The organism is Methylocystis sp. IM3, assembly GCF_038070105.1.
GTDB lineage: Bacteria > Pseudomonadota > Alphaproteobacteria > Rhizobiales > Beijerinckiaceae > Methylocystis.
Genome location: NZ_JBBPBZ010000005.1, coordinates 170479 through 279604, shown reverse-complemented (window position 1 = coordinate 279604; position 109126 = coordinate 170479). Strand labels below are relative to the sequence as shown.

The window sequence follows — 109126 nt, the reverse complement described above, 5'->3', positions numbered from 1 at the left end:
CCTTCATGCTGAAAGATGAGTTCTTGCGCACGCCGCAGAGGCCCGCAGGAGTGGCGCCCTTCTGCGCGAGAACGAGACGGTTGTCGAATACAGCTTAGCGAACGGACGGTTTGATGTGCGCACGAGTCAGGGGCGCTATTCGGCCGCGCGGTTGATCGTCGCGGGCGGCGGATGGAGTTCTCGCCTGCTCGCCGATCTCGGACTGCCGCTTGAGCTGCGCAAAATGTTTGTCGGCTGGTTTCCCGCGCCGCTAGCAGGCTGTTGAAAAACCCCTCGCTCTGGCGGCGGTGATGTGATTCCGTTCTCTTGATGCAGGGGGAGCGCGGAATGCGTGGCGGAGACGATCGGTCTGGGGCGCTGTTCAGCTATGTGGACATGGAGGCGCGCGTTCCGCAGTCGCATCCCTTGCGGGTCATCCGCGACCTGGCGAACGAGGCGCTCGCCGCCCTGGCGGGGGATTTTTCGGCGCTCTACGCCTCGACAGGCCGGCCGTCCATCCCGCCAGAGAAGCTTTTGCGCGCCATGCTGCTGCAAGCCTTCTACTCGATCCGCTCGGAGCGCCAGCTTATGGAGCGGCTGGATTTCGACCTGCTGTTTCGCTGGTTCGTGGGGCTCGGGATCGACGATCCCGTCTGGGATCATTCGACCTTCTCGAAGAACCGCGATCGGCTGCTCGACGGCGACGTCGCGGCGAAGTTCCTTGCAGCCGTGCTGGCGCAGCCGCGCGTGAAGCGGCTTCTGAGCAACGACCATTTCTCGGTCGATGGCACGCTGATCGAAGCCTGGGCCTCGATGAAGAGCTTCACGCCGAAAGGCGCGACCGAGAGCCCGGAGAACAAGATGGACGATCCGTCTTCGGGCGGCGGCGGATCGCGCAATCGCGAAGCGGATTTCCATGGCGAGAAGCGTTCGAACGACACGCACGCCTCGACGAGCGATCCGGACGCGCGGCTTTATCGCAAGGGCGCCGGCAAGGAGGCGAAGCTATGTTTCATCGGCCATGCGCTGATGGAGAACCGCAGCGCGCTTTTCATCGACGCCTGCCTGACGAAAGCCGACGGCCACGCCGAACGCGTCGCCGCGCTCCATATGATCGAGCCGCGCGCCGACCGGGCGAGACGGATCACGCTCGCCGCCGATAAGGGCTACGACGCCGAGGACTTCGTCAACGAGCTGCGGTCGATGCGGGTGACGCCGCATATAGCGCAGAACGTGAGCGGCCGGTCGTCGGCGATCGACAGGCGCACGACGCGGCATGACGGCTACGGGCTCAGCCAGCGCATCCGCAAGCGCATCGAGGAGGGCTTCGGCTGGATCAAGACGGTCGCCGGGCAGGACAAGACGAAGTTTCGAGGCTGCGACAGGGTGGGCTTCGCGTTCACCTGCGCGGCGGCCGCCTATAATCTGGTCCGGCTGCCAAAGCTGCTTGCGGCAGCGTGAGGCGAGGGGCCGAAGGCCAAACGCGCGCGCTTCCCGAACCTAATCAACCGCGCCCACCTCCCCCTGAAAAATTCGCTCCGGAACGGAATGCCGTCGGCGCACGGTCCTTTTTCAACAGCCTGCTAGAGCATTGGGCAAAGCGAGGCGCGCCCGGATTCGTGTTCGATCTCGACGAGGTTTTCTACTACGGTTTCCCCAGCGTAGACGAAAGAAGCATAAAGGTCGCTGGCCATTGCCGCTTCGAACCGCTTGCGCGCCCCGAAGAAAAGGACCTGTTTCCGCCGGCCGCCGAGAGGGTTGAGGCTTTGCGCCGGTTTGTCCGCGAGCGCCTGCCGCTGGCGTCGGACCAGCTCGCGCGGTTCTCGACTTGCATCTACACGATGACGCCGGACGAAGATTTCATCATCGACCGCCATCCGGAAATATCCGGGCTCGTTTTTGCGGCAGGTTTTTCCGGACACGGCTTCAAATTCGCTTCCGTCGTCGGAGAAATATTGGCCGATCTCGCAATCGAGGGCAAAACAGATCATCCTATCAACTTTCTGTCCGCCTCGCGCTTTCGGGCGCGGGGATCCTGAAGCTGTTCGGCGACTGCGGCAAGCGGAGCGGCGCATATATGCTGGGCCGCCGCGATCGGTATTGTCTCCTGCCGGCCACGGGAGCCGGAAGGGAGCGACACAGGACCGTATGTGAATGCTATCATCATTCTGTGCAGCGAGAAAGGAAAGCTGCTCGTTCTGTTCGGGGGAGGCGCTCAAGATGCGGGCGGGAAAAACCAATCCTATTTCAGTCAGCGGCTTCTGGTTGCTGCTTTTTGTTTCGGTCGGAACGCTGGCGCTCGGCGCCTTCGCCTCCCTATGGCCACTCAGCGAGACAACCAAGGGAAGCCTGATCGAGATACACATTTCGCTTGGGCTGACGGCAGGGATCTTCCTAGTCCTCCAACTTCTGCTGATTTCGTTTCCAGCGGCTTTCGGTGCGGGAGACCGCGAAGCAGATGGGAAGCGGCGGACAGCGGCGAAATTGCTGCGGGGCGTGCTCTATCTGCTCATTCTCGCCCTGATCGCGACGGGACTCGCCGGCACCTATTACCGAGGCGACACTCTCTCATTTTGGGGTCATCCGCTCGCTGCTTGGGAATATGTCGATCTTTCGACCTCCGATCTGTTGCAGGCTGTCCATCGAGACGCTGGCTATGCTCTGGCCGCTTTTCTCGGAGCCTATGTCGCACTAGCGCTCGCCAATCTTCTTTGGCCTGCCTCGCCCCCGCCAAGTCAAGGCGAGCTTGCGACGGTTCATGCCGCCGGCCAATCTGATCAAATCGGACGATTGATCGCCGACGGCTTATCGCAAAATTTTCGATTCTTCGGCGCTGCGGTTTTTTGGACCCAGCTTTGTCTCGGCGTCGCATCCGGCTTGCTGCTCGCCTTCGGCTATGTCGGCCATACTGTAAGCCCGGGCGGTTCTCGCTTCGACGCCATTACTTGGGCTTCCGTAGCGTTGGTCCTCCTCGTGGTCTCGGCCTTCTTCACCCGCGCTTATATGCGCGCAGCGCGGCGTCTCAAGACAGATCCCTCGCGTTATCTCGGCTATGATCGGCGCGGAAGTTTCTGGTTTGTGACGCTTGGCGGCGTCGTAAGCGGCCTCGGAGCGTTGATCTCCTTTATGGGCGTTGGGCTAAGCGTGGCGCTGCTCATCGGCAAAACCGTTTCGCAGCCGCCAGGCATCGCCATCACCGATCCCAACAAAATTATCCGCGCCCTCGACGTATTCGTCCTACTCGTGAACTTCAGCCTGCTTTTCGCACATTTCATCGGCTTCGGCGCCGCCGCCTGGCTGAGCATCAGCGCGCTGAAGGCGCGACATCATTACGTAATGGCTCTGGACGCCGAGAAATCGGCTGGCGCATGATTGGACGCCCATGCATGAAGAAGAGCCGTTGCAGCGACCGTAACCCCGCGCGAATCCCAGCGTGCGTGAAAACGCTGGGCGGGCCCTCTCCAATAGGAGGCGCTATCCGAACCGATAGCTCGAGGTTGTGACGCCCCCAAACAGATCCTGTTCATGATAGATCAGCGTCGCCGTCTCATTTTCAGCGGCGCCGACCGCGACGAAAAAGGGAGCCAAATGATCTGCGCGCGGATGACCGACGTATAAGGAGCCTGCGCCCTAGGGACTGTGGCGGACATTGTGGGATCCACAATCCCCGAGAGGGCGCGCCGCCCTGCCTTCGGGTACCATCGGTGCTGCCGCGACGCTGTTGTAGTTTATTTGAACGAACGGCGCGCCATATACCGGACCCGCTCGGGAGTTTGGGTGCTGTTCCTGGCGCGATCGGCACGGCTCTCGGCGGAGCGTTTTTCGGGCTTTGGTTCTATCTAAACGCGGGTCCGGACCGCCGGTCTTTTTCGTTCCCTATTCCCCAACGTCTACCTCAACCCCGGGCTACTCGCCCGATCATGTAGGCGCGCTAAATCGAATTTCGGATGGGGCGAGGTGAGTAAGCCCGTGTCTGATGAAACAACGGCCCTAATCGTGGCTGCTGGGGCTTTTGCTTATGACGCTCGCCATGTGGCGTGTCATAACGGCCTAACACTACTTTGGCAGATTTTTAGGAGGTCGGGCACTTTCGGGATTCCCTCAGATCATTTTGCGTGATTTATGGGTGGTCGGCGTTTTGGAGGGCCGGCCATGGACGAGAGCTGGAAGTCCGATCTCGAACGGTGGCTCGCTCGTTTCATCGACGCCCTTCGGCACAAGACGCGGGCACGGATGTGCCCGGTTTATGTGGCGGGGCTGATCGGCGCAGGCGATCGCAAGAGCATGCACCCGATGGCGGCGCGGGACGGCGACGTCGGCTACGACCAGCTCCATCACTTCATCGCGAGCGGCGTGTGGGACGCAGCGCCGCTGGAAAACGCGCTGCTTGCCGAAGCCGACAGGATGGTCGGCGGCTCCGACGCATGGCTGATCGTGGACGATACGGCCTTGCCGGAAAAGGGCGCGCACTCGGTCGGCGTGGCGCCACAATACGCCTCGTCCCTCGGAAAGACGGCCAACTGTCAGTCATTAGTGTCGCTTACCCCGGCGTCGCGCGAGGTTCGGGTGATGGTGGGGCTACGGCTCTTCCTGCCCGAGAGCTGGACAAGCGATCCTCAGCGCATGGCGCAAGCGCGCGTTCCGGAGGATAGACAGGTCGTGCTGAGCAAGCCGGAATCGCGATTGAAGAGATCGACCGCATCATTTCCTCTGGCGTGCGCTCCGGCTGCGTCCTTGCCGATTCAGGCTACGGCTCCAGCGGGCCTTTTCGTCAGCCGCTGAGCGCGCGCGATCTGCTGTGGGCGGTGGGGCTGTCGCGGCGCCAGAACGTCTACCCCGCCGACGTCACGTTGGCTTTCCCTGTTGCGAAAGCGTGGAAGCCCCGCAAATATCACATCCCGGAACAGCCTGCCGTCTCCGCCGAAGCGGCGTTATCCGACGCGAAATGGCAAACGGTCAGCTGGCGCCGGGGAACGAAAGGCCGCGCGACATGTCTTTTCGCGACTCGACGTGTTCGCGTTGCGGACGGCCATAAGCACCGCCTGCGCGACAATCGCATGCCGCGCATGCCGGTCGAGGAAGTCTGGCTTGTCGGCGAACGCCGGTCGACGGGCGAACAGAAATACTATGTGTCCAACCTGCCAGCCGATGCGAGCCTCAAAAAGCTCGCCGCGACGACCAAAGCCTGATGGGTTTGCGAACAAGCCCATCAGCAGCTCAAGGAGGAACTGGGCCTCGATCACTTCGAGGGCGGCTATAGGTATCAGTTATTTTGATGTGAACAAACACGGCAAGGAAAGCGTCATCACCATGATTGGCAATGCGCTCCACGGTCTCTCTAATGCGCACGCTTGGCCTTGAGCATCATCTCGATTTTTAGTCTCACGGTCCCGTCCCCGGCTCTTCGCCTATTTGCGCCTTTCCAGTCGGCTATAGGCTTTGGCCTGGCAGCTCGCGCAATAAGGATCCCCGATCGGCGTGACAGCTCCACAAAAGCGTTCGGGCGGCTCTTCGATGCCGCCTAGTGGGAATTTGCAGCGGCCCTCTCGAAGCTGGAAAAATGAGACCCCAGCTCGGCGCTCGCCCTTCGATCCCTGAGCACTGGCTATATTCGCCGAGTCGGTCATTGTCTCTCGTCCTTCCTGAGCCTGATCCCATCTGCGCCAGCGAAATCAATGCCGGCGGCCTCCAAAGCGACTTGGATTGTCGCGACCAAGCAGTCGTGAACCGGCTGCCCAATTTCCAAGTCCTGTATGGTCGAAAGGCTGAGATCAGCCATCTCGGCGAGTTGCTCTTGGGTCAGTCCGAGCAGCTCTCTCGCTGCGCGTGATTTTGCCGGGGTCATATTGCTTTTCTAACCCGATGGCTCCGGCTGTCTCAAGCCCGGCGACGCCTGACGCGCGAAACCGGCCATGGCGAAGATAAGGCCCTTACTCGCAGCAGGCTATTCGGCCATTACAGCTTCTCCCCGCCGAGGAGGCAATTATTGTCGCCTTCCGCCGTCACACACTACTGCCCTTGGACGACTGCCTCTACGCGCTACAGGCGACGCTTCCGCATCTGACGCGTTCGTCTTTGCATCGCTGCCTTCAGCGCCACGGTATTTTCCGGTTGCCGAATGTCGAGGGCGAAGTTTCCGCGAAGCGGAAATTCAAAGCCAATCCAATCGGCTATTTCCATATTGACATCGCCGAAGTTCGCACGGCTGAAGGCAAGCTCTACAGTATCGCTCCGGCGAGGGCCGCCTGGCGTTGAATGCCGGTTCCTGGATAGCTGTCTGACGATGGCGCGGTGATCGTGTCCATTTCAAATACAAGCGGACACTATCAGCGATGTCGACAGACCATCATGACGAGGATTCCGTATCACCAGAGCGCCGCCGCCGCCGATCTTGGACCCTGGAGGAGAAGCGCGGCATTGTCGGCGAATGCCTCGAGGGCGGCGCCTCGATCGCCGAGGTCGCGCGACGCCACGACCTCAACGCCAACCAGCTCTTCTCTTGGCGTCGGCAGTTTGGCGTTGAGGCGGCGGCGCCGAAGGAGCTCGCGCCGATCCTGCCCGTAACAATCTCGCGGGATGCGACGGCGGACTATTCCGATCGAGGGTCGAACGGCCAGATGGAGATTGTTCTCGCCGGGGGCGATCGGATCCTCGTGTGGGCGGACGTGGAGCCGGCGGCGCTGTCACGGGTGCTGGAGGCATTGTCGCGGCGATGATTCCGGTTCCGAGCGGCGTGAGGGTCTGGATTGCGACCGGCCATACCGACATGCGCCGCGGCATGCAGGGGCTGGCGCTGCAGGTGCAGGAGCAATTGAAGCGCGACCCGCACGCGGGCGATCTCTACATCTTCCGTGGCCGCCGTGGCGATCTCGCCAAAATTCTCTGGCATGACGGCGTCGGCCTGTCGCTTTACGCCAAGCGTCTGGATCGCGGGAAGTTCATCTGGCCGTCGGCGACGGCAGGGGCGGTTTCGATCTCGGCGGGGCAGATGGCCTATATGCTGGAAGGGATCGATTGGAGAAACCCGCAACTGACCTGGCGGCCGGAACGCGCCGGATAGAGCGCTCCCGACCGAGTAAAAAAAGCGTGGTCGCGTGCATTTTAGGGCGCTTCAAATCACGCGATTTATGATTCACTCCCTCTCATGGATGCCGCTGACGCCGAGCTTGCCCGCGAGAACGCCGCCCTGAAAGCGGCGCTGGCCGTCGCTCAGACAAAGGCCCTGGAAGTTGCGGCGGAATTGGCGGTCGCCCGCGCGAAAGCGTCGGAAGACATGGCGCTGATCGCGCAACAGAAGCTTAGGATCGCGAAACTGGAGCGCCAGATCTTCGGGCAGCGGTCTGAGCGGTCCGTGAGATTGATCGATCAACTGGCGCTCACCTTCGAGGAGTTGGAAGCTGCGGCGACGGAAGACGAGCTTGCGGCCGAAAAGGCTGTCGTCAGGACGACTGTCGCAGGATTTACGCGCAAGCGTCCGGAGCGCACTACATTCCCCGACCACCTTCCTCGCGAGCGCGTCGTGATTGAGGCGCCGACGGCATGCGAATGCTGCGGGAGCGCGCGTCTGCGCAAGCTCGGCGAGGATGTGACGCGCACATTGGAAACGACGCCCCGTCAGTGGAAGGTGATCGAGACGGTGCGGGAGAAGTTCACCTGCCGGGATTGCGAGAAGATCAGTCAGGCGCCGGCCCCATTCCACGTGATTGCGCGAGGATGGGCGGGGGCGAGCCTGCTGGCGATGATCGTGTTCGAGAAGTTTGGCCAACACCAGCCTTTGAACCGCCAGGCCGAGCGCTATGCCCTGGAAGGCGTGCCGATCGCGCTGTCGACGATGGCCGACGCGGTGGGCTCGGTCTGCACGGCCCTCGATCCTCTGCTCCGCCGTGTGGAAGCTCATGTCATGGCGGCCGAACGCCTGCATGGCGACGACACGACCGTGCCGGTTTTGGCCAAAGGCAAGACTGATACCGGGCGGTGCTGGATTTATGCTCGAGACGACAAACCGTTCGGCGGCGCCGGGCCGCCGGCGGCGATGTTCTACTATTCGCGCGATCGCCGGGGCGAACATCCACAGGCGCATCTGGCGGGATATTCCGGCATCCTGCAAGCCGACGCCTATGACGGCTACAACAGGCTCTATCTGGCGGATCGCAAGCCGGGTCCGGTCAAGGAGGCGGCGTGCTGGGTTCACGCACGGCGCCCGTTCTTCGCCATGGCGGATCTGGATGAGAACGCGCGCCGCAAAGCGGCGGGTAAAAAGGAAATCCCTTTGTCGCCGATCGCGATCGAGGTGGTGCGCCGCATCGACGTCCTTTTCGAGATCGAGCGGTCCATTAACGGTAAGAGCGCCGAAGAACGCCTGGCGGTTCGCCACACGCTGAGCCGACCGCTGGTCGATGATCTGCAGGACTATTTGCGCACGCAGGCAGCGAGGCTCTCGCGCGGGCATGATCTGGTCAAGGCGATCAATTACATGCTCAAACGTTGGGCGGCGTTCACGCTGTTCCTTGAAGATGGACGCGTGTGCATGTCCAACAATGCCGCGGAACGAGGGCTAAGGGGCATCGCGCTCGGAAGAAAATCATGGCTGTTCTGCGGGTCGGACCGCGGAGGGCAGCGGGCCGCGGCCATGTATAGTCTCGTTGTCACCGCACGGATGAATGGCGTCGATCCGCAGGCTTGGCTCGCCGACGTCCTCTCGCGCATCGCCCTCCATCCCGCACACCGCCTCGATGAACTGCTGCCCTGGAATTGGGTGGCAAAAGGTCCGGCAGCCTTCGCTCGTGTCGCCTGATAATGCACGTCAACAAGGTCTCTCACATCACGACGATCAGCCAGGTCGCCAAAGAACTTGGTGAGAACGAGGATTGGCTGTTCGACGTCGCTGCCGAGATGGAGCCCGAAGATGGTCTCATATGGGTCCACGGGATCACGTACGACGGCGTGATGGCGTTCACCGACTTCGGAATCGATAACCTGATCGAGCTGATCAAAATGTATAAGGCCGATCCGACACTCCTCAAGCGTTAAAACGCCCCGACGCCGACACCTGCGGCCTATGCCGGATGGCTACGCTCTACATGTTCATGGCGATCGACCGAACGTCGAAATTTGCCTTCGTCGAGCTGCACGATAAGGCGACGACGCGTATTGCCGCCGATTTTCTGTTCGCGCTGATCAAGGCCGTTCCCTACAAAATCCACACAGTGCTGACCGACAATGGTACACACTTCACCGATCCCGGCGGCGAGACCTGGACCCCTGTCGAAATCAAGCAAATGCTGGCGGAGGGTAAGTCCTTCCGGGCGCATGCGTTCGAGCATGCCTGCGCCCGCGCCGATATCGACCACCGGCTGACCAAGCCCAAACATCCTTGGACCAACGGGCATGTTGAGCGCATGAACCGCACAATCAAGGACGCCACGGTCAAGCGCTACTTCTATGAAAGCCACGCCGAGTTACGAACGCATCTCGCCGACTTCGTCACCGCATACAATTCTGCACGCCGGTTGAAGACGCTCAAAGGCCTCACGCCCTACGAGTTCATCTGCAAGCTCTGGACGAAAGAGCCTGAGAGATTCATACTCGACCCACTCCACCAGATGCCGGGACTAAACATCTAGACCGGCGAGTGCTAATGGGCGGCTACTCATAGCCTTGCCGTGCGGTGGCACAAAATGGGATGATTTAATATAGCATTTATAATGACATATGAATCTTAAGCGACAACAGTCCCACTTTTAGTCCCACACTCAGCGGCTGTCTTGACCAATCTGCTTGCGTGACACTTGGCCACTTCGACGGCACACGCAATCCTGATAAACTCTCCTAGTTGATTAAGGAGTTAACGCCATGCTTAAGATAGCCCTTCCCACGCTGGCCGCCGGGTTGTTGGTTTGCGGGACAGTAAGCGCGCAATACTACAACTACGGCACAGGCTCGAATTCCAGTGACCACTATGTGGATGGCCACTACAACCGCAACGGGACCTATACGCAGCCGCATTATCAAACCAATCCGGAACGGCAACACGCACGACAATTATGGGGCCGCAGGCAACTACAATCCCCACACGGGAGGCTATCGTCGGAGCTATTGACGGCTCAGCGTAAAGCTCCCGCGCGCAAAGCCATAGCCTAACGCAAAGGCTGTGGCTTTTTCGGGAAATTACTCGCTGAGGAACGGGACCCAAGATCGGCTAGAAGAGTCCCAAACCTTGACCGTCTTGTCCGCTGGATTGGCCTTGAAAATAAAGCCACCACTTTCCCTAACCGCGTCTGCCAGCGGCTGCGAGACTGTACGGGTGCGCGGGCTAGCAATGACACTGAATGAAGTGCCTGTTACCTTTGCGATATCCCGCTGCAGCCGCAACTGGCGAGTTAGCGAGATATTGAGAACGTCTTTAATATCACCAATCGGTGCATTTCCGCCATTAGCGATATCCGGAATGGTCGGGTAAAAGGCCCCCGACTCAAGCTCTGGTCCAACCATCGTGTTATTATTTCGTTCAAGTCCAAAAGCTTCCGTGACCGCCCTTTGAAAGGCATTTCCGCGCCTTGAGTTTTCAGAGAGGATAGAGTCGGCTGTTCGCACATTTGGGAGCGACGATTCAACTTGCGCTGGAAGGGTACTTTCGATCTCCGCTCCCACACCGGAGAGAGCACCTGTCTCGGCTCCGAACGACATGAAGATCGGAGAGAGCAGAGTGTCCAACACAGCTGGGTTTTTGGAAAAAGCGGACCACCAAGTGGACACTCGTGCGGAGATGAATTCCAGCGCAGGGCTTGCCTCGATGGCAACCCCCGCCGCACCCATTGTCGGAAAAACGTATGCTGCGTCTCGATATTCCACATTTATAATACTGTGGCTCAGGAAATCATCAACAACGATTTGCCCGGCCCGCGGGATGTTTACCACGGCCGCTAGGGCATTAATCCAAGGCAGCAAAATCTTGTTCAACACGACGTTCAAGGGTCGGTTGCCGGTGTCGACGCTGGTTATGGGCTGCCAAAACAGTCTGGGATCGGGTTCGAAACGCCACTCGGTTTGCGTCGTCCAGTCTGGGACAGCACCAGGCATCGGTCCCGGAGGCTTGGAAGCCAGCCGACTATTGTCCAGCTTACTATCGTTTAGCGACGGTGATGCGCCGGACGGAAATCTATTAGGTGGGAGACTGCGTGGTGCTGCACCGTCAGGGCTTTGTACTCTTACTATTGGGAAAGGTGGGGGGGGTGGAGGGGGCGGTGGAGGGCGGTGTGGTCCAACCTCAACAATTTCATTATACGGAATGCTTTCTCCGTCCACTATAATCGTGCCGGGACCCCCGACGCTAGTGACGACGAGGCCGCCGCCTCCTCCGCCGCCTTCCCATTTTGTGCCATTATTGGGGTCTTGATTACGCATGGGGGTATTCTGTTTAGGGTTGTCTGCCCGGTGCCCAGAGTTCAGCTCACGAATTCAGGGACTGGCGAAGCAGGAGAACTCTCGGAACTGAAGATTTCACAAGGCTCAAGTCCCTGCGCATTCCTTGCATCCTTTAAAAGTTCAACTCTGACCAACTCAGAGAATGTTCACCTCAACATTGTCGTAGTCGAAATTGTAGCCAAGTGGAAAGATCTGCTTGCCGGCGGCGTCGCGGTTCGGTTGCTTGGCGACAACTTCCCACAGGTCAGCCTCGCTCTGGCCCCGGACTGACACGATGGGGGCTTCGACGACCACCGCAGGGGGGCCCGGAGTGTCGAATAAAGTTGTCTTGACTTGCAGGATGGAACCAATCGAAATCGGTCCTCGGCAAACCACTCTCGCGACGATGAGGACCACGGCATTGTTTTCCACGCGAAACACTGGCTCGCCCGCCGTTATTGGATCGCCAGGGTTCTTGAAAACGCCAGTCACAATGCCGTCAATGGGCGACATCAAGATCGTATTGAGATATGCGACCTGCAACTGGTTGACATCGGCATCTATGGAATTCAATTCATTTTGGTATACGTCCTCTATGCGGTCTAGGAAGTGGGTTTCCTTCACGAAGGACAGAACCTCTTCGCCGAGGCCGATCTGGACCCGGGCATCTCGCGCAACATTTTCATGGTTAGGCGACCTGTATTCGAGCCCTCTTGATTCGGACGTTTGATTTTCCTTGCCGGAATAATCATTCGTTGCTGTGTTAAGCACCGTTGCATCGGGCCCCTTCGTCACAGAAGTTCCCTTATTGGGGCCTGACGTCCCACTAGTCACCGTTAATGTCTTCTTTAGCACTGTGTTCACACCAAAATCCTGAAGATATGCAGCCTCAAGCAAGTCCCTCAAGCTGGTAGAAAGCTCGGACAGGCGGTTTATATTCTCGCCCCTTTGAGGCATGACTTGTCTCATAGCGTCTGCGATTTTCGGAGTACCTCCATATTTCGTGATAAAGGCGTTCGCTCGCGCGTTGACTGCCTTGCTCAAGGCAGCCTTGGAGGTTTCCGCGCGCATCGCTGCCAGCGCCTTTCCCCCGAAACCCGACAAATCAAGAACGGAGCCGGGATCGCCTAACGGAGGAGGCTCCTCAAACGGGTTTGGGGGCGATCCCGAGTTCGGCGCGGGTTTGGTCGCGTCATCGATGCCATCCGAATCGTACTTCAGGCGACTGGGGTCACCCGTCGTGGCGGGATGAACCGTCCGAATAAGAGTGGCGTGAGGGCCAGGGACAGTGGTCACGCCACGAAGAGCCATATAGAATCGGTCGAAATTGAAAGCACCTACTACTGAGCCCAGCTCGACGAAGGACTCTCCAAGAATGCCACCGACCTCGAAGCAAAGATTTGCTACTTGGAACGGCCTTACCGACAGGGAAATGGGTTTCGCGGGTACCGGTTGCATATGTTCGTCTCTTGTTCGATCATTGCAGCAAGGTCTACATGCCGCTCCACCATCACTTGATCAGGCAACATACGGTGGAGTCCTGCTCGCAGGAGGCAAAAACGCCAGCTATCCCATGAAGGGGGATCGAGACGCATTCTCCGGGCAGAAGAGTTCCTATGATTTCTTCGGCTCCCGAGGCCTTCCGTGTTCCGAAGGTTATCTTTTCGCCGAATAGGTCGTTGTGAACGTGCAACACGAGCGGCTTTTCGAATATGATGTCTTTCGTGATGCCCGCGGAGCCCCAAAGATGCATCGTCCCGCGAACTTTAACCTCGTAACTGGGCTGAGCCCAATCGTTGTAACCGCTGCTTGAATTGCCCATACGGGTTGCTCTCATTCAAGGTTTGTTACAGCAAGAACATGACAAATGAATTTGAGGCGGTTGGCTGTGCCACAGTTACATAACCTAATGCAGAACCTATAAACTGTCTATTCTGTTTTGATAATGCCACTGCCAAAGACGTCCGTTTCTCCAACGACGCCCGCGATCGTATCTTGCGTGGCGTCGAAATTCTAAATAACGCAGTGAAGGTAACGCTGGGTCCTAAGGGAGGCAACGTGGTGATCGAGAAGAGCTTCGGCGCGCCCCGCATCACCAAAGACGGCGTCACCGTCGCCAAGGAGATCGATCTCTCCGACAATAACGGCGCCGGTAGAGGCGACGATCCGACCCTAATCTAGGCTACAAGAAACCTCGCGAGCGTGACGGCGCAGGGCCGCAATGGCTCTCCTCATGGCGATTGCCTCACAGGTATATCGCCCGTGCTTGTAGGCCCCGTTTGCCTTGCCCTTGGGTGCGCCCGGGGTTGGTTCCCCCGTGCATCCTACAGCGACCTTTCGCCATCCCCGGCGCTTCGCATGGCTGCCCCAACCGCGTCTTCGCCCCGCAGCGCTTGCTCAGGTGCACGGATGGTCGCCTTACAACCACCCGCGCGATGGCTCTCGGCGCTGCCCGTAGTAAAACAGCTTTTTGGCCTCATGCCTCCCATAGAGGCTCCCTGCGATCGCACCAAGCATCCCGTGCCGCCCCGCGTAATGCCCGAGGATCCCACCGGCTATCGCGCCCTTGATGCATCCCTTTGCGAGGGCGTCCCCGCTCGGCAGCGACATGGAAAGAGCCAGCAGAGTTCACATCTTTAGTCTTGCGATCCAGCAATATGATCTGCAACGACTTTAGCTTTATGTCTGTCGGCCCCACAATTGAAAGCTTGAAAATGCAGGAGGTAGTTCGAGAATCTCGGCGCCCAGCTCGTCCGCGAAGTCGACTCCAAGCAGCATGACGCTGCCGGCGACGGCACCACCACCGCGACCGTGATTGCGGCGCCCGCGCCACGATCTGAACCCCTGCATCGCTCGCTCTCGCTTTCGTAGCGGGACATGGGAGTTCTCCGCGCGGTTGTTCAAACCCTTGTGGGATCGATGCTCGACGTTCGGCAGAGTCTTCCGTTGCGCAACGGCATACGAGCCGAGCTTGTCGGTGACCATGCGGCGCGGGCGGCAGCCTTGCTTATGGAGGAGGCGCTTTAGCAAGCGCTGGGCAGCCTTGGCGTTGCGGCGGACCTGGACGATTTCGTCGAGGACGTAGCCATCTTGGTCGACAGCCCGTTAGAGTTAGCGCCTCTCGCCGTTGATCGAGACGATGATCTCGTCGAGATGCCAGACGTCGCGCCTGCCGGGCTTCTTGCGCTTAAGGCGATGGGCATAATCCAGCCCGAATTTCATGGCCCAGCGGCGGATGGTTTCATAGGAGAGAACAATCCCGCGCTCGAGCAGCATTTCCTCGACAAGGCGCAGTCTGAGCGGGAACCGGAAATAGAGCCAGACGGCGTGGGCGATGATTTGCGGCGGGAAGCGATGGCGCGTGTAGCTCACGGGCGGCGGGGTCATGCCGCCTGAATGGCCGACCAAAGCCTACCCGCCGGTTAATGTGACGTCACCGGCCAGCTTGAGCCGGCAGGTTCTACAGTCCTTTCAAGCGTCTCTCCGCAATCTTCGCACCGACTATCTGGACGGCCTCGTTCTCCACTCCCCCTACCCCGACGACAGGGATACGCTGGAGGCGTGGCGGGCCATGGAAAGCCTTTATGACCAAGGCAGCGTCCGCCAATTGGGCGTCAGCAATTGTCACGAACTTCCACGACTTGAAGCCCTGTGCCGGAACGCCCGGATCAAGCCCGCGACGATCCAGAACCTTTTCTATGCAAAAACCCATTACGACACGGATATCCGGGCCTTCTGCCGAGAGCATGGTATTGTTTATCAGAGCTTCTGGACTCTGACCGCCAATCCCGAAATCCTTGCCGCGTCCGATCTGATTGAACTTGCCACTAAATACGGGCGAAGCCCGGCCCAGCTCTTTTTTCGCTATCTGACGCAGCTCGACATGGTGTGTCTTACCGGCACCTCGTCAAAGGACCATATGGAGCAGGACCTGTCCATCTTCGAGTTTCGCTTGAGCTCAGCGGGATGCGAGACCCTGGCCGCCCTGCTGCTGCAATCACCGTAAATGGGTGTCCAGACGGCCTTGCTTACTGAACAGAGATTTCGGCTATCAGGGATGGGGTTTGCCGATCTTTGGTCCGGGCTGCCGGCTTCTCATCCGGCGGCGCAGATCGTCGAGAAGGGGCTCTGGCTGCGGGCGAAGCTAGGGACACGCGCAGCCTGATTTTGAAAGCCATCTTCTCCGATTGCGCGAAACAATGTTCCGATCTCGAAAACTTCGCCAGCGCCGAGGCCCATCGCTTGCTCCCGCCGATGCTTGACGAAAATCGCAGAGCCGGCGGGGGCGACGACGGCTGCGAGCAGCGCTTACAAATCAAGCACCAGCATATCGCTTTTGGCGCGCGACACGCAGGCCAGGAAATAACCTTCCGCCTTCTCCTGATCGGAGAGGCGCTTGTCGCGATGGTCGGCTTCGCCTTTAATTACCTTGATCTTGCATGTTCCGCACATGCCTTGTTCGCAGGAAGTGGGAACCTTTACACCCTGTTCCTCTAGGAAAGCCGTGACGGTCTTGTCGCCGGGGACTTTGTAAACGGCGCCCGTGCTGGCGATCTTGACTTCGAAGACCTTGTCGAGCGCCGCCGGCGGCACTTTCGTCGTGAAGCATTCGACATGGATGCGTTCCTTGGCCCAGCCCTTCTGCTCGGCAATGTTGATGATCGGATCCTGCCACCAATCTACGCCACAGATGAAGAGCTGCGTCTCCTCCGGCTGATCCGCCAAAATCGCCGCTGGGTTGAGTAATTTGTTCAACTCGCTGGACTCGTAGTAATATTCCACGTTCTCCGCGAAACTGGATGCGGCGATCACTTCGCGGAACGAGCCCGGCGACATCATCGCATACACATAGTGCAACGTGAAAGGAATGTCTTGACGTTTGAGGTGATCGGCGATGCTCAGGATGGGCGTCACGCCGATGCCTCGCGCCATCAAGATCGCGCGCTTCGTTCCCCGCGGCACGCGAAAGCGATTTCTCGGCAAGCCGACATGCAACGTATCCCCCACTTCAACTTGCGCATGTAGCGCCTTGGAGCCCCCGCGGCTGTTGGCGTCGTTCCACACGCCGATGACGTAGCGATGGTGTTCTGTCGCGCTGTTGCACAAAGAATATTGCCGGACCAGACCGCCGGGAACAGTCACGTCGACATGCGCGCCGGCCGAGAAGGCGGGCAGTTCCGCGCCGGCCGGATCGACTAATTCGAACGAGACCATATTGTGGGCCTCGTTGGTTTTCTTGGCGACAATGACCTCGTGAAGGGTGTCGTTCATCGTCTTGTCCGATCGAGAATCCAGAAAGCGCCCGACGTCCAGCAAAAAGCATACCAAGAGCAATTCTTACGCGCGGCGTTGGCTCATACGCTGGCGGTCATGACGCATAGATCGCGGCATTTGGCAGGCCGGCGCGATAGCGACGCCACATTGCATGAAACAGCCCTTCGAGCGCGAGCGTATAGGAGTGCACGTCGAAGAGCGGTACGCTGGCGCGATTTGCCGCAAGCTTGTCGCGTAACGCCGCCAAGCGCGCGGGCTGCATTGCGAGCGCCAAGGCGAGACCGAAATAATTCTCCTCATCTTCGACAATCAGCTCTGGCAGGCCGACCGCATGCAAGAGGCTGCCAGCTATGTGCGACGAAAAGGTCGCGCCCGGCCGCGTCACTACGTGCCGACCCCACAGCGCGTCGCTGGCGTTCGTGTGCGCGCCATAGGGCGAGGTGTCGAGCACGAGATCGGCAAGTTGCAGCCGCGCGAGATGTTCCGCTTGCGCCATGTCCGGCGCGAAGACAAGCCGCGCGCCATCGACGCCGCGATTGCGCGCTTCGTTACGCAAATTGCCCTCGGCTTCGGGCGAGGCCAACAGCCACACACGCTGTCCGGCGCCACGTTGAGCAGTCGGCACCAGACGTCGAAAACCGCTGGCGTGAATTTGAAAGCCTGATTGAAACAGCAGAAGACGAAGCCACGCGCCGGCAGCCCCACCTCGGCGCACGTCGGCACACCCTGATCAGCCCGTGGCGACCACGCGGTTGGTAGGAGTGCGGCAGAACGGCATGCGATTCCGCGTAATCGACGGCGCTGGCGCACGGCGTGACGAAAGAGTCTGTGACGATGTAATCGCACAGGCCGTCGCCGAGCGTTCTTGGATAGCCGAGATAGTTCACTTGCAGCGGCGCCGGACGCAAGGCGAGGATCGAGGTGCGCGTCGCCTGCGTGAAGCCTTTCAGATCGATCAGAATTTGGATGCCGTCGGCGTGAATCTTCTTCGCCGCCTCGATGTCCGAAAGCGGGCTGATGTCGCTGAAGCGATCGAAGGCTCTCCGCAGCCGTGGCCGCATCTCCTTGCCATCGTCTTTGCCGTAGGAATAGGCGTAAGTTCGAAAAGCGAGCGGTCCTGAGCTTCCAGCATCTCGACGAGCAGCAGCGCCGTCGCGTGATCGTGAAAATCGTTGGAAAGATAGCCGAGGCAGATTTTCGTGAACGGCGCATCTGAGAAACGGAAGTTTAGGCGCTCACGATCGGGCGTCGCCGCTGCGATGCATTTGCGCATCCAATTTTCTGAACAGGAGCGTTGCTCAGCCGCCGTCACACCCGGCTCCGACAAGAGCTGGAAAGGGGGCATCTGCTCGCCGTCGGGATCCGCCAACCTCGCGCGCGCGAAAGCCAAGCGTGCCCCGAAATTCTCCCAGTCGCACATGCGGCAGGTTCGAATGAAGGATCGCATCGCGCCTTTACGACGAAACCTGCCTCGCGCTCATAGCCCGGCCCGGGGGATGCCGGCGCGCCGCGCGCTCCAAGTCAAGCAATCGCCGAGCCAATATGAATATTAGCTGCGCCGAAAGCAGCCAATTCGCGCGCCAGCTCCGCCGTTTCGCTCCAATCCAGCGCCACATCGGCGTAACCATCGAGCGTGATAACGACGCCGCCAGTTTCGACAGTGGCCGTGAACTCGCGATCGCTGGCGATCGGACTCATATAAACTTGTCGCTCTGCGCTGCGCGCCGTAGCGACCGCGGCGAGGGCGCAGGCGACTATCTCGACTTCTTGCGCCGTGAAGCGCCGCGGCGGCTGGCCGGCGACCGACAATGTCAACAATCGGCCAAATGCCTGATGTTGCATCGCCGCCAGAGTGAAGTTTTCCGACATTTGTTGCGCATTTTCTCGACACGGACCCGCGCCTTCCCACGCAAAAGCGTTGATCCGATTGGTTTTCGCATCTCGCGTCGCCGCGGGCGCCCTTTTTGAATCTAAGGAGGCCAGCGAGGAAACCCGATGACCGAAGCTGAAATCAAAATCCGTGCCCAGTCGAGCGGCGGACATCCAACCGACCGCGACTCTTGGCCTAGCGACATTCGCGGCTACCATAAGCGCACTAAACATGCGCCGACGCGCTATGCGCTGGGGCCAGCCTTTCTCGATTTGACATCGCAGCCCTCGCCCTTCCGGCGCTTCGCCGGCGCGCCCTTGATTGACCTGCCGTTGCGTGATCGTGAAGCGACGGCGCCTTTTCCCGGTCCAGCCCCACAATCTGCGCCGTTGGAGCGCGCGGCGCTGGGCCTTTTCCTCGAACTCGGCTTTGGCCTCAGCGCCTGGAAGAGCTTCGAGGGCTCGACTTGGGCGTTGCGCAACAACCCCTCCTCCGGCAATCTGCACCCGACCGAAATTTACCTCGTGACCAACGCCGCCGAGGGCCTTGGAGACACGGCGGCGCTCTATCATTACGCCCCAGAACACCATGCGCTGGAACGCCGCGCTAGGTTCGAAGCCGCCGTCGCTTTGCCCCAGGGCGGATTTCTGCTGGGATTGAGTTCAGTGCCCTGGCGCGAGAGCTGGAAATATGGCGAGCGGGCGTTTCGCTATTGTCAACTCGACGTTGGCCATGCAATCGCCGCGGCCGCGCAGGCCGCCGCGGCGCTCGGCTGGCGCGCGCATCTGCTGTGCGAGCCCTCGGACGCGGAGGCCGCGGCCTTGCTGGGCTTGGATCGGCCCGACGCAGCGCATCGCCGGGAGGAGGAACACCCCGATGCGCTGCTTTGGATCACGGTGGGCGCCGACGCGCCGACCCGCGTCGACATCGGCGCGGTGGCGCAGGCGCCACGCCAATGGAGCGGCGCCGCCAACCGCCTGAGTGAAGATCACGACGGTTGGCCTCTCGTCGATCTGGCGGCGCTGCTTTGCCGCAAGACCCGTACGCGGACTTTGGAGCCTTTGTCACACGCTGCGCCGAAACCCGCGTTCCCCTTCCCGTTGCCAGACATCGGCCGCACGGTGAGACGGCGACGCAGCGCGCAACGCATGGACGGCGTCGCGACGCTCTCGCACGAGGCCTTTTGCGCCATGCTGACGGCCACGCTGCCCGGCGCCGAACCCTGGCTCGCCCCTTTCCCCTGGCCGCCGCGCCTCAACCTCCTGCTCTTCGTGCATCGGGTCGACGGGCTGGAGTCGGGTCTCTATCTGCTGCAGCGTGACGCCGAAACCACGGCGCGGTTGCGCGAGAGATCGGCGCTGGCGCTGCTTTGGACGCCGATCGAGATTGGCCCTCTCAAGCTCTTCCGCCTGCGGCGCGGCTCCGTCGAGCGCGACGCGACGATAAACGCCTGCCGCCAGGCGATCGCCGGCAAGGGCTGTTTTGCCGTGGCGATGATCGCTGATTTCGACCGCACGCTCAAAGAGGACGGCGGTTTCGGCTATCGCCGACTGCATTGGGAGGCCGGCGCAATCGGCCAGGCGCTCTATCTCTGGGCGAGCGCCATTGGCCTCGCCGGCACGGGGATCGGCTGTTTCTTCGACGATGAGATCCACGTGATGCTGGGCCTGCCGCCAGACGAATACGCCTTTCAGGACCTCTACCACTTCACTGTCGGCGCTGCGCTCGAAGACCAGCGCATGCTGACGCTTCCCGCTTATCCCGAAGCGATGCGCGAGCGAGCATGAACATTCAAATCGAAAAGCCGCATGTCGAAGCGCTGATCGCGCGCTTTCCCGCCCATTCGGGGCTTTCTTCACAACTGCGCTTCGGCGACAGAGTCGAACTCGATCTCGCGCATCTCTCCAGCGCCGAGTTCGACTTCCTCGAGGAGCTGTATCAGCAATCCGGGCCTGAATTGCGCGCGCGCCGCGCAACTCTCGACGCTGCGCGCGGCGCTGGAAGCGGAGGGCAAGCGCTTCGAGGCTGGCGATCTTGAAGAGGTGCTGCCTGCATTGATCAAATATCTGGCGACCGACGCGCTGCGCGGCTGGCTGTTCACGGCGAGCGTCGCCGCCAAGGCGCTGCCCTATGTGGTGACGCGTTTCGACTATGCGCCGACCTCTAACGACGAAGCCGGCAAGATCCTGGTGGAAATGAAGGCCAATGCCAAGGGCACGCTGCAAACCAATCTCATGCGCATCATGGGGCCCGACGTCGCTGGGAGGACGATCAGCGAAATTCTCGCGGCCAAGGGATTTTTACGGGAGACGCCGGCCTTGATTGAGGCCTTCGACGCGGCGAGCGAAACCTATTTCGATTGGCGCGGCCGCTATGGCGAACAATTTTCCGGCAAGGGCACGGGCTTTCACGCCGAAGACCCGAACGCCACGCATCGGGACACGGATTGGACCCGCAAAGACGTCATCGTACTCTCGACGAGCGGCGGAGAGGCGCGTCTCGTCAACGACGAGGCGGTGCTCTCTGCGCGCAGCCTGACCCTGGAAGCGCCCGGCGACGTGTTTGGGCATTTTCTACGCAAGGCTGGCAAGAGCAACCCTTTTTCGGGCGAGGACGAGATCGCCGAAATCCGCGCGCAAATCCGGCCGGGGCTCTTCACGCAGATTCCCGTGCACCCTTATATTCTGATGTTCCATCTCGATCTGCATCACCATGTCTGGGTGCATGTCGACGAGATGCGGCTCTATCGCTATCAGCCGGAACTGAAGAGCAAACTCGTCTTGCCAGAAGAGCAGACGGATTTCATCGACATTCTGACCGCCGAGATGGACGTGCTGATGGACGATATCGTGCAGGGCAAATCAGGCGGCACGACGGTGCTTTGCGCCGGTCCGCCCGGCGTCGGCAATACGCTGACGGCGGAAGTCTATTCGGAGATCATCCAGCGCCCCTTGTACCGTGTCCATTCTGGGCAATTGGGCCTCAACGTCTCGACGATGGAGACGGCGCTGAAGGAAAGTTTGACGCGCGCGCAACGCTGGGGCGCGGTCATGCTGATCGACGAGGCCGATGTCTACATCAAGCGGCGCGACGACAATATCGCGATGAACGCCGTCGTCGGCGTGTTTCTGCGCGTGCTCGAATATTTCAACGGGCTCTTGTTCCTGACGACGAATCGCGTCGACGACTTCGACGAAGCCATCGTCTCGCGCTGCATCGCCTTAATCAAATACAACCCGCCCGACGCGGAGGCGAAGCGCCGCATTTGGCGCGTGATGTCCGAACAATTCTGCCTCGCCGTCGACGATCGCCTGATCGACGAACTCGTCGAGATTTTCCCCGCCGCCACGGGGCGTGATATAAAGGGTTTGGCGAAGCTCACGGCGAAGTTCTGCCACCAGAAGAACGTGCCGCCGAGCCTCGCAGTGTTCCGGCGCTGCGCAATCTTCCGCGGCCTCGACACGGCGCATGCGGCGTAGCGGTTAGGACGAGAGAATGGAAGACGCGCGACTGAAGGCGCCCTCCGTCGCGCGCAATCACAAGCCGATCCTGACGGTCTTGCGTCAGCTGTTGCCGCCGCGCGGCGTCGTTTTGGAAATCGCCAGCGGCTCGGGCGAACACGCGGCGTTCTTTGCGGAAAGTTTGCCGCATCTCGTCTTTTACCCCTCAATCCCGATGCTGCGGCGCGCCGCAGCATCGCGGCCTGGAGCCAATCGCTTGGCCTGGGTAATTTCCGGGCGCCGCTGACGCTCGATGCGCGCGAAGTCGATTGGCCCATAGACGCAGCCGACGCGATCCTATGCATCAATATGATCCACATTTCGCCCTGGTCGGCGACGGAAGGCCTGCTAAAGGGCGCAGCGAGACTCCTTCAAAGCAACGCGCCCCTCTATCTTTACGGCCCCTATCGGCGTGCGGGTGTCGAGACTGCGCCGAGCAATGTTGATTTCGACCAATGGCTGAAGACAAAGGATCCGGCTTTCGGCCTGCGCGATTTGGAAGCCGTGGCTGCCTGCGCTTTGCATTACGGCTTCAGGCGCCCCGCTGTCGTCGAAATGCCAGCGAACAATCTTAGCGTGATCTTCCGCCGCGCATAGGACCGTTTCAGCCGCCCACCCCCCCGGACAGGCGATCACGCCAGCGCTCGCGAAAGGCGTTTGCCAAATCTTCACTGGCAAAGACGACCTCTATCGACCATTCGGTGGTGCGCGTATTGTCGGGCCACGCCCGTTCCGCGCTGCGCCAGATAAAGTCCGGCCAGTCGGGGTTGCGTTGCGGCTTGCCGCCGTCGCGCGACGACGGCCGGCCGACGCGGTCGATCAGCCACTCCATGATTTCGGGCAGAAAGGCCGCGCCAAAAAAGACAGCCCATGCCGACTCAAGCGATCGGGGGCGCGAAAGATGCGCTGATTGATCCAGGCGAAGGCCGGCGGATCAGGATCGTTGTGAAAACACCGCAGCGCCAGCAGCCGGAACCCCATGGGGATGGAATGCGCCGGCACGGCATTGACGCAGCCTGCAGCTTCCCGCAGCGCCGCTGTGGCGGGCTCATGATTGTGCATCCTCACGGGCTCGCCCTCCACGCCTCGGGCGGCGGTCGATCGACGGCCTTCAGCGCGTCGAGCACGGCGGCCAACGCGCGGCGCCCGTCCTCTACTGCCTCCGCTTCCGTGTCGCCGACCCCGAGGCAGCCGGGAATCTCGGGGTAAGACAGGACGAAATAGCCGCCCTCCTCCGCCGACGCACGGCCCAACTCGGTTCGATAGGCGGGCCCGTCGCTCATTTGTCCAACTCGTCCATGAGGTCCACCGTTGCGACGAAGGCCTTAATGTGAACGCCTCTCACCTTCGCCTTCAAGGGGATCGTTACGCAATTTGACACGCAAGGATGCGTGAACACGACATGTGTTCCCGTGACCTTGCGGAACTTGATCGCATATTGCGAGGCGGTGATTTCGAAATCGGCGGGCGTCCAAGCGCCGGCGGGATCGTTGCGAAATCGCCTCCAAGCGTTTGTTGTGCACGGCGTCGTCTCCCGTCGGTGACGGCTCGAATCTTGCTCGCCGTCGATGCAAATTCGCAGCCAGCCTTATGGAGCGCTCTCATGTTCGTTCGCGTCTGCAAACAAGACACGCTCACGGAGGGCGGCATGCGTCTCGTCATCGCCGACACGCAACTCGTCGTACTCGCTTGGCTGGAAAACGGCGTCGTAAAGGCGTTTCAGGGGGTGTGTCCGCACACCAACATTCCCTTGGCGGACGCCGATTTCAACGGGGCGATGCTCACCTGCCCACTGCATTTGTGGTCCTGGGACATGAACAGCGGCCAGCCTACTCATCCCCATGCGACGCCGCTCGCCGAATATCCGACGCGGATCGAAGACGGCGTCATCTATGTTGACGCCGAGGGCGTAGCGCCGATCTTCGCAGAACCCTGAGCAGCGCTGGCCTGTATATTGCTAAACGAGCCGCGAGAGGCGCGGCGGCAGCGATCGCGCAAGAGAAGGCGAGCGAGCATGGCGGTGGATCTGAAGACCGATTGGACGGACACTGATCTCGCAAGGCTCCTGGCTTCCGTCGAAGACGACCGCGACTGGCGTCTCGAGGTCAGCGCCGCAGGGATCGCCGATCTTTGCGACAAAACGGCCAATCCCACCGGCTCGGATTACGACGATGCGCTGCATTGTTTCTTCGAAACCTGGATGCAGGGAACGGATTTCGTTGGCGTCTCGGCGGCCGCCGACAAGACGCTCATCGGAAAGATCGCGAAAGCCCTGCGCGAAAATTTTCCAAAATTGAAGACGGGGAAATTCGTTTATGTGGATCTGTAGCACCTTTCGGCGCCCGCTTGGCGATCCGCGCCGCTCTAGCGGCTGGCATGCTTCTTGCGTTCGCCAGTCCAGGGAGGGGCGATGACATACGTGCGATTCCGCGAGTTTCTGTCCAATCGAAGCGCGCCCTTCGTGATCATTTTGGGCGCCAATGAGATTGCTTCTGCGGTCGCTGCGCGTCTGACGCAGGAGGGCTGCCGCGTCGTGCTCAGTCACGACCCTTACCCGCCGGTCATTCGGCGCGGGATGGCGTTCCACGACGCTCTCTTCAATGATCACACCGAAGTCGACGGCGTTCAGGGCTACCGCGGCGAGACTACGCTGGAAATCGCGCGGATATTGACGATAACGGGCGTCGTCGCTGTGACCTCGCTGCAACTCACCGATCTCATGGCGCTCCGCACACCCGATATCTTGATCGACGCGCGGATGCAAAAACGCCGCATGACGCCCCATCTGCGCAACATCGCCACACTCTCGATCGGACTCGGCCCGCAGTTTGCCGCGGGCGTGAACTGTGACGTCGCTATTGAGACGCATCCCGATCATACCGGCGAGCTCGTGGAAAGCGGCGAAACTCGGCCCAACGACCATATTCCACGCTACCTCGGCGGCGTCGGTCGCGACCGCTTCGTTTATTCCGCCCGCGCCGGCGTTTGGCGCACGCCGCTCGACATTGGGGCGCGAATCTTCAAGGATTACCTGATCGGCCTCGTCGACGGCCACCGGGTCGTCGCGCCGATGGACGGCTTTCTGCGCGGGATTGCGCGCGACGGGGTCGTCGTGCCGCAAAACGTTAAACTCATCGAGGTTGATCCCCGCGGGCGCGCCTCCAGCTGGACGGGAACCGACGAACGTGGGCGCGCCATCGCCGACGCCGTCTATCGCGTGATCGCCAAGGCCCCCCTGATTTGCTGGGCGCTGCCGGACGCCGAGACTACCTATCATTGACGCGTAGAGCCCTGACGACGACCATGCTCGAGAATCCGACGTCTATATACGACCGCATCGGGGGCTTAAAAACGGTCGACCGTCTGGTTGAAACCTTTTACCGTAACATGGATGAATTACCGGAAGCGCGCGGCATCCGCGCCGCTCACGCGGACGACTTGGGGCCGACGCGAGTTATTTTGAAGGTCTATTTGGCCGAATGGCTCGGCGGCCCCAAGGACTATTCCGCCAAGAAAGGACATCCTCGCCTGCGCATGCGGCATGGGCATTTGCGCATCGGCCCCGCGGAGCGCGACGCCTGGATGCTGTGCATGAATGGCGCGCTCGACGCGACGATCGAAGACCCCGGCATTCGCGAAGGCCTGCGCGAAAATCTCGCCAAGCTGGCTGATTGGATGCGCAACGATCCCGACAATGCCCATGACAAGCGACACTGAAGGAGCAGGAATAGGAGAAATGCCGGAAAGAACGATCATTGGTCTCCTGGCGCTGAGCGCTTCCGTCGCCGCTTCCGCGCAAACGACAGCCCCCATGGCGGACCATATGACGATGCACATCTCAGCGCCCGACACGCGGAAAGCCCTAGACTGGCCGCCGCCCATGCGAGCGCATCTCCTCGCCAACATGCGCGGTCATCTGGAAGCGCTTTCGCAGATCATGGCGGCCTTGTCGGTAAGGGACGGCGCCAAGGCGGGACAAATCGCGCGCGAACGGCTGGGCCTAGAGTCGCCCGGCGCGGGCGCCTGCGTTCCGCAACACGGGAAGGTGATGAGTTCTCGCGACGATGCCACTGTGATGATGGCCATGCATCAGTCGGAGTCAATGCCCGAAGAGATGAAGGCGCTCGGCTATGCCATGCATGAGTCCGCCAGCACATTCGCCATTGATGCGGCGGCGGTGAAACCCGGCGGCGACGTCTCGGCGGCGCTGACCGCTTTGTCGCATGTCGTGGAAAACTGCGCCGCCTGTCACGCGGCCTATCGACTGAAGTGAGCGCGCCGAATCAGCTGCGATAGCCTTCTTCGGCGAGCACCTGCCGCACGGCCGGGCGCGTCTTCATGCGCTCGTAATGGGTCTGGCAATTGCGCGGCAGCGCCATGCCAGTCTTGTCAGCCCAAAACTCGACATAGAACAGCGCCGCGTCGGCGATCGAAAAGTCCCCGGCGACATAGTCCTTGCCCGCAAGCTCCGTATCGACCGCAATCAACGCGCAAGCGACGATCTCGCGTCCTTCCGCCTTGATCGCCTCGACGTCTGGCTGTCGCCCGGCGTAGCGCTCCGGCGTGAACACGCGCCGAAAACCTTCGCCGTGAATTTGCTGTACGCAAAAATGCATAATGGCCAACGCCGTGTCGCGGGCGTCTGCGCTCTCGGGCAGAAGCTTGCGGCGTGGATAGGTCTCCGCCAGCCATTCGGCGATCGAGAGAAAATCCGTCAGCGCGACGCCGTCGTCGCGCAACAGAGTCGGGATCGTCCCGTTTGGGTTGATCGCCAAATAGTCCGGCTTGAGGTGCTCGTCCTTGACCAGATTGACGATATAGGCTTCGAAGGCGAGCCCGATCTCTTCCAGCAGGATATGTATGCCCGTGGAGCAAGATCCGGGTGTCATGTAGAATTTCATTCTCGACTTACCTTGCCGTTTTTTCGGCGCAAACCGCTCAGCCGAATTTGAACAGCACGCCATAGCCGCCGCGCGGATAGTTCCATTCTATGTCACCGCTTGGCTCTGCGACGATTCGGCAGGTTCCGCATTCGATGCAACCGTCTGTCGCGATCTCCACCTGTCCGGCCGAGTTCATTTCATAGCAATGCGCCGGACAGAGCTTCAGCAGGCTAAGCAGCGCCGCCGAAGGCTTGGCGTGCGGACGCACCTTGATGTGGGCGCGGCCGGAGTCGACGAGATAACGATTGAGGTAAAGCTTGTCCTCGACCCGGACGGCTGCTTCTGCGCTCATTGCCCTTCTCCGTTGCTAGAGGGTTCCGCCATCACCTATCGCCAAGCGCGCGCCAACCGCACCGCGTCGCCGACCAATCCCATGGGCGAACGCGCGGTAAGGAAGGAGCGAAACGTGGCTTTCTCTTTTTCCCGCTTCGGCGTGCCGTCGACGCGCAGGAAATTCGTCATCGCCTTGGAAACGAGCTGGGGATAGGTCAGGAAGAAGTTCTGCGCCTGAATGTGCAGCAGGTCCGGCATGTCGCGATATTTCTTCAAATCCTTCATGACGAAGGATTCGTCGAGCATCTTCTTGTAAAGCGCCAGATTCTTCTTGGTCATCGGATCGCGGCGCGATTTGATCTGGAAGATCGCTTCCGCGGCGAGCCGCCCGGACGTCATCGCGAGATTCGAGCCTTCGCGATGCACGGCGTTGTTCAACTGCGCGGCGTCGCCGACGACAACCCAGCCGTCGCCATAGAGCTGCGGGATCGCCTTGAAGCCGCCTTCGGGAATGAGATGTGCGGCGTATTCCTTGACTTCCGAGCCGGCGATGAGCGCCGCCACCGACGGGTGCTGCTTGAACTTTTCCAAGAGGCCGTAGGGGGTTTGGCCGGTCTTTTCGAAATCCGCGACGAGACAACCGATGCCGAGTGAGATCGACTCCTTATTGGTGTAGATGAATCCCATCCCGGTCATGCCCTGCGAGATGGTGCCGACCGCCTCGATGACCGCGCCTTCGTCGCCGCGCAGATTGAAGCGCGCTTCCAAAGTCTCTTGCGGGAGGAAGTGCATTTCCTTCACCGCCAGTGCGACATTATTCTTGTCCGGCATCTTGCGCAGGCCAGCTCTTGTGCCAAGCAGCCCGCTGACGCCTTCCGCCAGCACGACGACGTCCGCGCCGATCTTTCCGCTATTACGATCCGTGCGCACGCCGATGACTTTGCCATAGGCGTCCTGCAACAGCTCAAGGACGGTGGTTTCACACAGCACGACCGCGCCGGCCTCTTGGACTTTCTTCGAGAACCATTTGTCGAATTGCGCGCGAATGATCGTGTAGCGATTAGGACGCTCCTCGTTGAACTCGTCTGAGCGATAGTGCAACCCCGTATGGGAATTGTCGTCCATCATCCAGAAACGCTGCTCGACCAGATGGCGCTCCAGCGGCGCGTCGTCGCGAAAGTCGGGAACGAGCTTTTCCAGCATGTCTGCATAGAGGATCGCGCCCTGCACGTTCTTGGAGCCGGAATATTCGCCGCGCTCCAACTGCAGGACCTTGAGGCCTCTCTGGGCGAGCGTCAAAGCGGCGGCGTTGCCGGCCATACCCGCGCCCACCACGATGGCGTCGAATCTTTCGTCGATCATTCGTCTCTCCTCTAGCTCGCTAGACGGTCGCGCTGATGCGGAGACAATCGTTTCGAGAATGCTTCCGTGAGGGTAGGCAAAAGCCGTACCGCGTCCGTGACGATGCCGACATGCGCGAAATCGAAGATTGGCGCATTCTTGTCGGTGTTGATCGCGACGATGTAATCCGCGCCCTCGACGCCGACGCGATGCTGGATCGCGCCGGAAATGCCCGCCGCGATATAAAGCTTAGGTCGGATGGTTTTGCCGGTCTGGCCGATCTGCCGGTCCGAGCTGACCCAGCCCTTTTGCACCAGCGGCCGCGAACAACCGAATTCGGCGCCGATCGTCGCCGCCAGTTGGCGGATGAGTTGGAAATTTTCCGGAGAACCGAGGCCGAGGCCGCCGGCGACGACCACGTCGGCGAAAGCGAGGTTGGATTTCGACGAATCGCGGTCCGGCAGAAAAGACAACACTTTCGTGACAATGTCGTCTTCCACCATGCCGAGTGGATGTTCGACGACGCGGCCGAGCGGCTTTTCGACTCGCTCCGGCATCGGCATCACGCGCGGGCGCACGGTCGCCATTTGCGGACGATAGTTCAGCGTGAAGATCGTGCAGAGTAGCGAGCCGCCAAAGGTTGGGCGCGTCGCGGCGAGTGAGCCCTCCGCATCGACGTCGAGTTCCGTACAATCGGCGGTGAGGCCAGTCAGCAGCGTCGTCGCCACCGATCCGGCGAGGTCGCGGCCGAGCGTCGTCGCGCCGAGCAGCAGGATTTCCGGCTGATACGCGTTGACGAGATCGGTCATCGCTTTTGTGTAGCTCTCATTGCGGTAATCCATGAGGATGTCGTCCGCGACGAGATAGGCGAGATCGGCGCCATAGTTGAAGCTTTCGCGCACGACCGCTTGTGTCGCCTCGTTGCGCGCCCCGACGACGACCGCGGCGAGATCGACCCCGAGCTTATTGGCCAGAATCCGTCCCGCCCCCATCAGCTCCCAAGAGACGGGATGGACTTGCCCGCGCTCCTGCTCGATGAAGATCCAAACGTGCTTATAGGCCTTCAGATGTTCGGGCAGCTCCTTCTTGGCCGCCGCGCGTCCCGCCGAAGCAGGAGCCTTTGCCGTGTCGTTCATCCCTTGCGCTCCTGTTTCGAGATCAATAGCCGCGGGTCAATTGCTCGAGCTCGGTTTCAAGTTTCGGCCGGCGCTTGAACAATTCCTCGACGAAGGCCTCTCCCGGCTTGTCGCCGAGTTCGATGAATTCGGCCCTTTCCGCACGCGGTTTCGGCGCGAAAACGCGCTTGACGATCGTCGGCGAGCCGCGCAGCCCGCATTTGGCGATATCCTCAACGCCGGCGTCCTGTGCGCTCCATTTGACGATCGTCGCCCGCGCGGCCTTTAACGCGTCGGTCAGCGAACCGATGCGCATCTCGTTGACGCCTTCGAGGATGGAGATCAGGCAGGGCATTTTACTGCGCAACTTCTGCACGCCGCCCTCGCTGCGACGCTCAACCTCGATTGCGCCGGCCTCGAGATCGACCTTGTCTATGTGCGAGACATAGGTGAGCTGCATCAGCCCGAGGCGCTTGGCGACGCCCGGCCCGACCTGCGCCGTGTCGCCGTCGATCGTCTGCTTGCCGGTGAAAACGATGTCGGGCGGACCGAATTCCTTGCCGATCTTGCGGATCGTCGTCGCCAGCGCATATGTGGTCGCCAGCGTGTCTGCGCCGGCGAAGAAGCGGTCCGTCAGCAGCACGGCGCGGTCGGCGCCGAAGCTCAGCGCCTTGCGTAGGCTATCCTCGGCGGAGGGCGGGCCCATGGTGAGGATGGTGACCTCGCCGCCGAATTGCTGGCGCAACCGCAGCGCCTCTTCGATCGCGAAGAGATCATAGGGATTGATGATCGTCGGAACGCCCTGGCGCATGATCGTGTTCGTCACCGGATGAACACGGATCTGCGCCGAATCGGGCACTTGCTTCATGCAGACGACGATATGCATTGGACTGTCCTTTTAGTTTCCCAAGCGTTCACTTCAGAACGTTGAGCTGCACCAGCGATGGCGGCGGCGGCGGCTTGACGGCGTCCTTGTGGACTTTGAACAGGCGCTCGTCGATCGGCGTCGACTTCAAGAAGTCCTGATAGGCGCGCTCCAAAAACTCCTTGCAGCGCTGGGCCACCGTGGCGTCGTCCAGCTCGCATAAATCCTCGCTGAAGAGATATTGCCCCATGCGTCTAAGAATATGCAGGCGCGCGACATTGACGACCTTCGGCTCATAGTCGACGCCGAGCAGCGCGAAGAAGTCTTCGGCGCAGGACGCCTTTTTCAATTGCTCCAGAATGGCGGGCTCGGACATTTCGGTCTCCTTCATAGGATCTGCGCCGACCCGGCCTTGAAGGCCGCGTCATCTCGCGTTCTGGCGTTTCTCTCGTGATCGCGCAGACGCTGCTGCAGATGAGAAACGCGCGTTTCCAGAAACTCGACGCGGTCAAGCAAAACCGCAAACGCCTCCCCGACGGGGTCCGGCATCAGATGGTGGTTAAGGTTGATGCGGCCGTCGAAAGCGCAGCGACCGAGGTCGCGATGCACGACTCTTGCCGGGATGCCGACCACGGTGGCGTCGCGCGTCACGCTTTCGATCACCACGGAGTTCGCGCCGATACGCGCATTGCGGCCAATCGAGATGGGGCCGAGTATTTTGGCGCCCGCGCCGACGACCACGCCGTCTTCGAGGGTCGGATGACGCTTACCAGGGGACCAAGATACGCCGCCCAACGTCACGCCGTGATAGAGCGTCACGTCGTCGCCGACGACCGCGGTCTCGCCGATGACGACGCCCGCGCCATGATCGATGAAAAAGCGCCGGCCGATCGTTGCGCCGGGATGAATATCCACATTGGTCAAGAAGCGGGCGAACCAGGAGACCAGTCGCGCGCCGAAACGACGACGGTTGACCCACAGCCAATTAGCGAGGCGATGCCAGATGACGGCGTGCAACCCGGGATAGGTGAGCAGCGTCTCAAAACGTCCGCGCGCTGCGGGATCGCGCGTCGCAACGCACGCCAGATCCTCTCGGATCAGTCGCCAACGCGTCGGCTCCCTCGCCACTGGGGCTTGCGCTGTTTCGTTCGTAATCGTGGCGACTCGTTCGAGCATTGACGCCTCACATGCCTCTCGCGTCGTTGCCGCTCGCACAGACGCTACGCCAGATTGAGGTCAAGGCCTCGCCGCTGACCGAGCCCTTGTGATCAAGCGCATGGGCGCGCACGCAGGAGACGATCTCGCCAAGTTCCTCGGCGCTCACCGGCAAATGCAATTGTCGCAGCATCGCTGTGACAGCCGCCGAACCGGAATGCTTGCCGATCACAATCCTATGCGCGCGGCCGAGCATGCTTGGGTCGAAGGCTTCATAGGTGCGTGGGTCTTTGAGCAGCCCATCGACATGAATGCCGGATTCATGGGTGAAGACGTGTTCGCCGACGATGGATTTGTTCAGGGGGATCGGCCGCCGCGCCGCCGCGGAGACGAGCGCCGCGACATTGGGCAGTTCCGTGAGGACGATCCCGGTTTCATATTGGTGCAACTGACGCGCCGCCACGGCGACTTCTTCGAGCGGCGCATTGCCGGCGCGCTCGCCAAGCCCAATCACGGTGACCGACGCATGCGTCGCGCCCGCCCGAATGCCCGCCAGAGTGTTGGCGGTGGCGAGACCCAAGTCGTCGTGACAGTGGATTTCGATTTCAAGGTCGCTCGTCGCGCGCAGTATAGAGATCAAATCGTATGTGCTGAAAGGGTCCAGCACGCTTAAGGTGTCAGCGATCCGAAATCGGCGGGCGCCGGCGGCTTGCGCGACCGCCATCGTCTCCATCAAGAATTCCGGCGCAGCGCGCGACGAATCCTCGCCGCCAACCGCGACGTCCAGGCCTCTGTCCCGTGCGTAAGCGACGACGCGCCGCGTCATCTCCAGCGCCTGGGCGCGGCCGCCACGCAATTTCGCGCCGATTTGCGTGTCGGAGACAGGCACCGACAGATTGACCATCGTGACGCCCGACGTCAGCGCTGCGTCGACGTCTTCGACGCGCATCCGGCACCAGGCGATCGCTCGTAGCGGCAATTCGGCGTCGACGATCGCCCGAATCATCGCGATTTCCACGTCGCCCATCGCCGGCGTTCCGGCTTCGAGCTCGGTGACGCCGGCGCGCGCCAAGGCCCGCGCGATTTGAAGCTTCTCTTCGCAGGTAAAAGCGACGCCTGGGGCCTGTTCGCCGTCCCGCAGCGTGGTGTCGTTCAACACGACATCGAGCGCTCCCTGTATCGGCGAAGCGACGCGACCAAACGAACGTTTTCGGGACATATATGTCGTCATCGACTCATACGAGCGTCCTAGACACCCGCTCCACTGCGACGAAGGAACAACCGCACCACCGTTTCACACAGTCCGGAACATCCATTCAGTTGAAGGATTTCTGACAGCCGCAGGTGGAGCTGGCGTTGGGATTTTCAAAGGTGAAGCCGGAACCAGTGAGATCTTGGCGATAGCCGAGGGTCATCCCTTCAAGGCGCGGGCGCGAGGCCGGATCAATCAGCACGCGTATGCCGCCGGCTTCGACGACAATGTCGTCGTTTCTCTGCTGAGGATCGAGATCGACGACATATTGATAGCCGGCGCAGCCGCCTTCCTTGACCAGGATGCGCAGGCCCCCCTCTCGTTGAGCGGCCTTCGCCATGGCATCCTTTACCGCGGCGATGGCTGCCTGCGAGACCGTGATCATGTTGGAACCTCCGAGCGAAACTCCCTTATGCTCGTAAATAAGCAATCGATATGCCATCACGGCGGCCTGCCAAAAAAGCGCCTATCTGGCAGGCAGGCTATGAGATTGTCAAAAACTCGACAAAAATCTGTTGGAATGACCTTACACGGTCCCTGCGGCGGGCGTCAGAGGCAGTTCCGCTGCCGACGCGACGCGACTGGTTCCCGTTTCTGCGCCATAGCAGAGCTCGTAATCGGCGCAGTTCGAGCATACCGGTGTGCTGCACATGACCAGGCCGTCGTCCTCGCACATGAGGCGGTAGAGGAACCTTTTCCAACGCATGTTCTTGTCGTTGCGTCGGGCGAGCGGGGCGAAATGGCGCGCGATCAGCCGCGTCAATTCCGATCTCTCGCGAAGCCCGAGGTCTTCCCAAAGATGGTTGGGCTCCATCGCCCGTCGCGCGATCATGCCGGCGAGCCAATGGCCGCAGTCTCCCTCGCTCGAGCGGTTGGCCAGGAGAAGCTCGCGCACCATTTCTATTTCGTCGGCGTCGACGAGGGGCGCCGCGCCTTCGCCGGAGGATTCGAGTCTTGGCGCGGCGAAATACTCAAAAATGAGATCGCTGAGTTCTGTTTCCGTCAGGCCAGTTTGCGACGCCAGACTTCCGCCCTCATGAGACGCAATGGCGAGGATAGAGGCCAAAACGTGGCGGTCGAAATTCGCATCGTCTTCTATCTTCGCCGCCTCCGGCAAAACCCCGGTTAGGTCGCGATAGGCGCTTGCAGCGCCACTAACGCTTCGTCCGTTCGCCGTCGCCACAGACGCGAAGCCGCCCTTGGTCTCGTTGTCGGGGAAGGCGCGAACCGTCACGTCACGCTCCACTGAAAATGCGTTATCGACCTCCCGCAGACGAGAGGTCGACGTTCTTGCATTGAAGACTTACGCGATCGCCGAAAGCTCAGCGGCGGTCTTGCCGATCTGACTCTCATCGACCGCCTTCATGATGCCGTGCTCCATCAGCATGTCTTCGAGCTCGTCCATCGTGATCGGCGTCGGAATGATACCCTTGCCCTGGTTGGCGTGGATCTTGGTCGCCAGATTGCGGTAGTGGTTAGCCTGAGCTGAATCCGGCGCATATTCCAGCACGGTCATGCGGCGCAGCTCCGCGTGCTGAACGATATTGTCGCGCGGCACGAAATAAATCAGGCTTGTGCCGAGCTTCTTCGCCAGCGCTTCCGCAAGCTCCAGCTCCTTGTCGGTCTGACGTTCGTTGCAGACCAGCCCGCCCAGGCGCACGCCGCCCGAATTGGCGTATTTCAAAATGCCTTTGGAGATGTTGTTGGCCGCATACATGGCCATCATCTCGCCGGACATTACAATGTAGATTTCCTGCGCCTTGTTCTCGCGGATCGGCATGGCGAAGCCGCCGCAGACGACGTCGCCGAGCACGTCGTAGGACACATAGTCAATGTCCTCGTAAGCGCCATTTTCTTCGAGGAAGTTGATCGAGGTGATGACGCCGCGGCCAGCGCAGCCGACGCCCGGCTCCGGACCGCCCGACTCGACGCAGCGAATGTCGCGATAACCAACCTTCATCACTTCTTCGATTTCAAGATCCTCGACGCTGCCGGCATTCGCGGCGAGGCTCAAAATGGTGTCCTGAGCCTTGGCGTGCAGAATGAGGCGCGTCGAGTCGGCCTTCGGGTCGCAGCCGACGATTAGAATGCGATGACCCATTTCGGCCAACGCCGCGAGAGTATTCTGGGACGTCGTCGACTTGCCGATGCCCCCTTTGCCATAAAATGCGATTTGCCGTAGTGACGACATGTCTGTCTCCTGTTGAGCCCTTCGACTTCCACCCAGACGCGGTGCTGGGCAGTTCCTATAGGTGAGAAACTAGTCGCGGGTTACGGGAAGGAACACATCGCTCGTCGTAGCGTAGGCGTGCGCTCAGCCCTCACTCGCATCAGCCTAAAAGCAACCCCCATGCCAGCCCGACGATCCCAAACAAGGTGTTGTTTTTATTGTATTTGACCAATCTTTAGGCTGATGGCATATTAAGATTTACATGTGAGAGAAGCCGACAGTCCCGACATTTGTTCAGAACAGAACATCCCGCCCGCGCTCTTGCATCCTCGCCACATGGAACAGGGATTGCTTCTTGACTGCGCAGATCATTAGCTTGCGTAAGTGGAAAGGAGCAGGGATGCAAATTGGCGTCGAGACCGCAAAGGCGGTCGATCAGCGGCGGGTGTTCGTCCTCGACGAGGATGAGATCGTGCGCGCCGCGCTTCAGTTCATGCTGCATGACGAGATCGAAACCCACGAAATCGCCAGCATCGAAGAAGCCTATGAGAAAGGCGTCGGCTGGTTGAAGCCGGATGTCGTTTTGCTCGGCGCGTCCTTTCTGAAGAGTAAGGGCCTCCCGGTCCTCGTCGATTTAGCGGAGCGTTTCGGCGGCGTGCGCATATTGATTGTCTGCGATAAGGCCGACGAGGCGCTCGCCGTCGACGCCATGAAGCATGGCGCGCATGGAACATTGGTGAAACCGTTAAAGATCGAAAGTGTGCGGCAAAAGGTTGACACCGTGCTTGGGCGCGGCGGCGCCAAGCCGCTTGTGCAATTGGGGCTGCTTTAGTCATTACACGCCGGCAACTTAGTCGGCGGGGTTCGATGGAGTGATGGCGTGACCTCGCAGCTGGCCCAATGGTTGACGGCGCAAGGCTTTGGGACGCCAGGCGTAAACTCCGCTGGCGCCGATGGGCTCACGCCGCTCCTCAGAGCCGCGGCCGAGGCGAACGTCTCGATTTTGCGTGAGATCATCGCGGAGGGCGCAGATCTCGACGCCACGACACGTGACGGCAACAACGCGATATGGTTGGCTTGTAAGCACGACGCAGTGGAGGCGATCGAAGCGCTCTCCGCCGCCGGGGCCAATGTTCACCATCGCAACCCCGACGGCTCGACGGCGCTGATTTATGCTGCTTCCGCTGGCAAACCCGCGGTCGTCGCGCTGTTGCTCGCCCTGGGCGCCGATCCTCTGCAGGAGAACGTCGACGGATTTTCGGCGCTCGATCTTGCGGCGAACATCGAATGCCTGCAGTTGTTGCGCGCGGCGGCTCGTCATTGCCGCGATCAGCTCAAAGTTGAAGGATGGCTCGAAACATGACAACGATCGACGAGATCATCGAAAACTTCTCCCTCCTCGAGGATTGGGAGGACCGCTACCGTTATGTCATCGAACTCGGCAAAATGCTCGAGCCGCTTCCCGACGCCTTGAAGACGGATCAAAATAAGGTCTCGGGCTGCGCCAGCCAGGTTTGGCTGTCGACAACAACGATCTCCCATGCAATCGACGGTGAACCGGTGTTGATGATCCACGGCGACAGCGACGCGCATATCGTGCGGGGCCTCGTCGCGATCTTGCTGGCGCTTTGCTCGGGCAAGACCGCGCAGGACATCCTCGAGGCTGATCCGGTAGCGCTGTTTGAACGCCTCGGCCTGCGCGAACATTTGACGCCGCAACGCTCCAATGGCTTCAAATCGATGGTCGGGCGGATCCGCGCGGAGGCGCGCGAGATGCTCGCAACTTCCAGCGCGGTATCCTAAAGTCATGGACCGTCGCCGACGGTAGCCTGACGGCCGTCAGCGCGACAGGATCATCACCAGACGATCGACGCGTTTGCCGCCCTTGAGATGCGATGCGTAAATTTCGTCGATGTCCTCAGGCGTCGTGGGGCGATACCAAACGCCTTCCGGATAGACCACCATCAACGGCCCGGCCGAACAAAATCCCATGCAGCCAGCGCTCGTGAAGCCGATCTCGCCGCCCCCGTCGGCCTCGACCAATTTGCCGAGTCGATCCCAGAGAGGCTGGGTGCCGGCCGCGCCGCAGCTGCCGCGCGGATGGTTCGGGGGCCGTTGCGTGAAACAAGCGAAGACATGCCGCTTGTAGAGTTGGGGCAACTCAAACTCTTCTTCCTGCGTCTCCGACATACTGCACCAAGCCTTTGTGATGATTCTCACACGGCCTTGCTCTAACAAGGCTCCGCGTATTCAAATAGACCAACGGCGACGTCGTTGGCGTTCGGAACGCTTGCAAATTTCGGTCCATTGCGCCGTCGCCGTCTGGCGCCTTACTTGCTGGCTGACTGCAGAAGTCGAGAATGCGGGTCACGCAACCATGCAGGAATCTCACATGGCACCACAAATCGAAATGACAGAGCTTTCCGAGCCGAAGTCCCCCGTCAGCCGGACCGATTCATCACCGGAAGCACAGGCGCTTTACGATGAGATTGTCGCGGCGCTGCGAACGGTTTTCGACCCCGAAATCCCCGTGAATATTTACGATCTGGGATTGATCTACCGGATCGACGTCATCAACAGACGCGACATCGACATCGACATGACGCTGACGGCGCCGGGTTGTCCGGTCGCCGGCGAAATGGTTGGGATGACGAAGAAGGCCGTCGATGCGGTCGGCGGCGTCGCCAGCGTAAGAATCAATCTCGTGTTCGACCCTCCGTGGCATCAGAGCATGATGTCCGACGAAGCCAAGCTGGAATTGGGATTCTTTGACTCGTAAGTCGAGGGGGCCCGACGGGCGGAAGCTTCGAACGGTGCGTCTCATAAATACAGGCATGATATTCGCAACGGCGTGAATTGGCGTGAGATGACTCCGCCGTCTCTCATTGAGAGCTTTCGCCACCTGCCTGCATATCGAGGCCGTCATGATCGAACTTACTTCCGGCGACGGACATAGTTTTTCCGCCTACCGCGCCGAACCTACTGAACCTCCGAAGGGCGCCGTCGTCGTGCTGCCGGACGTCTATGGGGTCACGCCACATTTGCAAAAGGAAGTCGACAGCTTCGCTGCTCAGGGCTATGTCGCGATCGCGCCCGCGCTCGTCGCTCAGGACGGCGAGAACGACGGCGCTTCCGTCACGACGGCCTTGCAAGAGGTTCAGGCCGCCGTCGACGCCGTAAAGAGCGCCGGCAAGGTGGCGATCGTCGGCTATGATTGGGGCGGCTATCTCGCCTATGTCTCGGCCAATCGTCTCAGCGACGTCGCCTGCGCGATCAGCTATTATCCAGCCGGGATTTCAGAGGAACGTTGGGTGAAGCGGAAAATTCCCACGCTGCTGCACCTGCCTGAGAACGACCCGTCATTGCCGTTGGAAGAAATCGTCCAGTTCCGCGCCCAGCGTCCCGACGTCAGCGCCTTCTCCTATCCGGACGCCCGCAACGGCTTTAATTTCGACGCCGCGGAGAGCTTCAACGAAGCTGCTGCGCAGTCGGCGCGCGAGCGCACTTTGTTTTGGATCTCGCAATATGTCGAGGGCCAGAAGCCGATCGCGTTGAAGAACTCCGGCTCTTATGCACAGGCTAAGGTTGAAAAGAAAAAGAAAAAGAGCGGTGGCGACGACATGGGTCCGCCCGACGCGTGAGGCTGCGCTTCGCCACGAGGCGCTTTGACTCATGTGGCGACACTGTTCAACCTTTTCCGCACTCAGCATGCTCTCGCGGGTGAGCACATCACGTTAAGGCTTCTCGAGACGTCAAGGCTTCTTGAGATAGTCAAACGCCCCGACCGTTTCCTCTCCTGCCCTGGGGGGAGGAAACGAGGGGTTCCAAATTCGGTCTATTGAGCGCGATCCCTCAAACCCGTCGCGCCAGCGAGCGCAAATAGCCTTGCATGTCTTCGCCGAGCTCCATGTCGACCGCCGGCGCCATTTTAAGCAAAAGGTTGGCGATGAAGGCTTCGTCGTTGCGAGGTTCGTCCAAAACTTGGCGCAGCACCGGCACATTGTCCTCGATGTGATGCAGGAAGGCGACGCCCTTCTCCAACACCTCCGTCCAGCGCTCGCGATGCCATTTGGCCAGCGGGAACATGATCTCGCGCACGAAATTGGACTTGCGCGCCTTTTCGAAGAAGCGCAGCCCCGCATTCCAATACTCCTTGGCGCGCAGCGGCGGCGGCGGCAAATCCGCGAGAAGCATCTTTTTGCCGGCCTGCCCAACGAAATCGTCAAGCGTCACCGGGGCGTCGATTTGCCCGCGAAAATTCCATAGGGCGTTGAAGCCTGGAAACTCCTTGCCGAAACGTTCGATCAAGGCGCTCTCGACCTTGTCCACGGCGGCTTTGTCGCCCTTCAAGGCGGCGGTCATGCAGAAGGCGAAGATGGCGTCATTGGCCACGCTGGTCACGGCGTCGCTCTTCAACTGTCTTTCACCGAGCTTCGGCGTCACCCCATCCGAAGGGGCCGTCGCCTCGCCGGCGCGCTGCGCCGTGATAAATGCGGTGATCTCCAGCCAGGGCAAGAAATTCGCGAGGAAAGCATCGGGATCGACATAGACGATCGCCAAATTCATCGGCTTCTTGCGCAGCTGCAATTCCGTCATGTCGGTCATTCTATATCCTCTCCTGGATCGCGACGCATATCTTTCGCTTGCCTCAGTCAGACGTGATCATGACCTCTGGAGCGTCGTCCGGCTCTTCGAGCCCCAGCCCGTCTTCCTCCGCGAGCTGCACGCCAGTGAGGCAAAGGTCGCCGTCGTCGATGACGATGTCGATGGATTTCAGCTTCTTGCCTTGGCAGGGCCCGATGAAGCAATGTCCCGTGTCGAGATCGAACTGCGCCTGATGATGGGCGCAGGTGAGGAAATTCCCCTCTTCGTCGAGAAAATGCCCTGCCTCCGCGTCGAGACGCTCGCCCTTGTGCGGACAGGCGTTCTCGAAGCCATAAAAATTATTCCCCTTGCGCGTTATCAAGATGGGCCAAGGCTTCGGCTCGCCGGTCTCCTCAATTCGCATCAGCACAAATCCGGTGGCGTCGCCGTCCTCGATCTCGCCTGTCTGACAAATTGCGTAGAGTTCGTTCATCCACCGCCTCCTCGTTTGGCGCGCGGCTTGCAAAACCATGTTGCCTCACCGACGCAGGCATTCTACCGGTGCAAATGGCGAGCCATGCGTTGCGCGCCTGAAGTGAAGATTGAAGCCCGTTCGAAGTTTGAGCCCCAGATCCGGCTAATAAGGGAGCTACGATCATGAGCGTCATCGAACATGATTTCGGATTGGCAAACCGCTTGACCGAGCGGCGCTTCGGCAAATTGCTGGAGCTGGACGCGCTGCATGAGGCGAATATTCGCGCGAATCCGTTGCCCTATCTCGAACGCGCCAGCGAACGCATCTTCCGCTTGCAAGCGGCAATGTTTGAAGCGATTCAGGCCGCCAAGCCGCCCACGTCCGGCGCGGCGCCGGGCGTGGAGAATGTCCTGGTCGACAAGGCGGAGTATCAGCGCCTCATGACCTGTCTCGCCTTGTTAGAAAAAGCTTACGCCGATTATGCAGCGCTTGACGAGGAGACCTAGAGCGCGCGGGCAAAAAGCGGTATCGTGTTTTCGCAGGAACGCGCGCTTTACGCTTGGGGAGCGATCCAAAAAGTCTTCGCGATTGAGCAATTTTACCCAATGGCCGCGTCGTCTAAGGAGCGGAACGGAGCAGCAATTTTATCGACGAACCGGCGGCCGCCCTTTCCGCGGTTCCTGTTCAGGCGGCTTTAGCCTCAATTGCCGGCTCCCATTTATAAAGCTCGGCGCCGTCTTCCGCCTTCGTCAAGAAGAAGCCGCAGCCTTTGAGCTCCGCCGCCAGCCCCTGCGCTTCACCAGCTTTCACTTCGACGTAAACCGGCGCATTGCGCTTCAATATCGCTTCAATGAGCATTTTGAACACGCCATGCTCTCGATGGGCGGCGGACACCGCCGCCAGTGAGACGTTGATTGTTTCAGCGTTGCGCAGACCCCAATCGAGTTCATCGCGGCGCGCGAGCAATGCCCCGACGAGGTTGCGCTTCGCATCGAGAACGATCGGCGAGAATTCCGCCGTGCAGCACTTCATGATTTCGGCCAATGCGCGCTGCTGATCGCTTTCGCTGTCGATCGAGCAAGGAATGTCGGCGGCGGTCTGCCGCATCAACGCCCAAAGGCCTCGCATATCGTCGAGCGACGCATTTTTCTGCGTGAGGTTAGCCATCTGTATCTCCTTCGAAGGCGCGCTTGGAATGCTTCGCACGCGAACGTTTTCCCAGGCAAGCAAGTCGCGTTCCTGGCCGCTTAGGCGAAGACCTTGGCAAGAATGTTGCTCACCTTCGTCACACGGATTCAACCGAGAAGGTGAGGGAACATGGCTGACGAAGGTTTTTTTATCGACTGGGACGGAAATGCGCGCCGCACGAGCGATCCGGGCGGCGGCTATTTGTGCGAAGCCGACACGGTGGCGCGCTATGTGGCGATCATGACCAAGAGCGGCGCGCTCATACATGAGGGCACTTATTACAAAACCCTCGCCGACGTCGCAAAGGCGGGCATTAAGGCGTCGCTGGTCCCCGGCTCGCACCCTTGGGGGAGCAAGGCGGACGGATTTTGATTGAGGCCAACGGGAGCTTCGCTTATGCTGCCGACGACCATTCTGATCGACGAAACCCCACGCTGCGTCGTACGACCCGTCGACGCCAAGGATCTCAACCGATTCTTGCGTAACGGCAAGGTGTTTCTTCTTGCCGAAAAGCCAGCCGGCAAGGTGACGCATCGCGCCGCGACGGAAGCCGAGCAAACGCAGTGGCGCGAAGCTTTCGCTCTGCATAAGGCGTGGGGCGGAGAGGACGAGGCTTTCTTCGGAATACCGCTGCAGCGAGAAACTTCAACGAGACCGGATTGAAAGCTGAACTGGCTTCGACATTATTCGTCGATGCTGGGCGCGAGGATGACTTCGGCCGGCGCGCCCGGCCCCTGCCCCTCGATAAAATCCAATCCGCTCACGCGAGAAAGTCCGCCGTCGCTGTCCATCAGCACTACGGCCTCCTGCGATAATTGCGATAATTTCGCGATCAATTCCGCAACCGTCATCACGCCCCTCTCTTAATCGCCGACCTGTTGAGCATTCACCCCGGATGGATCATGATCTCCATCGTTTCGTCGAGATCGTCGTCATCGGAATTCTCTTCCTCGGCGAGTTCCACCCCGCACAGGCATATGTCGCCGTCCATGACGACGAGGGCGACGGGTTCGAGCACTTTATCGACGCACGGCCCCTTAATGCATAAACCCGTTTCCATGTCGAATTCGGCTTTATGCCGACCGCAACGCAGTCTTTGACCGTCTTCGCTGAAGAATCTCCCCTCGCCGATGTTCAGCCAGGAGCCGTTATGTGGGCAGATGTTTACATAACCCACGCATTGATCGTCTTCCGTCCGCACGATGAAGATCGAAAAGGGCCGCGTTTCCCCTTCTTGCGTGATACGCAACAGGCTGAACGGCATGGCTTGGCCGCGCTCAAGACTGTCGAGCGCGCAAATGACGTAGAGATTCACATCGTCTTGCATGCCAAGTGCTCCGTCAGGCGCCGATCCGCTCCCCTACACAGACATCGCCCCCAGGCCAAAGGTCGGGCTCCGATAGTGTCTGAAAGACGACAATTCCTCGGCGCGCCGCTTCCAACCTCCGAATAAGCATTATTCTTGCCGTCTGGCCGCCCCCAGCGTGTTTCTTGCTTCGTCGCCCACATCGAGGGCTTTCAGCGGAGGCGAAAAGTGGTCATGCTCCAGGTTGACGAACGCAATCAAGACGATCTCTCGCGCCTCGCCGGTTGTTACCTCTATACCGGGACGCACATCAACGTCGAAGACGGCGCCGTGCATCGCGAGGACGGCCCGGCAGTGATTTTTCCCGATGGCGTGATGCGCTGGTATGTGCGCGGCAAGGAAGTCACCCGCGCCGTCAATACGCTTTTTTACGAAAACAAATGGCCGATCGCGAAAGGCCTCGATACGGCCGAAAAGCGCGCGCGCTTCGCGGCGACTTTCCTGACATGAATGTCAAGCTTCCCTTCCGCAAGAAACCTCCTGCGGAAGGGAATTGATTTCCGTCGATCCGCTACGCCCAATTAGGCCGCCGCAGTCTTCGCGCCGATCCCCGCGCGGAGCTCCTCGAGCTTCTTACGAGGAATACGGAACACTCCCCGCCCACCGGAAAGCGCTTGGTACGCGTCGGGCGCATTCAGACTGATCCAGTCGAACCAGGCCTGCGCCGAATTCGACGTCGGTCGTTCGCTGATCTCCACGACGCCGCCGTCGGGTGCAAAGCGAACGTGAAGCATCAGAATGTCGGAAGACATTTCCTTCTCCTACCTTAGAAGCCCGACGAGAATCCGAGCAGTTCGACCTTGATGTTTTCGGTGCCGAGAATCTTGGCCTGGCAGGCCAAGCGGGATTTCGAGCCGACGCCGACAATGGTGTCGAGCCTTTCGTTCTCTTCGCGCGCAACCTTGGAAATACCCTTGCGACCCTCATGCACGAAAATGTGACAGGACCCGCACTCCGCCTTGCCGTCGCACTTGTGATTAATCTCTTCGCCGCTGGACATAATGATCTGCAGCAAGGTCGCGCCCTCCGCGGCGTCCACCGTCTTTCCGGAGGGCATGATAGTCACGGTCGGCATTTCTATACTCCTGTTGGTTGAGAGGCTAGTAAATGGCGGCGCCGGCGCCGACGTTGATCGACGCTTCCTTCATCGTCTGCACGATAAAGGCGATTTGGCGCTCTTGCAGATGGACGTGAAAAGGCATGGCGACGGCGCGGTCCGAAACCTTTTCGGCGACGAGAAAACTGCCGCGACGGTAGCCGTAGTCGAAATAGCGCCGCTGTGTATGCAAGGGATTGCTGTAAGCGGCGGCCTCCACCTTTTCGACGAGCAAGTCCTCGACGATCGAATCACGGCTGGATTTGCTGAAGCGCGTGCCGAGATGGACGACATAGAGGAACCAGTGAACCTCGTCCACGTCGGGCCCGATGAAAGGATCCTTGATGCCTTCGAAGGATTTGACGTGCTTGAAGTAATAGTGCTCGATGAGCTTACGCTTCTCGAGGATTTCGTCTAGCCTGCCCAGCTGCGCCAAGCCCAGCGCCGCACTCATGTCGCTCATCGTCGCCTGATAGGGCGCGCTGGAGCTCACCACGACCGACGCTCTTTCGCTCGGTCTGTGCGCGCGGAAGCGCCGCATCGCCACGGCAAGGTCGATGTCGTCGGTGACCACCATGCCGCCTTCGCCGCAGACCAGCGGCCCCGGCTGCGAAAAATCGAACACCGAGGCGTCCCCGAAAGTGCCCACCAGCGCTCCCTTGTATCTGGAGCCAATCGCTTCGGTGGAGTCTTCAAGCAGGATGAGCCGATGCTTGTCGGCGATTTCGCGCAGCACCGTCCATTGCGCCGGATGGCCATTCGTGTTGCCGCCCACGATTGCGCGCGTCTTATTCGTGATCAACGCCTCGATTTTTCCGATCGCGATCACGCCAGACCAATAGTCGATATCGGCGAAAACCGGCTTGGCGCCCGCAAGGGCGATCGCATGCACGGTTTCGCGGAAGGAGTGCGGCGAGGCGATCACTTCGTCGCCCGGGCCAATGTCGTACGCCGCGAGGGCGAGCAGCAGCGCCATCGTGCCGCTTGGCGCAGCCACCGCATATTTGCGGCTGAGATAGGCGGCGAAGGCGGCTTCGAAAGCTTCCATAACCGGGCCGCTGGACAAGCGGCTGGAGCGCAACACAGCGTCTACCGCGGCAATGTCGTCGAGCGTGATGTCGGGGTCGGAGAGTGGAATCAGATCGCCGCCGGAGGCTTCTACAGGCGCCTGCGTCTCGTCTTCAAGTTCGACGTTTACTTCGACAGGCGCATTCATCATGAAGCGCTCCGATAGGCGATGATAACGCCGGTGGCGCGCGCCGGGTCATCGGTGACGGTCACGCAATGATCGGCGCCGTCGAGCAGATGCAGGTCGCAATGCATGAAGCTCCGGAAGGGCGTTTCGATTACGTCCGATTCGTCGCAGCGCGTCCAGGAGAGATGCAAAAATTTGGCGCGCAGCTCAGACAGCACGGGCGTTTTCTCGGAGCCGAGCAGTGTTTCGATTTCCGTCAATTCCACATCGCTGATCGCCATGGCCTATCCTCGTTCGAGATCGAACTCACTGCCAGAAGCGCCGCTCGGCGTCTTCGGTCAGATGGTCGAGCAACTCTGTAAGACGCGGAAACTCGCGATCGAGCTCCCATACCCCGACTGTATGGTCCTTGCGAAGAAGGCGCCACTTGCCATTGCGTTCGTCGAAGAGCAGCAAGGCGATATCGATGACGCCGCCGTCAGGATCGACGTTCCGCGAACAACAAGGGCTCTGAATGCGGTAGCCGTTCGCGGTCTTGAGCAAGAGCGGCGTCACGTAGCGGTAGCGTCGTCGTTGCTCCAGCGCGCGCTGGATGCGCTTGTAGTCGAATTCGTTTGGCTGAGCGGAGGCAGCGCCGTCGTACATCGTCGTGACCGTCGGTCGCATGCTCGCCATCGCTCCTCTTACAAGGGCGCGATCTCTTCCTCGAGACAACCGACGACGCGGCCGTCGCCGAATTCCACGAGATAAATCGGCGTGTTGGAGTCGGTGTGCGATCCAACCTGGACGATTTCGCCCAATCCACCGTTCGCGACGAGCAGCGCGTCCGGTTGTGCATCCGGATAGCTCCCGTCATTGAGCAGATCGACGAGCGTTTTCACGCGTTGTCCCCATTGATATTTCGCCATTCGTGGTTCAAACACGTTCAAATACTCCTCAAGGCGGCGGCAGATCGACGTCTTCGCGTGGATTGGCGGGATCGAGCTCCTTGCGCTTCATGCCGACTCGATTGCCGCTTCCGACGAATTCGACGCCATAGATGTAGAATTGTTGGAGAAACGTGCCAATGCTCACGACGTAGCCTTCTTCGCCTTTCTTGGCGAGAATTTCGCCGATTTCCTTGCCGGCGTAAGTCCCGTCGTTGCGAATTGTGCGCTTCGCCTTCACCTTCTCGCCGAAAGAAAACACGGGCGGGGTAGTCAATTCACATACTTCGCTGTCGCGAACGATGTTGCTCATCCCTGTCTTCTTCCGTTGTGTCGGCCCCACTTGCGACGACCGCACGCGTGACCGAGGCTTGCCTCTCGTCAGCGACTTTGCGGCGGCGGCGTCGAAGCTGTGCGACGGAGCCCGAAAGCCGCATTGTCGGTCTTCCGGACAGAACGCAACATGCGTGCCACACCGGGGCGTCGAGAAGTGAAACGAAGCGCCAGGTCGCCTGTTAATTTGCTGACAAGCGACGCGGGAGCCGAGACTGCATGTTTAATATGCGACATCGCTCCGAAGTCATTTCATTGCGCTTTCGCGCTGGAGACGTAGCGCCAGAACCGGACAATTTATCTTTAGTGCATGAATCATTAGGGCGCTTCAGCGGGTCTAACCGCTCCAGCGCCCCGGCCTGAACCTGTTTTGTATCCACTCAACCAATCAGGATCTCGCAAGCGCGCTCGATGGACAGGGCGATCGGGATGATCCCCTGAATGGTGAGGAACTTCAGCTCGTTTTTCGTCAGCACGCCCGGATCGACGATTGCGTGATGCGTCGTCGCCGAGCGTTTCATGATCTGCCGGGCATAAGTGCGCAATAATTGGTCGTGAAAACGACAGCCGACGAACAGAAAGCTACGCTCGGACCGGCGATTTTTTACCGCTTCCGGCAAAGGCGTCTGTATGTCAATCTCCGTCAACACCTCGACGTAATCTGCGTCGGAGATCAGAAAATTCTTGGCCGGCGCGATGCTGCCATGCGGCTTGTAGAGGAGAGTCCGCCAGGCCTCGGCTTTTTCCTTGGTGGTTTCGGTTCCGTCCGCTTCGTAGAAGCGGAACCAGCGGTCCTCGCCGATGCCGGCGCGCGTAATGCCCTGGATCTCGCCCCAGTCGCCGCGGCCTTCGAGCGCCGAACGCATCGTGGCGTCGTACCAGCTGTCGACGATCATCGGCAGCTGCAGCGACGCAAGGTAGGCGTGCAGGGGCGTCGGCGCGATGCGGTCGGCGAAGGCCTCTGACATCAAGGCCGAGACCGTCGAGCGATGCTTCATGCTCTCGATGTGCTGCGCGCTCGCCCAGGCGTTGCCCTTGGCGCGCTTTGGCAACGCCACCTTGGTCCCGAAAAACGCGGCGAGCGCCTCGGGCGTCATCGGCGCCTGGGTTGGCGACAGCTGAGTCAGCCCCGGACCAATATAGGGAATAATGGTCCCTGTCTTTAGCTCGGCGGCAATTTTGCCGAGGGTCGCCTCGGCGCTCTCGCCTTCGAGGAGGACATGGCCGTCAAATGGCGCGTTCATCGCTTTCACTCCTCTTCGCCGCGCTTGCGCGCATTGACCGTAATCGGCAGCGAGGTGCCGGCCGCCATTTCGGGTAGATCGAGAACCCAGCCGTTAGCAATCTTGATCCAGCCGCCCCACAAGCTTTCATGCTCGCTTTCGACGATCGGCTCCTCCAAGTCCTTTTTGGGGACGTAGATCGACAAGCCGGTCTCAGGCGAGCGGCGGATCATGATCTTCATTATGTCAACTCCTTTTGCGCGGTCATCGCACCCCGCGCTAGTTGGTGAGCAGCGGCGCTCCCGGATGGCGCGACGCCCGTGCGATTTCTCTTAGCTTCCCGACAATGCCGGGCAGCGTCTCCAGCACAACGTCGACCTCCTCGATCGTGTTTTCCCGAGAGAAGGAGAAGCGTACCGCGCCACGCAGCGCCTTTTCCGGCAAGTTCATCGCGCGCAGCACATGCGAGGGTTCGGTCGAGCCCGCCGTGCAGGCGGAACCCGTAGAGGCGGCGATGCCGGCGCGATCCAAGTGGGTCAGCACCGCCTCGCCCTCTATGTCGGAAAAGGCGATGTTGGACGTGTTGGCGAGTCGATTGTCGACATCGCCAGAAACGTGACAATGGCCAATCCGCTGCCTTATGCCGCGTTCGAGCCGATCACGCAAGGCGGCGATATGGGCGGCGTCTTCCAGCAGGCGCAATCGCGCCAATTCGGCCGCCGCGCCGAGTCCGACGATCCCAGGCGTATTCTCAGTCCCGCCGCGGCGCGCCCGTTCCTGGTGGCCGCCGCGAACGAAGGGCGCGAATTTCGTTCCTTTGCGCATGTAGAGCGCGCCGATCCCCTTCGGCCCATGGAGCTTATGCCCGGAGAGCGAGAGGAAATCGATCTGCGTGGCCTTCAGATCGATCGGAATCTTGCCGACCGCCTGCACGGCGTCGGTGTGAAACAAAGCCCCTGCCTCATGTGCGAGGCGCGCCAATTCTTCGACCGGAAACAGCGTGCCGGTCTCGTTGTTGGCCCACATTGCCGAGACGATCGCGGTCGTCGGCCCCAACGCAGCGCGAAAAGCGTCGAGGTCGATGCGCCCGCGCGCGTCGACGCCAATGAAATGCACTGTGACGCCGCGGGTCTTCTGCAAATGTTCAATGAGCGACAGGATCGCCGGGTGTTCGACGACGGTGGTCACGATCTCGTCGCGACCCTCGCGCGCGGCGAGGCCGGCCATGATCGCCGCATTGTCGGATTCCGTGCCGCCCGAGGTGAACATGATCTCGTGATCATGGGCCGCGCCGAGCAGCAACTGCACGCTGCGCCGCGCGTCACGCACCGCGGTTGAGACCTCGACGCCGAAACTGTGCGAGGAGGAAGCGTTGCCGAATTCCTCGCAGAAAAACGGCAGCATCTTCGCCAGGACCTCTGGGTCGGTGCGCGTCGTGGCGTTATTATCGAGATAGACGCGCCGCATCGACAGACTCGCTCAATGACGCGCCGCAGCGCCCGGCACTGGCACCAACCGCACGAATTCGCCAAGCTTTTCGACCAGCTTAGCCTGTATGCCTTCGAGCGTCGCGCTGCTCAGCTTGCAGAGCACGCAGGCGCCGGTCAACCGCACCATGATTTTGTTGCCGCAGATCTCGATCAGCTCGCAATCGCCGCCATCGCGGCGCAGATTGGGACGGATTTCGTCGATCACGGCGCGAATAATCTGCTCGCGCTCTGGCGACGCAGCCGCTTCGGGCTGACCGACTGTTTCGATCGTCTGGGCGTCTTGCGACATCGCTTAGTCCTTCCGCTGCGCTGTCCCGCGGACGCGCTTTCATGAATGGTGGAGTCGATTTCAAATCATCCGAAGGATTTGCCACAGGAGCAGCTCGATTGAGCGTTCGGATTGTCGAAGGTGAAACCGGAGCCCTGCACCGCAACGACATAGTCGATGGTCGTGCCGGTCAAAAGCTCATGGCTGGTGTTGTCGATGAACACCTTGATCCCGCCGCGCTCAATCACCGTGTCGTCGGGATTGGCTTCGCGGACAAGCCCCATTTTGTACTGATATCCGGCGCAACCGCCGGCCTCCACCATGATCCTCAGCCCGTCGACGGGATCGGCGGCGCCGGAAATGGCGGCCTGCACTGCGTTTAGGGCGCTGTCTGTAAGGTTGATCATGTCCCTCTTCCAGTGTCGAAATGCGGCCTGCGCCTCTCGAAGCAATTCATGTGCCGCGACAATTGCGCTTTGATCAGCCGGGGAATCTCGGAATTTCGACCAGTTTTGTCTTGTTTCGTACATTCGCCATCCGCGCCCTGTCTAACTTCCATCGCAGCCGTTCGCTCGGTCGACGCTTCGACGCTCCGGCGACGTTTTTGCATAAGGCGTGGGGTGACGAAAATCCCCCGCATAGATGCGGCGAACGGATTGCAAAGCGGAGAACTGTCGATGACTCAAATTGAGAAGACTGCCCTTGCTCGGCTGGATCGGGAGGGCCGCCTGCTCAACGCAGTGCTTAAAGGGCCAACCGGCCAGCCGGGGCGTTTCGGATTTCGGGGCGACATCGCGCTCAAATTTCAGGCGCAGGTGGCCGACGAGAAGCGGCCGCCGGATTTTTCCATCGAACAGGTTCTGACCTTCGCGAAGGAAGGTGAAGCGACGATCCCAATCCTTGCCGGCTATTTGCATAATTTCGCCTATCTTGAAACGGCGCATGAAGTGATCGGCGACCTCCTCTCGCCGACAGGCGCTTACTTCATGTTCTGCAACAATATCGACCTCCTCTCGAAATTCCGTGTCAAGCTCGGCGATATCACTTACAACATATTGCCCTGCGATGAGTCGACGGTGTGGAAGGAGATGATGGATCTCGCCATGGTCGACAAGAACGACATCAAGAAGCTCGACACCGGCGGCAAGCTCGAGGTGCTGCTCGATGCGGCGCTGAACTTGAACGATGCTTACGAGGTCATCGCCTATCAACAGGGCGTCGACCGCATGGAGCCGGTCAAGAATCGCAACGAAAACCGCCCGGTTTGAGGCGGTCGCGCCGTGAGGCCCGAGGGCGGTCGATCGTGCCGGCGCCGACCGCCTCGTGCTTCTATCCCTGGCGCTAGAGGATTCATTCGAAATCCAGCGCGGTTCTGGTGGGGAGACTCGGACAAGCTGGGTCGACCCCACCCGATGCAGCGACTTCGGCCCAGCTTTCCCACGGGAGGAGGCCGATCACGTCCGCGTCATTCGCCAGCGCATTCGCCTTCCTCTGCATCTTCGTCGAGATCCTCCGCCAGCGTCACGCCGACGACGCAGATGTCATTATCGACCACTGCGAGATCGACAGGAGTCAGCCCACGCCCTTTGCACGGGCCCTCGACGCACATCCCGGTGCCGAGTTCGAACAGGGATCCGTGCTTGCCGCACATCAAGCGCAGGCCGTAATTGGGTTCGAGGAAGGTATTGCGCTCCCAATCCAGGTTGACGCCGTCATGTGGGCATTTGTTCACATAGCCGAAAACTTGCTTGCCCCAGCGCACGACGACAATCGGAAACGGTTTCTCTTCGCCGTTGTCGAGCCGGACGAGATTGAAGCCCCGCGCCTTTTGGCTGGGAATATCGCTCATCGCGCAAATAGCATAGACGATGACTTCCGGCGCCGCATCATCCTGCGTGACCGTTGTTCCCTGCTCGTTCATCCCTTCGTCTCCCGCCTCGGCGCTTCGCGTCGCTTCGCCAGAAGCAGTCCATTCGCCGCGAGCGAAAATTCCCGCCAGGCCGCGGCGATGTCCTGCATGATCACCCGAATGTAGTCCTGCGACAATTTATGTTCGCCCGGAAAGTTGGAAAGGGCGCAGGACGTCTGGTTGAAGGCGACCACTTCGTCCATGACCGACTGAAGAAAGTCGCCAAAGGGTTTTTGGATGTGCGGCGTCAGCGCGGCGCGGCCGCATTCGACCGCAACGTCGTCCATCTCGAAGGGGAGCGTCGCCAACCGGCGTAGCGCCTGTTGGAACACCTCCTCTATCGCCCCAAGCACGGCGACCTGCGTGAGATTATCGCGCTGCTGCGACGCGAGGGCGCGGTTGAGCCGCCGCCGATAATTTTCGAACGTCTCGTTGGAGCGGGCGTCCACCCAAGCGGAGAACCGCGCCAGACTCGCCTCATTCACCGACATATTGTCGAAAACGGCGTCGCCGGAGGCCGTCTTCTTCGCCTCGAGCGCCACCAAGGCGCGTTCGATGCGTCGCGCGGCGTCCAAAGCGCCTTCCAGATAACCGGCGTTGCGCGCCGCGGTCTCGGAGCCGCCAAGATATAGCTTTTTATCCCACAGCGCTTGACGCAACAAGGGATTCGCCACGTCGCCCGACCCGTCGCCGCTGTGCTGCGTCCGATCCGCCGCACTGCAGGTTAGTCGCTCCTTCGCCCAGTCTTGATAGTCAATCTGCAGGGGTTCGACATTGCGCCCGAACACATTGCAGATTTGACTCTCAAGCAACATCGGCAGACCCACCCCGAAGGCCTCGCGCAAGTCGGCGTCCAGGGCGAGAAAGCCCCCGAGCGCATGAAGACCCGCCGTCATGTCGCAGGCGTCGAAGATTTCACCGATTACGGCTTGCTCATGAGTGACGAAAGCGGAACCGGAGAGGCTCTGCTCGCGCCAAAAGGCCTCGCGATATTCCAACGCCACCTTCGCCTGCGCCGCCATCCACGTCTCGGCGCCGAGCATGGCTTGATCCATCGCCTCGTCCAAAGGCGGCGTGAAGCTCACGGTTTCGCGCAACAAGCGCGGCGGCAGCGCCAGAACGACGTGGCGAGCCGCAATCTCCATCGGCTCTACGCCGGTCTTGAAAGCGAGCGCCACATGGTCGCCACAATCGCGCAGGCCCGCCAGCTCGTGACCGAGACGCACGGCGTCCGCCGGCAACGCGTTGGCCAAAGCCCTCGCCAAGATCGCCATCCCGCCGTGCAAACGCCGTGCGTCGTCATAGAGGCGCTTGTCTTCGATGCGTTTGGCGCTTTTTTCGGCCTCGCGCAAATGCAGCACGGCGCCTTCGTCATGCTGCGCGAAGTCCGGCAGCGCCAGTTCTTTGACGAGTTGCATGATCAACGGCTGCGTTTTCGGCCAAAACCAGGTCGGACCGAGGTCCAAGCCGCCCCCGCCCCCGCGCGCCATCGTCAAAATGCGCCCGCCGAGGCGGTCGCGCGCCTCGAAGATCGCCACCTCTCGACCGCGCTGGTGGAGCTTTCGCGCCAGCGCCAAACCGCATAGACCGCCGCCGATGATCGCCACGTCAAACATGTTGCGTCGTCCGCTCCCTGTTCAACGTTGCGGGTAGCAATTACTGTGCAAGATTCTTCCCGCTACGCGATCTTTCCGAAACAATCCGGCGTCATGGCACGAAAATTGAACTTCCGGCTGGAGTGGCACAGCTAAGGAGTCGAAGATGAATGTAGCCAGTGAATTCGCCAATTGCTCGCCGGACGAGTTGAAAGAGTTGCTGAGCGGCGGCACGTTGACCGTTTATTCCGTGGCGCGCCCGGCGACCGCGGACATAGCGGTCGACCGCAGCGGCGTGCTCGCGACCTTCACCTTCGCCTCACCGGCGTTTGGTCCTTCCAGCGAGGGGGCCGAGGCTCCCTGCTTCGCCGCCAATCCCGTCGCAGCGAGTACGACCGGCACGCCCGGCTTCGCGCGCGCGCGCAAGGCGGACGGCACGGTGGTCGCGGATTTTTCCGCCGGCAGCGGCGATCGCGAAATCAAATTTGCCGAAGTCTCCTGCTCGCCCGGCGCCCCGGTGAAAGTGGTCAAATTCACGATCAAGCACGGCGATTGGCCGGAGCGGCCCGATTATTACGGCACGCGTCCGCGCTCCGGCTATCCGCTTCCCGTCGCCCCGTGACGTAAACCGACGCGCGACGTTTGTGAACTTGCAGACAAAGAGGTCCGACCGATGGCTGAAACCCTGACTGGGGCGCTCGTCAGCGCGGCATGGCTCGCTGAGCATCTAAGCGACGGCGAGATTCGCATTCTCGATTGCACCTGGCACCATCCCAGCACCAATCTCGACGGCCGCAATCAATATCGCGGCCGTCATTTGCCGGGCTCCGTGCATTTTGACGTCGACCACATAGCGGATCCGAACTCCGATCTGCCCCACATGCTGCCAAATGAAGCAGACTTTGCTAAAAAAGTCGGGCTGCTCGGTGTCGGAGACGGCGATCGCGTGATCGTCTGCGACCGGCTCTTCGGCGCTTCGGCGGCGGCGCGCGTATGGTGGATGTTCCGCGTCTTCGGCCATGACAACGTCGCAATGCTCGACGGCGGCTTCAACCAATGGGTCGCCGCCAAGCGCCCGACCGAAATGTCGCCGGTGCGTCCGCAACCCAAGACCTTCACGCCGAAGTTCAGGCCAGAACTTGTCCGCGGCTTCGACGAAATGAAAAGCAATGTTACGAAGGGCGGCGAGCAGATCGTCGATGCGCGCGGGCCGGGCAAATTCGACGGCTCGCAAGCCGACGTCTTCCCGTTCAAGAAACTGGGCCATATCAAGGGCGCTGTGAACGTGCCCTGGGCTGATTTGGTCGATCCACAGACCGGCGTGTTCCTCGACGCCGCGGCGTTGCGCGCGCGTTTCGAAGCCGCTGGCGTCGACCTCGCCAAGCCGATCGTGACCACCTGCGCTTCGGGCGTGACGTCTTGCATGGATGCGCTCGCGCTTTATCTCCTGGGTCGAGCCGATATCGCGGTCTACGACGGATCATGGGCGGAATGGGAACGCGCCGAAGAAGCGGCAGCGGCGGCGGCGTAAAAGAAGGAATGTAGCGCGTGTGCGATCTCAGCGACCATCAGCTCGAAACGGGGGAAGAATATACTCTGTCCACTACGCCGGATCGCACGCGCTTCACCCTCCACAACAAAGCCGAGGGCATGATCGCAGAACTGCGTGACGACGACGCCACGCGGTTTCGCCAGGACTACGATGAACTGAAGACCCAGTTCCCCGATTGGAATGCTGATCAGCTGCTCGCCCAACTCTGGGATCAGGGCGGCTACGGCTGGCTCGCGCAACAGGAAGACTAACGATGACGACTCTCGTGAAGATCACTGAGGACGGACGAAAACTCGAAGTGAAAGGCTTTGCGCTCTATCTCGACGGTGTTCTCGAAGCTGTCGATCTCACCGAGGTGAAGATGCACCCCGCGAAGCGAAAAATCTGGTCGATCATGCCGGACGCCACCCATGTCGCCGGCCGCGTTGCGCTGAATGCGGAAGAGACCGAGATCGTCAAGAAGGCGCTCAAGGAAGCCGAGGCGATGATGCTGGCTAATCCGATCGCAATCGCCGAGCGTTTCCGCATCGCCGCCATGTGGAAGGCGCGCGAGCAAGGGATCGAATGACATTTTTTGGGAAGGATGATGGACGCTAGGAAACAAACGCTCGGACCCTTGGATGTCCCCTTGTCATAGGCCGCATGCTTCTGGTCAACGGACGTCGTATTTGAGCCGTCGGTTCCAATGCGCCGCCGCTACACCACCCGCCTGCGCTGATAAGCCTCCATGCGCCCGGCCGGGTCGTCAGACGGAAAATTGCGGCGCGCTTCGACACGCGCCGCTTCGTCACTCAGACCAGTTCCACTGTCGCGTCGTGCGTCTGGCAATTGGTTGGGCAGACGCGTGCGCACGCCCCGCAGCCGATGCAGGCGCCGATATCATTCATGACCATGATCTTCTTTTCGACTTCATCGTCCTCGTCGTCATCGAGAGCAACGAGCTCGCCATCCTCGTTCAGGCCCTTCAACGTCATGACGTCGCGACCGCACACCTTGAAGCAGCGTCCGCATCCGATACATTTCTGGGGATCGATTGCAACAAGGTATTCGGGACGCCAGTCGCGCCCGTCGCGCGTCGCTTGAGACATGGCCGCAGACTTTCCTTTTGAGTTAAACGGCTTCGAGGGATTTCAGCGTCGCACGCTTGTTCTCTAGCTCCGCAAAAGCCTCATGCGCCCTTTGCGCAACCGCAGGGATGCTGGTCCAATTGATCGGCAACTCTTCCGAAAGATCGTGCAAATCCATTTTAGCTTGCATGGCCTTGGCCGAGAGCTTCTTGATTTCCGCCTTCAGATCGTCGATCTCGCTCATTGCTCGCCTCAGTATTTCGCAACGTCGGGGAATTTCGCGATCATCGCGACGCCGGACTGAACATATTTGTCGCCTTCCGCTGCGAGCTTCTCGAAACTGTCGAAGCCGAATCGATGCACGTCGCGCAGCTGCTTGTTGACGACAATCAAGCGTCCGCCGATCAGCACCATGCGGCCGAAACCCTCATGGCTCATCTTCAGCATGGGCGAGATCATGACCCCGGTGGCGCGTTCGATGGAGAGCGCGACGGCATTGAAGAAGAGATCCATGCGCCAGATCGTCTCGGGGTCGGGATCGCCAATGATCGGCAGCGCGCGGCGCGCCTCTTTGTCGAGGACATAGGGCGCCAAGAGATCGAGGTCTGACTTCGTCTCCCATGTCCCATGCGTGTCTTGAGCGCGCCAGATTTTGATGAGCTCCTTCATGAACGGCAGCTCGGCGACCGAAGCTTTCTCCAGCACGTTGGCAGGTTCAGACATGTATATTCCTCACTCTTCAAAATCGAGCACGCGCTCTTTCCCCTTGGTCAGGGCTTTGCGCAGCCACGGCGGCGGCACGCCTCTCAGCACTTCCTGGAGCTTGTCAAGAAGATCCGAGATCGCTTCCGGCTGATTGACCTTCATTGGATGGATGTTGCTGGCGACGACGCGCGCCGCACCCGACCCGCCGATCGCGGCGACGTAAAGAATGGCGCAATCCTTGATCGCGTCGATCTTCGGCGCGAGCTTGTCTTCATTTCCATCTTCCTTGAGATCGCCGTCGAATTGGATCGCCTCGACGAATTGGTGACCCTCGGGGTCAATCTCATAGATCGCGATGTTCTTGGCCCAGCCGAAATGCGCGTCGACGCGTTTCAAATCCTGAGTTGCGAATGCGACTTTCATGGCGCCTCCGTTTTGTCCCTAATGCGCGGCTGTTGCGTGGCACGAGCTGAAGCCCTCAAGCCAAGTCTCGGGTGTGGGTTCGTGGTTTTCTTCGTGATCGGCCATCAACAGATTGCTGATGTTGAAGATCAGATCGCGAGCGCCGCGATAGCCGACCATCAGTTGATGCCCGCCGCCGAGGCGGTCGAACATTGGAATGCCCATGCGAAAGAAGGGTATCTTCAAGCGAGAGGCCGCTTGCCTTCCGTGCGAATGGGTGACCATCAGATCGCAATCCTTGGCCTTAGCCAGATTCTCGAGATCTTCAAGATCTCCGATCAGCACCTCTTCGGTCGGCAGTCGTTCGAGCACCGGCGATTGCGTGGTCGTTACGGCGACCAAGAGCTGCGCGCCCATTTCGGCCAGCAGGCCGCCGACCTCATTGAGCAGGTCCGGTTCGGCGCCGACCGCGAGCTTGCGCCCGCCGATGTGGAAATGACCATCCAGCATCGCGTCGACGAGCTGGCCCCGCTGGCGGCGATATTTCATTGGGGCGGGGCGGCCGCTGATTTCAGTCAGGAACGCCATCAGCGCATCATTGGCTTCGAGCCCGCACAGCCTCTCGAACAGCATAAACGGCGCGCCGGTCTTTTGTTGCATGGCCTCCGCGGCGCGTCGCATTTGCGCCCCGATCGCGATCGTCCAGCCGGCCTGACCCATAATCGAAATTTCTTCGACGCCGACTCCCCCAATCGTCGTCGGCGTGAAATCCTCTGGGATGTGGCCGTCGAGCGATCCGGCGAGATCCGGCAGAAACGTCGGCTCCAAGCCAAAATCCTCAATGATCGTCCGCAACTCGTCCAAATCGCCAGGCGTCAGATGGCAACCGGGCAGCACGTTTACTTTGGTGGGATCCCGTCGCGCGGGGCTTTTTGGCGCGTCGACCATCGTTTCGACGATGCGCGTCACGGTCTTTTCCCAGCCGTCCTGAAAGGCGTCCTTAAAGTCAGGCGTCGACACATAGACGATCGGTAGATTCGCCACCGCCGCGTGCTTCTCGCGGATGAGCTTGATGTAGCCCTCCACGTCGTCGCCCTTGGTTTCGGTGACCCCCGTCGAGCAAATGCCAATGATCTCCGGCTTAGCGCGGTTATATATGTTGAGCACCGCCTGCTCGACGTTTTCATAGCCGCCGAGCACCGTCGCGACTTCACTCATCGCCGTTGTCTGCATGGGAATAGCTTCTTTGAAGTGCCGAGTGAACAGCACCAGGCCGAAAGACGTGCACCCCTGCGAGCCATGCAGCAGCGGCATGGCCCCGCGTAGCCCCATGAAGGCGAGCGCGCCGCCGATCGGCTGGCTCATCTTCAGCGGATTGACCGAGCAGGCCTTCTTACTGACGGTGACGGTCGCCATTGTCCTACTCCGCCGCGATCGCGTGAGACGCCGAAGCCAATTCCGCAAGGACTTCCTCGATTCGCACGGCGCAGGCGCCGCAGCCGCCCGAGGCGTTGGTCGCTTCGCGCACGCCCTCGACCGTCGTGAGGTTGTTCGCGGTGATCGCATCCTCGATCACGCCGAGTTCGACGCTCTTGCAATTGCAGATCTTTTTCGCGCGGCGAACCTGTTCGGCCTTCACCGGATCGGCGGCGAGCGCCGCCGCCTCGGCTTCCGCCTGCGCCATCGCGCGAGTTTGCCAATTGTCGCCAGATTTTTCCCAAGGCGCCGGCTTGCGGATCTGCGCCCAGACCGGATTGTAAAGCGCCTTGTCGATCTCTTCAACGAGCTTCACCATGCCGACGTAACCCATATAGGCGTGATGCCGCTCCTGGTTGATGTCGAGCCAGGGCATCGAGGCCTTCAGCGCGATGAATTGCGAGCGGCCGCCCGAGAGCATGATGTCGGCGCGCGCGTCCTTCAGCATCTTATACATTTCACGCGGGGTCATGTCCTCGATCATATGGGCGTCCTGGCCCATCAATTCCTTGATGCGCTCCTTGTCCTCTTTGGTGGATTTCTTCACCGAAGTGCCGACGAGCTCGAGTCCCGCCTCCTGCAAGGCGGCGACGACCGACCAGGATTTGACGCCGCCCGTGATCAGCAACACCTTCTTGCCCTTGAAGCGCGGCTTGTATTTGGCGATCGCCGCCCAGGCCTTGGCTTCCTCCCGCGCGATCAACGCCTCCGTTCTGTCCATCAATTCTTCCGGGGCGCCACGTTCAATCAGCATGCGCGCAATCTCGCGCAGCGAGTCGCTACTGTCCTCTATGCCGTAGAAGGAGCCCTCAAAGAAGGGGATGCCATAGCGTTCCTCCATCTTCCGGGCGACATTGATCATCGCCTTGGAGCAGACCATCATCGCGGCCTTGGCCCGATGCGAGGAGGCGACTTCCCTATATTTGCCGTCGCCAGAGATGCAGGCCATGATGCGAATGCCGAGCTCGTCGAGCAGCGGCTTCACCTGCCACAACTCGCCGGAGAGATTATATTCCCCGATGATGTTGAGGTCATAAGGCGTCGTATATTCCGGCTCTTCGGTGCCGATCACATGCTGCAGCAGCGCCTCGCCAGCCAGCTTATTGCCAAGATTCTTCGGACCGACAAAGCCCGGCGAGTTGATCGGAATCACCGGCTTGTTAAATTTTTCTCGCGCGGCTTTGCAGACGGCGTCAATGTCGTCGCCGATCATCGCGGGCACGCAGGTCTGATAGACGAAGACCGCCGGCGGATCGTATTTCTCGATGATCTCGCGGATGGACTTGAATAGTCGCTTCTCGCCGCCGAAGACTACATCCGTTTCGTTGATGTCGGTGGTGAAGCCGGTGCGCCACAAATTGGAGCCCGAGGACTTCGCGCCGCGATTGTCCCAGGAATTGCCCTCGCAGGCGATGGGTCCATGCACGAGATGCGCGACATCGGTCAAAGGCTGCAGCGCGATCTTGGCGCCGTCAAAGGCGCAACCGCCGGCCGCGCCGCCCGGCTGCAATTGCTTGGTGCAGCCCTTCTTGCGTTCGGCCTCGGATTTGTTCGCATTTTTGCCGCAGCCCGGCTCGTTGAAGACGTCCTGGATCGTGGCTGAAAGCGAACTCATGCCTCTTCCCCCTCGCGCTGACTTTTCATTGCAAGCAAGATGTGGACCGCTCCCGCAAAAAGCGCGGGAGCGGAATCGCCTTAGCGGATGATGTCGAAGCTGTAATCGCTCTTCGCCGGCACGTTGGTGGTCGCATCGATCGATTCAAAAATCCGATCGAGGATCCACACAAGAACGTTCAACCCGCCCTGATAGCCCCACACTGGATAGCGGTGGTGGTGGTGGCGATCGAAGATCGGGAAGCCGATCCGGATGAGCGGCGTGCCGGTGTCGCGTTCAAGATATTTCCCGTAGGTGTTACCAATCAGGAAATCCACCGGCTCGGTGAACAGCAGCGACCGCATGTGCCAGAGATCCTTGCCCGGATAGACGTGACAATTTTTGCCGAAGGGCGAGGAGTCGAGCAGCGCCTGCACCTTCTCCGCCCACGCCTTGCCGCCGTTCGTCGCGAGAATATGCGTCGGTTCGGCGCCAAGCTCCAGCAGGAAGCCGGCGAGACCCAGGCAGAGATCCGGATCGCCGTAGATCGCGAATTTCTTGCCGTGGATATGCGCAGCCGAATCGGCCATCGCATCAACGAGTCGACCACGCTCGCGCGCCAACTCCTCAGGAATAGGTTTACCGGTGATGCGCGACAACGCCATAAGGAAGTTGTCCGTCGCGGAGACGCCAACTGGATGATTGAAGGCGACAACTTCCTGGCCGTGCGCGGCGATCAGCGGCAGCGTCTTCTCGGTGCAATATTCCTGCATCGAGATCGTCGCCTTGGCGTTGATCGCATTTGCGGCCTCTTCCAGCGTCGTGCCGCCGTCATACATGCGGAACTCGCCGTCGGTCGGCGTGTCGAAGACTTCGCTATTGTCGGCCAGGATCGTGTAGTCGACGCCCATCAGCCCGAAAATGCGCTTAACTTCACGCATATTGCCGACTGTGTAGCCATCGAACCCGCCGATGAAGTTGACCTTGTCATTGGCTACGCGCTCGAGCTTGGGCGCAGTGCCGGCCTTGCCGTCCCAGAAATGCTCGATGATGCCCTTCAAGGCATTGTCGTAACCGGTGACATGGCTGCCAACAAAGGCAGGGGTGTGGGCGAACGGAACGTCGTATTCCGCCGGAACCGACCCTTTCTCTTTAGAGGTCTTGATGAAGGCGTTCAGATCGTCGCCGATGACTTCCGCCATGCAGGTGGTCGAGACGGCGATCATCTTTGGCTTGTACATGTTATAGGTGTTGGCCAGGCCGTCGATCATGTTGTTGAGGCCGCCGAACACCGCCGCGTCTTCCGTCATCGACGAGGACACGCAGGAGCTAGGCTCCTTGAAGTGTCTCGACAGATGGCTGCGGTAATAAGCGACGCAGCCCTGCGACCCGTGCACGAAAGGAATCGTTTGCTCAAAACCGACGGCGGCGAAGACCGCGCCGAGCGGCTGGCAGGCCTTGGCCGGGTTGACCGTCAACGCCTCGCGGGCGAAGTTCTTCTCGCGATATTCGGGGGTCTTGGCCCATTCCCGGATGCGTTCCACCTCAGCAGGATCGCGCGGGTTTTCAAACATCTTCTTCTTGTTCGCCAGCATCTGCTGGTACTCGGGACCTCTGAAGAGGTCGAAATGGTCTAGGACGTGTTCTGCGCTCTGTGGCATGGCTGAACCTTCGCGTCATGCGTTAGGGGGAGAGCCGGCGCGGCGTCAGCGACGCGCCGGGCCTAAGTTTTATTCCGCGGCTTGCAGCAGCGGCTGGGCCTCGGTCTTCCAAGGCGCCTTGGTCTTTTTCCAGACCGGCGAATTGATCGCCATGTCCATGTCGCGCGCGAAGATCGCGAAGCCGTCATAGCCATGATAGGGACCCGAATAATCCCAGCTGTGCATCTGGCGGAAAGGCACGCCCATCTTTTGGAAGACGTATTTTTCTTTGATGCCGGAGCCGACGAGATCGGGCTGGATCTTCTCGACGAATTTCTCGAATTCGTAACCGGTCACGTCGTCGTAGATTAGCGTGCCATCCTTCACATAATGCTGGGCGGTGCGCTGATAGTCGTCGTTATGGCCAAATTCGTAGCCCGTGCCGACGACTTCCATGCCGAGGTCTTCGTAAGCGCCGATCACGTGGCGCGGGCGCAGCCCGCCGACGAACAGCATCACCGTCTTGCCTTCGAGACGCGGACGGTATTTGGCGATCACCGCGTCCATTAAAGGCTGATATTTCTCGATGACCCGCTCGGCGCCTTCTTTGATCTTGTCGTCGAAATAGCTGGCGATCTTGCGCAGCGACTCGGCGATCTTGCTCGGGCCGAAGAAGTTATATTCACACCACGGAATGCCATACTTTTCTTCCATGTGGCGCGAAATATAATTCATCGAACGGTAGCAATGCAGCACGTTCAGCTTCGCCTTCGGCGTCGCTTCGAGTTCGGCGAGGCTGCCGTCGCCCGACCATTGCGCGATCACGCGCAGGCCCATCTCTTCGAGCAGGATGCGCGACGACCAGGCGTCGCCGCCGATGTTGTAGTCGCCGATGATGGCGACGTCATAGGGCGTCGGCTCGAAACGCGGCGTGGAGTCGGGCGTGATCTTGTCGAACACCCAGTCGCGGATCGCGTCGTTGGCGATGTGATGGCCGAGCGATTGAGAGACGCCGCGGAAGCCCTCACAACGCACCGGGACGATGGTCTTGCCCTCATATTCTTTCGACTTGGCCTTCGACACCGCTTCGATATCGTCGCCGATCAGGCCGATCGGGCATTCCGACTGAACAGTGATGCCATTGTTCAGGGGGAACAGTTCCTGGATCTCATCCATGATCTTCGCGAGCTTCTTGTCGCCGCCGAAGACGATGTCCTTTTCCTGGAAGTCGGAGGTGAACTGCATCGTGACGAAGGTGTCGATGCCAGTCGTGCCGATGTAATAGTTGCGGCGCGCCGCCCAGGAATATTGGCCGCAGCCGACCGGGCCGTGGCTGATGTGGATCATATCCTTGATCGGACCCCAAACGACGCCCTTGGAGCCGGCGTAAGCGCAGCCGCGAATGGTCATCACGCCGGGGATGGACTTGATGTTCGACTTCACGCCGCAATCCGGCTTACCCTCCTGATGCACGTTGAGGTGCTTGGCGCGGCGCTTGGCGGTCTTCTCGGGATAAACCTTGAGAACTTCCTCGATGAGTTCTTTATTGCGGGTCTTGATCTCCGCAACGCTTAGTGTGGGCGAAAGACTCATGTGATGGCTCCTTGATGTTTTCGGAATTTCGGCTCGGCCTCCCGCAGGCGGGAGGTCGACGTTCTTGCATTTAAGACTTACGCGATCGCCGAAAGCTCGGCGGCGGTCTTGCCAATCTGACTCTCGTCAACCGCCTTCATGATGCCGTGCTCCATCAACATGTCTTCGAGCTCGTCCATGGTGATTGGCGTCGGAATGATGCCCTTGCCCTGATTGGCGTGGATCCGGGTCGCCAGATTGCGGTAGTGGTTAGCCTGGGCCGAATCCGGCGCATATTCCAGCACCGTCATGCGGCGCAGCTCCGCGTGCTGAACGATATTGTCGCGCGGCACAAAATAAATGAGCTGCGTGCCAAGCTTCTTCGCCAGCGCTTCCGCGAGCTCCAGCTCCTTATCGGTCTGACGCTCGTTACAGACCAGCCCGCCCAGGCGCACGCCGCCCGAATTGGCGTATTTCAAAATGCCCTTGGAGATGTTATTGGCCGCATACATGGCCATCATCTCGCCGGACATCACGATGTAGATTTCCTGCGCCTTGTTCTCGCGGATCGGCATGGCGAAGCCGCCACAGACGACGTCGCCGAGCACGTCGTAGGACACATAGTCAATGTCCTCATATGCGCCGTTTTCCTCTAGGAAGTTGATCGAGGTGATGACGCCGCGGCCTGCGCAACCGACGCCCGGCTCCGGACCGCCCGACTCGACGCAACGAATGTCGCGATACCCAACCTTCATCACTTCTTCGATCTCAAGGTCCTCCACGCTGCCGGCATTCGCGGCGAGGCTCAGAATCGTGTCCTGCGCCTTGGCGTGCAGAATGAGGCGCGTCGAGTCGGCCTTCGGGTCGCAGCCGACGATTAGAATGCGATGACCCATTTCGGCCAACGCCGCGAGAGTATTCTGGGACGTCGTCGACTTGCCGATGCCCCCTTTGCCATAAAATGCGATTTGCCGTAATGACGACATGTCTGTCTCCTGTTGAGCCCTTAGCCTCTGTGGCAGCTCGCTCGCTGCGCATTGCGGTCGCTGCCGAGGTAGAGAAGGACTCCGCAGTAAGAGGTTCTCTTCGACGGCCCTCGATGCTGTCGCAGCCCATGGGCTCGCAATGTCCATGCCAGTGCCGGAGGGAATTTCTTGCAGAGATAAAAGCTCACATTTTCAACTATTTGTGTGACACCCGCCTCCCATTGCGGCAATGTCAAAAAGCTAACAACACCCGATGCGGGGCGACAATGTTATAGAGGTTTAGGGGGCATGAATTCGCACCAAAAGCATGGGCGACATTTGTCCAAATGACGAGCGTTTTCGGCCGCATCCCTATAGGGTTGCGGCCGCAGCGCAACTTCTCGCGTTCTGGCTTTCCGCCCCATATAAAACCATGGCAATATCCTTGCATCATTAAAAGGGTCTATCCAATTCCGGCTTACGATCGCGGTTTGGGGTAAGAAGCAATGTCAGCAGTCATCAGCTTGGAGGAGCGCGGCGTTGTCGAAATCTCCGGCGCCGACGCGACTAATTTCCTACATAATCTGGTCACCAACGACATCGCCAAACTCGCCCCGGGCGACGCCCGTTTTTGCGCGTTGTTGGCGCCGCAGGGCAAGATATTGATCGACTTCCTGGTCTTCGCGCAAGGCGAGGGCGAGACCCGCGGCTATTTGCTCGATTGCCCGAAGGAGCTGGAGCTGGATCTCCTGCGCCGTCTCGGCATGTATAAGTTGCGCGCGGCGGTGAGTTTCACATCCAAAAGCGACGAACTCGCCGCCTTCGCCGTACTCGGCGAGGCGCGTCCAAAAATTCCCGCGCTGGCGATCGCGCGGGACCCGCGCTCCGAGACGCTGGGCTGGAGGCTGATCGCGCCCCGCGGGACCAAGGCCGAGGACGCGCATGAAGACTATCAAGCGGCGCGCATCGCCGCCGGCGTGCCGCAAGGCGGAGTGGATTTTGTCTATGGCGACGCATTCCCCCACGAAGCCAACATGGATCTGCTCGCCGGCGTCGATTTCACCAAGGGATGCTACATCGGCCAGGAAGTCGTTGCGCGCACCAAGCATCGCAACCTCGCGCGAAAGCGCGTGACGCCTTACCATGTAGACGGCAAGGCTCCGGCGCCCGGTACAAAAGTGATAGCGGGCGAGATCGAGATCGGCGTTGCCGGTTCACACAGCGGCGATAGGGGCCTCGCGCTGATCCGGCTTGATCGGCTCGCCGACGCCCTCGCAGCCGGGACGCCCCCGACAGCGGGCGGCGCGCCGCTGCAGTTCGCCGTGGGGCGGCCCGCGAGTTGACGCCGAAAGCGGCGGCGCCAATGGCGCAGCGCGGGCGCCAGGCGGGTCATCCTATCGGGCCCTCGGCCGCGAGACGCTGGCGGGCGGCTTCCGCGACGAGCGGATCGCTGTCATGGATCAGATATCCGATTTCCTCCACGTTCAGTCTCGTCGCTACGTAATGGCGCAGTCGCCAATCTACGTCGTCTCTCAAATCCGACAACTGTTCCGGGGTCATTCTTTTCGCGGCTTCCAGACGCACATCAGCGCTTGAATCTCGACCCATTCTCCCCAGCCATTGGGCGTCGATACGCTGCGCAACGATCCGTCGCACCTCAACTTCCACATCGTCGAGCATCGCCACAAGCAACGCTGGCGCGACCTTGCGCGCAATCACAATGCGCACGTAATAGTCCTTGTCCTGCATCATCGGCACAAGATCCGGGTCGTCGAGAAGCGTTGCGATGCGTATCCTGACTTCGCGATGCGGGTCATTGCGTAATTCACGCTGATAGCGCGCCGGCAACCGCTGAACAGCTTCCCACCGCACCGTCTCGTCGGGATCCGACAGGAGCCGTGGTAAAAGAAAGGGATTGGCAAATTTCGCCGCGATGGCGCGCACTTCGAAATGCGGATGCGAAAGATAGCGGTCGGCGAGTTCAGGATGCCAATTGAAGAAACGATCGATTCGCCGCGCGTACCGATCATTTACGCAAGCCTTGCGCAATTCACAACGTCTCGCGGCGAGCAACTCTTGGTGCGCACAATCTGCACAATCGATGTCCCGCCCGCGCCAGTCACGCGCCTCGTCGATTTCATGCGTCATCGTCGAGCCCAATCCTGTCTAGGATGCCCTGCAAAACCTTCGCGCCAATCTTGTCGGTGGGGTCGAGTTCGAGAAGCTTGGCGATCGCGACGCGGCTTTCGTCGAGAGCGCCGAGGCGCATCTGCAAATAGGCGTAGCCCTTCAATGTGAAGAGGAAGAAGCGCGGCAACATCTCGTCATAGCGATCGAAAACGGCGTCCTGCGCGCAGGCCCGCCGCCAGTCTCGCGGCATATTGTTCTCGCGCGTCGCTTTTTCGAGACAGCGATTGGCGATCTCCAATGCCTCCCGCAATCTGCCTTTGTAAAAGTAAAAACGATAAAAGCCGATCAAAACGGCGGCATGATCAGGGGCCCATTGTTGGGCCTGGCGCAAATAGCGCTCCGCCGTTTCGGAATCGGCGTAGGTTTCGCTCGCGAGACCGAGAAATCTTTCGGCCTCCGGCGGCAGGCCCTCGCCAAGCAACGCTCCGGCGAGAAGTTCTTTCTCGTCGGAGCTCAGTATGGCTTGCTCGCCGGTCACCATTGGGCGCGCCCTTAGTGCATCTGCTCCACGACGGGCGCGCTAGCGCTCTTACAGGATCCGGTGTTTTTCGGATCGTGAAAGACGAGGCCGCCGCTCGTCGAGGAGTCGGCAAAATCAATCGTCACGCCGTCCAGCAGCAAGCGGCTTTCCGCCGGCAGATAAAATTTCACGCCAGCGACAAGGAATTCCTGATCGCCAGCGTGCGGCGCGGCTTCGACGTCGAATATCGCGCTGAGCCCCGAGCAACCGCCCGGGGACACCAGCAAGCGAAAGCCTCCGCCTGGATTGGCGCTAAACTGCACCATGCGCCGAATGAATTTTTGTGCGGCCGGCGTAAGCGTAAATTTCATTGCGAACCCCCTTAAGCCGGTGCCTGATAACGCGGATAGGCGTTGTCGATGACGCAGGTGTTGTCGACTGGACAGACGGCGGCGCATTGCGGCGCGTCAAAATGGCCGATGCACTCCGTGCATTTTTTTGGATCGATCACGAAAGTGCCCCCCTTTTCGTAGATCGCCACATTCGGGCATTCAGGCTCACAGGCCGAACAGCTCGTGCACTGCGAGGCGATGATTTTAAGCGCCATATCCTTTGCTCCTACGCTTTGATTTGGTGACGTAGAGTGTGGCAACGTCTGCTCAGGCCGCGTTGATGAGCGCGCCCTGCCTGATTTCCGCGTCGCCACGCTCCTGATGTTCGATCTCGCCGCTGTTCACTTTTTCGAGATAGGCCTTGAACCAGGCGATCGCCGACTTTTCGATGAACTCATGCGCAAATTGATCGACGGGTTCGATTCCGGCCTTCAGCAGGTCATTCTTCGGACAGCCGCCGATCTTCGCGACGAACACCGCATGGCAGTCGTTGATCGCGCGGATCACCGTCTCGAGACTGTCTTCGTCGCCATATCCGCCCTGACAGTAGAGATCGACGCGGCGATGGCCGACGAATTTGGCGCCCGAGGTCGAGAGTTCGTAGACCTGGAACTCTTTGGCGTGGCCGAAATGTTCGTTGATCAGACCCGAGCCCTTGGTCGCCACGGCGATCAGCAATTTGATGTCGCTCGCGGTGCCGGCCAGAGTCGCCAGTTCTTCCTGCTTCGCGGCGACCTTGGCGACGCGCTCTTCTTCGACTTTCTCCTGATAGGCCTTGCGGGATTCGAGATCGTAATCGACCTCCATCGCCATGATCTTTTCCGTGGTGAACTCAGCGCTGCGATCCTCACCGAGCAGGCCAACCGCGTCGGCGCGGCACTGTCGGCAATGGCGCATCATGTTCATTTCGCCTTCGCAACTATCCTGTAGCGCCTTCAGCTCTTGCGCCGAGGGACCGCGTTGGCCGTTAAGGCCGAACACCGTGCCGTGCTCCGGCGCCGAAATAAGCGGCATGATGTTGTGGAGGAACGCGCCGCGGGATTTGACCGCCTTATTCACCTCGACAAGGTGTTCGTCGTTAATTCCGGGGATCATCACCGAATTCACTTTGCACAGAATGCCGCGCTCGGTGAGCATTTCGAGCCCCTGCAGCTGACGGTCAGTCAGGAGCTTCGCCGCCTCGACGCCGGTGTAGCGCTTATGCTTCCAGAACACCCAGGGATAAATCTTCGCGCCGACTTCCGGGTCGACCATATTGATCGTGATCGTGACGTGATCGACGTTGTAGCCGGCGATCGTATCAACGTGATCCGGCAAAGCGAGACCGTTAGTTGACAAGCAGAGCTTGATATCCGGCGCGGTGCGTGAGATCAGATCGAAGGTTTTGAAAGTTTTTTCCGGATTAGCGAGCGGATCGCCCGGGCCGGCGATGCCCAGGACCGTCATTTGCGGAATGGTGGAGGCGACGGCCAAAACTTTCTTCGCGGCCTGCTCCGGGGTCAGCTTCTCGCTGACGACGCCGGGACGCGACTCATTCGCGCAATCATATTTTCGGTTGCAATAGTTACATTGGATGTTACAGGCGGGCGCGACGGCGACGTGCATGCGCGCATAGTGATGGTGCGCCTCTTCGCTGTAGCAAGGATGGTTCTTGACCTTCTCCCAGATCTCCGTCGGCAGGTCGCCCTGCCCGGCGCCCGAACCGCAGCTCGCCTTGCCGCTGCCGCCTGACGTGCCGCAGCCCTTGTGCTCGGCGATCTTCTGCATCACGTCATCCATCGCGATCGCCGCGTTCACCCCTTCAACTGCACCGGCCGTTCCAACATCCAAAGACGCCATGGCTTGTTTCCTTCTGCGCTGCAAAGTCGCCTACGCCGGCTCTCGGCTGAGACGGACCGATGCATCAGTTTGCCGCAGGGATCGCAACAACCATGCCAGCGCCTCTACTGCGAAAAAGCTCGATAAATCAAAGCAGTGTCGAGAACCAACAATGTCAATATTCAAACATGTCTCTACATTACGCGCGGTAAAGCTTGTTACAAATTCAACATCTCACTCAGAGTCGAGAATTAGGCGACAATTTCGTTGGCCATGGCCGGCGGCGGTCTTCAAACCAGGCTTGGGGGGCCGTGCGTTTGTGTCGCGGCCAGCGTGGTAGTCTAACCGCGCGTCAAGAACAGTTGGAGTTTCATTGGATCAATGGCAATGATTCCCGTCAGTATGGCCTGGATTTCGGCGTATGGATCCGAAAGGTGGACGCGCCTGAGCTGACCCCCGATGAGCTGGTGTGGAGTCCTGTGAAGCGCACCGGCGGCGCCAGAGCGCCGCGCCGCGAGGGCGGGCGATTGATCGACAAGATCTGCGCGCAATTGGCCCAGATCAAGAAAGCCGCCCGGGCTTGTCGGTTCAGTCTTCATAGTGCCGTGTGTCGCCTACGTTACCGATCGATCGCGTGGGCGATCGGGCGGAGCTCACGGGCCTACGCGAAGAGCTGACGCGCTTTCCATATCGACTGAACGAACTGGTCGACTTCGTCCTTTGTGTTATAAAGCCCGAACGAGGCCCGGCAGGCGGCGGTGACGCCGAAGCGATTCAACAACGGCATAGCGCAGTGGGTTCCCGCCCGGATGGCGATTCCAGAGCGATCGATGATGGTGGCGATATCGTGGGGATGCGCGCCGTCCATCGTAAAGGAAACAATGGCGCCCTTCTCTTCCGCCGCGCCTAAAATTCGCATTGAATCTATCTCGCGCAATCGCTCCGTCGCATATTCGAGCAATTCGCGTTCATGCGCCCGAATACGGGACTTGCCGATCGAATTGATGTAGTCAACCGCGGCGCCAAGCCCAATCGCCTGAACGATCGCTGGGGTGCCGGCTTCGAAGCGGTGCGGCGGATCTCCGTAGGTAACACCCTCTTCCCGCACCTCCCGAATCATCTCGCCGCCGCCGTTAAACGGACTCATCGCAGCCAAATGCTCGTATTTTCCATATAAAACGCCAATCCCCGTAGGTCCATAGAGCTTATGCCCCGTGACGACGTAGAAATCGCAGTCGAGATCCACAACGTCCACATCGAGGTGAACGGCGGCCTGGGAGCCATCTATAAGAACCGGAATCCCCCGCGCATGAGCGAGGCCCACAATTTCCTTAATTGGCGCCACCGTGCCTAGCACGTTGGACATGTGTGTCACGGCTACGATCTTTGTCCGTTCGGTCAAAAGCTTTTCAAATTCATCCAGAAGAAAATTTCCTTCGTCATCGACCTTCGCCCATTTGATGACCGCCCCATTGCGCTCGCGCAGGAAATGCCACGGCACAATGTTGGCGTGGTGTTCCATGATCGATACGACGATTTCGTCGCCGGCGCTGATCCTGTCGCGCGCGAAAGATTGCGCGACCAGGTTTATCGCCTCCGTCGCGCCTCTCGTAAAAACGATCTCTTCCGAACGCTCTGCGTTGAGAAAATTGCGTAGCTTTTCCCGGGCGCCCTCATATTGCTCCGTCGCGGCATTGGCGAGGAAGTGAAGTCCACGATGAACGTTCGCATATTCGCCGGCATAGGCGTGCTGAATGCGATCGAGAACCGCTTGAGGCTTTTGCGCCGACGCCGCATTGTCCAGATAGACGAGCGGGAGGCCGTGAATTCTTACGTCCAAGATCGGGAAGTCGCGACGCAACCGCGCAACGTCATATGTTGTATCGTTCACTAGCTGTGGGATCATTTTCGCACTCTCAGTCGCTCGGAAACGAGGGCGGATAGAGCCTCGCGAAGGCTGCGATTTTCCACGGCGTCGATCACTTCCCCAACGAAAGCTTCGGTCAGCAGCGCTTCGGCTTCCGCTTGGCAAATCCCGCGCGCCATCAGATAGAAAACCAAGTTTTCGTCCAGCGCGCCGACCGTCGAACCATGCGCGCATTGCACGTCGTCGGCGAAGATTTCCAGCTCCGGTTTGCAATTGGCCTGCGCGCCTTCCGACAGCAACAGCGCGCGAGCCATCATGCGCGCATCGGTCTTTTGCGCGCCGGGCCGAACCAGGATCTTGCCCTGAAACACCGCCTGCGACGCATCGTCCAGCACCGATTTAAACAGCGCCTTGCTCTCCGAACGTTCCGCCGCATGTTCGAGGAACAAAGTCGCGTCGGCATGTTCCTTGTGCTTCAAAATATTGGCGCCGCGCACGCCGGCATGGGCCCCCTGCCCGTTCAGGCTGACAAAGGACTGGTTGCGCAACACGGCTCCGCCGAGATTAAGCCCGAGGTCGCTCAGCTGGGCGTTGGGAGCGAGTGAGGCGACGAAGGTCGCGACGTGCATCGCGGCGTCGCCTTCGCAGCTGATCTTGAGTCGGTCCAGCGACGCGCCCTCTTCCAGCACGACTTCTGTCGCGGCGTTTACGTGATATTCCTGTGTCGTAGCGCCCTCGAAGCTTTCGATCAGCGTCGCCCGCGCGCCGTTTTCGACGACGACGAGCGAGCGCAGGAAATAAGTCGCCGGCTGCGCGCCCGCCACGAAGACCAATTGTATCGGTCGCTCCACGCATACGCCGGCGCCGACACGGATGACGACGCCTTCGCCCATGAAAGCCGTGTTGAGTGCGAAAGCGGGATCGTCAACCTGGCCAACTTTCCCGAGCTGCGCGATCGTCGCGGCGTCGCCCTTGGCCAAGGCCTCGGACAGCGACATCACGCTCAACCCTTTTTCCAAATCGCCGAGATCGGAAAGTTTCGGATCAAAATAGCCGCCGACGAAGACGATGCGCCGAGCGTTGACGCCTGCAAGAACCGCCGCATTCCGCAGGTTTTGCTTGACGCTTTCTTCCGGCGGCGCGGCCAAGGGCTTCACATCGCGCAGCAGGGCGCGCAAATCCGTGTATTTCCATGCCTCATCATGTCGGTTGGGGAGGCCCGTCTTCGAAAAGGCGCTGAAGGCGGCGGTCCGCAGCTTGGCAAGTTGCGGCGCGCCGGCGCTTCGTTGCGAGGCGAAGATTTCCGCCAGGCGAGCCTCGGCCTCGGTGAGTTTGCGCGCGGGAGCGCTCGGTGCGTTGCTCATGACTTAAGCCGCTTCGTTTTGGTAGCGCGCGTAGCCTGTGTCTTCAAGCTCCAACGCAAGCTCCTTCCCCCCGGTCCGCACAATGCGGCCGGCTGATTGCACGTGAACGACGTCCGGCGTGATGTAATCGAGCAGGCGCTGATAATGGGTGATAACGACGATGCCCCGGTCCTTCGACCGCAATTGATTGACGCCATTGGAGACGACCTTCAGCGCGTCGATGTCGAGGCCGGAATCGGTCTCATCCAGGATGCACAGCTTGGGTTCGAGCAGCATCATCTGCAGCGTCTCGGCGCGCTTCTTTTCGCCGCCAGAGAAGCCGACGTTCACCGGGCGCCTCAGCATCTCCATGTCCATGTCGAGGATCTTGGCGATCTCTTTGACGCGCTTAATCAGATCGGGCGAAGACGTTTCCTCCTCACCGCGCTTCTTGCGCTGCGCGTTGAGCGCGGCGCGCAAAAAGGTCATCGTAGCGACGCCCGGCACCTCCAGCGGATATTGAAAGGCGAGGAACAGCCCCGCCGCAGCGCGTTCGTCGACGCTCATCTGCGACAGATCGGCGCCAGCAAGCAGCGCCTGCCCCTCGGTGATCTGGTACCCAGGCCGGCCAGAGAGCACATAAGACAGCGTCGATTTGCCCGAGCCGTTCGGTCCCATGATCGCATGCACCTCGCCCGCCTTGACGGTGAGATCATAGCCGTTGAGGATCTGCTTGCCGGCGATCTCGGCCTTGAGGTTACGAATTTCCAATAGCGCGGTCATTTAAACCACTCCCAAATGTTTGAGGCGTCAGCCGACGCTGCCTTCGAGACTGACCGAGATCAGTTTTTGCGCCTCAACCGCGAATTCCATCGGCAGCTGCTGCAAGACGTCGCGCACGAAGCCATTGACCACGAGCGCGGTGGCGTCTTCCTGCGACAGACCGCGCTGCATGCAATAGAACAACACCTCCTCGGAGATTTTCGAAGTCGTCGCTTCGTGCTCGAACACGCAGGACGGGTTCTTCGCTTCGATGTAGGGGACCGTGTGCGCGCTGCAGGCGTCGCCAATGAGCAGCGAGTCGCAATTGGTGAAATTACGGGCGCCTTCCGCCTTGCGATGCGCCGAGACGAGGCCGCGATAAGCGTTGGAGGAACGACCGGCCGAAATGCCCTTCGAGATGATGCGGCTCGTCGTGCCCTTGCCGAGATGGATCATCTTGGTGCCGGAGTCGACCTGTTGACGACCATTGGAGATTGCGATGGAGTAGAATTCGCCGCGCGAATTTTCGCCGCGCAGCACGCAGCTCGGATATTTCCAGGTGATCGCCGAACCGGTCTCGACCTGCGTCCAGCTGATCTTCGAATTGGCGCCGCGGCAATCGCCGCGCTTCGTCACGAAATTGTAGATGCCGCCTTTGCCGTTCTCGTCGCCTGGATACCAATTCTGCACAGTCGAATATTTGATCTCGGCGTCGTCCAGCGCCACGAGTTCGACCACCGCCGCATGCAACTGGTTCTCGTCGCGCTTCGGCGCGGTGCAGCCTTCGAGATAGCTCACGTAGGAACCGCTGTCGGCGATGATCAGCGTCCGTTCAAACTGTCCGGTGTTCTTTTCATTGATGCGGAAGTAAGTCGACAATTCCATCGGGCAACGCACGCCGGGCGGAATATAGACGAAAGAGCCGTCCGAAAACACCGCGCTGTTCAGCGTCGCGAAAAAATTATCCGAGGTCGGCACCACCGTACCGAGATATTTGCGCACCACCTCGGGATGCTCGCGCAGCGCCTCGGAGATCGGGCAGAAGATCACCCCGACCTTCTTCAACTCCTCCTTGAAAGTCGTTGCGACGGAGACCGAGTCGAAAACCGCATCGACGGCGACGCGCGGGCGCTCTCCGCCGTCTGGTCGCTCTACGCCGGCAAGAATTTCGCGCTCATGCAGCGGAATGCCAAGTTTTTCGTATGTGCGCAGCAACTCGGGGTCGACTTCGTCGAGCGATTTCGGCCCGGCCGTCGACTTCGGCGCCGCGTAGTAATAGAGATCTTGATAGTCGATCGCCGGATAGTCGACGCGCGCCCATTTCGGCTCGGTCATCGTCAGCCAACGGCGATAGGCCTCGAGCCGCCATTCGAGCATCCATTCCGGCTCGTCCTTCTTCGCCGAAATGAAGCGGATCACCTCTTCGGAAAGACCCTTGGGCGCGAGGTCGGATTCGATGTCGGTGACGAAGCCATATTTATATTGATCAGCGCCGACACGGCGAACTTGTTCAACTGTCTCCTGCACCGCCGCCATTTCGCTCTCCGTTTACTGTTGCGCTTCGTCCAGGCGCGCCCGGACGAGGCACCTGACCTCCGGATCAGGATCCGCGCGCAGACGCGCGAGCAGCTCCAATCCACATCGCTCGGCCACCAAGAAGCGAACTCGCAAATCTTCGTCGGCGACGAGCAGCCCCAGTTGTGTCGGCGCCAACCGCTCTGCAATAATCATGCGCACGCGCGGTTCGGGGTCGCGCGCCAGGGCCGGGAGCCTGTCGAGGGCGATCCGCCGCGCCGCTTCGCAACGCACCTGCGGGTCGTCATCGTTCATCGCGCCAGCGAGAATCTCAGGCGGCGCGCGACGCGCGGCGATCAGGCGCACGCCGCTGTCTTCATCGAAAAGCAGCTTCACGAGGCCCGCGCCCTCGACTCGCTGGGCCATGGCCATGCGCACCTTGCGGTCGGGGTCGTCGATCAGTTTCTCGGCAAGACGCAACGGCAGACGCTGCGCCACCATGGCTCTGACGTCCGGCTCCTCGTCGTCGATCAGCGCGCGCAATTGAAAGACGTTGGCGTATTTAACCGCGCCGACGCGCAGTTCAAAATAGGGATGATCGAGATATTTTGCGGACTCTTGCGGACTCGCGGCGAAGAACCTGTCTATGCGGCGGGCCCGCCGATCACGCACGCAAATCCGCCCGAGATCGCAGAGGCCTTTCTCGCGAATCTCCCCATGCGGACAATCGCGGCAGGACAGGAAATTTCCGAGCCAGTCGACGGCGTCCATGCGATGCGTGGTCCGCTAGGCCGCGCGTCAGGGCGACGCCGGCACGCAAGTGTTTTCGACAGGACAGACAACCGCACATTGCGGGGTGTCGAAATGCCCCTCGCACTCAGTGCATTTCTTTGGGTCGATGATGTAGATGTCATTCTTGAGGCGGATCGCCGCATTCGGACATTCGAATTCGCAAGCCCCGCACACCGTGCATTGGGAGGCTACAATTTTGTACGCCATGTCGCGATTCCTTATCGATTCAATTCTAGGTCTTCCCTCCCTTCAAATCGCATGCCAGTTGGAAACCCGTCATAATGCGAGCCTTGAGGCTCGCTTGTTCAACCCCTTGACGTGAAGCGAGGGAACCGTCGGGCGAGCTTGGACAAATGTCGTAAATGCGACAATTGTTAGCTGTGCTCAGATGCGCTTTACTTCGATATTGTATTTCTTCAGCGCGTAATTGACCTGGCGCAGCGACACGCCAAGGATACGCGCCGCTTTGGCCTGAACCCAGGCGGCTTTCTCCATGCCTTCTACGAGCGTCTCGCGGTCGATCATCTTGCGGGATGACGTGAAGCCGCCGCCCTCCGCCTCGCTGACAGCGTTCGGCAGCGACGGAGGCTTCTCGAGCACGGTCGGAACCGGCACTGCTTCGCCGCGGGACGCCGGCGCGATCTCGTCAGGCGGCTGGACGGCGTGCATGCCGGCCAGTTCGGGATGCGTATCCGCAAAGGCGCCGCTTGCGCTGCCAGTCCACAGTAAGGCCGAAAGGCATTTGCCGGCGGCACAGGCGAAATCGTAATCGAAGATGGTTTCCCCGCGCGCCAAAGTCGCCGTGCGGCGCACGCAATTTTCTAATTCGCGCACGTTGCCGGGGAAGTAGCAACTTTGCAGCGTCTCGATAGCGCTCATCGCGAACTGGTGTTTTTGCTCGTTTTCAGCGTTGAACCGCTCAAGGAAATTATGCGCCAGCAGCGAAACATCGCCGGGCCGCTCGCGCAGCGGGGGCAGGAACACCGGCACGACGCTGATGCGGTAATAGAGATCGGCGCGGAACTCGCCCTTTTCGACCGCCTCTTCGAGGTTTTTATTGGTCGCGAAAACGAATCGCACGTTGACCTTTAAGGTCTTGGAGCCGCCTACCCGCTCGAATTCGCCTTCCTGCAGCACGCGCAGCAGCTTCGCCTGGAAGGCGGGAGATATTTCGCCGATTTCGTCGAGCAGCAGCGTGCCGCCATTGGCGAGTTCGAAGCGTCCCGCGCGCTGCGCGACGGCGCCGGTAAAGGCGCCGCGCTCATGACCGAACAGCTCCGATTCGAGCACGCTTTCCGGCAGGGCGGCGCAGTTCACCTTGACGAAGGGCTTCGCGCTGCGCCGTGATAGGTCGTGCACCGCGCGCGCGAATAGTTCCTTGCCGGTGCCGCTCTCGCCGCGAAGCAGCACGGTTGAGTTGGACTTGGCGACGACGGCGATGGTGTCAAGCACCTCCATGATCGCCGGGCTCTCGCCGACGATGCCGGCGACGTCGGGCCGCTCGCCACGGATCTCCTTCGGCAGGCACGAGACCAGCGCCTTTTCCAGCGTGCTGCATTCGTTCAGCAGCCGCTGCCGGTCGGCCGAAAACATGCGGTGCAGCTTCACGGTCTGGCCAATCAGATTGGCGATCATCGTCAAGAGGCGCAGATCAGCGTCGAAGGTGTAGGCGGCGAACTCTTCCGATGTGCGGTAGATCGACAAAGTCCCGACGACGTGGTTGTCGCTCTTAATCGCAACGGCGAGGAAGGAGACTCTCGCGCCGACCGCCTGGGTGATCGTCTCGGCCGCTGTCGCGAACAAGGCGTCGCGGGTCACGTCCTCGACGATGATGGGCATGCCGGTGGCGACGAGCCGGTCGATCATCTTGGCCGGCAGCGTGTCGATCGGCTTGCTGCGATCGTGACTGATCCAGCCCGAGGTCGCGACGATCTCCGGATCGCCGTGCTGATCGAGGATCGTGATCATCCCCAATTTCATGTCGAGGAACGAGCTGAGCACGCTGACGACATTGACCAGCGCCTGCTCGAGGCGGGCCGGCGCGGTGAGGATTTTGGAGATTTCATAAACGCCGAGCAGCGCGGTGTCGGCGGACGGGGTTCTCGCCCGCGGCGGCTTTGCGGCCAAATCCTCGGTGCTTATAGAGCCTGAAGTCAATACATCGTCCATGGCCGCTTTCCTTGCGAATGGCCACCATCAGGCTCGAGCCCGGGTTCCGTTCGCATGTGCGAAGGTCAATTCAAATCTTGTCACAAAGCTCATCTTTTATCTTGTTCAAAATCAATGCAAAACGGCATTGTTTCGCACAAATGCAGTGCACAATGTCGATTTTCAGACATCAAGGCGCTTTAAAAGCTTTGCCGCAACGATTTAGGCCGACGCTCTGTCGAGGTTTCGGACAAAGGTTTTGTCATCTGTGCGCTTATTGCACACTGCCCTGCGCCAACTCCTCGATCACTTTCCAGCCGACGCTGCCCTGTGGATCGGCTCGAGAGAGAATGCCGAGATAGTCCAGGGCAATGTCACGCCGGCCGCGTTTGAGCTCGATGAAGCTCAATGCTTTTAATGTATAGAGGGCGAACCGCGCCGGACCTTCCTGCGCCTCGGCCGCGCTTGGCCAAGCCGTCGGATCGCTCGGCCAACCCGCCTGAAGCGTGGCTTGCTTCATACCCTCCGCGGCGACGTCGGCCGCATAGTCGAGGCTGCCCATATAGGTGTGAATTTTGTATAGGCAGTAATATGGAGCCAGCTCCTGTGGCGTCAGCGCCAACGCCTGCTTGAAGAGGCTGTCGGCCTTCTCACGGTCGGTCCGATAGGCGACGACGCCCTGCTGCAGGAGCTCATTGGTCTTTGGATCGAGTTCGCCGAAGTTCACGACATCGGCGTTGGCGCGCGGAGTGTTCATAGCCAGCCTGAAGCAATCGCCGAGCCATATGGGCGGAGGGACGTCATGGGAATCGTAGCGGCGCCGATATTCAAATATTTTTTGAGCTACAGCGGCGTCAAGCTGCCGCTCAACTTGGTTTCGCCCATCGGGGCCGACGCGCTCGAAAATCGCAACACTTATTTTCGCGCCGGCTACGACGCCGACGGTCGTATGATCACTTGCGAGAAGATCGTCTATGGCGAAGTCGAGTTGCGCCACGGCTACCACTACCGCGCCGACGGCCGGCTTGCCCACGCGCACATTGACATGGCGGGCGACGAGACGGAGATTTTGTTCGACGAGAACGGTGTCGGCGCGGCGCGCAGCCTTTGACGGAGACCCGAGCCCAAGGGCTTGCGGTCCTCTGCTTCCCTTGGACCACGGTCTCGAGCTCGCATTTCAAGATCATATGAACCGTATGGCTACGCTTTCACACCCTGCTTATGCGCAATGCCTTCCTTGTCGAAAAGCGCCGTCAGTTCCCCCGACTGAAACATTTCGCGCGTAATGTCGCAACCGCCGATGAACTCGCCCTTCACATAGAGCTGCGGAATAGTCGGCCAATTTGAGTAACCTTTGATCCCCTCGCGGATATCGCCGTCGGCGAGCACATTGACCGCCGTATAGGGCGCGCCGACCTCATTCAAAATCTGCACGACTTGCAAGGAGAAGCCGCATTGCGGCGCCTGCGGCACGCCCTTCATGAACAGCACGACGTCGGCGCCGTCGATGATCCCTTTGATCTTGGATGTAATGTCGCCCATTTCTCACTCTCCTCGCGCCGGCGCTCGCGTCGTCAACGCCAGCGCATGCAATTCACCGCCGAGCCGCCCGCCGAAGGCGGCGTTGACCAGCTGATGCTGACGCACCCGGCTCAAACCTTGAAACGCCGCCGACGTCACCGTCGCGGCCCAATGATCATTATCGTCGGCGAGCGCCGTCAGTTCGATCACGGCGTCGGGCAGAGCCGTCTTTATGAGACGTTGGATTTCCTCGGCGGGCATTGGCATGACGTTTTCCTGATCTCTCAGTCCCTGTCGCCCCTTCAAAAGCAATTTCGGCGCCTCATTCGAACAAAACCGGAGGTCCACGACGCGCACAAATGGCGCGCAGTTTGCATGCGCGCCGGGCGCGCGGTGATCATCGCCTCAACACGAAGGCGTAAAATCGCGAAGACAACCAAGCAAAAAGGGACAGGAATGATACGCGAATTCCGCTACAAGGGGGAAACTTTCCGGGTGAACGCGCATGGAGCTCCCGGCCACGAAGAAGTGTTTATCATCCATTTGGTCGACAACGAGGAGATGGGCGAAATCTCGATTGACCGCATGACTGAGGAAAACGACAGAGGCGCGTCGATCGACGCCATTTGCATCATGCTCTGCGACAAGCTGATCGCCGAACAGGATATCGCCTGCGCCGACCCCGCCGGGGCTTTCGTCTGGGTGGAAGGCAAGCGCATCCGCGACGTGCTCCCGAGCAACGAAGTCACCACACATTGACGGACGCGCGCGGCGCCAGTGAGCTGATCAAGGCTGGACCAAGCGCCGCGCGCCACGATCCCCTCCCGGAAGCGCCTCTCCGCAGCCGCCGCTCGGCGCTTTGCCGAGCTGGACGAAATCCGTCGCGCTCGTGGCCTCGGCGACATCCGCCCAAACAATTAGTGCTAGGCGTCGAGACGCTGATGAAATTGGCGATGTAGCTGTCGCAGCGCACCAGCGCCAGCCGAGAAGGCCCCGGCTTCGCGCTCGCCAAAATCAGGATCGAAGTCCTGCGTGAAATCATCCACACAACGCCACAAATCAAGTTTCTGGCACCGCTTTCCGCCTGACGACGGCGATCGGCGCTCCATCGAACGCGTCCGAGGAATATTGACGCCGATCGTCGTGGCGCCGTGACACGTGCGAAATCGCCTCCGGCAAGACCAGCGAGCGAGGGCGGAGCGCCTTCCGTGGCCGCATATCGCCTTCTCTCCAGAGTCCAACATCATTTGAGTTGCTATTTCTGATATTTGCGGATCATCATTTCAATCACAGTCACCGACTCCGAAACGTTGAGCCAGTTTTCTGCTTGTTCATCGTTCTTAAATTCGCGGCCCAGATTAAGATGCTCGTCATGGCCCGTAACATGTAAAAAACAAGCCCATTTGCCATTGGGCAAATTGCTCAACCGTAACCTTATGATTTGCCATTCTTTCCACCCCTCGCTAGTGGCGCTCTTCTCGAAGCGACTGCAAATGGGAGTCGCGCGCCTTCATCGGCGCAGCACCGAGCAAAAATCTCGCCATTTGGACCGCTCTGGTAAACTTGGCCCAGGCAGGGCGTTTCACACGCCTGTTAGATGAGGCCGGACGGTCCTTTTTTTGGCGAGATAGCTTAACACGATCTCGGAGCCTTCGAGCATGATGTCAGAGACCGCGGCGAATTCATTTGGAAAGAACCAAACGGCCCCTAACCGAGAATGCTCGGACACATCCTAGCCGCAGACGCTGCTGACGTCCGACGCTTTGTCAGCTCCCTTGGCTCGCAACATGCATAGGCTCATGACCCGTCCAACTCTTGTGAATACCTTTGCACAAACAAGGCGAAACGCGGGTCGCTTTATGCATGAAAGCGCTCCGTATGGCGGACAAAGAGGAATGGGTCGTCTGGAACGGCTCGATGGGAATACTGGATATGGCGACGATCGGCGATATCCAACATGGCGAGGGCGGCAGGAAGGCGTGTCTGGCGCCCCCCTATGGCGTCGTGGGGCCGTTCAGTCTTGACGAACTTGAAAGGCTCGGCCGGATCACCTTCGGCGAGTGTCTCGTTATGTCGCGCCAAAGATGGCGCGACGATCAGGTTAACCTCCGCCTCAAGGCGCGAGAAAAGCGCAGAACCTTCTTGTTGCAGCGGGATGCCGACCACGACGACCACGAATATCGCGAAATCTTAGCCCTGCCAATCGAGGGCCTACTAAAGCCGTCAGACATCAGTGCCGCCTTCCGGCAGTTGGCCAAGACAGCGCATCCCGACGCAGGCGGCAGCGCCGAACGTTACCAGCGCATCGTAAAGGCTCGCGACGCGCTGCTCAAGAAACGCCTCTGATGGGTTGAGGCAATGGAAGAGGCTGCGCGCAAATGTCCTTGAGAGCGAAGCGAGTTGACCTTTTTCTGATCCGGTACATGAGATACGAACCGTGATGATCGAGGCGAATCGGAGTCGCTTCGAGCGAAGCTGACAAGCGAGGTTTGACCGATCGTGGATCCTGTTCAATGAGCTTATTCAGTTAATTTGACGACTGCGCCTCCGGAGAGCCGCTCTTCAATGAATTCAAGAGTCGCTAGCCACGACTATTGTTGCGAAAGGCAAGAATTCCAACATCGGGCACTTCGGGAGTTTAATCTCAATCCAGATGGCAACTTTACAAGATTTTTAAAATTATGATCCATGCATTGATTGGTCTTTTCTGCACTGCAATACTGAGCCCTAGAGGATAAGCCGACTCTGGCGAGGGTCGGTGACCGATCGATCGCTGGAGTGTTTCCTCTTGGTTCGCCCCTTCGCGTCTGGAAAATCGAAACGCTCGTGTGTCAGCCTGTGCGCCCTGGGCGCCGCGCTCGTTTCCGCCGCGAATGCCGCCTCTGCCCAGCAGGCGCTTCCCACGATCGAGGTCGGCAAGGCGCGCAAAACGGTCGCCCATACCCAAGGCCCACGCCCGGCGCGTCCCGTGCAGGCGGCGCCAGCGGCCGCCGCGCCCGGCCCGGCGCACGCTTCCGAGCCCACACCCTTCGTGCCTTCCGAACAGGTGCTCGGCTACGGCCCGAGCGGCGTCGTCGGCTATGTGGCGCGCGGCACCTCGACTGCGACCAAGACGAACACGCCGATCATCGACATCCCGCAACCGATCACGATCCTCACCAAGCAGCAGCTCGAGGATCGCAATAGCCTGACGCTCAATCAGGCGCTCACCTATGTGCCGGGCGTGACGGTAACGGGCGGCGAGGGCAACAAGGATTCGGTCACAATCCGTGGCCAGAACACCACGGCCGACTTCTACAGGGACGGGGTGCGCGACGACGCCGAATATTACCGCGACCTCTACAACATACAGGCGGTCGAGGTGCTCAAGGGTCCGAGTGCGCTGACCTTCGGTCGCGGCGGCGTCATCAACCGCGTCACCAAGAAGGCCGATGGCGAAACCATCCGCAATATCGAGACCAGTTTCGGCAGCTTCGGCCGCAAGCGCGTGACGGCGGATCTGGGCCAGGCGGTGTCGGACACGCTCGCCGTTCGCCTGAACACGCTTTACGAGCAGTCCTACGGCTATCGCAATTTCTTCCGGATGGAGCGGTATGGCGTCAATCCGACGCTGACCTGGAAGCCGCTCGAGAAGACCTTCGTGACGCTCGGCTATGAGCATTACCACGACCGGCGCTTCAACGACCGGGGCATTCCGTCGGTCGGCATCGGCTCTTTCGTCGAGGGCTTCCCCGCCGGCCTCGCGGCCTTCGCGCCGGGCTATCCCTCGCCTGCGCCGCGCTGGCAATTCTTCGGCGACGTCAACCCGAGCGCGATGGCGAACAATTACGCCCGCGTGGATGTGAACTCCGTCGATCTCAATATCGAGCACACAACCGATTTTGGCCTCGAAATCCGTAACCACACGGTCTACGCAAACTACCAGAAGCGCTACGCCAATACTTTCCCGGGCGAGAATGTCCTTCTCTTCGAGGGGCCGCCCGGCGGGCAGATGGAAATCGAAGGGTACGTCCACAACACGCCACGGCGCAATGTCTTCAACCAGACAGACCTCGTCTATCGTTTCGAGATGACGCCCGAGATCAAGCACACGCTGCTCATGGGCTCGGAGGTCGGCAATCAGAAATCGGCGAGCGAGCGCAATCTCTCCTGCTTTGGCACGCCGGAGAATAACTTCAATGTCGCCTGCGACGGCAGCGCGGTCGCGGTTGACGCGCCCTTCTTCAACCCGACGATCTATAATCCCATGGTCTACGGCGACGCGCGCGAGCGTCGCTACACGAATCTCGACGTGGCTTCGGGCTATGTTCAGGATCAGATCGCGGTCACGAATTATTTCGACATTCTCGCCGGCGTGCGGTTCGACCACTTCGATCTGACATTCCGCGGCGCGGATTTCCCGCTTCCACCGGGCGCCGATCCGGCGGGGCAGGCGACGGAGCAGGCGGAAGGCGAAATCGTCGACTCGCTCAACCAGACCATTCGCAACGTCACCAACAAATGGTCGCCGCGACTTGGCGTCGTCTTCAAACCGACGCCGGATCTCTCGTATTACTTCGCTTATTCGCGCTCCTTCCTGCCCGCCTCCAGCGATCAGTTCGTCGTGCTGACGCCGTCTCTCGCCGCGTTGTCGCCGCAGGGCTTCGAGAATCTCGAAGTCGGAACGAAATACCAAATTACGCCGCCGACTGCTGCTGACCGGCGCGCTCTATCAGCTCAATCGCTCGAACCAGCCTGTCACGGTCAACGCCTTCAACGCGGTCGCCAATACGCGGACGCGGGGCGGCGAAGTCGGACTCGTCGGCTATGTCACAGACGAGTGGCAGGCCTCGCTTGGCTATGGTTTTCAGTCCGGCCGCGTGCTGAACGCCAGCTATTTTCCAAATCCAGCCGATCCGTGGCTCGTCTATTCGGGCAAGGTGACGCCCAATGTCCCGCGCAACACCTATTCCTTCTGGAACAAGGTCGACATTTCGTCGCTCTTCGACGCGGGACCGGGCGTGCTGGGCCTCGGCGGCGGCGTCATCTACAACGCGAAATTCTATCCGGCGATTGACAACGCTGTCGTCGTCCCCGGCTACGCCCGCGTCGACGCCGCGGCCTATGTGAAGCTCAGCGATCGGGTCAACGCGCAGCTGAATATCGAGAACCTGCTCGGGGCGCGATACTACGCCGCTGCGACCAACAACAACAATATCATGCCTGGCGCGCCGCGCTCAGCCTTCGTTACGTTAAATGCAAAATTCTAACCGCGATGTGCATTCGAAACACACGAGGCAGAGATGGTAAGATGAGATTACTACCGATCATGATATCGGACCGCTTCCGTGCGACCTGCCACGTGAAACACCGCGCCCCCGAAGGCGCCCGCTGGCGCATTACAAAGATATGCAGAACCGAATGAACCAAAGCGAAACTTCTCCGTCGAAGGGTGCGAATAAAGATCTTGCTCCCGATTTCCCTATGGGCAACGATTAAAAAGTAAGCAAGATTTGGCTCGAGAGCCGGACGTTCCCGTCTGGATAAAGGTGCATTGAGGCAGACACCGGTTCCCTGGCGCAACCAACGTTGACACGTCGCTGGAGGTTATTGCCGGATGGTCAAGATTCTGTTCACCGCCAATATCCAGATGCTATGGGGCGTGCGCCAAGGAGGCAGGCTGGCGCCCTTCCGCGGAGTGGAGACGCCGTCATGCTGCATCAGTTTATCCCTGGTCGTGCGACGGCAGCCTTCGATCAGGATCGCACTCTCGTCGTGGTCATCGAGATGAGCCAATCGACGTGGCTTGTCACTGGCCTGCTTCCTGGCGTGGACCGCCAGTCTCTGAAAAAGCTGAACCCCGATCCCGATCATCTTCTCACGCTCGTAAGGCGTTGGTGTGTCGAATGTCGCTCGGCGGGACGAAGGATCGAACGTCTCGTCGTTGCCTATGAGGCCGGGCGGGATGGTTTTTGGCTCGCGCGGTGGCTGGTGGCCCGCGGCGTTGAGGCGCACGTCATCCACTCGAGCAGCGTGGCTGTGTCCACGGACCGCCGCCGCGCCAAGACAGGCCAAGACAGATCGTCTCGACGCCGCTCTTCTCCTGCGGGTGTAGCTCGGCTGGCTGCGGGGGGAACTTGGCCATTGCAGCATGACGGCGACACCTTCGATCGAGGAAGAAGACGCTAAGCGGCCTACGCGCACGCGAGAACCTCGTCGGCGAGCGCAAGCAGCGTCTATTAGTGTAATTGCAATAGCGCTACCTTGTTCAGATTAGTAATCGCCAGCCACTATTGTCTGAAAAGTTCAATGTCCTAATTGGATTGCACGGTGAGAACACGAGAACCTAGGGTTTCGCTTATCGCGGACACGGGAGGTTGGAATGCGCAGGACAGCTTACACATCCGCGATCACCGCAGTCTGCATAGTTGCCGGTCTTTCAGGTTCGACAACTCAAACTTGTGCTGGTGTAATTAACCTACCGAGCAGGGAGACTATCACGGGCCCGTCGCCTGTCGAGAATGTCCATTACCGTTACTGGCGCCATCATCGGCATTATGGCTATTGGCGTCATCGGCATTACCGCTACGTCTACTATTATCCGCGCTACGGATATTATGGCTTTAACCCCGTGGGAGCGCTGGCTGGCGCCGCTGTAGGCTTGGCAACCGCGCCACTTTGGGCCCTCGGTGGAGGGTGGGGTTATCCCTACTACTGGTAACGCGAACTAGCCCGGCTCTTCACTGGGCTTTTTCTTTAGCCTCGCGTCTCCATTCTCCGACGCGACCGCTTTAGGGCGCGAGCAGCAAGAATTGCGCTTGCCAGTAAGCCCAAGCCCCTTGCGGAGGACGTGCGCTTTCCTTCCAGAAATTCTGAGGTTGCCGTTGTCACAGATCTGCACGAGGGGACCGCCATCTGCGCGAATGCGCCAACCGCGGCTAATATCGTCGCGGCTCATTTCCACCTCGAAAAGCCCCATGGCACGGAGCTGATCAAAAATGGCTTCGGCGCTCAGGGGCTTGGTCATTGCGTCATGGTCCCCTCCGCTTAGGCTTCATGCTCACCCCGCCCCGCCGCCGTTCTCCGGGATGAATTCGTCGCTCGCATCGCTGGCTATCACCTTATTCCCAGGATAAGCAGCAAGAACGCAAAGCCTGCGCCGATAGCTATGACAAGAGTGACCGCAAAATCATCGCGCCGCCGCAGTCTGTCGACTCGCCGGTTTGCACCCCGCATTAGCCCCGAATTTATTCGACTCCACCTCATTTTAACTTCCTCAGCCTCACCCCCAGCCCGCCGCTGTTCTCCGGGATCGGCCCGCGCCCGCATCTCACAATATGAACCGGCGCCGCAGCGACTGACAGCCAGGTCCGGTCGGCCCCGAGTCAGGCTCCTGCCCAGACGATCTAAGAACACTTTATGATCGCATTTTTGCCCGCGTCTCGCTCGAATCCTTGACCACGACGAAAGGAAAGCCACGAGCGGAAGCGGCTGACCGAGACATCGACTGAAGCTTGGCGTCGGAATGCCAAAATATCACTGCGGCAAAACTATCGCTAGGGCGGTATTCATCATCAACGCTGCTGTGGCGACCCTGGGCGCGGGAATGACGCCGGCAGTAGCTCAGGATTTGTTTCATTGGGTCGACGGCCTGTTTTCAGGCGGACCCACGCGAGCTTGGAGAAGCGCTCCAAAACACCACCCTCGAACTGCACGAAAGCGCTTCCAACATGAACTGCGGACCTCAGTCGCGCCGTCCACGCCCGAAGTTGGGCCTGTCCACGCTACCCCCGAGCAACCGCTTTTTCTAAATGCGTCGATCGCCGACCAGCGTGTCTCCATATACAGCCACCAAGGGCTCATCGCCCGTTCGGCGATATCGACCGGGATCGCTGGCCACCCGACGCCTGAGGGAATTTTCACCATCATCGGCCGCGAGCGATATCACCGATCGAATATTTACTCCGCCGCGCCTATGCCCATTATGCAGCGCATCACATGGTCGGGCATCGCCATGCATCTCGGTGTCGTTCCGGGCCATCCAGCCTCCCACGGCTGTATCCGGCTTTCTTCAGAATTCGCGGCCAAACTTTGGGGGTGGACGAAGATTGGCGAGCGCGTCGTCAACTCTGCGCAGGACATAGCGCCAGCCGAGTTCGCGCACCCGCTCTTGCTGACGCCAAAACTACGCGAGCTGACAGAAGCCGACGCGACCCCCGGTTCCGGCGTCGTGGCCCCTCTGCAGCCAGTCAACCCATTTCAATATGCTGATCTCCTGAGAATGAAAGCGGCGGCTGCCGCCCAGAATGTAAAACAGGGTTCTCCGCTTCCAATTCGTTCAATCACTTAACGTGCTCCCTTTTCAGGCCGCCCTCTCCTGTCGCCAGCAGCGCGTCGCGAGCTGGCAGACGCGTGCGTGGGCGCTCTGAGAGAAGACGCGCCTGAGTTCTGGCAATGCCCCATAAGCGGCGTCCACTTGATAAGCCGCTTATTCATTGCGCCGGGCTTGCACGAACTGTTGCTCTAAATTCTAAATTGGCATGGTGTTTGCCAACCTACCGCACCTTGAACGCGTCGGAAGGAGTGACGTTGACGACGGAGGACGAGCAAATGCAGCGGATCAAGGATGTGTGATCTACGCAGTGCAATATCCGCTACGCTATCGCTACAGTAGGGCTTCGATTGCCTACCAACTCTCGGGCATCGTATCCAGCGTCCCAACGCCACTAATCGCTGCCTAGCTCGTTGAGTCAACCGGAAGCTGGCAAGCTGTTGCATGGCGCCTCGTCGCAGCGGCCATCATTAGCATCATCTGCAGCCTCTTCATTTAAGAGACCACCGCACTCCGATCGATCAGTGACGCAGGCGGCGCCAACGCAGCGATTGCTGAAGCGTCTGCTCCATAAGCAGGGCTCTCACCCTCGCCGCATGGTCACCGACAAGCTCGGCTCCTTATGCCGCTGCGCGGCGGAAGATCATGCCGGGGCTCATCGATCGCACAAGAGTTTGAATCCAAACCGCGCCGAAATTCCCATGTCTCGTTGCGAGAACAAGATCGGTCGATGCAGGGGTTCAGATCGTGGCACGGCTGCAGCGTTTCGCCAACATCTTCTCCGCAGTCCAACCTTTCTCGTCCCATATTCCCGCCGCTCCGCCATCGCCAGCCGCCTGAAAAAAAGACCATTGCGAAGCCATCGTATATTTTAGGGTCGCGGCTTAGATTTTTTGGAGGGAATTCAGTGTCTGGTTTCGGCTTTTTTCAACGAGCTATCATGATATCGGGTCTGGTTTGGGCGGGATTAGGGCCAGCCTCCGCCGCAGATCATCTGCCAGCCTATCGCGCGAATATCGCCGAGACTTCAGTGTCAGGGATTTCCTCCGGCGCAGCCATGGCCGTGCAGTTCCACGTCGCTCATTCCGGCATCGTCAAGGGAGCGGGCGTTGTGGCGGGAATCCCCTATGACTGCGCCGAAAACAGTTCGAGTCGAGCGACCCAGAATTGTATGAAACCCACCGCCGATCATCCGGCTCCAGATCTCGCACATCTCAAAGACATCACCGACGGCCTCGCCCGTTCGGGCGCGGTGGACGACGTCACCAACCTTAGAAATTCTCGCGTGTGGCTGTTTTCTGGCCAAGCTGATCAGGTTGTCGCGACTCCGGTCATGGACATCGTGCGAGACTATTACGCGCTATACCTGCCGAACGATGATCAGGTCGTCTACCGAAAAGATCTGAAGGCGGGCCACGCCATGATCACCGACGACTACGGCGGCGCTTGCGATTTTACCGGCCCGCCCTTTATCGATGATTGCCACCTCGACGCCGCCGGCGCGATTCTCCTGCAAATATATGGGAGACTCAATCCGCCCAATGCACAGCCCGACGGCCGCTACATTGAATTCAACCAGAAGGAATTCTTCCCCGATAGCGATGCTCGCGGCCACAGTCTGAGCGACACTGGCTACGCCTATATCCCTGCAGCCTGCGCCTCGGCGTCCTGCCGAGTGCATGTCGCTCTCCATGGGTGCCAGCAGCAGGCGGACGCGATCGGCGACAGCTTTTACAAACACGCCGGCTATAACCGCTGGGCGGACACGAATGCGATCATCGTGCTCTATCCGCAGACGATCAGCCGTTGGGGTTGGGGATGGCCGTTCTACACCTTTAATTTCAGATGGAATCCAAACGCCTGCTGGGACTGGTGGGGTTATGACAGCGTCGATTATCACACGAAGAAAGGGGCGCAGATCCAGGCTATTCGGGGAATGGTGGAGAGGTTGGCGGGAAAAAGCAACCGTTAAGGAGTCCCGACGTTTTTTGGGTCGAAGCATCGCATATGTCGCGCTGATGCGCGGCCTGGGCGATCTCTCGATCACAATCCCCGGCAAACGCAAACTCGTTAAGGCGCCCCAGGCGCTTGATCTGCCGCGCTTCAAATCGACGAAAGTCGAACTCGTGCCGTCAGTCACCGTCAACGTCGGCGAGATCGCCGGCGACGCGTTGGAGCGCGCGGATCGCTATCTGCGCGCCCGCGGCGCCTGGATCGAAAGCCACGCTCCCGTCTACGAAAGCGGCTCCCACCTTACGAATACTCAAGATTGTGCTGGCGCGCTACTTGCAGAAAACGTTTTGCCAATAGGCATGTTTTCCAATTGTCAATAAGAGATCTTTTTTGCGGAAACACGTCTTCTGCCCGCGCTACGGTGTCGCGCCCTCGCTGGCAGCCTCCTCCGGGCCTGCGGCCAAGGCTCTGACCGAGGCGTAAAAGGAGAAAGCCGGTTAGCGCCGGATCGGCGAGGAAGGGCGCGCAAACGGTTCGGGCCGCTAGTCTAAGCGCCGAAAGCGAAGGCTGCGGATTTCGCCTCTCACAACTCCAACGTTAAGCGCTACGTTTAGGTGGGCTAGATGGGGAAAATACGCATGGCTGCCAGACGCGCGCCCTCACCCACACTTTTGCCGGGCCAGCCGGCGGTCCGTGAAAGAGCGAGCGGATCGCCGGCCATCGCCCGTCAGCCATAAAAACAGGCGGCGCGAGCTGCCCAGCCCGGCAGGAAAGGCGTAGCTGCGCACCCCAGCTTTACGCACTCCGCCGAGCCCCGACATTTGTGGAATCTACGAGGTTGCTAACGCGGCCTTGGCACAAGGTGGCGTGCGCCGCTGCTTCATCCTCCGACACACAATGCGCGCACGACCTCGGGCCTAGACGGGCGGCGCCCCAGGCCGCCGCGACAAATCCGTCAGAAATCGCCGCTCGCGGGCCGTCGGTTTTGTCTCGCGGGGGAATTTTTTGCGGGGCTTATATTTGTTGGAATGACCTGAGCGAGAGAAAGAAAAACAATGCGCGTTTTTAGACAATCGCTTTTCGTGGGATTTACGATTGGCCTCCTCATAAGCCGGTGTGACTTGCTCGCAGGTCACTCAGCTAACTATTGGCCGATAGACGCCGCAGTTGCTCAATGAGTTTCAACAAGCGACTCGCCTAAACCTGACTTTCTGGTTCATGCCGAGAAAAACTATGCCGACGCACAAGCGGCGCTCCGGGCGGAGGAGGACGTTTTAGAGCGCCTACGCCACGAGGAAGCAAACTTACGGCGGGCTGCTTTGGCAAAGACAGGCTCATGGATCGAACCTGCGGAATGGTGGCAAAAAAAGCAGGCGATCAAACAGTCCATAATGTTAAAGAATGACGCGGTGCGCCGGGCGAAATCGAAGCTGACGATCGCACAGCAGCACGCTCAGGCCTTGGCTGAAAGTCACCGGGCCAAAAAACATAAGCCGTCTTGGTTTCGATCGTGGTGGCAATGGTAGCAAGCAGTGGTCGCGAGAACCTCATCCGACCGCCGACAACACAGTCGCAGGAAGCCGAAGCCATCTTCCGCCGCAAGGCGATCTGGGAGGAGCTCTATCCATGTGTCTGGTCGTTTAGTGCGAACAGAGCAATGGGTATAAACGCAGCGGACAATCACCCTTTGCGTCTGCCACACCGGAAGCGACAGGAAAGAATGCACGCACAATCTTATGCGCCGCCGCCCGCGGGGAGGCACTCGGCCCGACCTCCAGGACATTGCATGAGGCTTGAAGAAATTGCCGCCGGGCTAGCTTGCGTTACCAATACTAGGGATTGCCCTATTCCCATCCACCGAGGGCCAAAAGTGGCGCGATTGCCAAGCCTACGGCGGTGCCGGGTCCCATGAGACGGACCACCACGCGCCGGGCCACGAAACCTTGGCCGCCTGAAGGTCGATCACCAATCGAGCCACTCCCGCCTCCTCGCGCGCGGGCGCGCATTACGTGCCTGAAAGGGGAAAAACTCGAAACTTGAGGCCGTTCGCGCGATTTTCTGTCCCTTTGATTTATGCTTGCTTTGCTGGTTTCGGGGTGGTTACTGAATTTTCCGGCGTGGGGAAAATTATGGCGCGCTCGACCCGAACCGATTGAGCCCCTTCAGCCCCTGGACGGATAACCCCTCTCCCCCATTCATAGAAACGTTCACCAATGCCGGCCGCTTCGCCGCCTCATGCGATTGCCACTTGAGGCCAAGAGCAGCGATGACAGACGGGAAGGGCTGGGCCACCGTGTGCTTAACGCCGCTCAACGTTGCGACCCCGCGGCAAACAGGCGAACTCAGCTCGACCAAGGTCATGGACAAGCGAGACATAATCTTCAGCGAACAGGCCCCCGCGCCATCATCTCAGGGGACGCCAGTTCGGAATCAGCAATCGAAGCCAACAAAACAAAAGCGGCGGCCTTTGTCGGGTCGCCGCTTGTGGATGGGCCTCAGTCAGTCTGCCACTATTAACCGGTCGCCGCGTTTTTCAACTTCGACAGCGGACGAACCTTTACACGGACGCTTGCCGGCTTGGCGGCTCCGGGGACCATTTCGCCAGTCGCCGGATTACGCACGAGCGTGCCCGCCCGACGGGCCGGCACCTTTCTCAACGTGACCTTGAACATCCCGGGCATCGTAAATTCGCCAACGCCGCGGGGATGCAGAGAGCCAAGGATCAGGCCTTCGAGCGTCGCATAGACCGCAACCGCTGTCTTACGGGGCAGTTCGTTCTGTTCGGCGATCAGATTGATCAAAGCAGACTTGGTCAGCGTCTCTTTGAAAGGGCGAACGGCGCCCGTTTCTGCGGCGCCGCGAGCGGCTTTCTTGGGGGCAGCCTTCTTTGCGAGAGCCGCTTTCTTCGCCGGAGCAGCCTTGCGGGCGGCGACTTTACCTCTAGCCATTCAGCTTTCACCTTGCGAAATTACGGGATAAACTGGCGTCCCAGATGCAGAACGCCAATAAAAATCCCGTTTATCAACCGATTTGATTCGTGCAAAGGCTTATCTGCGCAGAGAAAAAGAGCCTGGACTCACAAGGAGGATACGATATGGCTACCGGGACGGTTAAATGGTTTAATGCCACAAAAGGCTTCGGCTTCATTCAGCCAGATGACGGCGGGCCTGATGTTTTCGTGCATATCAGCGCCGTTGAGCGCGCCGGTTTAAGGGACCTGCCCGAGGGGCAGAAAGTGACCTATGACGTCGTTGTAGATACGCGCAGAGGCAAATCCTCAGCGGAAAACCTTCAACTCGGATAAGAGCTTCAAACACGGCAGGCTTGCGCTCCCTTTGATTGCCGCCGTGGCGGAGGAGCCTTGCCCAGCTTCAAAACCGTCGAGAGACGTAAAACAGCTGCGCCGGCCTGCGAAGCTTATGAAAAGTCGGCTTTCGGCCGGTTAGGCCATAAGGAACGACTCCGAGACCATTGGCGTCGCCATCGAAAATGACCCCCTTCTTCGGCCGTCCGCTCGGTAGGCTATTGAGCGGTTTCATCACATCCGTGGAAATCGCTTGGCGTCGCTTGGCTTCCACGGCATGACGCTCTCCGGTGATCGGAAATTGAAGAGATGGAGATAGGGCGTTCGCCCAGCTGGGCAATTCCCTCAGCCCGATCCGCCAGACGACAATGGCGAGGCGCACACCCCCCTGCCAGCCGCCCGACCAGCGAGATGAATACGCTATCTACTCGGGGCCCACTAACCCGCCAGGGCAAATGCGCGGCGCTGGCCCTGCCTTTCGTCGACACCACCGCCGTACAGCTTTAACCTGAGGATATAGCGCCATTCGCAAAAAGAGCCCAACGCCGTACTCCTACGCGACCGGCCAACTGGCATACATGCACGAACTCGTTGTCCCTTAAAATTTAAGCTGATTTTTTTTGCGCGCAACCAAGCTCATCACGATGGAGAACGCGGGCGAATATCACGTCCAGACTGGCGCTCGAAACGCGTTGCTTTAAACCTGCGACGCCATCACCGCCGCTGCCTGCGACACTAGGCGAAGGCGCTTTGATATCAGCGCGGATCTGCTGTTCCCTCGATGCAGCGCTTGCAGGCGACAAGTAGATCCGCCGACCGAAACGGCTTGCCCAAGATCTCAGCGCCGTTGAAGTCCCCGGCCAAGCTTCGTTCCCTGTATCCCGACAGGACGACAAACGGGATAGCGCGCGCTTTCAACGCGGCCGCGACTGGAGCCGATGATTCACTGCCGAGATTAACGTCCAGCAGCGCCATATCGCAACCGGGACTGGAAACCAGCTTTAACGCGTCCGCCACTGAGGGGGCTGGGCCAACTACGGCATACCCTGCGTCAGCCAACTGACCAGAGATTTCCAATCCGATGAGAAATTCGTCTTCGACGATGAGGACTCGCACATTCATAGCCGACCCCTCTATACCGAGCTTCTTCCTAAGCCGACGCTAGCTGCCCCAGTATTTTGGCGGCGGGACAGATGAGCCGCCAATGAAGTCCTTCACTTTCAAAAGCTAAGTCGACCTTGCCAGCAAAGCTTGTTTCCGCCATCGCCGTGATCACCGTCGAACCGAAACCGCGGCGCGTCGGTGCCGCAAGGAGAGGCCCGCCGTGCTCAGCCCAGGCGATCGAAAAATCGCCGCTCTCTCCGACGTCCCAGGCAGGCGAAGCGATTATTGAGCGTTTCCTTCAAGGGGACGGTCCTTTCCGATACTCCCCAACTGCGCTTATGCGCGCATTGCTCGTGCAAACCTGGCGTCCCTGCAGCGGAAATGGGCGTGATCCCGCTGTCGGCTGGGCACTCGGCGCCATCATCCCCGACTTCGATGATCTCGCCCGGCCTCTCAAGCGCAGGATCAACTATGCAGTCGTTGCGGCGCTGCCCCTCTCGTTCCGTCCGGCTCTTTTGGCGGCTGTTGCGCAAGCGACCAAGGATCCCGTAATCCTCGATTTCATTTGGGAGGAGACTACCCTTCGCGGGCGACTGTTCGAACGCCTGTGCGAAACAGCCTGGCTTGGGGCTCAAGCAGTGAAGCAAAGCCACTTAACGTGAGAATATTAAAAGTCCATATTCCCACGTATCATGGCTTTTTTGATTGAATCGGAACTTCTCAAGCCAAGATTGTTCCCGACACCCTGCTATTCGTCTCCGCATTCGGAAAAGGCGCGGTGGCTCCATCAGGGCTTAGCTCGACCACCGAAATTTGGGGCTCGTAGAACTGGTGCTGGCTCATCACGATCCGGCCGGCGCCAGTGATCGTCACGTTGCCGGGCCCCTGAGCCAACCGCGCCGCAACAACGAAATTTTCGTCCATTGCGACGCTGGGATCGCACGTTAGAGCGCGCAAAGCGAGAGCGAGAGCGATAGCAAGCTTTTTCTTCACGGCGTGTCCCCATTCTTCCAGAGTTTGCGAAGATGTGACATCAGATGTTCTGGATGAAATGATGATTGCTCATAGCGGTATCATCGACCTTGATTGCCTCTAAGAGTCCGCCGTCTGGGGCAATCTCTTCCGAAAACTGGAAAAGAGAGCCGTGCCCGGAGTCCGGAAAAGGGATAAGCCTAGCGTCGGGAAGCTTTTGCTGGAGGAAGTACAAACTCATTTGGGACCACGATGTGGGCCTAACGTATGACCACGAATGCGCGTGCGTGCCCCTCCTCAATGCGCTATAGCGGTCGGCGGCGTTCTTTCCCACTTCACAAGTGCGGCTAGCTGAGCTTCGGCAACCCTGTGCGACGATGCCGGTCGGCACTCGACCTGCGGCGCGGCGATACTTTATGACGAAGCCTTCCGAGCGAGCGGCGCCCGAAAGTGGAGCAAATGCTCGATGACCGCATCCGGCCTGTCGAGCGGCAGGAAATGCCCCCCGTCCTCGACGGTCGCCATTTTTGCGCCGGGCACGAGTTGACGATCATGTTCGCGTTCGTCTGGTCGCGACCAGTCGTGATCTCCCCAGAGTAGCAGTACGGGGATCCTGATGTTGGAATAGGCCCTCGTCGCGGTCTCCCAGCTCTCGGCGTTGCGGAGCAGACTGAGGAAGGCGCGATAATGACCGCGTCGGTTGCCGACCAGATACATCTCCTTCAGCAGCTCCGGCGAAATATGCCGCGGGTCGGCGACGCCGCCGTCGAGCACCGATTTCATGATGAAGAATTGGCGCAGACGCATCACTGTGTCGCCGAGGATCGGCAGATCCGCCAAGCCGACGAAGAGGCGCGCGGGAAATGAGCTGCGCGCCATCCCGCGCCCCTTCGCGTAATCGTAGGGATTGATCGCCGCAACGCGCGAAACACGCGGATTGTTGCGCGCGGCGATGACGAGAGAAATTGAGCCGCCGATTGAAACGCCCGCGAGCGTGACGTCACGAAGATCCAACGCTTGGAGGAAGTCTTCGATCGTTTCAACGAAATAGTCCGCGTCGTATTTCGCGGGCGGTATGTCGGAATAGCCGTGGCCGGGATAATCGACCGCATACACGGTGAAACTCTTCGCGAGCTCGGAAACGACCTTCTCGAAGAGGTCGAGTTGCGTCCTCAGCGTATGCAAAAGAACCAGCGCAGGGCCTTCGCCCGTCTTGATGTAGCGAAGGCGGACGCCGTTGGCGCTGACATACTGGATCGGGATGTCCGGCGCCCAGGAGAGGCGCACTGGAGCTGGCGGAACGGGCCGCATCGCCTCGACGAGGAACGAAAGAAGCACGATCGCCGCCGCGACAAGGAAACCGACGAGGCCGAAGATCACAACATTCGACATGGCATCCTCCTATGATTCGACGACGACGTCGCTCTCGGCGAGCGCTTGGCAAGCGAGAATGTAGCCGCGGGCCTTCTCTTCCTGTGACAGGGAGTCCTCGACCGGCATACGCACCTTGCCCGAGAGCAGCTTGACGCGGCAGGCGCCGCATGTCCCCGATCGACAGGCGTTGTCGATAAAAACATGCGCCTGGTCAGCGACGCCGAGAATGGTGTCATTCTCCGCGATAGGCGCTGAGACCTGCGACATCTGAAAGGTAACGCGCCCGACGATCCTACCGGTCGCCGCCTTATGTGTCGGATCGCGCGTTTCGGTCCCGAACGCTTCCTTCTTGATCCGCTCGGGAGGCACGCCGAGTTCCAGCAATGCGGCCATGACGGCGCTCATCATCGCGAGGGGGCCGCAGAGATGAACGCGCTGCGCCGCGATATTCGGAACGGCCGAGGCGAGGAACGCTTTGTCGATGCGGCCCCGCGCGCCGGTCCACGCTTCGACGTTGGGATCGCTCATCGTGGCCACGACCCGCAGGCGGCTGTTGCGCGCTCGCAGCGCCGCGATCTCCTCTTGGAACGGATATTCGCGCGGGTTGCGGAAGCTCAGGAGCAGATGGATGTCGCCCGGCCAACTTGTGTCGGAGAGGTAGCGCGTCACGCTCATCAGCGGCGTTAAGCCGACGCCGCCGCCGATGAGGACGATGCTTTGTTCCTCCTCACCCGCGAAAGTGAGGGTTCCGTTTGGAGCCACGACTTCGAGGAGGTCGCCTGGCGTGGCCGTGTCATGGAGCCACCGCGAAACGAGGCCATCCGTTTCCCGCTTCACCGTGATCTCGATCGCGTCTCGGCGCGTGGGCGAGGACGCGATGGTGTAAGAGCGCTTGGTTGGAACGCCGAAAGGCTCGATTGCGAACGTCAGGAACTGCCCCGGCAGGAATCCGAAAGGAATCTTGCCCCCCGCTGGTTCAACGAATCGAAAGGTTTTGAGGTTGTCCGCAACCTCGATGATCTCTGCCAATCGCAGGGCGCCCGACCATTTTATTTTTCCGGTCGCCGCGTCGTTTTGACGATAGGGAGTCGTGGTCGGCCGCAGCCTTGACGCCACCGGAGGGACGGGCGTCGGATCATGGCGAACCGCGGGGCTCGGGAAGCATCTACCGAAGGCGAGAAGGAGCCTGGGCGAGCCGCCGACGCGGATTTTTCTCCGCAGCAGCGCCCAAACCAGACTGTGCTCTCTCGCCAGAAAGCCGAGCCAAGTCAGGCTGTCCGCGGTGACCCGAAGATCGGCTGAGCCGACGTGCCCCTCGTGGACGCGCAGCACGCCATCGTGAATAACAATCGTCGCCTTGCGCTGCTCGTCGCCGGTGAATTCAAAATGATAAGTCGCGCGCAGGTCGCGCGCCTGGTTAGGCTGAAACGCGACAGGCAAGAGTTGCAGCATCGCGTCGATGCTCCGCGGTCGTAACGCATTGCCGACGGTCTTGATGGTCTTGTTCTTCCATCTTTTCTTGGCGTAGGCCTCGGCGTCGGAGCCTTTCACGACATAAACCGGCTCTTCCTTTTGTTGCAGCGGCTTGACGATTTCCTGAATGTGGCGCGCACGATCCGCCAGATACGTCCCGATGACGACTTCGCCGGCGGGACACACCGCCATGCAATAGGCCGCCTTGTAGTTCGCCCCATGGGAGAGGCTCTGCCACATCGAGGCGGTTTCGGGCTCGCTCATGCGGCTGCGATAGTCGAGCGCGTTTTTGCTGTCTGCGATCTGCTCGACCCAATCCGTGAAGCCCCCCATGAATTCGCGATAGTTGTGGGTGAAGCAGGCGGAGAAATTGAACCCTCCGTCGGGGGCGATGGCCCCAACTGGACAGGCCGTTACGCACAACCGGCATTCCAGACAGGGGTTGTAATCGAGCGGCGCGGCATACTCCGTGGCCTCCGCCCCGATCAGAACGGTTCCCAACAGGACGAAGTTGCCGAACTTGGGGTGAATCAAATTGCGATGGATGCCCATGTGGCCGAGCCCGGCGGCAACGGCGACGGGCTTGTGCGATACGATCCATATGGCGCTAGGGAATTGATACATCTCCATCGGAAAGCCCATCGCCGGGCTGACGGCGCGAATTCCTTTCGCCTCGAGCCGCTGCACCAGGCGACGACCAACTTCGTCAACCTCGAGTCCCGAATGGTGAAACTCGATGTTGGCGACAGAGCGCGCCGGACTGCGGATCGGCTCCCGGTTCATCCGGACGACGAAGCTCAGCAGTGTCTTGGTCCAAGGGTAGTGGTGAAGAAGCTCGTCTCTCTGGGAGTCGAGCGCGGGCCGCTTGATCTCCACCAAGCCGGCGTCATCGGCGCCGCATTCCATTGCCAGGCGGCGAAGCCAATCGGCGTCGATCCCGCCCTCTTCGATCTCAATACGGGCGCCGGCAGTTGCGCGCATACGCTTGACGGTCGGATGGTCCTCGATGTTCATGGCGATTCCTCGCGAAAATCAATCGGCATGGTCGGTCGCTCCTAGCGACCATCGAACGCAGGCTTCGCGTCCGTCATTTGCAGACCCATTCGCTCGTCCGAAGAGGCGTGCGCATGGACGTCGTCTGCTGTTGGTTTGATCCGGAACCACGCGGCGTAGAGCGCAGGAAGGAAGAGCAGGATCAGCACCGTGCCGACTGCCGTGCCGCCGATGAGCGTATAGGCCATCGATCCCCAGAAGACGGAGTGTGTAAGGGGGATGAAGGCGAGCACGGCGGCAAGCGCGGTCAGGGTCACGGGCCTCGTGCGTTGCACCGTGGCTTCGATGACCGCGTGATAGTCGTCGAGGCCGGCGGCGCGGTTCTCCTTGATTTGTTCTGTCAGGATCAGCGTGTTGCGCATCAGGATGCCAGCCAGTCCGATCAGGCCGAGAATGGCGTTGAATCCGAAAGGCTGGTTGAAGGCGAGCAACATGGGCACGACTCCGACGAGGCCGAGCGGCGCGGTCAGCATGACCATGCCCATTGTCGAGAAGGACCGTACCTGCAGCATGATGATGATGAGCATGGCGGCGATCATGGCCGGGAAGATCTTAACCAGCGCGACGTTGGCCTTGGTCGCCTCCTCGATTGAACCGCCGGTATCTATCCGGTAACCGGACGGAAGGGAGGCGATCAGCGGCTGGAGGGCCGTCATGATCTCTTTGGAGACCTCTGGAGGCTGCGTCGCTTCATTGACGTCAGAGCGGATTGTGATAGCGGGCGTGCGGTCGCGACGCTTCAGGATCGGCTCTTCCAGACGGATTTCCGAGTGGCCGATCTGGTCGAGCGGAATCTGGCGGCCGTCCCGGCTCATCAGCGAGAAATCCGCCAGACGCGTTGGGTCCAAACGCTCGCCGCCGGCGCTGCGCGCCACGATGGGGACGTTGCGGATGTCCTCGCGGACCTGCGTGACGGCGATGCCGGTGAGGAGGAATTGGAGCTGCTGGCCCACCTCCGCTGGCGAGAGGCCGATGAGGTTCAGCCGATCCTGATCCGGGATGAAGCGAAGCACGGGCGTGCGATTGCCCCAATCGCGGTTCGCTTGCCGCACGTCGGGCACGCCACGCATGATGCCGAGGGCTTTTTCAGAGATATCGTACAATTGCGCGGGATCGGGCCCCATGACCCGAAACTCGACCGGGAAGGGCGTGTAGGGTCCGAACACGAGCTGAGTGACGCGCACATAGGCCTCAGGCGCCAGCCCCTGTGACACGGCCGCTCGGAGCCGGCTCTTCAACGCCTCGCGCGCCTCTGCGTCCGGCGTCAGCACGACGATCTTGGCGAAGGCGGAGTCCGGCAGTTCCGGCGACATCGCGAAGAAGAAGCGGGGAGCGCCCTGACCGACATAGCTCGTGACGATCTTCGCCTCGGCCTGGCTGTTCAGCCAATGTTCGAGCTTCTCGACCGTGGCGGTCGTCGTCTCAATGCTGGCGCCGTCCGGCAGGCGAACCTCCACCAGCACTTCGGGGCGATCGGATGTCGGGAAGAACTGCTGTTTGAGCGCGCCCATGCCGGCGCCGGAGAGCGCGAAGGCGATGCCGACGATGCCGCACGTTACGAACTTGTGGCGCACGGCGAATGTGATGAGGCGTCGTAGACGCTGGTAGTTTGGCGTGTCGTAAATCGCGTGAGAGCCGCCTTCGATTGGCTTGAACGCGGGCAGCAGCTTGACGCCGAGATAAGGCGTGAAGACCACCGCGACGATCCAGGAGACGATGAGGGCGAACCCCACGACCCAGAAGATGTTGCCGGCGTATTCGCCGGCCGACGAGCGCGCGAAGCCCACTGGCAGGAAGCCGGCAATCGTCACGAGCGTGCCGGACAGCATCGGCGCCGCGGTGTGGCTCCACGCATAGGCCGCCGCCTTGATGCGGTCCATGCCCTCTTCCATTTTCACCACCATCACCTCGATGGCGATGATGGCGTCGTCGACGAGAAGGCCGAGCGCCAGGATGAGGGCGCCGAGCGTGATGCGGTCGAAGAAGCGGCCCGTTTCCAGCATGATGAGGAACACGACGGCAAGCGTCAGAGGGACGGCGGCCGCCACGACGATGCCGACGCGCCAGCCGAGGCTGAGCAGGCTCACCAGCAGCACCACGCCGAGCGCCATCGCGAACTTCATCATGAATTCATCGACCGCCGAGGTGATGTTGACGGCCTGGTCGCTGACCTTGGCGAGCGTCATTCCCAGTGGCAGCGTTTGCGCGATGGCTGCGGACCTTTCCTCCAGCGCCTTGCCGAGCGCGAGGCCATCCCAGCCCTCCTGCATAACCGCCGCGAGCATGATGGTGGGCTCGCCCTGGTGTCGGATGAGGTAGGTGGGAGGATCCTCGTAGCCGCGGCGGACCTCGGCGACGTCGGAGAGCTTCAGCGTGCGCCCCGCAGCCACGATTGGCGTGTCGGCGATCGCCTGGGCGCTGTCATAGGCCCCGTCGATCCGGATGAAGACCTGCGGCCCCTTTGTGTCGATCGAGCCTGCCGGCGTGACGGTGTTTTGCCTCTGCAAGGCGGCGACGATATCCTGCGCCGACACGCCGAGGGTCGCCAGTTTGGCGTAGGAAAACTCAACGAATATCTGCTCGGGACGTTCGCCAAGGATATTGATCTTCTTGACGCCGGGCACGTGCAGGAGGTCCTGGCGGATGGTTTCGGCTTGCCTTGCGAGCTCCCGCATCGGCATGCCTTTCGCCTTGAGAGCGTAGAGGCCGAAGCTCACGTCCGAATATTCGTCATTGACGAAAGGGCCGAGCACGGTGGACGGCAGCTTGCGGGCTTCATCCCGGAGCTTTTTGCGGGCTTGGTAGAACTCCTCCTGCACGCTCGATGGCGGCGTGCTGTCCTTCAGGGTTACCGTCATGTAGGAGTAACTTGGCCGTGTGGTCGTCTCCACGCGGTCGTACCAGGTCAGCTCCTGAAGCCGCTTCTCCAACGGTTCGGCGATGAGGTCCTGCATCTCGCGCGCCGTCGCGCCCGGCCATACCGTCGTGACCGTCAGGGTCTTGATGGTGAAGGAGGGGTCCTCCGCCCGCCCGAGCATGACAAAGGCGTAGGCGCCGGCGGCCGCCAGCAGGAGGATGAAGAAGAGGGTGACGGCCCGTTCGCGAACCGCGATCGCGGAAAGATTGAGGTTCATCGGGCGCCCCTGCTTTCGGGAGCAGTCCTGACGCGCGCGCCGTCTTGCAAGAGATGCGCGCCGAGCGAAACAACCGGGTCGCCGGAGTTCAGTCCGGAGATCACGGCGGTTTCGCTGGCTACACGCACGAGCTTGACGGATCGAAAGTGGACGGTCGAGGTGACGCTGTCGAAGACCCAAACGCCGGTCTTCCGGCCGTCGTCGAGTACGGCTCCGAGCGGCACTTGGACTTCCGGCCGACTTGCCTTGCTTGCCAATCGAATGGTCACCGTGGCGCCGAGGGGCGCCGCCGAAGCCGCGCCGTCGAGCACGTATCGCGCTTCGTAAGTGCGGGTCCGACCATCCGCGGAATCCGACAACTGCCGCAGATGCGCCGTATAGCGTCGCCCATCGCCCCCATACACGCTGGCCTCGGCCGCCGAGCCGATCGCCGGTCGGATGGTTTCGGGAAGCGCGACGACCGCTTCGCGAGGACCGGCTTGTGCAAGCCGAACCACGGTCTGGCCGGCGGAGACGACCTGTCCCGGCTCGCCAAGCGTTTCCATCACCATTCCATCGGTGTCCGCCACCAGGACGGAATAGGCCGCCTCGTTCTCGGAGACCCGCGCCTCGGCTTCGGCGGCCGCGAGTTGCGCCTTGGCCGAATCCGATGCGGCTTTCGCCTGCTCGTAGCGCTGTCGGGTAACCCATCCTTCGCTTAACAACTTGGCGTATCGCCGCTCATCCGGGACCAGCTGGGTGACGGAGGCGCGGGCCGCTGCGACGGCGTTACGCTTCGCGGCGAGCGCATGGCGTAGGTCGGTTTCGTCGATCCGCATCAGCGGCTGGCCTGCTTTGACCTGCTGCCCGGCATTCACAAGCCGTTGCACGATCTTACCGGCGACGCGAAAACCGAGATCGCTCTGCACCCTAGCCCCTATGACGCCCGTAAAGCCGCGTTCGGATCCACTCACTCGCGTCGCCGGCGCCAGTCGAACGAGCGGAGGCTCCTGTCTCGGGTCGTTCATGGCCGAGGCTTCCTGCGTGCGCATGGAAACTGTGATGAGCGCGGCAGCCCCAGACACCGTGAGAAGGCCCCCCAGCACGACAGCGGGTCTCTTTTTCATGCCCCTCTCCTCAAACCAAAATTAGATTGCGTTCGAACTCTCGGATAGATTTCGAACGCAATCTAAAAGATGGAGGTCGGGATGCGCGTAAGTCGCACTCAGGCAGCGGAAAACCGCGAGACGGTAATCAACGTGGCAAGTCGGCTCTTTCGGGAGCGCGGCTTTGACGGCATCGGCCTTAAGGATCTGATGAAGGGCGCCGGGCTGACCCAAGGCGCCTTTTACAAGCAGTTCGCGTCAAAGGAGGACTTGGCTGCACAGGCGTCCAGGCGGGCCTTGGAGAGCGCCTTCAACCGATGGTCAGCCGCGATCGCGGCCAAACCCGAGGATCCGCTTGGCGCGGTGATGGCGTTTTACCTCAGTATGGGCCATCGCGAGAAAAAGATGGAAGGCTGCCCACTCGTTGCGCTCGCCGCAGACGCCTCCAGACAGGGCGGTGAGGTGAAGGCGTCATTCGAAGCTGGCATCAAGGCGCATCTTGAAGTCCTTGGCCGCTTGATTGCCGAAACCAAGGATTCGGAGGCCAAGGGCAAGGCCATGGCCGTCCTCTCGATGATGGTTGGCGCGGTGACGCTATCGCGCGCCGTCAACGACCCCGAGCTCGCTGAAGCCCTTCTGGATGCGGCAGCCGAACAGATTCGCGAAGTCGTCGCTTCGCCGAAGCGCAGGCGCTGATCCGGGGATCATGATCGCCCCGTTCCCCTCATTCTGAGCTCGGTTTGACATGTTCAAGAAGACTGGGGCGGCGACCATTGGGTCTGTTTCCCGTTTCGTCCGCCGCGAGCGGATGTGCCTCTTCGTCATGGCGCTCGGCGGTTTGTTGCTTGGGAAGACTGAGCCTCTTTCCGCCGAAACGCTTCTCTCCGCGCTTTCGCGCGCCTATGCCGGCAATCCGGACCTCAACCAAAGCCGCGCCGCCGTCCGCGTCCGGGACGAGGAAATGCCCAAGGCGCTTGCCGGGATACGGCCCAAAGTCAATATCCAGGCTTCCGCAGGTCCCCTTTATGGCAAGCGCTTGCCGGCCGGGCGAAACGCAATGACCGGCCAGCGTCAGTTCACGCAGGAAGAATATACGGGCTATCCGCGCGGCGCGGCGCTCAACGTGTCGCAAAGCATTTTCGACGCAGGCCGCACGACAAATTCGGTGAGACAGGCCGAGGCGAACGTCTTCGCAGCGCGCGCAACCATGAGGCTCACCGAGCAGGCGACCCTGCAAAACGGCGCAACCGCCTATATGAACGTGTTGCGCGACACGGCGATCGTGAATCTGCGCAAGAGCAACATCGCCGTGTTGCGCTATTATCATCGGCACCGCTATTACCGCCGGGGCTATGGTTATCGCTACGATCCCGCCGGGGCGATGTTCGCCGGCGCGGCGCTCAGTATCATGGGAGCGGGCATTGCCGCCGCCACGGCGCCCCGCTACTAAGGCTGGGGTTATCCCTATGGCGGCTGGGGATGGTGAAGGGGGCTTAAATTGTGCTTCTTTCAGCCGAGCCGGTATTTATCGAGCCAGTTGGTGAGGGTCTGGTAGCTGAGCAGTCCCAGGATGGCGGCCGTGTGCGTCTTGTTGCCATGCGCGGCACCCATGGCCCGGGCGAGATAATGTCGCGCCACCTCGGCTAGCAGATCAGGGAGATCGATACCCCGCTCCAGCGGCCGATTCAGCACGGCGGCGACATCGGTCTGCGAGCGCGGCGACAGGGCGTCAGCGATGTCCTCCACCTCGATCCCCGCGCCGTCGCTCCAAACGGGCGCCCGGCGGAGCGTGTTCTCCAGCTCGCAGATGTTTCCGGCCCACATCTGCCGCATCAGCAGGCTTTTCACCTCAGCCGAGATATTCCTTGGCGTGAAGCCAGGCTCCCTCGCGCTCTGTTCGTTTATCCGCTTGAGCAAGCCATCGATCAGGGGCTCCAAATCGCCCACGCGCTCGCGCAGCGGCGGCATGCGCAGAACCAGAACGGCCAGGCGGTAAAAAAGATCTTCTCGAAAACGGCCAGCGGCCACTTCGGCGGCGAGCTCGCGGTTGGTCGCGGCGATGACGCGGACATCAACCTGCAGGGTCTTGTCGTCCCCCATGCGGCGGACTTCCCCCTCCTGAAGCGCCCGCAACAGCTTCACCTGACCCGCGAGCGGCAACTCCCCGATTTCGTCCGGCTTTCGTGGCCCGCGCGATCAGCCGTTGCTCTGTTCGACTTACAGCAAGGAAACCATGACTGCAGATGCTTGTGGTCGAGTGGGTAACTTTCGCGCTCACAGGAGACCCGTCGAAGGCCGTCGAAATTATGCCTCACCAAGATGCAACTGCACGCCGAGTCCCAAACGCTCTTTCTAGAACGAGGCCGTTTATGAATCGCTTAGTCAGATTTTTATGCACTGCAGCGATCAGCGTAGCGCTAGGCATCGGTCAGCCCGAGTTGGGAGTTGCAGGTGGCCACGGGGGTGGCGGAGGAGGCGGCGGGTTTGGCGGCTCCCATGGGGGCGGCGGAGGTTTTGGTGGTCCCCGTGGCGGCGGCTTTGGCGGCTTGCTTAGCGGCTTCGGCGGCTTTGGTGGTCCCCGTGGGGGCGGCGGGTTTGGTGGCCCCCATGGCGGCGGCTTTGGCGGCATGCTTGGCGGCTTCGGAGGGAGAGGCTTCCGAGGTGGTGACTTTGGAGGTGGCGGCTGGGGAGGAGGAAGGCACGCAGGCGGTTACCAGGGCGGCTTTAGCGCCAGAGGTCCAGCCGGCGTCCACGGCGGTCTCGCCCCGAGTCGCACCGGTTTTCTCGGGGGCGGCGGGTTTGGTGGCTTCCATAATGGAGGTGGAGTCTTTCATGGCCCCCATGGCGGAGGTTTTGGCGGATTTGGAGGCAGGGGCTTTGGAGGTGGCGGCTGGGCCGGCTACGGGGGCCGCGGCGCTTTGGCCGGCGGCTTGGCCGCTTACGGCGGCTGGAGTGGTTACCGCGGCGGCTGGGGCCACGATGGTTGGGGTGGCTGGTCGGGCGGTTGGGGCGAACGTGATGGCTGGGGCGGTTACGGCTGGCGCGGCTGGAACGGCTACGATGGTTGGGATGTTTGGCCTGGCGCTTGGGCTGCCTACGATGGGTGGGGTGCTTGGCGTGGCTTTTGGGGCGGCTGGCTAGTCGCTTATGGCGGCTGGGGCATCTGGCCCGGCTTGTGGGGCTGGGATTTGTGGCCTCTGTGGGCTGGCCTGACACTGGCCAGCGCCTATGCGTGGGACTCGCCCTACGCACCCTACGCATATCCCGTTCCTGCCTACGAGTATCCTCTCTATGGCTCCGGGTATCCGCTGGATGATTATGCGGGGCCTGCGTATGCCTCCCCCGCGTCCTACGCAGTTTATGGAGTGCCGCTTTGGTAAGGTTGTGGGCGCGGAACGTAAGCGGTATGCCGTTCCCTCGCTTCGGCCGCCATAGAATATTGGCGTATCAGCCTTCTAAAAGGAACACTATGAGTATGAATAAGAGCACAGTTGCGTCACTGGCTTTCGCTATCTCTGCCGTTTTTTGCGCGGTCAACGCCCAAGCACGGGGGGCTAGATCGACCAATCAAGAGTCTGCCGACCAGGGTGTGACGTGTCGAATGAACGAACACGTCGACGGTCAGCTCGGCTATATCCAAGCGGAGCTCAAGATCTCCGAGGCGCAGATACCGCAGTGGAATGTCTTCGCCGGCGCATTCCGTGCGGATAAGGAAAAACAGGCTCGGCTTTGCGCGATGGCGCAAGAACAGGCCCGTTCAATGGCGACCGCCCCTCTGCCCGATTCAATGGGAATGATGGCTGATCGTTTGACAGCACGGCTGGAGTCCATACGGACAATGCAGGCGGCGATAGCGCCACTTTACGCGAGTTTGAGCGCGGAACAGAAGAAAAAGGCCGACGAAATTATGAAAGGCGTCTCAGGGATGTGATCCCTCGCTTATAAGGCTGGGCGCGCGCCTCAGAAATCAGGTGGGCCGCCCTCCTCCAGCCTGCATTTGCTTGCCAGGAACGCGACGCTGTCGCAGATTGTTTTCGGAAACACCGATAAATGAAGGACGCAGGGCCAGGTGAGCGCTATGTGACCAGCCAAGGGTCAACAGGGGCTAATCCGTAGTGGGGCGTGACTGGCGATGGCGGACGAGAACTGGCTCGATATTTGCTCCCTGGAGGAAGTTTCCGAGTCGCTACTCTGCCGCGTCAAAGCGGCTAATATCGACTTTGCCGTCTCGTTCAAGGATGCACGAGTCGGAGTGGTTTCCAATATTTGCAACCACGTTGGCGGCCCTCTCGGCGACGGTCGGTTGGAAGGGGAATACATTATCTGTCCGTGGCACAATTGGAAATTCCATCGTTGCACTGGGATCGGCGAACCCGGCTTCGAAGGAGATTGTGTTCCCGCTTATCCAGTGAAAGTCGTGAACGGGCGTGTTCTCGTCGATCTGAAAGCCGTCACAAAGCGCAAGAAGGCTCCGCACGAGCCAAACCCGCTTGCGAGGCGGGTCGAACGTTCGCCAGGCCCACTGCGTCTCGTAGGTATCTCGACTACGGTGATGGATCCCGCGAACCCAAGATTTTCCGGCTCGGACCACGTCCTCACTCAGGCCCTGGAAGCTGCCAACGAACTCGGCGCCGAGACGCGATTGATCAAGTTGAACGACCTCCGATTCCGCGCCTGCGAAGGCTATTATTCCAAGTCCGCGCATGCGTGCACGTGGCCGTGTTCGATCACGCAAATGGATAAAAATGATCAGATGGATCGCGTCTATGAGGCGCTGGTGCATTGGGCCGATGCAATCCTCGTAGCGTCGCCTATCCGCTGGGGAGCTGCCTCCTCTCTTTATTTCAAGATGGCTGAGCGACTCAACTGCATTCAAAATCAGGTCACAATTAGCAATCGAGTTCTCATACGCAATAAGGTTGCAGGCTTCATCATCGTGGGCGGCCAGGACAATATTCAGGCGGTCGCCGGACAAATGCTCGGATTTTTCGCTGAGCTCGGATTCATATTCCCCCAATTTCCTTTTATAGCTCACTCGCGAGGCTGGTCGCATGAAGATATGGAGCGGAATGTTGAGATCGTGCGGCATTCGAAGGAACTGGCGGAGGGTGCCGCGGCGCTTGCAAAACGATGCCTCGATCTCGCGGAAGATCTGATCGCGCGCGACGAGGCTCCTGCTTCCATTCAACGCGGGGGCCGCAAGGCTCACCCGCTTAGCGTGGAGCGATCCGAGCCACAATTAGGCCAACGCGTTAAGCCCATTGACTGAGAAGGGAGAAAAGCCGCTCGCTCAAAGATGTCTTGTCGCCGCCGAGAAGAAATTGAAGGGGGCGGCACTGAATACCTTCACAAAGAAGTGCGAGAGAGATGCGGCCAAAAGCATTTGTGACACTGCCGCCAATGAGAAAAACCTTCATGGAGCGGCGCGGACCAGCTTCACCAATAAGTGTGTGAAGGACTCCATCGCGCATTGAGAAAATTTCGCAGCGTAGCCATGGAAAGAAAATGGAGCCGTGGCCGTGCTCGCTTTCGCATGTTCAGAGCGACTATAGAGAGGATTAAATGACCGGACATATCAAACTCGCGGTGGGTGCGGCCCTAGCTGCTGCCATGGCTACCTTGGCGCCGAGCGCCGCATCGGCCCTGCCAGTAGCGACTGAAGGCGCTATTTCCCGCGCCGCGCCGGGCGTGGAGAAGGCCGGCTTGGTTTGCGACGATTGGGGACGTTGCTGGCGGACAGCCCCCTCTTACTATGGGGGCGGTTGGGGGCCAGGCCCTTACTATGGTGGAGGCTGGCGACCCCGCCCTTGTGTCCCTCGGCAATCAAATTTGGCTCGGGATTATCTGCGGCCTTTCATCACTCTGAAAGAGGTCTTGATTTCGTAACCAGGCAATTGGTTGGCTTCAGGCTTGGCGGGAAGGCAAAATTCAGGCAGCTTAGGAGTGCCGCAATGCCTGAGGGGGGCTATGCGCAGAGCTATAATAATAGAGAATCAACGATGTATAAAAAAATCCTCATTCCGATTGATCATGACGCACCTGAGATAGTCGAACGCTCGCTTGGCGTCGCCCAGGCCCTCGCCAATGCTGACGGCGGGGCGCAGCTGCGGCTGATCAATGTACAACCGCTCGTACCCGTAAGCTTGCTTGGCTATCTCCCACCGAGCTTCGACGAAGACATGCAAAAAGACGCCGAGAAGAAACTTGCAGAAATCGCCGGCAAGCTGTCCTGGCCGTCTGTGACGCCTTCGACTGTCGTGCGTTACGGCGCCGTCTATCCTGAGGTCCTTGCTGAAGCTGAAGACTGGGGGGCTGATTTGATAATCGTCGGTTCGCATCGGCCGGGAATGGCCACTTATCTTCTGGGCTCTAGCGCCGCTGCGATCGTGCGCCATGCGAAATGCTCGGTGCTGGTCGTGCGCGAATAGGCACTACGCTTCAAGCTTCGTTGATGAGCGGTCAGGGAAGGAATCTGATGTTCTACCCGGCGCAGGCGCAAGACTCGGCAGAATTGGAGTAGGTCGCGTCTCGACATGGCCGGAGAGACGCTAGCCTCCTGACGACTGGGCGTCCGAGCATTTGTCTACGGGCCCGAGACGGGATGGCCGGGACCACATAATCCGGGGCTCACACTCTATATGAGGGCGGCGATGTCACGTTAACTCGCACAGAGTGTAATGAAGGGCTATTGGTCACCATTTCAGAGTGGTAGCGCCACGGATTTGCAATCTGAGATCGCCCTGAGGCGATGTCGATGGGTGGCGATGCGGAGCGGCAAGACACCGGAGCCCCTG

122 protein-coding genes and 11 pseudogenes (1 of these 133 cut by a window edge) are annotated in these 109126 nt (G+C 60.2%); 53 read left to right on the top strand and 80 right to left on the bottom strand.

Annotated elements, in window-relative coordinates:
* Positions 1-34 precede the first annotated feature (34 nt).
* The 5 genes and pseudogenes from WOC76_RS24480 to WOC76_RS23280 all read left to right on the top strand — a co-directional run.
* Positions 35-265 (top strand): annotated as a pseudogene (locus tag WOC76_RS24480) (hypothetical protein); the annotation flags it as partial.
* 62 nt (positions 266-327) lie between these two features.
* Positions 328-1440, top strand: coding sequence for an IS5 family transposase (locus WOC76_RS23295; protein ID WP_341103226.1), 1113 nt, complete (start codon positions 328-330; stop codon positions 1438-1440).
* Positions 1437-2018 carry an FAD-dependent oxidoreductase gene (locus WOC76_RS24475; protein ID WP_445730582.1) on the top strand — a complete coding sequence of 194 codons (582 nt, stop codon included), beginning with the start codon at positions 1437-1439 and terminating at the stop codon, positions 2016-2018. The genes WOC76_RS23295 and WOC76_RS24475 overlap by 4 nt, the downstream gene beginning before the upstream one ends.
* Positions 2019-2133: 115 nt before the next feature.
* Complete coding sequence (locus WOC76_RS23285) at positions 2134-3351, top strand: DUF3611 family protein (RefSeq protein WP_445928485.1); 1218 nt, start codon at positions 2134-2136, stop codon at positions 3349-3351.
* A gap of 743 nt (positions 3352-4094) precedes the next feature.
* Positions 4095-5231, top strand: a pseudogene (locus tag WOC76_RS23280) (IS701 family transposase); the annotation flags it as partial.
* Positions 5232-5387: 156 nt separating this feature from the next.
* Here the strand turns inward: WOC76_RS23280 and WOC76_RS24470 are convergent.
* Entirely contained in the window at positions 5388-5606 is a 219-nt protein-coding gene (locus tag WOC76_RS24470) for a GcrA family cell cycle regulator (RefSeq protein WP_445730580.1), read from the bottom strand.
* Positions 5603-5824: a helix-turn-helix domain-containing protein gene (locus WOC76_RS23275; protein ID WP_341103220.1), complete on the bottom strand. Its 222-nt coding sequence runs from the start codon at positions 5822-5824 to the stop codon at positions 5603-5605. The genes WOC76_RS24470 and WOC76_RS23275 overlap by 4 nt, the downstream gene beginning before the upstream one ends.
* 122 nt (positions 5825-5946) lie before the next feature.
* Between WOC76_RS23275 and WOC76_RS23270 the strand changes: the two are divergent.
* From WOC76_RS23270 to WOC76_RS23245, 6 genes and pseudogenes are all read left to right on the top strand, one after another.
* A pseudogene (locus WOC76_RS23270) lies at positions 5947-6201 on the top strand (IS481 family transposase); the annotation flags it as partial.
* A gap of 110 nt (positions 6202-6311) precedes the next feature.
* On the top strand, positions 6312-6695 hold the full coding sequence (tnpA, locus tag WOC76_RS23265; protein ID WP_341101852.1) for an IS66-like element accessory protein TnpA: 384 nt from the start codon (positions 6312-6314) through the stop codon (positions 6693-6695).
* The gene (tnpB, locus tag WOC76_RS23260) at positions 6692-7039 is read left to right on the top strand and encodes an IS66 family insertion sequence element accessory protein TnpB (RefSeq protein ID WP_341101850.1); all 348 of its coding nucleotides are present in this window, start codon (positions 6692-6694) and stop codon (positions 7037-7039) included. The genes tnpA and tnpB overlap by 4 nt, the downstream gene beginning before the upstream one ends.
* A gap of 84 nt (positions 7040-7123) precedes the next feature.
* The gene (gene tnpC, locus WOC76_RS23255) at positions 7124-8773 is read left to right on the top strand and encodes an IS66 family transposase (protein ID WP_341101848.1); all 1650 of its coding nucleotides are present in this window, start codon (positions 7124-7126) and stop codon (positions 8771-8773) included.
* Positions 8774-8775: 2 nt separating this feature from the next.
* On the top strand, positions 8776-9009 hold the full coding sequence (locus WOC76_RS23250) for a hypothetical protein (protein WP_341101846.1): 234 nt from the start codon (positions 8776-8778) through the stop codon (positions 9007-9009).
* Positions 9010-9053: 44 nt separating this feature from the next.
* Positions 9054-9602: pseudogene (locus tag WOC76_RS23245) on the top strand (integrase core domain-containing protein); the annotation flags it as partial.
* 544 nt (positions 9603-10146) lie between these two features.
* Here the strand turns inward: WOC76_RS23245 and WOC76_RS23240 are convergent.
* On the bottom strand, positions 10147-10941 hold the full coding sequence (locus tag WOC76_RS23240; RefSeq protein ID WP_341390306.1) for a putative toxin: 795 nt from the start codon (positions 10939-10941) through the stop codon (positions 10147-10149).
* A gap of 597 nt (positions 10942-11538) precedes the next feature.
* Entirely contained in the window at positions 11539-12840 is a 1302-nt protein-coding gene (locus WOC76_RS23235) for a hypothetical protein (RefSeq protein ID WP_341103218.1), read from the bottom strand.
* Between the two features lie 462 nt (positions 12841-13302).
* Between WOC76_RS23235 and WOC76_RS23230 the strand changes: the two are divergent.
* A pseudogene (locus tag WOC76_RS23230) lies at positions 13303-13521 on the top strand (TCP-1/cpn60 chaperonin family protein); the annotation flags it as partial.
* Between the two features lie 106 nt (positions 13522-13627).
* On the opposite strand, the gene WOC76_RS23225 reads toward WOC76_RS23230, so the two are convergent.
* The 3 genes and pseudogenes from WOC76_RS23225 to WOC76_RS23215 all read right to left on the bottom strand — a co-directional run.
* Entirely contained in the window at positions 13628-13726 is a 99-nt protein-coding gene (locus tag WOC76_RS23225) for a hypothetical protein (RefSeq protein ID WP_341103216.1), read from the bottom strand.
* A gap of 74 nt (positions 13727-13800) precedes the next feature.
* On the bottom strand, positions 13801-13992 hold the full coding sequence (locus WOC76_RS23220; RefSeq protein WP_341103213.1) for a hypothetical protein: 192 nt from the start codon (positions 13990-13992) through the stop codon (positions 13801-13803).
* 213 nt (positions 13993-14205) lie between these two features.
* A pseudogene (locus WOC76_RS23215) lies at positions 14206-14769 on the bottom strand (IS6 family transposase); the annotation flags it as partial.
* Between WOC76_RS23215 and WOC76_RS23210 the strand changes: the two are divergent.
* On the top strand, positions 14768-15388 hold the full coding sequence (locus tag WOC76_RS23210) for an aldo/keto reductase family protein (RefSeq protein ID WP_341103210.1): 621 nt from the start codon (positions 14768-14770) through the stop codon (positions 15386-15388). The pseudogene WOC76_RS23215 and the gene WOC76_RS23210 overlap by 2 nt on opposite strands.
* 302 nt (positions 15389-15690) lie before the next feature.
* On the opposite strand, the gene WOC76_RS23205 is transcribed toward WOC76_RS23210, so the two are convergent.
* The 5 genes and pseudogenes from WOC76_RS23205 to WOC76_RS23185 form a co-directional block, all read right to left on the bottom strand.
* Complete coding sequence (locus WOC76_RS23205) at positions 15691-16653, bottom strand: PDR/VanB family oxidoreductase (RefSeq protein ID WP_341103207.1); 963 nt, start codon at positions 16651-16653, stop codon at positions 15691-15693.
* A 97-nt stretch (positions 16654-16750) separates the two neighbouring features.
* Positions 16751-17361: pseudogene (locus WOC76_RS23200) on the bottom strand (O-linked N-acetylglucosamine transferase family protein).
* A 110-nt stretch (positions 17362-17471) separates the two neighbouring features.
* Positions 17472-17717, bottom strand: a pseudogene (locus WOC76_RS23195) (O-linked N-acetylglucosamine transferase family protein); the annotation flags it as partial.
* Complete coding sequence (locus tag WOC76_RS23190) at positions 17612-18076, bottom strand: hypothetical protein (RefSeq protein WP_341431614.1); 465 nt, start codon at positions 18074-18076, stop codon at positions 17612-17614. The pseudogene WOC76_RS23195 and the gene WOC76_RS23190, both read right to left, overlap by 106 nt.
* A gap of 101 nt (positions 18077-18177) precedes the next feature.
* Complete coding sequence (locus WOC76_RS23185; protein ID WP_341390241.1) at positions 18178-18699, bottom strand: hypothetical protein; 522 nt, start codon at positions 18697-18699, stop codon at positions 18178-18180.
* Here WOC76_RS23185 and WOC76_RS23180 point away from each other — a divergent pair.
* From WOC76_RS23180 to WOC76_RS23170, 3 genes and pseudogenes are all read left to right on the top strand, one after another.
* On the top strand, positions 18652-20313 hold the full coding sequence (locus tag WOC76_RS23180; RefSeq protein ID WP_341103201.1) for a SagB/ThcOx family dehydrogenase: 1662 nt from the start codon (positions 18652-18654) through the stop codon (positions 20311-20313). The two genes, WOC76_RS23185 and WOC76_RS23180, sit on opposite strands and share 48 nt — an antisense overlap.
* Positions 20310-22005 (top strand): annotated as a pseudogene (locus WOC76_RS23175) (AAA family ATPase). The gene WOC76_RS23180 and the pseudogene WOC76_RS23175 overlap by 4 nt, the downstream one beginning before the upstream one ends.
* A gap of 16 nt (positions 22006-22021) precedes the next feature.
* Positions 22022-22623: pseudogene (locus WOC76_RS23170) on the top strand (DUF938 domain-containing protein).
* A 7-nt stretch (positions 22624-22630) separates the two neighbouring features.
* Here the strand turns inward: WOC76_RS23170 and WOC76_RS23165 are convergent.
* Both WOC76_RS23165 and WOC76_RS23160 read right to left on the bottom strand, forming a co-directional pair.
* Complete coding sequence (locus WOC76_RS23165; RefSeq protein WP_341431613.1) at positions 22631-22858, bottom strand: hypothetical protein; 228 nt, start codon at positions 22856-22858, stop codon at positions 22631-22633.
* Between the two features lie 232 nt (positions 22859-23090).
* The gene (locus tag WOC76_RS23160; RefSeq protein ID WP_341103192.1) at positions 23091-23309 is read right to left on the bottom strand and encodes a type II toxin-antitoxin system HicB family antitoxin; all 219 of its coding nucleotides are present in this window, start codon (positions 23307-23309) and stop codon (positions 23091-23093) included.
* Between the two features lie 320 nt (positions 23310-23629).
* Between WOC76_RS23160 and WOC76_RS23155 the strand changes: the two genes are divergently transcribed.
* From WOC76_RS23155 to WOC76_RS23135, 5 genes are all read left to right on the top strand, one after another.
* Positions 23630-23962, top strand: a complete 333-nt coding sequence (locus WOC76_RS23155; RefSeq protein WP_341103189.1) for a Rieske 2Fe-2S domain-containing protein — start codon at positions 23630-23632, stop codon at positions 23960-23962.
* Positions 23963-24040: 78 nt separating this feature from the next.
* Positions 24041-24355: a hypothetical protein gene (locus WOC76_RS23150; RefSeq protein WP_341103187.1), complete on the top strand. Its 315-nt coding sequence runs from the start codon at positions 24041-24043 to the stop codon at positions 24353-24355.
* Between the two features lie 81 nt (positions 24356-24436).
* A complete protein-coding gene (locus WOC76_RS23145) occupies positions 24437-25306 on the top strand; it encodes a xanthine dehydrogenase (protein ID WP_341103185.1) in 870 nt (289 codons plus the stop codon).
* Between the two features lie 23 nt (positions 25307-25329).
* Positions 25330-25743 (top strand): group II truncated hemoglobin, encoded by a 414-nt coding sequence (locus tag WOC76_RS23140; RefSeq protein WP_341103599.1) that lies wholly within the window; start codon positions 25330-25332, stop codon positions 25741-25743.
* 19 nt (positions 25744-25762) lie between these two features.
* Positions 25763-26299 (top strand): hypothetical protein, encoded by a 537-nt coding sequence (locus WOC76_RS23135; RefSeq protein ID WP_341103183.1) that lies wholly within the window; start codon positions 25763-25765, stop codon positions 26297-26299.
* A 10-nt stretch (positions 26300-26309) separates the two neighbouring features.
* On the opposite strand, the gene WOC76_RS23130 is transcribed toward WOC76_RS23135, so the two are convergent.
* The 11 genes from WOC76_RS23130 to nifH (WOC76_RS23080) all read right to left on the bottom strand — a co-directional run bounded on the left by WOC76_RS23130 (position 26310) and on the right by nifH (WOC76_RS23080) (position 35161).
* The gene (locus tag WOC76_RS23130) at positions 26310-26927 is read right to left on the bottom strand and encodes a glutathione S-transferase family protein (protein ID WP_341103181.1); all 618 of its coding nucleotides are present in this window, start codon (positions 26925-26927) and stop codon (positions 26310-26312) included.
* Between the two features lie 37 nt (positions 26928-26964).
* Entirely contained in the window at positions 26965-27261 is a 297-nt protein-coding gene (locus tag WOC76_RS23125) for a ferredoxin family protein (RefSeq protein WP_341103178.1), read from the bottom strand.
* Between the two features lie 35 nt (positions 27262-27296).
* Positions 27297-28604, bottom strand: a complete 1308-nt coding sequence (locus WOC76_RS23120; protein ID WP_341103175.1) for an FAD-dependent oxidoreductase — start codon at positions 28602-28604, stop codon at positions 27297-27299.
* Between the two features lie 11 nt (positions 28605-28615).
* The gene (locus WOC76_RS23115; protein ID WP_341390248.1) at positions 28616-29719 is read right to left on the bottom strand and encodes an electron transfer flavoprotein subunit alpha/FixB family protein; all 1104 of its coding nucleotides are present in this window, start codon (positions 29717-29719) and stop codon (positions 28616-28618) included.
* 22 nt (positions 29720-29741) lie between these two features.
* Positions 29742-30584, bottom strand: a complete 843-nt coding sequence (locus WOC76_RS23110) for an electron transfer flavoprotein subunit beta/FixA family protein (RefSeq protein WP_341103171.1) — start codon at positions 30582-30584, stop codon at positions 29742-29744.
* Positions 30585-30612: 28 nt separating this feature from the next.
* Positions 30613-30954: a nitrogenase stabilizing/protective protein NifW gene (gene nifW, locus WOC76_RS23105; protein WP_341103169.1), complete on the bottom strand. Its 342-nt coding sequence runs from the start codon at positions 30952-30954 to the stop codon at positions 30613-30615.
* Entirely contained in the window at positions 30951-31739 is a 789-nt protein-coding gene (gene cysE, locus WOC76_RS23100) for a serine O-acetyltransferase (protein WP_341103168.1), read from the bottom strand. The genes nifW and cysE overlap by 4 nt, the downstream gene beginning before the upstream one ends.
* 7 nt (positions 31740-31746) lie before the next feature.
* Complete coding sequence (nifV, locus tag WOC76_RS23095) at positions 31747-32937, bottom strand: homocitrate synthase (protein WP_341390251.1); 1191 nt, start codon at positions 32935-32937, stop codon at positions 31747-31749.
* 97 nt (positions 32938-33034) lie between these two features.
* Positions 33035-33355, bottom strand: a complete 321-nt coding sequence (locus tag WOC76_RS23090) for a HesB/IscA family protein (protein WP_341103166.1) — start codon at positions 33353-33355, stop codon at positions 33035-33037.
* Positions 33356-33496: 141 nt separating this feature from the next.
* Positions 33497-34204, bottom strand: coding sequence for a nitrogen fixation protein NifQ (locus WOC76_RS23085; protein ID WP_341103164.1), 708 nt, complete (start codon positions 34202-34204; stop codon positions 33497-33499).
* A 69-nt stretch (positions 34205-34273) separates the two neighbouring features.
* Positions 34274-35161 (bottom strand): nitrogenase iron protein, encoded by an 888-nt coding sequence (gene nifH, locus WOC76_RS23080; RefSeq protein ID WP_341103162.1) that lies wholly within the window; start codon positions 35159-35161, stop codon positions 34274-34276.
* 379 nt (positions 35162-35540) lie between these two features.
* Between nifH (WOC76_RS23080) and WOC76_RS23075 the strand changes: the two genes are divergently transcribed.
* From WOC76_RS23075 to WOC76_RS23065, 3 genes are read left to right on the top strand one after another with little or no spacing between them, the layout of a single operon-like run.
* Positions 35541-35972 (top strand): response regulator, encoded by a 432-nt coding sequence (locus WOC76_RS23075; RefSeq protein WP_341103161.1) that lies wholly within the window; start codon positions 35541-35543, stop codon positions 35970-35972.
* Between the two features lie 48 nt (positions 35973-36020).
* On the top strand, positions 36021-36503 hold the full coding sequence (locus tag WOC76_RS23070) for an ankyrin repeat domain-containing protein (protein ID WP_341103160.1): 483 nt from the start codon (positions 36021-36023) through the stop codon (positions 36501-36503).
* A complete protein-coding gene (locus WOC76_RS23065; protein ID WP_341103157.1) occupies positions 36500-36943 on the top strand; it encodes a SufE family protein in 444 nt (147 codons plus the stop codon). The genes WOC76_RS23070 and WOC76_RS23065 overlap by 4 nt, the downstream gene beginning before the upstream one ends.
* A gap of 36 nt (positions 36944-36979) precedes the next feature.
* Here WOC76_RS23065 and WOC76_RS23060 read toward each other — a convergent pair whose 3' ends face one another.
* Positions 36980-37330: a (2Fe-2S) ferredoxin domain-containing protein gene (locus WOC76_RS23060; RefSeq protein ID WP_341103154.1), complete on the bottom strand. Its 351-nt coding sequence runs from the start codon at positions 37328-37330 to the stop codon at positions 36980-36982.
* Between the two features lie 220 nt (positions 37331-37550).
* Here WOC76_RS23060 and WOC76_RS23055 point away from each other — a divergent pair, with 220 nt between their 5' ends.
* Complete coding sequence (locus WOC76_RS23055) at positions 37551-37919, top strand: SUF system Fe-S cluster assembly protein (RefSeq protein WP_341103597.1); 369 nt, start codon at positions 37551-37553, stop codon at positions 37917-37919.
* 145 nt (positions 37920-38064) lie between these two features.
* Complete coding sequence (locus tag WOC76_RS23050; RefSeq protein WP_341103152.1) at positions 38065-38781, top strand: dienelactone hydrolase family protein; 717 nt, start codon at positions 38065-38067, stop codon at positions 38779-38781.
* A 211-nt stretch (positions 38782-38992) separates the two neighbouring features.
* Here WOC76_RS23050 and WOC76_RS23045 read toward each other — a convergent pair whose 3' ends face one another.
* Together WOC76_RS23045 and WOC76_RS23040 are read right to left on the bottom strand one after the other, a co-directional pair.
* The gene (locus WOC76_RS23045; RefSeq protein WP_341103151.1) at positions 38993-39745 is read right to left on the bottom strand and encodes a hypothetical protein; all 753 of its coding nucleotides are present in this window, start codon (positions 39743-39745) and stop codon (positions 38993-38995) included.
* Positions 39746-39788: 43 nt separating this feature from the next.
* On the bottom strand, positions 39789-40217 hold the full coding sequence (locus WOC76_RS23040; protein WP_341103149.1) for a Rieske (2Fe-2S) protein: 429 nt from the start codon (positions 40215-40217) through the stop codon (positions 39789-39791).
* Positions 40218-40381: 164 nt separating this feature from the next.
* Between WOC76_RS23040 and WOC76_RS23035 the strand changes: the two genes are divergently transcribed.
* Positions 40382-40705: a hypothetical protein gene (locus WOC76_RS23035; RefSeq protein WP_341103148.1), complete on the top strand. Its 324-nt coding sequence runs from the start codon at positions 40382-40384 to the stop codon at positions 40703-40705.
* Positions 40706-40883: 178 nt separating this feature from the next.
* Here WOC76_RS23035 and WOC76_RS23030 read toward each other — a convergent pair whose 3' ends face one another.
* Positions 40884-41498 (bottom strand): hypothetical protein, encoded by a 615-nt coding sequence (locus WOC76_RS23030; RefSeq protein ID WP_341103143.1) that lies wholly within the window; start codon positions 41496-41498, stop codon positions 40884-40886.
* An 18-nt stretch (positions 41499-41516) separates the two neighbouring features.
* Here WOC76_RS23030 and WOC76_RS23025 point away from each other — a divergent pair, with 18 nt between their 5' ends.
* Positions 41517-41759 (top strand): hypothetical protein, encoded by a 243-nt coding sequence (locus WOC76_RS23025; protein WP_341103142.1) that lies wholly within the window; start codon positions 41517-41519, stop codon positions 41757-41759.
* A gap of 24 nt (positions 41760-41783) precedes the next feature.
* Entirely contained in the window at positions 41784-42050 is a 267-nt protein-coding gene (locus WOC76_RS23020) for a hypothetical protein (protein WP_341390259.1), read from the top strand.
* Positions 42051-42070: 20 nt separating this feature from the next.
* Here WOC76_RS23020 and WOC76_RS23015 read toward each other — a convergent pair whose 3' ends face one another.
* Positions 42071-42241 carry a hypothetical protein gene (locus tag WOC76_RS23015; protein ID WP_341103636.1) on the bottom strand — a complete coding sequence of 57 codons (171 nt, stop codon included), beginning with the start codon at positions 42239-42241 and terminating at the stop codon, positions 42071-42073.
* 32 nt (positions 42242-42273) lie between these two features.
* Positions 42274-42714: a Rieske (2Fe-2S) protein gene (locus tag WOC76_RS23010; protein WP_341103138.1), complete on the bottom strand. Its 441-nt coding sequence runs from the start codon at positions 42712-42714 to the stop codon at positions 42274-42276.
* Positions 42715-42927: 213 nt separating this feature from the next.
* On the opposite strand from WOC76_RS23010, the gene WOC76_RS23005 reads away from it, so the two are divergent.
* A complete protein-coding gene (locus WOC76_RS23005; protein ID WP_341103136.1) occupies positions 42928-43203 on the top strand; it encodes an aldehyde dehydrogenase in 276 nt (91 codons plus the stop codon).
* A gap of 71 nt (positions 43204-43274) precedes the next feature.
* On the opposite strand, the gene WOC76_RS23000 is transcribed toward WOC76_RS23005, so the two are convergent.
* The 12 genes from WOC76_RS23000 to WOC76_RS22945 all read right to left on the bottom strand — a co-directional run bounded on the left by WOC76_RS23000 (position 43275) and on the right by WOC76_RS22945 (position 49691).
* A complete protein-coding gene (locus tag WOC76_RS23000) occupies positions 43275-43505 on the bottom strand; it encodes a hypothetical protein (protein ID WP_341103135.1) in 231 nt (76 codons plus the stop codon).
* A 14-nt stretch (positions 43506-43519) separates the two neighbouring features.
* A complete protein-coding gene (locus tag WOC76_RS22995) occupies positions 43520-43828 on the bottom strand; it encodes a 2Fe-2S iron-sulfur cluster-binding protein (protein WP_341103134.1) in 309 nt (102 codons plus the stop codon).
* 25 nt (positions 43829-43853) lie between these two features.
* A complete protein-coding gene (locus tag WOC76_RS22990) occupies positions 43854-45065 on the bottom strand; it encodes a DegT/DnrJ/EryC1/StrS family aminotransferase (protein WP_341103595.1) in 1212 nt (403 codons plus the stop codon).
* Positions 45065-45325, bottom strand: a complete 261-nt coding sequence (locus WOC76_RS22985; RefSeq protein ID WP_341103132.1) for a hypothetical protein — start codon at positions 45323-45325, stop codon at positions 45065-45067. Before WOC76_RS22985 ends, WOC76_RS22990 begins: the two co-directional genes overlap by 1 nt.
* A gap of 25 nt (positions 45326-45350) precedes the next feature.
* A complete protein-coding gene (locus WOC76_RS22980) occupies positions 45351-45710 on the bottom strand; it encodes a DUF3024 domain-containing protein (RefSeq protein WP_341103129.1) in 360 nt (119 codons plus the stop codon).
* A 17-nt stretch (positions 45711-45727) separates the two neighbouring features.
* Entirely contained in the window at positions 45728-45967 is a 240-nt protein-coding gene (locus WOC76_RS22975) for a nitrogen fixation protein NifZ (protein ID WP_341103128.1), read from the bottom strand.
* A 13-nt stretch (positions 45968-45980) separates the two neighbouring features.
* Positions 45981-46283, bottom strand: a complete 303-nt coding sequence (locus WOC76_RS22970; protein WP_341103127.1) for a nitrogen fixation protein NifZ — start codon at positions 46281-46283, stop codon at positions 45981-45983.
* 400 nt (positions 46284-46683) lie between these two features.
* The gene (locus tag WOC76_RS22965; RefSeq protein WP_341103126.1) at positions 46684-47547 is read right to left on the bottom strand and encodes an SIR2 family NAD-dependent protein deacylase; all 864 of its coding nucleotides are present in this window, start codon (positions 47545-47547) and stop codon (positions 46684-46686) included.
* Between the two features lie 5 nt (positions 47548-47552).
* Complete coding sequence (gene nifT / locus WOC76_RS22960; protein WP_341103123.1) at positions 47553-47768, bottom strand: putative nitrogen fixation protein NifT; 216 nt, start codon at positions 47766-47768, stop codon at positions 47553-47555.
* Between the two features lie 37 nt (positions 47769-47805).
* On the bottom strand, positions 47806-48993 hold the full coding sequence (gene nifS / locus WOC76_RS22955; protein WP_341103120.1) for a cysteine desulfurase NifS: 1188 nt from the start codon (positions 48991-48993) through the stop codon (positions 47806-47808).
* 12 nt (positions 48994-49005) lie between these two features.
* Entirely contained in the window at positions 49006-49305 is a 300-nt protein-coding gene (locus WOC76_RS22950; RefSeq protein WP_341103119.1) for a NifU family protein, read from the bottom strand.
* Positions 49306-49370: 65 nt separating this feature from the next.
* Positions 49371-49691 (bottom strand): iron-sulfur cluster assembly accessory protein, encoded by a 321-nt coding sequence (locus tag WOC76_RS22945; protein ID WP_341103118.1) that lies wholly within the window; start codon positions 49689-49691, stop codon positions 49371-49373.
* 270 nt (positions 49692-49961) lie between these two features.
* Here WOC76_RS22945 and WOC76_RS22940 point away from each other — a divergent pair, with 270 nt between their 5' ends.
* Entirely contained in the window at positions 49962-50552 is a 591-nt protein-coding gene (locus WOC76_RS22940; protein WP_341103116.1) for a hypothetical protein, read from the top strand.
* A gap of 197 nt (positions 50553-50749) precedes the next feature.
* On the opposite strand, the gene WOC76_RS22935 is transcribed toward WOC76_RS22940, so the two are convergent.
* Both WOC76_RS22935 and WOC76_RS22930 read right to left on the bottom strand, forming a co-directional pair.
* Positions 50750-51205, bottom strand: a complete 456-nt coding sequence (locus WOC76_RS22935; RefSeq protein WP_341103115.1) for a Rieske (2Fe-2S) protein — start codon at positions 51203-51205, stop codon at positions 50750-50752.
* The gene (locus WOC76_RS22930; RefSeq protein WP_341103113.1) at positions 51202-52809 is read right to left on the bottom strand and encodes a flavin monoamine oxidase family protein; all 1608 of its coding nucleotides are present in this window, start codon (positions 52807-52809) and stop codon (positions 51202-51204) included. The genes WOC76_RS22935 and WOC76_RS22930 overlap by 4 nt, the downstream gene beginning before the upstream one ends.
* 145 nt (positions 52810-52954) lie before the next feature.
* Between WOC76_RS22930 and WOC76_RS22925 the strand changes: the two genes are divergently transcribed.
* The 4 genes from WOC76_RS22925 to WOC76_RS22910 are packed head-to-tail and all read left to right on the top strand — an operon-like array spanning position 52955 to position 54908.
* On the top strand, positions 52955-53410 hold the full coding sequence (locus tag WOC76_RS22925; protein WP_341103111.1) for a hypothetical protein: 456 nt from the start codon (positions 52955-52957) through the stop codon (positions 53408-53410).
* 51 nt (positions 53411-53461) lie between these two features.
* Positions 53462-54319, top strand: coding sequence for a sulfurtransferase (locus tag WOC76_RS22920; protein ID WP_341103109.1), 858 nt, complete (start codon positions 53462-53464; stop codon positions 54317-54319).
* Positions 54320-54336: 17 nt separating this feature from the next.
* Positions 54337-54591 (top strand): hypothetical protein, encoded by a 255-nt coding sequence (locus WOC76_RS22915; protein ID WP_341103107.1) that lies wholly within the window; start codon positions 54337-54339, stop codon positions 54589-54591.
* 2 nt (positions 54592-54593) lie between these two features.
* Positions 54594-54908 (top strand): hypothetical protein, encoded by a 315-nt coding sequence (locus WOC76_RS22910; RefSeq protein ID WP_341103105.1) that lies wholly within the window; start codon positions 54594-54596, stop codon positions 54906-54908.
* Between the two features lie 223 nt (positions 54909-55131).
* On the opposite strand, the gene fdxB is transcribed toward WOC76_RS22910, so the two are convergent.
* The 9 genes from fdxB to nifH (WOC76_RS22865) all read right to left on the bottom strand — a co-directional run bounded on the left by fdxB (position 55132) and on the right by nifH (WOC76_RS22865) (position 63782).
* Positions 55132-55428: a ferredoxin III, nif-specific gene (gene fdxB / locus WOC76_RS22905; RefSeq protein WP_341103103.1), complete on the bottom strand. Its 297-nt coding sequence runs from the start codon at positions 55426-55428 to the stop codon at positions 55132-55134.
* A 22-nt stretch (positions 55429-55450) separates the two neighbouring features.
* Entirely contained in the window at positions 55451-55651 is a 201-nt protein-coding gene (locus tag WOC76_RS22900; RefSeq protein ID WP_341103101.1) for a CCE_0567 family metalloprotein, read from the bottom strand.
* An 8-nt stretch (positions 55652-55659) separates the two neighbouring features.
* Positions 55660-56130, bottom strand: coding sequence for a NifX-associated nitrogen fixation protein (locus WOC76_RS22895; RefSeq protein WP_341103099.1), 471 nt, complete (start codon positions 56128-56130; stop codon positions 55660-55662).
* A 9-nt stretch (positions 56131-56139) separates the two neighbouring features.
* Positions 56140-56535, bottom strand: coding sequence for a nitrogen fixation protein NifX (gene nifX / locus WOC76_RS22890; RefSeq protein ID WP_341103098.1), 396 nt, complete (start codon positions 56533-56535; stop codon positions 56140-56142).
* 18 nt (positions 56536-56553) lie between these two features.
* Complete coding sequence (gene nifN / locus WOC76_RS22885; RefSeq protein WP_341103096.1) at positions 56554-57930, bottom strand: nitrogenase iron-molybdenum cofactor biosynthesis protein NifN; 1377 nt, start codon at positions 57928-57930, stop codon at positions 56554-56556.
* Between the two features lie 4 nt (positions 57931-57934).
* The gene (gene nifE / locus WOC76_RS22880) at positions 57935-59605 is read right to left on the bottom strand and encodes a nitrogenase iron-molybdenum cofactor biosynthesis protein NifE (RefSeq protein ID WP_341103095.1); all 1671 of its coding nucleotides are present in this window, start codon (positions 59603-59605) and stop codon (positions 57935-57937) included.
* Between the two features lie 80 nt (positions 59606-59685).
* Positions 59686-61245, bottom strand: coding sequence for a nitrogenase molybdenum-iron protein subunit beta (nifK, locus tag WOC76_RS22875; RefSeq protein ID WP_341103093.1), 1560 nt, complete (start codon positions 61243-61245; stop codon positions 59686-59688).
* A 69-nt stretch (positions 61246-61314) separates the two neighbouring features.
* Positions 61315-62817: a nitrogenase molybdenum-iron protein alpha chain gene (gene nifD, locus WOC76_RS22870; RefSeq protein ID WP_341103091.1), complete on the bottom strand. Its 1503-nt coding sequence runs from the start codon at positions 62815-62817 to the stop codon at positions 61315-61317.
* Between the two features lie 77 nt (positions 62818-62894).
* Entirely contained in the window at positions 62895-63782 is an 888-nt protein-coding gene (nifH, locus tag WOC76_RS22865; RefSeq protein WP_341103089.1) for a nitrogenase iron protein, read from the bottom strand.
* A gap of 485 nt (positions 63783-64267) precedes the next feature.
* On the opposite strand from nifH (WOC76_RS22865), the gene ygfZ reads away from it, so the two are divergent.
* Positions 64268-65104, top strand: a complete 837-nt coding sequence (gene ygfZ / locus WOC76_RS22860) for a CAF17-like 4Fe-4S cluster assembly/insertion protein YgfZ (RefSeq protein WP_341431612.1) — start codon at positions 64268-64270, stop codon at positions 65102-65104.
* A gap of 46 nt (positions 65105-65150) precedes the next feature.
* Here ygfZ and WOC76_RS22855 read toward each other — a convergent pair whose 3' ends face one another.
* The 13 genes from WOC76_RS22855 to WOC76_RS22795 all read right to left on the bottom strand — a co-directional run bounded on the left by WOC76_RS22855 (position 65151) and on the right by WOC76_RS22795 (position 77805).
* Positions 65151-65909 (bottom strand): 4Fe4S-binding leucine-rich repeat protein, encoded by a 759-nt coding sequence (locus WOC76_RS22855; RefSeq protein ID WP_341103085.1) that lies wholly within the window; start codon positions 65907-65909, stop codon positions 65151-65153.
* Positions 65899-66432: a tetratricopeptide repeat protein gene (locus WOC76_RS22850; protein WP_341103083.1), complete on the bottom strand. Its 534-nt coding sequence runs from the start codon at positions 66430-66432 to the stop codon at positions 65899-65901. The genes WOC76_RS22855 and WOC76_RS22850 overlap by 11 nt, the downstream gene beginning before the upstream one ends.
* Positions 66433-66443: 11 nt before the next feature.
* A complete protein-coding gene (locus WOC76_RS22845) occupies positions 66444-66782 on the bottom strand; it encodes a HesB/IscA family protein (protein ID WP_341103081.1) in 339 nt (112 codons plus the stop codon).
* 11 nt (positions 66783-66793) lie between these two features.
* Positions 66794-67018 (bottom strand): 4Fe-4S binding protein, encoded by a 225-nt coding sequence (locus WOC76_RS22840; protein ID WP_341103079.1) that lies wholly within the window; start codon positions 67016-67018, stop codon positions 66794-66796.
* Positions 67019-67070: 52 nt separating this feature from the next.
* Positions 67071-68582 (bottom strand): nitrogenase cofactor biosynthesis protein NifB, encoded by a 1512-nt coding sequence (gene nifB, locus WOC76_RS22835; protein WP_341103593.1) that lies wholly within the window; start codon positions 68580-68582, stop codon positions 67071-67073.
* Positions 68583-69282: 700 nt separating this feature from the next.
* Positions 69283-70527, bottom strand: a complete 1245-nt coding sequence (locus tag WOC76_RS22830; protein ID WP_341103077.1) for a cysteine desulfurase — start codon at positions 70525-70527, stop codon at positions 69283-69285.
* The gene (gene sufD, locus WOC76_RS22825; protein WP_341103076.1) at positions 70524-71852 is read right to left on the bottom strand and encodes a Fe-S cluster assembly protein SufD; all 1329 of its coding nucleotides are present in this window, start codon (positions 71850-71852) and stop codon (positions 70524-70526) included. Before sufD ends, WOC76_RS22830 begins: the two co-directional genes overlap by 4 nt.
* Positions 71853-71855: 3 nt before the next feature.
* Complete coding sequence (gene sufC, locus WOC76_RS22820; RefSeq protein WP_341431611.1) at positions 71856-72614, bottom strand: Fe-S cluster assembly ATPase SufC; 759 nt, start codon at positions 72612-72614, stop codon at positions 71856-71858.
* A 27-nt stretch (positions 72615-72641) separates the two neighbouring features.
* Positions 72642-74129 carry a Fe-S cluster assembly protein SufB gene (gene sufB, locus WOC76_RS22815; RefSeq protein ID WP_341103074.1) on the bottom strand — a complete coding sequence of 496 codons (1488 nt, stop codon included), beginning with the start codon at positions 74127-74129 and terminating at the stop codon, positions 72642-72644.
* A gap of 12 nt (positions 74130-74141) precedes the next feature.
* Positions 74142-74879, bottom strand: a complete 738-nt coding sequence (locus WOC76_RS22810; protein WP_341103072.1) for a 4Fe4S-binding leucine-rich repeat protein — start codon at positions 74877-74879, stop codon at positions 74142-74144.
* Positions 74880-74906: 27 nt separating this feature from the next.
* On the bottom strand, positions 74907-75107 hold the full coding sequence (locus tag WOC76_RS22805) for a 4Fe-4S dicluster domain-containing protein (RefSeq protein WP_341103070.1): 201 nt from the start codon (positions 75105-75107) through the stop codon (positions 74907-74909).
* A gap of 177 nt (positions 75108-75284) precedes the next feature.
* Positions 75285-77069, bottom strand: coding sequence for a nif-specific transcriptional activator NifA (gene nifA / locus WOC76_RS22800; RefSeq protein WP_341390275.1), 1785 nt, complete (start codon positions 77067-77069; stop codon positions 75285-75287).
* 253 nt (positions 77070-77322) lie between these two features.
* Positions 77323-77805, bottom strand: a complete 483-nt coding sequence (locus WOC76_RS22795) for a hypothetical protein (RefSeq protein ID WP_341103067.1) — start codon at positions 77803-77805, stop codon at positions 77323-77325.
* Between the two features lie 45 nt (positions 77806-77850).
* Between WOC76_RS22795 and WOC76_RS22790 the strand changes: the two genes are divergently transcribed.
* Positions 77851-78159, top strand: coding sequence for a DUF6156 family protein (locus WOC76_RS22790; RefSeq protein WP_341103065.1), 309 nt, complete (start codon positions 77851-77853; stop codon positions 78157-78159).
* Between the two features lie 89 nt (positions 78160-78248).
* Here WOC76_RS22790 and grxD read toward each other — a convergent pair whose 3' ends face one another.
* Positions 78249-78590: a Grx4 family monothiol glutaredoxin gene (grxD, locus tag WOC76_RS22785; protein WP_341103064.1), complete on the bottom strand. Its 342-nt coding sequence runs from the start codon at positions 78588-78590 to the stop codon at positions 78249-78251.
* Positions 78591-78593: 3 nt separating this feature from the next.
* Positions 78594-78836: a BolA/IbaG family iron-sulfur metabolism protein gene (locus WOC76_RS22780; protein WP_341103062.1), complete on the bottom strand. Its 243-nt coding sequence runs from the start codon at positions 78834-78836 to the stop codon at positions 78594-78596.
* Positions 78837-79025: 189 nt separating this feature from the next.
* Here WOC76_RS22780 and WOC76_RS22775 point away from each other — a divergent pair, with 189 nt between their 5' ends.
* From WOC76_RS22775 to WOC76_RS22760, 4 genes and pseudogenes are all read left to right on the top strand, one after another.
* Complete coding sequence (locus WOC76_RS22775) at positions 79026-79328, top strand: hypothetical protein (protein ID WP_341103590.1); 303 nt, start codon at positions 79026-79028, stop codon at positions 79326-79328.
* A gap of 1119 nt (positions 79329-80447) precedes the next feature.
* Entirely contained in the window at positions 80448-80915 is a 468-nt protein-coding gene (locus tag WOC76_RS22770) for a J domain-containing protein (protein WP_341431610.1), read from the top strand.
* Positions 80916-81327: 412 nt separating this feature from the next.
* Positions 81328-83184 (top strand): annotated as a pseudogene (locus WOC76_RS22765) (TonB-dependent receptor); the annotation flags it as partial.
* A 34-nt stretch (positions 83185-83218) separates the two neighbouring features.
* Positions 83219-83818 carry a TonB-dependent receptor domain-containing protein gene (locus WOC76_RS22760; RefSeq protein WP_341431622.1) on the top strand — a complete coding sequence of 200 codons (600 nt, stop codon included), beginning with the start codon at positions 83219-83221 and terminating at the stop codon, positions 83816-83818.
* Positions 83819-84155: 337 nt separating this feature from the next.
* Here WOC76_RS22760 and WOC76_RS22755 read toward each other — a convergent pair whose 3' ends face one another.
* Complete coding sequence (locus tag WOC76_RS22755; RefSeq protein ID WP_341103588.1) at positions 84156-84572, bottom strand: hypothetical protein; 417 nt, start codon at positions 84570-84572, stop codon at positions 84156-84158.
* A 497-nt stretch (positions 84573-85069) separates the two neighbouring features.
* On the opposite strand from WOC76_RS22755, the gene WOC76_RS22750 reads away from it, so the two are divergent.
* Positions 85070-85207 carry a hypothetical protein gene (locus WOC76_RS22750; protein ID WP_341431609.1) on the top strand — a complete coding sequence of 46 codons (138 nt, stop codon included), beginning with the start codon at positions 85070-85072 and terminating at the stop codon, positions 85205-85207.
* A 68-nt stretch (positions 85208-85275) separates the two neighbouring features.
* Here the strand turns inward: WOC76_RS22750 and WOC76_RS22745 are convergent, their stop codons facing one another.
* Positions 85276-85575 carry a hypothetical protein gene (locus tag WOC76_RS22745; RefSeq protein WP_341103587.1) on the bottom strand — a complete coding sequence of 100 codons (300 nt, stop codon included), beginning with the start codon at positions 85573-85575 and terminating at the stop codon, positions 85276-85278.
* Positions 85576-86073: 498 nt separating this feature from the next.
* Between WOC76_RS22745 and WOC76_RS22740 the strand changes: the two genes are divergently transcribed.
* From WOC76_RS22740 to WOC76_RS22730, 3 genes are all read left to right on the top strand, one after another.
* Positions 86074-86898, top strand: coding sequence for a L,D-transpeptidase family protein (locus WOC76_RS22740; protein ID WP_341103586.1), 825 nt, complete (start codon positions 86074-86076; stop codon positions 86896-86898).
* 889 nt (positions 86899-87787) lie between these two features.
* Entirely contained in the window at positions 87788-88852 is a 1065-nt protein-coding gene (locus tag WOC76_RS22735) for an extracellular catalytic domain type 2 short-chain-length polyhydroxyalkanoate depolymerase (RefSeq protein ID WP_341103585.1), read from the top strand.
* 16 nt (positions 88853-88868) lie between these two features.
* Positions 88869-89213, top strand: coding sequence for a hypothetical protein (locus tag WOC76_RS22730; RefSeq protein ID WP_341103583.1), 345 nt, complete (start codon positions 88869-88871; stop codon positions 89211-89213).
* Positions 89214-91346: 2133 nt separating this feature from the next.
* Here WOC76_RS22730 and WOC76_RS22725 read toward each other — a convergent pair.
* On the bottom strand, positions 91347-91649 hold the full coding sequence (locus tag WOC76_RS22725; protein WP_341103634.1) for an HU family DNA-binding protein: 303 nt from the start codon (positions 91647-91649) through the stop codon (positions 91347-91349).
* A gap of 278 nt (positions 91650-91927) precedes the next feature.
* Between WOC76_RS22725 and WOC76_RS22720 the strand changes: the two genes are divergently transcribed.
* Positions 91928-92137 (top strand): cold-shock protein, encoded by a 210-nt coding sequence (locus tag WOC76_RS22720; RefSeq protein ID WP_341103582.1) that lies wholly within the window; start codon positions 91928-91930, stop codon positions 92135-92137.
* 756 nt (positions 92138-92893) lie between these two features.
* Here the strand turns inward: WOC76_RS22720 and WOC76_RS22715 are convergent.
* Positions 92894-93259, bottom strand: a complete 366-nt coding sequence (locus WOC76_RS22715; RefSeq protein WP_341103581.1) for a response regulator — start codon at positions 93257-93259, stop codon at positions 92894-92896.
* A 116-nt stretch (positions 93260-93375) separates the two neighbouring features.
* On the opposite strand from WOC76_RS22715, the gene WOC76_RS22710 reads away from it, so the two are divergent.
* On the top strand, positions 93376-93903 hold the full coding sequence (locus WOC76_RS22710) for a hypothetical protein (RefSeq protein WP_341103579.1): 528 nt from the start codon (positions 93376-93378) through the stop codon (positions 93901-93903).
* 58 nt (positions 93904-93961) lie between these two features.
* Here WOC76_RS22710 and WOC76_RS22705 read toward each other — a convergent pair whose 3' ends face one another.
* From WOC76_RS22705 to WOC76_RS22685, 5 genes are all read right to left on the bottom strand, one after another.
* Positions 93962-94234: a hypothetical protein gene (locus tag WOC76_RS22705; protein WP_341103577.1), complete on the bottom strand. Its 273-nt coding sequence runs from the start codon at positions 94232-94234 to the stop codon at positions 93962-93964.
* Positions 94235-94627: 393 nt separating this feature from the next.
* Positions 94628-95605 (bottom strand): alpha/beta fold hydrolase, encoded by a 978-nt coding sequence (locus tag WOC76_RS22700; RefSeq protein ID WP_341103576.1) that lies wholly within the window; start codon positions 95603-95605, stop codon positions 94628-94630.
* Positions 95606-95614: 9 nt separating this feature from the next.
* Positions 95615-98074 (bottom strand): 2Fe-2S iron-sulfur cluster-binding protein, encoded by a 2460-nt coding sequence (locus WOC76_RS22695; RefSeq protein ID WP_341103575.1) that lies wholly within the window; start codon positions 98072-98074, stop codon positions 95615-95617.
* Between the two features lie 41 nt (positions 98075-98115).
* Positions 98116-101247 carry an efflux RND transporter permease subunit gene (locus WOC76_RS22690; protein WP_341390128.1) on the bottom strand — a complete coding sequence of 1044 codons (3132 nt, stop codon included), beginning with the start codon at positions 101245-101247 and terminating at the stop codon, positions 98116-98118.
* Entirely contained in the window at positions 101244-102353 is a 1110-nt protein-coding gene (locus WOC76_RS22685) for an efflux RND transporter periplasmic adaptor subunit (RefSeq protein ID WP_341103571.1), read from the bottom strand. Before WOC76_RS22685 ends, WOC76_RS22690 begins: the two co-directional genes overlap by 4 nt.
* 81 nt (positions 102354-102434) lie before the next feature.
* Between WOC76_RS22685 and WOC76_RS22680 the strand changes: the two genes are divergently transcribed.
* Together WOC76_RS22680 and WOC76_RS22675 are read left to right on the top strand one after the other, a co-directional pair.
* Positions 102435-103028: a TetR/AcrR family transcriptional regulator gene (locus WOC76_RS22680; RefSeq protein WP_341103632.1), complete on the top strand. Its 594-nt coding sequence runs from the start codon at positions 102435-102437 to the stop codon at positions 103026-103028.
* A 49-nt stretch (positions 103029-103077) separates the two neighbouring features.
* Positions 103078-103782, top strand: a complete 705-nt coding sequence (locus WOC76_RS22675; RefSeq protein WP_341103570.1) for a TolC family protein — start codon at positions 103078-103080, stop codon at positions 103780-103782.
* A gap of 59 nt (positions 103783-103841) precedes the next feature.
* Here the strand turns inward: WOC76_RS22675 and WOC76_RS22670 are convergent, their stop codons facing one another.
* Positions 103842-104501 (bottom strand): sigma 54-interacting transcriptional regulator, encoded by a 660-nt coding sequence (locus tag WOC76_RS22670; RefSeq protein WP_341431621.1) that lies wholly within the window; start codon positions 104499-104501, stop codon positions 103842-103844.
* Positions 104502-104749: 248 nt separating this feature from the next.
* Complete coding sequence (locus tag WOC76_RS22665; protein ID WP_341103566.1) at positions 104750-105166, bottom strand: hypothetical protein; 417 nt, start codon at positions 105164-105166, stop codon at positions 104750-104752.
* Between the two features lie 767 nt (positions 105167-105933).
* On the opposite strand from WOC76_RS22665, the gene WOC76_RS22660 reads away from it, so the two are divergent.
* From WOC76_RS22660 to WOC76_RS24465, 4 genes are all read left to right on the top strand, one after another.
* Complete coding sequence (locus WOC76_RS22660; RefSeq protein ID WP_341103565.1) at positions 105934-106263, top strand: Spy/CpxP family protein refolding chaperone; 330 nt, start codon at positions 105934-105936, stop codon at positions 106261-106263.
* Positions 106264-106464: 201 nt separating this feature from the next.
* Entirely contained in the window at positions 106465-107601 is a 1137-nt protein-coding gene (locus tag WOC76_RS22655) for a Rieske 2Fe-2S domain-containing protein (protein WP_341103564.1), read from the top strand.
* A gap of 682 nt (positions 107602-108283) precedes the next feature.
* On the top strand, positions 108284-108760 hold the full coding sequence (locus WOC76_RS22650; protein WP_341103563.1) for a universal stress protein: 477 nt from the start codon (positions 108284-108286) through the stop codon (positions 108758-108760).
* 330 nt (positions 108761-109090) lie between these two features.
* Positions 109091-109126: the 5' end (the start) of a hypothetical protein gene (locus tag WOC76_RS24465; RefSeq protein ID WP_445928484.1), read on the top strand. Its footprint extends 264 nt past the window's final position; the window shows 36 of its 300 coding nt (coding positions 1-36); the start codon lies at positions 109091-109093; its stop codon lies off the right edge, out of view.

Excerpts from the sequence above, each read along its gene's own strand:
- WOC76_RS23155 (WP_341103189.1), top strand. The coding sequence starts at position 23,630 with ATGTTCGTTCGCGTCTGCAAACAAGACACGCTCACGGAGGGCGGCATG.
- WOC76_RS22650 (WP_341103563.1), top strand. The coding sequence starts at position 108,284 with ATGCCTGAGGGGGGCTATGCGCAGAGCTATAATAATAGAGAATCAACG.
- WOC76_RS23115 (WP_341390248.1), bottom strand. The coding sequence starts at position 29,719 with ATGAACGACACGGCAAAGGCTCCTGCTTCGGCGGGACGCGCGGCGGCC.
- WOC76_RS22895 (WP_341103099.1), bottom strand. The coding sequence starts at position 56,130 with ATGTCTGAACCTGCCAACGTGCTGGAGAAAGCTTCGGTCGCCGAGCTG.
- WOC76_RS22850 (WP_341103083.1), bottom strand. The coding sequence starts at position 66,432 with ATGGTGACCGGCGAGCAAGCCATACTGAGCTCCGACGAGAAAGAACTT.
- WOC76_RS22940 (WP_341103116.1), top strand. The coding sequence starts at position 49,962 with ATGACTCAAATTGAGAAGACTGCCCTTGCTCGGCTGGATCGGGAGGGC.
- WOC76_RS23020 (WP_341390259.1), top strand. The coding sequence starts at position 41,784 with ATGCTGCCGACGACCATTCTGATCGACGAAACCCCACGCTGCGTCGTA.
- nifX (WP_341103098.1), bottom strand. The coding sequence starts at position 56,535 with ATGAAAGTCGCATTCGCAACTCAGGATTTGAAACGCGTCGACGCGCAT.
- WOC76_RS23060 (WP_341103154.1), bottom strand. The coding sequence starts at position 37,330 with ATGTCGGAGACGCAGGAAGAAGAGTTTGAGTTGCCCCAACTCTACAAG.
- WOC76_RS22810 (WP_341103072.1), bottom strand. The coding sequence starts at position 74,879 with ATGGACGCCGTCGACTGGCTCGGAAATTTCCTGTCCTGCCGCGATTGT.
- WOC76_RS23220 (WP_341103213.1), bottom strand. The coding sequence starts at position 13,992 with ATGTCGCTGCCGAGCGGGGACGCCCTCGCAAAGGGATGCATCAAGGGC.
- nifW (WP_341103169.1), bottom strand. The coding sequence starts at position 30,954 with ATGAAGGAGACCGAAATGTCCGAGCCCGCCATTCTGGAGCAATTGAAA.
- nifT (WP_341103123.1), bottom strand. The coding sequence starts at position 47,768 with ATGAAGATCATGATCCGCCGCTCGCCTGAGACCGGCTTGTCGATCTAC.
- WOC76_RS23035 (WP_341103148.1), top strand. The coding sequence starts at position 40,382 with ATGAGCGTCATCGAACATGATTTCGGATTGGCAAACCGCTTGACCGAG.
- WOC76_RS23190 (WP_341431614.1), bottom strand. The coding sequence starts at position 18,076 with ATGTGCGACTGGGAGAATTTCGGGGCACGCTTGGCTTTCGCGCGCGCG.
- tnpA (WP_341101852.1), top strand. The coding sequence starts at position 6,312 with ATGTCGACAGACCATCATGACGAGGATTCCGTATCACCAGAGCGCCGC.
- cysE (WP_341103168.1), bottom strand. The coding sequence starts at position 31,739 with ATGCTCGAACGAGTCGCCACGATTACGAACGAAACAGCGCAAGCCCCA.
- WOC76_RS22950 (WP_341103119.1), bottom strand. The coding sequence starts at position 49,305 with ATGTCGCAAGACGCCCAGACGATCGAAACAGTCGGTCAGCCCGAAGCG.
- WOC76_RS22900 (WP_341103101.1), bottom strand. The coding sequence starts at position 55,651 with ATGAGCGAGATCGACGATCTGAAGGCGGAAATCAAGAAGCTCTCGGCC.
- grxD (WP_341103064.1), bottom strand. The coding sequence starts at position 78,590 with ATGGGCGACATTACATCCAAGATCAAAGGGATCATCGACGGCGCCGAC.
- WOC76_RS22980 (WP_341103129.1), bottom strand. The coding sequence starts at position 45,710 with ATGCGACCGACGGTCACGACGATGTACGACGGCGCTGCCTCCGCTCAG.
- WOC76_RS22675 (WP_341103570.1), top strand. The coding sequence starts at position 103,078 with ATGTTCAAGAAGACTGGGGCGGCGACCATTGGGTCTGTTTCCCGTTTC.
- WOC76_RS23110 (WP_341103171.1), bottom strand. The coding sequence starts at position 30,584 with ATGCATATCGTCGTCTGCATGAAGCAAGTGCCCGATTCGGCGCAGATC.
- WOC76_RS22795 (WP_341103067.1), bottom strand. The coding sequence starts at position 77,805 with ATGAACACTCCGCGCGCCAACGCCGATGTCGTGAACTTCGGCGAACTC.
- WOC76_RS23010 (WP_341103138.1), bottom strand. The coding sequence starts at position 42,714 with ATGCAAGACGATGTGAATCTCTACGTCATTTGCGCGCTCGACAGTCTT.
- WOC76_RS23130 (WP_341103181.1), bottom strand. The coding sequence starts at position 26,927 with ATGAAATTCTACATGACACCCGGATCTTGCTCCACGGGCATACATATC.
- WOC76_RS22690 (WP_341390128.1), bottom strand. The coding sequence starts at position 101,247 with ATGAACCTCAATCTTTCCGCGATCGCGGTTCGCGAACGGGCCGTCACC.
- WOC76_RS23000 (WP_341103135.1), bottom strand. The coding sequence starts at position 43,505 with ATGTCTTCCGACATTCTGATGCTTCACGTTCGCTTTGCACCCGACGGC.
- WOC76_RS23165 (WP_341431613.1), bottom strand. The coding sequence starts at position 22,858 with ATGGAGTGGCTGATCGACCGCGTCGGCCGGCCGTCGTCGCGCGACGGC.
- WOC76_RS22855 (WP_341103085.1), bottom strand. The coding sequence starts at position 65,909 with ATGACGCATGAAATCGACGAGGCGCGTGACTGGCGCGGGCGGGACATC.
- tnpB (WP_341101850.1), top strand. The coding sequence starts at position 6,692 with ATGATTCCGGTTCCGAGCGGCGTGAGGGTCTGGATTGCGACCGGCCAT.
- nifK (WP_341103093.1), bottom strand. The coding sequence starts at position 61,245 with ATGCCACAGAGCGCAGAACACGTCCTAGACCATTTCGACCTCTTCAGA.
- nifD (WP_341103091.1), bottom strand. The coding sequence starts at position 62,817 with ATGAGTCTTTCGCCCACACTAAGCGTTGCGGAGATCAAGACCCGCAAT.
- WOC76_RS22830 (WP_341103077.1), bottom strand. The coding sequence starts at position 70,527 with ATGATCCCACAGCTAGTGAACGATACAACATATGACGTTGCGCGGTTG.
- WOC76_RS23185 (WP_341390241.1), bottom strand. The coding sequence starts at position 18,699 with ATGTCCGCCGCTCGACTGGGCACGGATTTTGATTTCAGCTTCGGTCAT.
- WOC76_RS23285 (WP_445928485.1), top strand. The coding sequence starts at position 2,134 with ATGCTATCATCATTCTGTGCAGCGAGAAAGGAAAGCTGCTCGTTCTGT.
- WOC76_RS22775 (WP_341103590.1), top strand. The coding sequence starts at position 79,026 with ATGATACGCGAATTCCGCTACAAGGGGGAAACTTTCCGGGTGAACGCG.
- WOC76_RS22655 (WP_341103564.1), top strand. The coding sequence starts at position 106,465 with ATGGCGGACGAGAACTGGCTCGATATTTGCTCCCTGGAGGAAGTTTCC.
- WOC76_RS22965 (WP_341103126.1), bottom strand. The coding sequence starts at position 47,547 with ATGAACGCGCCATTTGACGGCCATGTCCTCCTCGAAGGCGAGAGCGCC.
- WOC76_RS22920 (WP_341103109.1), top strand. The coding sequence starts at position 53,462 with ATGGCTGAAACCCTGACTGGGGCGCTCGTCAGCGCGGCATGGCTCGCT.
- nifN (WP_341103096.1), bottom strand. The coding sequence starts at position 57,930 with ATGGCGACCGTCACCGTCAGTAAGAAGGCCTGCTCGGTCAATCCGCTG.
- sufB (WP_341103074.1), bottom strand. The coding sequence starts at position 74,129 with ATGGCGGCGGTGCAGGAGACAGTTGAACAAGTTCGCCGTGTCGGCGCT.
- WOC76_RS22780 (WP_341103062.1), bottom strand. The coding sequence starts at position 78,836 with ATGCCAATGCCCGCCGAGGAAATCCAACGTCTCATAAAGACGGCTCTG.
- WOC76_RS22845 (WP_341103081.1), bottom strand. The coding sequence starts at position 66,782 with ATGAAATTTACGCTTACGCCGGCCGCACAAAAATTCATTCGGCGCATG.
- WOC76_RS23045 (WP_341103151.1), bottom strand. The coding sequence starts at position 39,745 with ATGACCGACATGACGGAATTGCAGCTGCGCAAGAAGCCGATGAATTTG.
- WOC76_RS23145 (WP_341103185.1), top strand. The coding sequence starts at position 24,437 with ATGACATACGTGCGATTCCGCGAGTTTCTGTCCAATCGAAGCGCGCCC.
- WOC76_RS22685 (WP_341103571.1), bottom strand. The coding sequence starts at position 102,353 with ATGAAAAAGAGACCCGCTGTCGTGCTGGGGGGCCTTCTCACGGTGTCT.
- WOC76_RS22720 (WP_341103582.1), top strand. The coding sequence starts at position 91,928 with ATGGCTACCGGGACGGTTAAATGGTTTAATGCCACAAAAGGCTTCGGC.
- WOC76_RS22750 (WP_341431609.1), top strand. The coding sequence starts at position 85,070 with ATGTCCATTACCGTTACTGGCGCCATCATCGGCATTATGGCTATTGGC.
- WOC76_RS22970 (WP_341103127.1), bottom strand. The coding sequence starts at position 46,283 with ATGAGCAACATCGTTCGCGACAGCGAAGTATGTGAATTGACTACCCCG.
- nifS (WP_341103120.1), bottom strand. The coding sequence starts at position 48,993 with ATGCGGCGCGTCTATCTCGATAATAACGCCACGACGCGCACCGACCCA.
- nifV (WP_341390251.1), bottom strand. The coding sequence starts at position 32,937 with ATGTCCCGAAAACGTTCGTTTGGTCGCGTCGCTTCGCCGATACAGGGA.
- WOC76_RS23180 (WP_341103201.1), top strand. The coding sequence starts at position 18,652 with ATGACCGAAGCTGAAATCAAAATCCGTGCCCAGTCGAGCGGCGGACAT.
- WOC76_RS22700 (WP_341103576.1), bottom strand. The coding sequence starts at position 95,605 with ATGTCGAATGTTGTGATCTTCGGCCTCGTCGGTTTCCTTGTCGCGGCG.
- WOC76_RS23050 (WP_341103152.1), top strand. The coding sequence starts at position 38,065 with ATGATCGAACTTACTTCCGGCGACGGACATAGTTTTTCCGCCTACCGC.
- WOC76_RS23275 (WP_341103220.1), bottom strand. The coding sequence starts at position 5,824 with ATGACCCCGGCAAAATCACGCGCAGCGAGAGAGCTGCTCGGACTGACC.
- WOC76_RS23295 (WP_341103226.1), top strand. The coding sequence starts at position 328 with ATGCGTGGCGGAGACGATCGGTCTGGGGCGCTGTTCAGCTATGTGGAC.
- WOC76_RS23040 (WP_341103149.1), bottom strand. The coding sequence starts at position 40,217 with ATGAACGAACTCTACGCAATTTGTCAGACAGGCGAGATCGAGGACGGC.
- WOC76_RS24470 (WP_445730580.1), bottom strand. The coding sequence starts at position 5,606 with ATGACCGACTCGGCGAATATAGCCAGTGCTCAGGGATCGAAGGGCGAG.
- WOC76_RS23075 (WP_341103161.1), top strand. The coding sequence starts at position 35,541 with ATGCAAATTGGCGTCGAGACCGCAAAGGCGGTCGATCAGCGGCGGGTG.
- WOC76_RS23055 (WP_341103597.1), top strand. The coding sequence starts at position 37,551 with ATGACAGAGCTTTCCGAGCCGAAGTCCCCCGTCAGCCGGACCGATTCA.
- nifH (WP_341103089.1), bottom strand. The coding sequence starts at position 63,782 with ATGTCGTCATTACGGCAAATCGCATTTTATGGCAAAGGGGGCATCGGC.
- WOC76_RS23210 (WP_341103210.1), top strand. The coding sequence starts at position 14,768 with ATGCCGCCTGAATGGCCGACCAAAGCCTACCCGCCGGTTAATGTGACG.
- WOC76_RS23225 (WP_341103216.1), bottom strand. The coding sequence starts at position 13,726 with ATGGCGAAAGGTCGCTGTAGGATGCACGGGGGAACCAACCCCGGGCGC.
- sufD (WP_341103076.1), bottom strand. The coding sequence starts at position 71,852 with ATGAGCAACGCACCGAGCGCTCCCGCGCGCAAACTCACCGAGGCCGAG.
- WOC76_RS23235 (WP_341103218.1), bottom strand. The coding sequence starts at position 12,840 with ATGCAACCGGTACCCGCGAAACCCATTTCCCTGTCGGTAAGGCCGTTC.
- WOC76_RS23025 (WP_341103142.1), top strand. The coding sequence starts at position 41,517 with ATGGCTGACGAAGGTTTTTTTATCGACTGGGACGGAAATGCGCGCCGC.
- WOC76_RS23065 (WP_341103157.1), top strand. The coding sequence starts at position 36,500 with ATGACAACGATCGACGAGATCATCGAAAACTTCTCCCTCCTCGAGGAT.
- WOC76_RS22805 (WP_341103070.1), bottom strand. The coding sequence starts at position 75,107 with ATGGCGTACAAAATTGTAGCCTCCCAATGCACGGTGTGCGGGGCTTGC.
- WOC76_RS23140 (WP_341103599.1), top strand. The coding sequence starts at position 25,330 with ATGCTCGAGAATCCGACGTCTATATACGACCGCATCGGGGGCTTAAAA.
- fdxB (WP_341103103.1), bottom strand. The coding sequence starts at position 55,428 with ATGTCTCAAGCGACGCGCGACGGGCGCGACTGGCGTCCCGAATACCTT.
- nifB (WP_341103593.1), bottom strand. The coding sequence starts at position 68,582 with ATGGATGACGTGATGCAGAAGATCGCCGAGCACAAGGGCTGCGGCACG.
- WOC76_RS22995 (WP_341103134.1), bottom strand. The coding sequence starts at position 43,828 with ATGCCGACCGTGACTATCATGCCCTCCGGAAAGACGGTGGACGCCGCG.
- WOC76_RS22745 (WP_341103587.1), bottom strand. The coding sequence starts at position 85,575 with ATGACCAAGCCCCTGAGCGCCGAAGCCATTTTTGATCAGCTCCGTGCC.
- WOC76_RS23250 (WP_341101846.1), top strand. The coding sequence starts at position 8,776 with ATGCACGTCAACAAGGTCTCTCACATCACGACGATCAGCCAGGTCGCC.
- WOC76_RS22925 (WP_341103111.1), top strand. The coding sequence starts at position 52,955 with ATGAATGTAGCCAGTGAATTCGCCAATTGCTCGCCGGACGAGTTGAAA.
- WOC76_RS22840 (WP_341103079.1), bottom strand. The coding sequence starts at position 67,018 with ATGGCGCTTAAAATCATCGCCTCGCAGTGCACGAGCTGTTCGGCCTGT.
- ygfZ (WP_341431612.1), top strand. The coding sequence starts at position 64,268 with ATGTCAGCAGTCATCAGCTTGGAGGAGCGCGGCGTTGTCGAAATCTCC.
- nifE (WP_341103095.1), bottom strand. The coding sequence starts at position 59,605 with ATGAGTTCGCTTTCAGCCACGATCCAGGACGTCTTCAACGAGCCGGGC.
- WOC76_RS23005 (WP_341103136.1), top strand. The coding sequence starts at position 42,928 with ATGCTCCAGGTTGACGAACGCAATCAAGACGATCTCTCGCGCCTCGCC.
- nifA (WP_341390275.1), bottom strand. The coding sequence starts at position 77,069 with ATGGACGATGTATTGACTTCAGGCTCTATAAGCACCGAGGATTTGGCC.
- WOC76_RS22665 (WP_341103566.1), bottom strand. The coding sequence starts at position 105,166 with ATGAAAGACTCCACCTCCATTATGGAAGCCACCAAACCCGCCGCCCCC.
- WOC76_RS22660 (WP_341103565.1), top strand. The coding sequence starts at position 105,934 with ATGAACGAACACGTCGACGGTCAGCTCGGCTATATCCAAGCGGAGCTC.
- WOC76_RS22910 (WP_341103105.1), top strand. The coding sequence starts at position 54,594 with ATGACGACTCTCGTGAAGATCACTGAGGACGGACGAAAACTCGAAGTG.
- sufC (WP_341431611.1), bottom strand. The coding sequence starts at position 72,614 with ATGACCGCGCTATTGGAAATTCGTAACCTCAAGGCCGAGATCGCCGGC.
- WOC76_RS22790 (WP_341103065.1), top strand. The coding sequence starts at position 77,851 with ATGGGAATCGTAGCGGCGCCGATATTCAAATATTTTTTGAGCTACAGC.
- nifH (WP_341103162.1), bottom strand. The coding sequence starts at position 35,161 with ATGTCGTCACTACGGCAAATCGCATTTTATGGCAAAGGGGGCATCGGC.
- WOC76_RS22695 (WP_341103575.1), bottom strand. The coding sequence starts at position 98,074 with ATGAACATCGAGGACCATCCGACCGTCAAGCGTATGCGCGCAACTGCC.
- WOC76_RS22715 (WP_341103581.1), bottom strand. The coding sequence starts at position 93,259 with ATGAATGTGCGAGTCCTCATCGTCGAAGACGAATTTCTCATCGGATTG.
- WOC76_RS22945 (WP_341103118.1), bottom strand. The coding sequence starts at position 49,691 with ATGATCAACCTTACAGACAGCGCCCTAAACGCAGTGCAGGCCGCCATT.
- WOC76_RS23120 (WP_341103175.1), bottom strand. The coding sequence starts at position 28,604 with ATGATCGACGAAAGATTCGACGCCATCGTGGTGGGCGCGGGTATGGCC.
- WOC76_RS22985 (WP_341103132.1), bottom strand. The coding sequence starts at position 45,325 with ATGGCGATCAGCGATGTGGAATTGACGGAAATCGAAACACTGCTCGGC.
- WOC76_RS22990 (WP_341103595.1), bottom strand. The coding sequence starts at position 45,065 with ATGAATGCGCCTGTCGAAGTAAACGTCGAACTTGAAGACGAGACGCAG.
- WOC76_RS23125 (WP_341103178.1), bottom strand. The coding sequence starts at position 27,261 with ATGAGCGCAGAAGCAGCCGTCCGGGTCGAGGACAAGCTTTACCTCAAT.
- tnpC (WP_341101848.1), top strand. The coding sequence starts at position 7,124 with ATGGATGCCGCTGACGCCGAGCTTGCCCGCGAGAACGCCGCCCTGAAA.
- WOC76_RS22770 (WP_341431610.1), top strand. The coding sequence starts at position 80,448 with ATGGCGGACAAAGAGGAATGGGTCGTCTGGAACGGCTCGATGGGAATA.
- WOC76_RS23135 (WP_341103183.1), top strand. The coding sequence starts at position 25,763 with ATGCCGGAAAGAACGATCATTGGTCTCCTGGCGCTGAGCGCTTCCGTC.
- WOC76_RS23150 (WP_341103187.1), top strand. The coding sequence starts at position 24,041 with ATGGCGGTGGATCTGAAGACCGATTGGACGGACACTGATCTCGCAAGG.
- WOC76_RS23090 (WP_341103166.1), bottom strand. The coding sequence starts at position 33,355 with ATGATCACGGTCTCGCAGGCAGCCATCGCCGCGGTAAAGGATGCCATG.
- WOC76_RS23205 (WP_341103207.1), bottom strand. The coding sequence starts at position 16,653 with ATGAACGACACCCTTCACGAGGTCATTGTCGCCAAGAAAACCAACGAG.
- WOC76_RS22935 (WP_341103115.1), bottom strand. The coding sequence starts at position 51,205 with ATGAACGAGCAGGGAACAACGGTCACGCAGGATGATGCGGCGCCGGAA.
- WOC76_RS22680 (WP_341103632.1), top strand. The coding sequence starts at position 102,435 with ATGCGCGTAAGTCGCACTCAGGCAGCGGAAAACCGCGAGACGGTAATC.
- WOC76_RS23160 (WP_341103192.1), bottom strand. The coding sequence starts at position 23,309 with ATGAGCGACGGGCCCGCCTATCGAACCGAGTTGGGCCGTGCGTCGGCG.
- WOC76_RS22930 (WP_341103113.1), bottom strand. The coding sequence starts at position 52,809 with ATGTTTGACGTGGCGATCATCGGCGGCGGTCTATGCGGTTTGGCGCTG.
- WOC76_RS22740 (WP_341103586.1), top strand. The coding sequence starts at position 86,074 with ATGCCAAAATATCACTGCGGCAAAACTATCGCTAGGGCGGTATTCATC.